Consider the following 114,702-nt stretch of genomic DNA (forward strand, 5'->3'; position numbering starts at 1 on the left):
CACGCCCGATATTCTTGAACTTGTGAGCGACCTGGTCCCAGCTCATCGGGTTCGCCACATCGCCAAGCGGGTGGTCGATAACCAGCTCTTTTTCACCGTCACCTTGATCGATCAGCACACGCGCTGGCGTGCGAACTGGAAACGCCGTGGCGAAATCGATCGACGTTTCAAGTTCGATCCGGTTCGCAAGACCGAGGACCTCTATGTCTTTTAGACTGTCGGGATCGACGGGCTGAAGCGCCTCCTGCCCACGCAGCGCCGCAAGCGCGCAGCTGAAATAGAAACTATACTGGCCGCCCTCTAACGTGCTTGGGGTGCGCTCATTGGCGAGACGAAGTCCCTGCGGGAAGGTTTCGATGCGGAGCCTGTGAATGTGACGCCCATCCTGACGCATTTTCAGGATAGCATCGATGGCAGCATGCATATATCGACAGCATGCATAAGGCTTGAGATAACACTTCTGCAGCTCCCACACCTCGCCAAGCTGCCCCAGCAAGATTTTGGGATCATAGCGATCTTCATTGTTGAGCAAGTCTACCGGTCCGGTTGCTCCCGCCCTTGCGCGATAAGCCCCAGTGATACCGGCAACGACAGCAGGTGGGATTCCTTCTTTTACCGTGCTGCCCTGAAACTTGGAGGAGCCAGTCGGGAAAACGATAGGGCCTTCAGAGCCTGCAATCGCCAGCGCATGTGCCATTTCTGTGGCGTCGAGCCCGAGCAAGCGTCCGGCAGCTGCAGCCGCACCATAGCTGACCCACCTGCCACTGGCATAAGTCTCGATGGTGTTGGTGGGGCGTGATGTGGCAACACGCAGAGCGACGTCATAGCCCAGTGCAATGGCATCCAGCATCTCTGCATCCGATGCATCGATGGATTGGCCGACAGCAAGTGCTGCAGGAATGACGCCAGCCCCCGCATGGCCTGCCGCTCCACGATGGCCATCATCAATATCGAGCGCACTGGCCGCCGCACTATTGGCCATGGCAGCGCCCACAACGCTCAGCTTCAAATCCGTGAGCCAGACCTGAGCTACGCCTGAACCGTAGACATCGGATGCTGCTTGCCTCGCCGAAGCAGCCAGGCGTGAATGAAGGCCTGCTGCGGTTGCGCCCATCAAATCGAGCATTAGCAGCGAGATGGCTTCGCGCGTTTCCGACGGCAACGCGCCTTTGGGGTGGCCAGACACAAATTCAGCAAGTTGAGTTAGGGCATGCATTTTCGAAGGACTCCAATCTAGCTCGCCATACGAATGAAATGACCGTCCGCAGCCATGCTCCAGCGTGCCGCTGGTGCGCTATAACCGACGGGTTTGAGCGGACTTCTGGGTGGACCGGCATCGGCAGCTCGCCGCCTTGTTCCCCGCTGATCGGGATGTGTTATCGGGATCGCCGAAAGTAACCGTTGCGTATATTCGTGCCCCGGTCGTCCGATCACGTCATCACGTGGTCCGATTTCCACGATTTCACCGAAATACATCACCGCAACACGGTTGCAGATGCGCTCGACTGCGGACATATCGTGGCTGATGAACAGATATGAAATGTCAAATTCCCTCTGAAGATCAATCATCAGATCAATAATTTGACCCTTGATGGCGACATCAAGCGCCGACACCGCTTCATCTGCGATGATCAGCCGTGGAGCCATTGCGAGAGCACGCGCAATACAGATACGCTGGCGCTGTCCGCCAGAAAATTCATGCGGCAGACTGGATGCGCGATTGGGATCCAAGCCAACACGCTCCATCAGCCATTCCATCTTCTGTTGTGCGGCTACACCAGTCTCCAAACCATGAACTTTCATTGGTTCCATGATTGCCGAGCCAATGGTCTGACGTGCATCAAGAGAACCAAAGGGATCTTGGAAGATCATCTGTACTTGCCGTTTCAATGACGACAGGCTTTTGCGATCCAGATAGTCAATCGTCTCCCCACCAACGGCGATCTTGCCGTTGTGCACGGGTGCAAGATTGATAATCGCCTTACCAATGGTGGATTTTCCTGAACCGGACTCGCCAACCAGTCCAAGTGTCTCGCCTTTGCTAATGCTGAACGACACATCTTCGACCGCATGCACTGCGCCCGTGGCACGGCCCAATAGGCCACCGTGGACCGGAAATCTTACCGAAAGGTCGCTCACTTCGAGAACCGGCGCTGCGGCATTCGCCATCAAGGGACTATCGACAGGTCGGGCCGGAATCGTTTTGGCCTGCAACTTGCCGACCAAACTTGGGGCCGCTTCGATAAGGCTGCGCGTATATGCATCTTTAGGATTGCTGAAAATTTCCATCACCGAGCCGTGCTCAATGACGCGCCCATGGCGCATGACCAGAACGTCATCAGCAACTTCGGCAACAACGCCCATGTCATGCGTTATAAATAGAACCGCCGTTCCAGTTTCCTGCTGCAACTCCTTCAACAGTTGAAGCGTCTGAGCCTGCACAGTCACATCAAGCGCGGTTGTAGGCTCATCAGCAATGATGAGATCAGGATCGCATGCCAGTGCCATCGCAATCATCACACGCTGTCGCATTCCACCCGAAAAGGTATGTGGATACTGATTAACGCGCTGCTCCGGGTCGGGAATGCGCACCTTGCGCAAGAGCTCCAGAACCGCTTCCTGCAGTTTTTTCCCCTTGAGCTTCTTGTGAATTCTCAGAACTTCGGCAAGCTGTGATCCAACAGTCTGTACCGGGTTAAGAGAGGTCATCGGTTCCTGAAAGATCATGCTGACCTTGCCGCCTCGCACGCCTCGCATGTGCGCTTCAGGCAGTTTTAGCAAGTCTTGTTGGCCAAGCATTACAGCGCCCTCAGCGTTGGCGATGCGATCAGGCAGAAGACGCATGATCGCCAGAGAAGTAACGCTCTTGCCAGAGCCGGACTCTCCCACCAGAGCCAGTGTCTTGCCTGGCTCGATCTGGAAACTGATCCCATGGACAACCGGCTTTCTGGCGAATGAAATCTTGAGATCACGAACAATGATCGCAGGCTGGACAGTCATTAGCTGGCATCCTTCAGTCGTGGATCGATTGCGTCACGCAGACCATCGCCGATCAGGTTGAGAGCAAGAACGAGCACCAGAATTGCAAGGCTCGGATAAAGAGCCAGATGGAAGGAGCTCAGAATATTGTCGAAGCCTTCGCGAACCATGCCACCCCAAGTCGGCGTCGGCGGGGCCAGCCCTAACCCAATGAATGCGAGCGACGCCTCGGTGCGAACTGCAGTGGCCATCCAAAGTGATGCCATGACCAAGATCTCCGGCAGAATGGCAGGCAGAATATGGCCGAACAGAATGCGCGTATGGGAAAAGCCCATCGCGTGACAGGCCTGAACATATTCGCGGTCGCGCTGTGTCAGAACACCTGCGCGGGCAATTCGCGCAAAGGCCGGTATAGCGGTGAATGCGATAGCAATGACAATATTCGTCAGCGTGGCCCCCATAAGGGCGACGAGTGCCAAACCAAGAATCAATGATGGAAATGCCAGTACGACATCCATGATCTGCATCACAATGATGTCGGTCTTGCGACCCACATAACCAGCAATCATGCCCAGAAACGAGCCAATTATCAGCGCGATCAGAATGGCCAGAAATCCAATGCTTAGCGAATACCGGGCTCCATAGAGTAATCGCGAAAGAACATCACGACCGAACTGGTCCGTGCCCAGCAGATTTTCTGTACTTGGCGGCGACAGGTAAACGATGATGTTCTGTTCATTCGGATCATATGGCGCCAAGATTGGAGCAAAGGCCGCGCACAGAATGAGCGTCAGAACAATCGCTACACCCAGCCAGGTAGAGAAATTCAATCGACGTAGAAATTCCCATCGAGACTGCACGCGCGGCGCGGCAGATGAATTGGTGGTGATGGATGTCATTTGTACTGAACCCTCGGATCGAGGAAACCATAGGTCAGGTCGGTCAGCATGTTCACCGCAACAACCATAAGCGTATAAATGACGATCATCCCCTGCAGCAGGGTATAGTCACGCTGGGTCAAGGCGTTGAGAATTAGCTTACCAAGACCTGGGCGAGAGAAGACGATTTCGGTCAGAACGGAATTACCGATCAGAATACCGAGATAGAGCCCCACAACCGTCGTAATTGGGATCGTGCAGTTACCGAGCGCATGACGCCAAACAACGGCGTGATGTGAAGCGCCTTTTGCCTTCGCCGTGCGCACGAAGTCCTGGTTCAAAACTTCGAGCATGGCCGAACGGGTGACACGTGTAATATACGCCATCATGATCAGTGCCAGCGAAATGGTTGGCAGTGCCATTTGCCTCAAGCGGTCCAGCAATCCATTGCCGCCACCTGAACTAATCACTGGAAACCAGCGCAACTGGATTGCAAAAATCATGAGCAAAATGATCGCTGCAACAAACGCTGGAAGGGAAAGACCCAACAGGGAAACAAGGCGCAGCAACAGATCAGCCGGCTTATTTCGTTTCACTGCTGCCCAAACACCTGCGGGAACACCCAACAGCACCCCCAGTATGAGCGACGCGATTGTCAACTCCATCGTATAGGGCAGTACGTTCATGATCTCGGTTGTAATCGAGCGGCCGGTTATCATGGATGTCCCAAGATTGCCCTGGAGTACACCCAGCATGAAGCTCCCGTACTGGACAATGATCGGCTGATCCAGACCAAGCTTGTGATGCAGTGCAGCGATACTTGCGGGGCTAGCTTGATCGCCAAGGATCACAAGAGCTGGATCGCCCGGCAGAACACGAACTATTACGAAGACCAACGTCAACACGCTGAACAGCGTGAAGAGCGCGAAGCCCATTCGTTTGATCAGGAACGACACCATGCTGTTGTCCTCGCTTCAAACAGATGTGGGGGAGCATGACAGGGACGTGCGTCAGCAACCTGAAATCAGGTGTAAAGACAGCAATCTTTGAACGCTCCTCCCTCGTTCAAAGACTTAACGCCGTGGTTGAATGACAGCGAAAAATGTGACAGAAGTCAACCTATTCCTTTTATTGGAATAAATTTTAGGAAATATTCTAATAATTAGAATTTTGGAGTTAGACGTGACTACGAACGCATCAAGCAATGCAGTACGCGCACTTGATATTCTAATAGTTCTGGGGGAAGCAGGCGCTGATGGCTTGGCTCTTGCCGATATTGCCGAACGCATTGGCGAAGCTAAACCTGCCGTGCATCGTAGCCTCGCGTCGCTTCTTCAAAAGGGCTTCGCCGAACCGGCTGGCAAGCATGGCTTTTACCGGCTTGGGCCTGCTATCCCAATGCTTGCGAGGGGGCAGGCCCGTCTCGAACCCCTGATTTCGAAATTCCGACCTGGAATGACCGAGTTTGCGCGACGAAGCGGACACACCGTTTATATGATGGTACAGGCAGGCGTTGACGCCGTTTGCGCCGAGATGGTTTCGCGATTTCCAGATCGCCAGTTTACGATGGGGGTTGGCGGGCGCGTGCCGATGGGTGTCGCAGCCGGAAGCATTGCCCTTATGTCCATCATGCCTGAAGCCGACTGTCTCGCACTACTTGAGGCAAATGCAGCACGCTATCTTAGTCATCCTTCGGTTCAATATGTCGATAAGGCTGTTGTCATATCTCAAATTGAGGACGCGCGACGGCGGAGTTTCGCTGTCAACATGGCATATTATCTGCCCGGGGAAGGCGGGCTCGGTTTGCCGGTACGCGCCACAAATCCCTATGAGCTGAATGCTGCGATTTCATTCACAGCACCGCTTGAGATGATGACGGAAGACTGGCTCCCCAAGATCATCGATGAACTGCGCGACTGCCTTGGCGACGCGATACTACCTGTGCCCGCTTCATAAACACCATGAGAGCGGAATTTTTCCAATCTTCAATCCGGGAGGCAATCAAATGCAGATTGAACGACTTGATGTGAATCACCGCCGCAGCCGTCTCGTGAAATACAATGGCATGTGTTTCCTATCGGGCCAATTTTCCGATTCTGCTGGGGAGATTACCCAGCAAACGATGGAAACACTCGCCAAGATTGACGATCTTTTGGCACGTGCCGGTACCGACAAATCTCGCCTACTTACCGCACAGATTTGGTTGAGAGACATGTCGGATTTCGCGGCGATGAATCAGGTTTGGGACAGTTGGATAGATACAGCCAACCCGCCGACGCGATGCTGCGGGCAAGTATTCATGGCCGACCCCGATATGCGTATCGAGATTGTGGTCTCTGCTGCGATTTAGAGTGCATGCGTATCTTCGAAATTTAATCATCGCAAAAGACGGCGGCGTTGGCGCTATTAAATAGGGCGGAATTAGAAATTTAGGCGGATCTGGCGGAATTCAGACCTTTACGCCGAAACAATCGACTGGCGCTCTGTCATTCCATAGACAATATCAGCTTTCGGGACGCCGCAAATGCCAGTCGAACGATCGCAAGAAGCCGCAAAGCTGATATCCAGTAGTCCATGCAATCAACATATGGTAAAAGTGGGGTTTTGCCATATGTTATGCTGATCGCTGAATGTCGGCCTTGCGCTTTATGTCGGACGTTCGAGCTGTCGAAAAGTTTGCTGAAAGCGGTCGTTTCTCTTTTAATATTACTAGCGACCGCGAAGGGGGTGTAAAGCGGATAGTTTGCTCTTCAGCAGCCTATTTGAGAAGCGGACGTCGCTTCGCGCTCGCCGTAGTTTAAGGGTATTGCTGCAATCGGTTGCGGGTCCGCCGCAAATCACATTCCGGCTGACAGCTTTGTACCCCATAGTTGTCGGACTGTAGCGGGCGAAAAGCTCGTCGATTAAGCGGATCAGATTAATACCACATGCAGACCTTCTGTTTTGATTGGCAATTCATCCGAAGTAAGTTGGAATGCGCAGCAGAAGTGCTCATCCGTGAACGGAAATAGAAATTGGAACGAACGGGTTCTTTGGCCCCGTTAACATCGCGGGTCGTCAAGGTGATTGCCATGTCCTTTGCGGCTAAAAAGGGTTGGGATGTTCAAATACCCTTCGAAAACTTAGTCGTCAGCTTCGCTGATAATGCGATATCTGCGAATATCGGAAAAGCCACACAGAATATTAGGTGTTGTTTGTAAAATAACATGTAGATATATTTTAGGAATACTTAAGATAAAAATTTACTTAAAGATATTAATCGGGATTACAGGCTTTCAAAGAAACGAATAGATAAATAATTATTTAAATATACAACGAATAATAAGAATATAAACTATGACATTTAACGTACTAATGCTCGTCTATAACAATAGCTGCCAAAGGCTATAGCTCTTGGATGGAGAAAAACCGCCGACTGTCATCCAGTCGACGGCTTCTTTTTTAAAAGCCAACGAGGCTTTTAAGGTCGATTATTTGTAAGCGGAAACCACGATTTCAATCAGCGTGTCGCCGCCCAGATCGGCAACGCCAACGGTTGCACGGGTTGGCAGCAGCGAAGGATCGATCCATTCCTTCCAGACCTTATCCATTTCAGGCTTCTTATTGAGGTCTGTTACGAAGATGGTGGCTGCCAGAAGCTTGGTCTTGTCCGTGCCTGCCTGTGCCAGATAGCTGTCGAGCTTGGCGAGGATTTCGCGGGTCTGACCAGCCATATCCAGGCTTTCGTCATCACAGGTGGTTCCACCGACATAGACAATGCCGTTGTGTTCGACGACGCGATGCATGATCGGCGTCTGAATGAAACGCTCAGCCATAGTTTAATCCTTTCAGATGGTTGGGGAGTTATCCGGTTGCTCGCCGGTAACGGCGAAGACAGCATCGGGGGGTTGGGGTAGTGCTGCGATTTCGCTGAGCGGCACCGGTTTCACCGGCGCGCGCAGACGATAGAAACCGACTGTTTGAGGCGCACGGTTTTGCACCTCGGCCAGAATTTCCGTGACGGTGGAACTGCACATGCGGCCCTGACAGGGACCCATGCCGCAGCGAAACATGGTTTTCAGCTGGTTGGGTCCGGCAATATTGCAGGCCGCCGCGTCGCGGATTGCACCTGCAGTCACTTCCTCGCAACGGCAGACAATCGTGTCTCTGTCCGCCGGTGCGCGAAACGCCTGTGCAGGCAGATAAAGCGCGTCGATAAAGGATCGCCCGCGTTCGGCCCGTCGCGCCTGCGCCTGCAGCTTTACGATTTTTGACGCCAACGATGTTGCCAGTGCCGGAAAGATATCCTGACAGGCCGCGAGCGCAGCGATACGCCCGCTCTGCTCGGCAACCAATGCACCACCAATGCCGCTGCCGTCACCAGCAATGTAGATGGCCGGTATGGACGAACGCCCGTTGCCGTCGAGCTGCGGTTGAAAACACTTCTGTCCGTCGTTCCAAACCAGAGCGCAGCCGGAAGCATTGGCGAGATTGTTGTTGGGGATCACACCCTGATGCAGGAAGACGCTATCGACAGCAAGCCTGTGTGTCTTGCCTTTTGCCGAAAAGCAGATCGCTTCTGCTTCGTTTTTTCCTTCAATGGCGATGTCTGTCACACCGGAATAGACCGGCACTGACTTACGCACCTTCAAAAGCAGGGAGAGCCCCTTAAAAGCATAGGGCGAGAAAAGGAATGAAGGCAGGTTCGGTGCAGCTTTCACGTAATTTGCGCCAAGCGTCGTATCGAGCAATGCTGCGACCTTGCCACCAGCCTGCAACAGCTGCGCGGCGAACATGTAGAGCAGCGGGCCTGTTCCCGCCAGAACCACACTTCCGTTTGGCAGGATGCCGGAAGCCTTCAGTGCAATCTGTGCTGCGCCGACGGTCATAACACCCGGCAATGTCCAGCCCCTGACAGGCATCGGACGCTCCATGGCGCCGGTCGCGAAGATCACGCGGCGCGCTGAAACAATCCCGCTCTTGCCACTTACCGATACGCGCAGATCAACGCCGTTGTTGTCGCCATCCTGTGGCTCCACACTCCAGACGAGGGCCTGCGGCACATAGGTGGCCTTGCTGGCGATGAATGCTTTCAGGACTTCTTTGCCCCGCCAGTAATCGGTGCCGAGAAACGGTCTGCGGGCAGTCGTATTGTGTTCAATGCCACGGTAAATCTGGCCGCCTGCGGCTGGGTTTTCGTCGAACAGAACCACGTTAGCACCAGCGGCGCATGCCTCTGCGGCGGCCGACATCCCCGCCGGTCCGGCGCCGATAATGGCGAGATCATAGGCTGCGTCGAGCGCATGAATATCGGAAATTCTCTTGAGCATGGTGATCATGGTTCCACCCGACGTGCGCCGGTCTGTGAAGAAATGACCATTCCATCGACCACGGGCGTCATGCACGCCTGGCGGTTCTGCACACCATCAATGGTGACCAGACATTCAAAACAGATGCCCATCAGACAATAGGGGGCTCGCGGCTGATCACCAACGACGCTGTTTCTGAGCCGGTTGATACCCTCTCCAAGCAGCGCTGCGGCGACAGTTACATTGGCAGGCACCGTCAAGGTGCGCGCATCGAATGTGATCGTCACGGTTTCCTCTGGTGTCTCAGTTTTAAGGAACATTTTAGGAGACATGAAACCTCCGGCCGGAGAACGCATTACCAGCAAGTTGTTTGGCATCGGCTGCTATTTCCTGCGCCACGATCAGGGCGTGGTTGGCTGCGAGTGTGACGCCGGAATGGCACATGACGGCGTAAGCGCCCGGGTGGCTTTCGGATTGTTCGTAAATCGGCATGCCGTCCGGTGTCTTGACCCGAAACCCGGCCCAACTGCGAATGACATTGACATCGGCCAGATGCGGGAATGTCCGCACTGCCCTGTTGGCCAGCACCGCGCTGATATCCTGATTGGTGGCGATCCGGTCCGTATGGGTTTCCTGACTGTCGCCGATCATCACGCCGCCTTCATCCGCCTGCCGCAGCGTGGCCGCTGTATAGGGGAAGAAGGGCGCGCATTTCTCCGTTACAAGAATTTGGCCTTTGCTGCGCACAACCGGCGCATTGAGACCGACACTCTTTGCAAGCTCTGCATTGCCGTTGCCCGCAGCCAGAATGACGCGTTCCGTGAAGACTTCACCCCATGTGCCACTCAGGAGAAAGCCGCCGTTTTGCGGGGTGATGGACGAGACTTCACAATGCGGTTCGTAGGACGCGCCGAGTTTGATCATGCCCGTATGCAAGGCGCGAAACAGGCGCAGTGAATTCACGTCGCCGTCCATCGGTGAATAGATTGAACCGATCACACCCCGGCCAATGGAGGGGACCATTCTGGCCGTTTCCTGATGGTCGAGCACAACATGTTCCGGGGCGTCATTGCCAAGTTCCCGCGCCACCGTCGCGACGTCTTCGGCAAATATTTGAAGCTCGCGCTGGTCTAGGCAGAAGGTAAAGGCACCAGTCTGTTTCAACGCCACATCAAGCCCGGTCACATCCCGCAACTCGTCTGCGAAAGCGGGCCACAGGCGCGCAGATTGCATTGTCCAACGGGCATAGTGTGGTGCGCCTACGCCTTTGCCTTGTACCCAGATGAGCGCGAAATTGGCACGGGATGCGCGCAGGGACAGGTCTTCCCCATCGAGAAGCATTGGACGCAGACCGGATCGGGCGAGACCCCAGGCGATGGCAGAGCCAACCAGTCCCGCTCCGATAATGATTATGTTTTGGTCCGGCAATCTGCGCATTCGTAAATTCAATCTGTTGTCACAGCGTCGTCAGTGTTGGGCCTGACGAGAGTCAGGCCCGATTGCGTCGGCTCAGTTTTGCGGGCTTACGTCCACCTTGAACCACTTCTCGGAAAGCTTCTTCACCGTGCCGTCGGCAATCGCTGCCTGAATGGCAGTATCGAAGCGACCCTTCAGGGCGGTATCTTCCTTGCGCAGACCGACACCGATCATGCCGAAGACCTTGCCCGAAAACAGCGGGCCGGCCAGCTTGGCACCCTTCATGTCATCCTTTTCCAGCGCAGCCGCAAGAACTGTGGCATTGGCTACAACCGCATCCACGCGACCGCTGGTCAGGTCGAAATTGTGTTCCTCTGCGGTCTTGTACTCACGAACATCCGCACCATCCTTGAAATACTGTTCCATGAAGGCTGAAGCGGTTGTGGAACCCTGAACGCCAACGGTCTTGCCGTTGATTTTCTTGGCGATTTCCTCGAGCACAGGCTTGGCCGCATCGGAATCGACATTCAGCGGCTTGCCGCCTTCCGGCAGATCGGCGAGGTCGCTGTCATCCATGACTGCGAAGGAGTTGATGGCTGCCGCATAAGGCGACGAAAACGCAATCACTTCCTCACGCTTCGGCGTGATGCTCATACCCGCCATGATGGCATCATACTTGCCAGCGGTCAGCGATGGAATGATGCCGTCCCAGTTCTGAGCGGTGATTTCGCATTTCGCTTTCAGGCGCTCGCAAAGGTCTTTGGCGAGATCAATCTCGAAGCCCTCCAGCACACCGTTCGGGCCGGAGAAATTCCACGGTGCATAAGCACCTTCGGTCGCGATGCGCACGACATCTTCGGCATGCGCGGTCGGGGCAACGGCGAGAACGCCGAGGACGGAAAGGACGAATTTCAGTTTCATATGTTCACCTCTGTTAGAAAACCGATTGATCGGTTCACGCGTTTTGTTTGGAAATGAATTGCCGGAACCGTTCGCTTTTGGGGTTTCCAAAAACCTCGTCGGGCGTGCCTTCTTCTTCAATCACGCCCTGGCGCAGAAACACGACACGGCTAGAAACATCGCGGGCGAAGCCCATCTCGTGGGTCACGACCAGCATGGTGCGCCCCTCTGCCGCCAGATCGCGCATGACTTTCAACACCTCGGCCACCAGTTCGGGGTCGAGCGCAGAGGTTGGTTCATCGAACAGCATGATCTTTGGGCGCATTGCTAACGCGCGGGCAATTGCGGCGCGTTGCTGTTGGCCACCAGAAAGATGCGCGGGATAGAAGTTGCGCTTATCGGCTATGCCGACCCGCTCCAGCAGTGCTTCGGCTTCGGCAATGCACTCCGACCGGTTTCGCTTCTGCACGTACACAGGCGCTTCGATCAGATTTTCAAGAATGGTCAGGTGCGACCACAGATTGAACGACTGAAACACCATCGTCGCCTGACCGCGCAGCCGCTGAACCTGTTGCGCATCAGCAGGACGAGGCGCACGTCCCGGCTGTTGGTCGAGCTTATACGCTTCACCGTGAATAGCCACGCTGCCCGCATCCGGCACTTCCAGCATATTGATGCAGCGCAGCAGTGTGGATTTGCCGGATCCTGATGCTCCCAGAATGGAGATGACTTCACCCTGGTGGGCCTGCAAGGAAACTGAATGCAGAACCTTGTGCGCGCCGTAGCATTTTTCGAGGTTATTGATCTCGACCGCAGGCGTTTCGAAACGTTGCATTATGAGTTTCCTCCGGCGGCATGCACGATGACAGGCTGACGCTGGGCCGCCGACAAGCGGTATTCCAGCAGTTTGAAGATTCTGGTGACTACGAAGTTCAGGAGGAGATAGATCGCGCCTGCGCAGATGAAGACTTCGACCGGCCGATAGGTGGCAGAAATCAGCTTGGCTGCCAGCCCTGTCACTTCCATCATGGTGATGGTTGATGCCAGCGCGGTGGACTTCACCATCAAGATGACTTCGTTCGAATAGGCGGGCAGCATCTGCCGCAGAGCCTGCGGGGCCAGAATGCGACGGACGAGTGTAAAACCGCTCATGCCATAAGCGCGCGCCGCTTCGATCTGCCCGGTCGCGACCGACAGAACGCCGCCACGTATGATTTCGGCGCTATAGGCAGCTGTATTGAGCGCCAGAGCCAGCACCGCGCACCAATAGGGTTCGCGCAGAAACGGCCAGAGAAAACTCCGGCGCAGTTCGGGAAACTGGCTGAGACCGTAATAGATTATGTAGAGCTGGACCAGCAGCGGGGTGCCGCGCAGCACGAAGATATAACCTCGCGCAATGAGGTCCAGTACCAGATTGCCCGACAGACGCATCGTAGCCAGTATGGTGGCCAGCACGGCACCGCTGATGACTGATAGCGCCATCAGTTGAAGCGTCAGCGGGATACCGCGACAGAGCTGAACGAAACTGTCGAACATGAATGGAAGGTCGAGAAAGCTCATACCGCCCTCCGGATGCCGCGCATGGCGCGTCTTTCGGCGTTCTTGAACAGCAAGCCCGATGCGAATGTGATGACGAGATAAAGCAGCCCGGCGGTCAGGAAGAAGGTGAATGGCTTGCGGGTTGATCCAGCGCCGATTTGCGCCTGACGCATCAGTTCAACCAGTCCAACGACCGAGATCAGTGCGGATTCCTTCAAGACGAGCTGCCACACATTGCCGATGCCCGGAATGGCGAAGCGCGCCGCCTGTGGAACCATGATGCGGCGAAACAGCAAACGCTGCGGCATGCCATAGGCTTTGGCAGCCTCGATTTCGCCTTTGGGGAGTGCAAGCACCGCGCCGCGATAGACTTCGGCCTGATATGCGCCCGATACCACACCGATTGCCAGTGCGCCGGTGATGAAGATTGGCGCACTGACGAAACCTTGTCCGCCGAACAACGCGCCAATCTGGCTCAACACGGCGCTGCTGCCGAAATAGAACAGATAAATGACCAGAAGGTCGGGGATGCCGCGAAGCACCGTCGAATAGCCGTCAGCCGCGATTCTGAGAATGCGCTGTGATGAGAATGAAGCGGCAGCGGCAATCATGCCGAATAGTGCGCCTGCCGCGAAACCGCAAAAGGCTACTGCGAGTGTCATGCCCGTGGCCCGGAGCATATCATAGCCCCAGCCGTCTTCGGCAAAACCCATCAAATCGAGATATGCGCTGACCGCACCCAACTGCATTGTTCCCTTTTTATGTCCGGTGCTTTCGTCGCGCCGATACGTTTATGGGAGTGGTTTGACAGCGGGGCTCAATACAGTCAAATTCGAAATGAAGCCCAGAGCATAACCAAATATTATGGTGAAACATGAACCTGCGTCAGGTCGAAGCGTTCCGAACCGTCATGCTGACTGGAAAAATGACGGCTGCAGCGGAACTGATGTCGATCACTCAGCCCGCCGTGAGCCGCCTGATCCGCGACTTTGAGATCGACACGAAACTCAAGCTCTTCAACCGTCGCGGAAACCAGTTGGTCCCAACACAGGCGGCTATGACGCTGTTGCAGGAGGTGGAGCGGGCTTATGTCGGGCTCAATCGCATCCGGAGTTTCGCCGACGAGATCAGCCGTCAGAATGCGGGCATGCTGCGGATCGCGGCCATGCCTGCGCTTGCAAACGGGATCATGCCGCGCTTCCTTGCCCGCTTTCTCAAGGAAAGGCCCAATATCCATGCCTCTCTCAATGGCATTCCTTCGGCGATGGTTGTTGAGGCCGTCGCATCGGGTCAGGTCGATCTCGGTTTTGCCGATGGTCCGCTCGACAGACCCGGTTTCAATATTGAAACCCGGGCGATACCGGCGGTTGTCGCTGTCCCGCTGGGGCATCGTCTCGCAGAATATCCGGAGGTTTCGCCGGATGATCTCGCTGATGAACGTATGATCACGCTGGAGCCGGGGTCGCTGTTTGCCATGCGCGTCGAGGTTGCGCTTGCGCGCATTCCACGGTCGGCCACCATTGAGACACGCTTGTCGCATACGGCGCTGACGCTTGTGGCCGAAGGTGTTGGCATAACGATCATCGATCCGTCGTCGGCAACGGATTTTCGCGGACGCGGCGTGGTGATCCGGCCTTTCACGAGCTTCGTCGATGCTGGGTTTCTGGTCATTCGCCGCAGTAATGGCCCCGATAACAGCCTGGCTCAACGCTTCATAGACGAGTTCTGGTCCTATCATGAAACGCTGCTTGCGCAGCCATGACGATAGGGGCTTGGGGCTCAATCCTGGTAGATGCGCTCCTCAAGGGGCGTTGATGCAATGATAGATTTCAGTCCGGCCAGCATGGCCTTCTCCGCCTTGTTGAGGTTGGCTTCAGGATTGTGGATCAGGAAAACATCGATGGCTGGCGGGTTGTCGTAAGGCGGCAGACGCCAGAGAAGGCCGTCATCGATCTCGCGTCGCGCGACATGCAATGGAAGTGGGCCGATGCCAAGCCCGGTGATGATCATCCGGCGCACTTCCTCGAGGCTCGACGAGGTGCCGACCACATCCGGTGAAAGTCGCGCCTCACTGCGCAACAGGGCTACGGGTCGCAGCGCGTCTGCAATATGATCGGTCTGGAACGAAACCGATGGTTCTCCCTTCAGATCGGCAAGGGTCAGTCCGGACTGGCCGAACATCCGGTGCCGGGGCCCGCAGAAAAACCCGAAGAACTCACGATAGACCATGGTGTAGTCGAGCGCGGGGTCGCGATTACTCACCAGACCAAGGCCGAAAGAAGCGCGCTTCTCGCGCACAAGCCGCGCGACTTCTGTACTGGCAGATACGTTGATCGTCAGTGTTGCATTGGGATGCTGTTCATGAAACAGCGCGAGCGCCTGATCGAAGATCGGCGATATGATGTGGCTGGCGACAGAGATGGTGACATGGCCAGTCACATTGTCACCGACACCGCGCACCAGTTGCGGCAGCTGTGAAATGGCGCCGAAGACCTCAATGCTCTGTTCGTAAAGCAGTTTACCAACGTCTGTCAGCTCAAAACGGGTTGCGTCGCGCTCCACCAGCCGCTGGCCGATGCGGTCTTCCAATCGGCGCAACGCATTGCTTACGCTTGGTTGTTTGAGGTTGAGACGCTCTGCCGCGCGGGTGATGCTTTTTACCTCCGCGATTACCACAAAACTGCGCAGAAGGTTCCAGTCCAGATCCCAGACAAGGCGTTCAGGGCGATGCAGCGACATGGGGTCATCCATTCATGAAATCTATGCAATCTATTCCCATTATCTATTTGCGAAATGCATCCATAAAAGCAATCATGAATATTGGAAGGCATCAAAAAGCCTCAAGAAAAACAAACAAAAGGAAGTCGGGAACAGCATGTTTAACAAATTCACGGGTTTCATTGCCGCTGCCGCGATTGCCGCCACCGCAGTTTTTGCGGTTGCGCCTGCACAGGCGGATGATCTTGAAAAGATCAAGGCAGCGGGCGAGCTGAAGATCGCCATGAGCGGCCAGTACCCGCCGTTCAATTTCGTCAATGAGAAGAACGAAGTCGTGGGCTTCGACGCTTCCATCGGTTCGGCGATTGCCGAGCGTATGCAGCTCAAGCCGCAGCTTATCACCACGGCATGGGACGGCATTGTCGCCGGCCTCCGGGCAGGCAAGTTCGACACGGTGGTTGGCTCCATGACGATTACGCCGGAACGCGAGAAGGCCGTGGATTTCGTGGGACCTTACTATCATGCGGGCCGCGCGGTTTTCGTGAAGGAAGACTCCGCGGTTCAAAAGCTCGACGATCTCAAGGGCAAGACACTGGGCGTAACGCTTGGTGAAACCCATGAAAAATGGGCGCGCGAGCAGGGCGGCTGGACCATTCGCACCTATAAGGGTCTGCCGGAGCTGATGCTCGAACTGAATGCCGGTCGTGTCGACGCCATCGTCGTCGACAACATCCCGGTCATGGTAGCGATCAAGGAAACCGGCCAGAAGGTTCGCAGGCTCGATACGCCCGATATCGAAGGCGGCAGTGTTGCCATCGGCATCGCCATCCGCAAGAACAATCCAGAGCTGAAGGCTGCGATGCAGAAGGCTCTCGACGAGATCATGGCCGACGGCACCTATGAGAAGATCTCGATGCAATGGGTCGGCAGCGATATTCGCTGATACGTCATCCCGGCCCGGCATATGTCCGGGCCGGTTGAGAACCGATTGACCGGAGTTTTCCGATGGATTTTGCGTTGATGCAGCGCGTCCTCCCGTTTTTTCTGGAGGCGGCATGGGTGACTGTCCAAATTTCTGCTCTGGCCCTGGTGTTGGGTCTGGCGGTCGCGACGGTCCTCGTTAACGGGCGTCTGTCCCGCTCGGTCATCCTGCGATGGCTTGCGGCAGCCTATGTGAGCGTCTTTCGCGGCACACCTTGCCTTGTGCAGCTCTTCATTCTCTATTTCGGCGGTCCACAGATCGGCATTAATCTGGAGCCGTTTGCCGCCGGTGTCATCGGTCTGGGGCTGAATATCGGCGCATACATGTCGGAATCGATCCGCGGCGCAATTCAGAGCGTTGATCGCGGCCAGACCGAAGCTGCCCGTTCCATCGGCTTCGGGCGAGGGCAGACGATGCGGTTCGTCGTGCTGCCGCAGGCAGCCCGGCTGATGATCCGCCCTCTCGGTGTCAATACGATTGCGCTCCTGAAGGGCTCTGCGCTGGTTTCCACCATTTCAGTGGTTGAACTGACCTATACGGCGCAACGTTTCATCGGTTCAACCTACAAACCGTTCGAGATTTTCGGCGTTGCAGCCGTTCTCTACATGATCATCATCTATATCGTGGCGCGCGGGGTCGATCTTCTCGACAAGCGCTTCGCGGCGCAGTGAGGGAGGACTGGATGCAAGCTCTCGATTTCAGCATCGTCGCTCCCTATACGGACCTGCTCCTGACCGGACTGTGGTGGACGCTGGTTCTGACCGTAGCGTCGGCTTTCCTCAGCTTCGTGCTTGGCATCGTCTTTGCACTGGTGGTGCTTTACGCGCCTAAGATTCTCGCATGGCCGGTGCGCTTCTTCATGTGGCTGTTCATGGGAACGCCGCTTCTGTTGCAGCTGTTCCTGATCTATTTCGGGCTGGTTCAGATCGGTATCGATATTCCGGCACTTGGCGCGGGCATCATCGGTCTCAGCCTGCACTTTGCCGTCTATAATGCCGATATCATCCGCGCGGGTATCGTGGCGGTCGATCCGGGTCAGATGGAAGGCGCGCGTTCCATCGGCTTCAGCCATGGTCAGGCTTTGCGCTACATCGTCATCCCGCAGGCGGTGCGCAATACGATCCCGCCCATCGGCAACAATATGATCGTTCTTCTGAAGGATACGTCGCTGGTTTCGATCATTGGCATTGCGGAACTGGTGCACAGCGCGCAGCTTGCCATCAGCGAAACCTTCAGCCCGTTCGAATTCTACATCACCATCGCCGCCATCTACTACGTGGTCAATCTGGTTCTGGAAGCCAGCCTGCGGCGCATTGAAAGAAAAGTGGAGGTCACGCGATGAGCAGCCCCAAAACCGTAAAACCGATGGTCGAAGTGAAGGGCGCCCGCAAAGCCTATGGCGAGCTGGAAGTGCTGAAAGGTATCGACCTTTCCGTGGCGCGTGGCCAGATCGTCGCCATCATTGGCCCCAGCGGTTCCGGCAAGAGCACGCTTCTGCGCTCGATCAATCATCTTGAAACGCTGAATGGCGGTGAAGTCTGGCTTGATGGCATGCAGGTCAATCAACCTCTCACCGGGCAGGCTTTCGAGAAGCACATCAATGCCGTGCGCCAGCAGATGGGCATGGTGTTTCAGCACTTCAACCTGTTTCCACATCTGACAGTGCTGGAAAACATCACGCTCAGCCCCATCAAGCTCAAGGGCATGACGAAGGACGCTGCTCGTACACTGGCGCTGGAGCTTTTGAAGAAGGTCGGGCTTGCCGAAAAGGTCGACGTCTACCCCTCGCGGCTGTCCGGCGGTCAGAAGCAGCGTGTGGCCATTGCCCGTGCGCTCGCCATGCAGCCGAAAGTGATGCTGTTCGATGAAGCGACTTCGGCGCTCGATCCCGAGCTGGTGGACGAGGTCAATGCCGTCATGAAGCAGCTCGCCGCTGAACATATGACGATGCTGATCGTCACGCATGAGATGCGATTTGCGGGCGAAGTGGCAGATCGCATCCTGTTCATGGATGGCGGTGTGGTGGTGGAAGAGGGGCCGCCGGATCAGATTTTGAGCAATCCGGTGCAGGAGCGTACCCGCTCCTTCCTCAAGAAATATCTGGCTGCGTGAGGTGATGGCATGAACGAGAGAAACGGCAATGGGTTTGCCGATTTTGGGGAATTTCCCGATTTCGGACTGACCCCGGCGCAGCGACGCGAAGCCGTGCTTGGCCATTATTACGAATATCCCGGCATGGACGGGCCGCGTGGCGAAATCTGGTGCTACACCGATGCCTATTCTTATCTGCCGGGCGCAACGGTTCATTTGCAGGTGAGTGCGACCGCGTCGCGCTTCGATATCGAAATCGTGCGCGATGGGGCGGTTGAAAAGCCCGTATTCTCAAAGCGCAGGATAGACTGCAAATGGCAGGAAACGCCAGCCCAATGTTCCGTTGTGGGCTGCGGCTGGGAGACGACATTTTCGTTCAAGACGGACGAGAACTGGCCTTCCGGTGCTTATCGCATCACGCTGAAAGCCGAAGGCAATGACGGTCAGTTGATCCATTGCCACCATCTTTTCATCCTGCGTCCTGTGGCAGGCCGTAAGCCGGGTCGTATCCTGCAGGTTGCCGCGACTGGCACGTGGACGGCCTATAATACCTGGGGCGGTTCCAACCATTATCAGGGCATTACCGGGCCGAATGGGGATCAATATGCGACGACGGTAAGCATCGAGCGTCCGTTCTGCCGCGGCTTTGCGCTGTTGCCCTCCGATGCGCCTCGCGTGCCGCTGGAGTTTGTGACGCCGCCTGCCGCCCCTCCACGCTATCCGCATATGGAATGGGCCTTTGCCAATGGCTATTCCAAGAAATATGCCTCATCCGGCTGGGCGAGCTATGACAGCCTGTTCTTCCGCTGGGCTGAACGGGAAGGCTTTGCGATTGATCTCGCCAGCCAGCATGAGCTGCATTTCTCGCCGGAAATCCTCGACGGTTATGACTGTGTGGCCTTTGTTGGTCACGACGAATACTGGACATGGGAAATGCGCGATGCCGTCGATCATTATGTCGATGGCGGCGGTCGTGCGGCCCGTTTTGCGGGCAACTTCATGTGGCAGACGCGGCTTGAGGATGATGGCAAACGCCAGACTTGCTACAAATATCGCGCCCGCGCTGAAGACCCGGTCTATCGCTCCGCCGATCCACGGCGCACCAGCGGTTGCTGGGAAGCGACGGAAGCCGGCCGGCCTGCTGCCGAAACCTTCGGCCTCAATGCGCTGCGCGGGCTTTATGTCGGCTGGGGTGGTTGCGCCCCGCGTGGCGTGCGCGGTTTTCCGGTCTATCGCCCGGAACATTGGGCCTTTGCGGGAACCGGCATCTATTACGGTGACCTCCTGGGCGCTGACGGTCATGCCTTCGGCTATGAGGTCGACGGGCTCGACTATGTGATCCGGGGCGGTCTGCCCGAACCGGAGGAGGGCAGCGGCGCACCTGATGGATTGCAGATTCTGGCGCTAGGCATGTCGTCTCTCAAGGAAGAGAGCGCGGATATTCCAGCCGACGACCAGTTCCTCTCCGATGCCGATGCCAAATTCGTGGCCGATACGCTGATCGGCGACAATGGCGATGCAGCCGTCGAACGCATCAAGCGCGGCTGCGGCATGATCGTCAATTTTCCGCGCGGCAAGGGTGAGGTTTTCCACGCCGGAAGCTGCGAGTGGGTCGCGGCTCTCAAACGTGGCGACCGCATGGTCGAGCGTGTGACCGCCAATGTTCTCAACCAATATCTCAAGCGCTGACAGAGTAACGCCATGCTCAACACAAAAGCACAGAACGAACGCCCGGCATCGCATCTTTTCTACCAGTCGCGCCTGCGCAGGCCGCTGGTGGACCGTGCCGAAGGAATCTATATCTGGGATCAGGACGGACGCCGGGTCATCGACGGCTCGAGCGGCGCGATGGTGGTCAATATCGGCCACGGCAATCGCAACGTGCTCGACGCCATGAAAGAGCAGATGGATCGCGTCACCTTCGCTTATCGGCTCCATTTCGAAAACGAGCCGGCGGAAGATCTGGCGCGCATGGCCGCCGAACGTATGCCGGAAGGTCTGGACAAGATTTTCTTCGTCTCCGGTGGTTCGGAAGCAGTGGAATCCTGCATCAAGCTTGCCCGCCAATGGGCGGTTGCGACCGGGCAGGCCACACGCTGGAAAGTAATTTCGCGTTTTCCGTCTTACCATGGCGGTACGCTTGGGGCGCTGGCTGTCACCGGCTATGCGGCTTTGAGCGAGCCTTTCGCACCCATCATGCGCGAAATGCCGAAAGTCCCGGCTCCGACTGCCTATCTCGACCGCGACAATCTCACGATGGAACAGCGCGGCCAGAAGTATGCCGACATGCTGGAGGAGAAGATTCAGGAAGAGGGGCCCGAAAGCGTACTCGCCTTCATCATGGAGCCGATCGGTGGAGCATCGACCGGTGCGCTGGTCGCGCCCGACAGCTATTATCCGCGTATCCGCGAAATCTGCGACCGTTATGGCATCCTACTCATCCACGACGAGGTGATGAGCGGTGCAGGACGTACCGGCAAGTTTCTGGGCGGCGACCACTGGAACTGCAAGCCCGATCTCATCGCTCTTTCGAAGGGTTTCGCCTCAGGTTATTGCCCGCTTGGCGCAATGGCTGCGCCCGGACGCATCGTGCAGCCGGTTCTTGATGCTGGCGGCTTCCTGCACGGCTTCACTTATGCTGGCAATCCGCTGGCGTGCGCGGCAGGCAAGGCGGTGCTTCAGGAGATTGATCGTCTCGATCTGGTCGGCAATGCCGCCCATATGGGCGAAGCGCTGAAGGGCGAGCTGGAAGGACTGGCGAAGCGCTTCCCGTTCATCGGTGATGTGCGTGGCAAGGGGTTGTTGCTGGCCGCCGAATTCGTGTCCGATCCTGAAACCATGAAGCCGTTGCCGAAGGAGCTGAACGCCCATCAGCGCATGGTCGATCTTGCCTATGAGCGCGGTCTGATCATCTATTCGCGCCGCACACGGGGCGGTGTTGAAGGCGATCACTTCCTCGTCTGTCCTCCGATGATCATAAGTCGAGAACAGGTCGGCGAGATCACCGCGATCCTCGGCGATACGCTGGAGGTTCTGGCGCGTGAACTCAAGCTGCCCGTGAACGCATAAGGAAACCGGATCATGACAGAGAAGAAGAAAACACAGCGCAAGGTGATCATCACCTGCGCAGTGACGGGCTCCGTGCACACTCCAACCATGTCGCCGCATCTGCCGGTTACGCCGGAGGAGATTGCCAGTGAGGCCATTGCGGCGGCAAAAGCGGGCGCTTCGATCCTGCATCTTCATGCCCGTGATCCGCGCGACGGCAGACCGTCCGCCAATCCGGACCTGTTCATGCAGTTCCTGCCCCGCATCAAGCAATCGACTGCGGCGGTGGTGAATATTTCCACTGGCGGCTCGTCATTGATGACACTGGATGACCGGCTGGCTGCGCCGCTCAAAGCGCAACCGGAAATGTGCTCCCTCAATATGGGCTCGATGAATTTCGCGCTGTTTCCAGCCCTCGACAAGCCACGCGAGTGGAAGCACGCGTGGGAACCGGAACTGTTGGAGGCAACGCGTCATTCGATCTTCAAGAACACCTTCGCGGATATGGAAGGCATTCTGACCAGTCTCGGTCAGGGCTGCGGTACGCGCTTCGAGTTCGAATGCTATGATGTCGGGCATCTCTATTCACTGGCCCATTTCCGTGATCGTGGGCTGGTGACCGGTCATCTGTTCATCCAGTTCGTCTTCGGTATTCTGGGCGGTATCGGTGCAGACCCGGACAACCTCATGCATATGAAGCGCATTGCAGACAAGCTGTTCGGTGACGACTATTCCTTCTCGGTTCTGGCGGCAGGGCGACACCAGATTCCGATGATCACAATGGCGGCGGCCATGGGCGGCAATGTGCGTGTCGGTCTGGAAGACAGCCTCTATGACGGGCGGGGAAAACTGGCCAAGAGCAATGCCGATCAGGTGCGGCGCATTCGTAGCATCCTTGACGGCTTGTCGCTGGAAGTTGCCACACCCGACGAGGCGCGCGACTATCTGGGCCTGAAGGGTGGAGACAGGGTGGCGTTCTGATGCCAAAGATTGTGTTGGATAGCAAAGCGGGCGTTGTGATCCGGCTCGCCGAGCCTGCCGATGCTGAACAGATTCACGAGGCGATCCGCGCGATGGGCGCGGGGCTGGGTGCCGCAGACAAAGTCTCCAGTACGGTAGAAGACTTTCGCCGCCACGGCTTTGGTCCCAACGCGGTTTTTACCAGCCTGATCGCCGAGGTGGACGAGGTATTTGCAGGACTGGCGCTGTTCTTCCCGATTTTCTCGACATGGCTTGGAAAGCCCGGTGTCTTTGTGCAGGACCTCTATGTCGATGAAGGGTTTCGTGGCCGGCGGGTAGGTGAGATTTTGCTTCGCCATGTTGCATCATGGTCGACAGCACGCGGCGGCGTCTATCTGCGGCTGGCCGTGGATCGGGACAATGTTGCCGCGCAACGATTTTACCAACGGCTGGGTATTGGCTGGATCGAAGCCGACCTCGATCATGGTGCTTATGGCGAGGATTTTTCCCGTCTGGCGCGTATCAATGCAAATTAGGGAGCAGTCATGAAAGCCTTTTACGCTGTCGAGCAAAAGCGTCACGACCCGAAAGCCTTTCTTTCCAGCGGCGCGCCGAAGCCAAACCCCGAGCAACCGGAGCGCGTCGAGCGCCTGCTCTCCGGCGCGAAGGCTGCGGGCTGTGAGATTATCCGTCCGCACAATCACGGTCTTGGCCCGATAGCTGCCGTTCATACGCCGGAATATCTGGAGTTCTTACAGCACATCTATCCGCGTTGGCGGCGCATTGAGGAGGCTTCGGAAGAGGTCATTCCGAACATTCATCCGCTGGCGCGCGACGGTCGCTATCCGGCATCCGCCGTCGGGCAGGTTGGCTATCACATGGCCGATACGGCTTGCCCGATAGCCGAACACACATGGGAAAGCGTGTGCTGGAGTGCCTGGAGTGCGGTTGACGCCGCCGATGCGGTGCTTGCGGGCGAGGTGGCGGCCTATGCGCTCTGCCGTCCACCGGGGCACCATGCCTTTGCCGATGTTGCTGGCGGCTTTTGTTTCGTCAATAATTCGGCGGTTGCGGCTCAGCGGCTACGCTCGAAGGCTGAACGCGTCGCAATCCTCGATGTCGATCTGCATCACGGCAACGGGACGCAAGGCATTTTCTATGCGCGTCCCGATGTGCTGACAGTCTCGATCCACGCCGATCCGCTGCGCTTCTATCCGTTCTTCTGGGGCCATGCCGATGAACGCGGTGAAGGGGCTGGTCTCGGCTACAACCTCAATCTGCCTCTGCCGCGCAAATCTGGCGATGACGAGTTCCTTGTGTCGCTCGATACGGCTTTTCGTCGTATCGAAGCTTTCGCGCCAGATGCGCTGGTGGTAGCACTTGGTCTTGACCCCTTCGAGGGTGATCCATTCGGCGGATTGTCGGTCACCACTGGCGGTTTCGGACGCATTGCCGAAGCAATTGCAAAGCTTCGGCTGCCAACCGTCATCGTTCAGGAAGGTGGTTATCTTTGCGATGCGCTGGGTGACAATCTCACCGCTTTTCTGGGCGGCTATCAGTCGGTAGCGGGATGAGCGGTCTTGTGACTTTTATCGGCGTTGCACATCCTTGGATGTGCGACGTCATGGGACATATGAATGTCCGGCACTACGCCGGGATGTTCGACGATGCGAGCTTTCAACTACTGGGAAACATAGCCGGGAAAATCCCGGATGAGGGTTTCGGTTGGGCGGATGTGCGTTCGACGATGGACTACAAAAAGGAAGTGCCCGCCGGGGATTTGCTTACGATCCGCTCTCAGGTGCTGAAGGTGGGGCGTTCATCAATCACGTTTCGCCAGATAATGGCTGGTTCGCTTGATGGGGACCTGCGCGCCATCAATGAGACAACGTCTGTCTGTTTCGACAAGATAGCGCGCCATTCACTCGAACTTGAGCCAGCAATGCGAGTGCGAGCGGAAAGGCTCATTTAGGTGCAACCGTCAAAATCACTTGGCATGTGCCAGAGGTATGGTAGACATGCAGATAGTAATTTCAGGTAAGTTTTTGAAAAATAACATATTTCTAGCGAAATATGGTGCCGCTTAGGTGACTCGAACACCTGACCCCATCATTACGAATGATGTGCTCTACCAACTGAGCTAAAGCGGCCCGGGAACCTTCGTTCCAACTCCCGAAGGAGATCCCATTCGTTTCCGTCTGGACGGTGCGCTGATAACCAAAAGCAGAACGGAAAGCAAGGCCGAAATCGAACAAAGGGTCAGATTGTTTTGAACCTTGTGAAAACAGGGCCTTTCATTGGAGAGGCCCTGTTCGAAACTCGCTCGCAATGCGTCTTAAGCGCCTGCGCAGATCCGGCTCCGCGCTTCCTTATATTCACGTTCAAGACGGTCGATCAGTACTCCCGCCGGTGCTACCTCATGAATTGCGCCGATGCCCTGTCCGCAGCCCCAGATATCCTTCCAGGCCTTCGCGCCTTCCTTCTGAGCCTGATCAAAATCCATTTTAGACGGATCGGCCTCAGGCAGATTGTCCGGGTCCAGGCCAGACTGGGTGATGGAAGGCTTGAGGTAATTGCCTGCAATGCCGGTAAAATAGTTCGAATAGACGATATCGGCCGCAGTCGAATCGACGATCATTTGCTTGTAGGCGTCGACCGCGCGCGCTTCTGTCGTCGCGATGAACGGCGAGCCGATATAGGCGAGGTCAGCGCCCATGGCCTGTGCCGCGAGAATGGAACGGCCATTGGCGATGGCGCCCGAAAGAAGCAGCGGCCCGTCAAACCATGCCCGGATTTCCTGCACCAGCGCGAAGGGCGATAGTGGCCCGGCATGGCCGCCTGCACCGGCGGCTACGGCGATCAGGCCGTCCGCGCCTTTGCGAATGGCGGAATTGGCGTGGCGATTGTTGATGACATCATGCAGCACAATGCCGCCATAGGAATGAATTGCAGCATTCACCTCTGGCACCGCGCCAAGCGAGGAAATGACAATCGGCACTTTGTATTTCACGCAAAGGCCGAGATCATGTTCCAGCCGCTTGTTGGAACGGTGGACGATCTGATTGACCGCGAAAGGTGCTGCCGGGCGGTCCGGGTTGGCCTTGTCGTGGGCGGCGAGACCCTCAGTGATTTCAGCCAGCCACTCATCCAGTTGCGCCTCCGGGCGCGCATTGAGGGCAGGGAAGGAACCAACGATGCCAGCCTTACACTGGGCCATCACAAGTGCCGGATGTGAAATGATGAATAGGGGCGCGCCGACAACAGGAATGCGCAATCTGTTCTTCAAACTATCCGGCAAGGCCATATCATTCTCCTCAAAAATTGACGTTTCCGTAAACGTAATATCTGTATCACGCCTGCATGGAACGGCAATACGAAAGATTAAGAGAGATTCGCCTGAAGAGCCAAGCGAAAGCGTCTCCGGTATCAATGCGAAACCGTCCGGGCAGAGAAGTCAGTCTACGGCAGTGTTGCAAACATCATTGATGCGTTTGAGGATGATTCTGTCGCTGCAAATCCAGTTTTCGGTCTGATTCCATTTTGCAGGTTCCGTTGCGGACGGCGAAACAGTCGTAGGATGTGTTCAAGAAACTGCCGTTAAGACGAAGAAATAGTCTGAATAGCCGTGCTTTGGGCCAGTCTCGTATCAGGCAAAGGAAGGGATTCCAGCATGAAATTCAATCGGCTAGAGTGCAGCCAGCGAACAAAAGGTTCGGGGAAAAGGGTGTTGAAAGTAGATATTTGACTGGAGGGTGGGTCTTATCCGGTAGCCAAATCGGGTATTGAACGGCTAAATGCCTTGATTCAGACGTTAAATTCGCTGAGGCTTGTGAAAAGCCGCTTTCTGAAAGTTGGTTTGGATCTTTTGGAATGCGCATAAGGCGGGAAACGCGAACACGGGGACGAGCGGCCTTTGGATAGTATAGAACGCGCCATCAGAAACGCATTTGCCAAAGCAGATGCCTATAACCCGGCGACCCGTCAGCGTATCTACGAATCTGCATGGGGTGCCCATGAACGCGCGCTCGCGGCCAACACCGCGCTGAACGATACCCAAAAAGAACAGCGCCGTCAGAAGCTGAAAGATGCCATCTCCGATATCGAGCAGGAGTTCTCTGCACCGCGCCAGAGCGAAGACAAGGTAGAGCCGTCGCTGGATGCGCCCCATCGCAATGATCCTGTCCTTGGCGGGACCGCAGCTCCAGGCAGCGCTCCGGCTCTTGATACGGGCGATATCCGGTCACGCTCCGCGAAGAAAAAGAGCGGTAGTGCTGACCTCGGCTATGAAGGCGGCGTATCGCGCAAGGATAAGCGCGGTAAGAAGAAGCGCCATTCGCCATTCTATAGCTATGGCATTCCGGCGCTGGTGCTGTTTGTCGCCGTCATGATTGGCTATTCGCTCTATAGCAGCTTCACGGATCTGAGCCGTGGCCCATCCAACAGCCCCTTGCTTGGTGAGGGAGGCGGAGCGCCACTGAAGGATGGTGAAGAACCGGGCGGAGCCAAGTGGATCACCATCTTCCAGCCGTCTGAGGCGACGCGCATGTCGGTGCAGGGCCGCGCCACGGCAGAAATCGTGCGCGATGGCCCAACCAGCTTTGCGCGCGTGAAATCCTCAGGTGAAGGCGATACGGTTACCTTTGATGTCGGCGAGGGTATTCTGGACCAGCTTGCTGGCAAGACAGCCACGTTCAACATCATTGCCAAAGCCGATGGCGGCAAGATAACCCAGATGTCGGTCAGCTGCGATTTCGCAGGTTTTGGCGATTGTGGACGCCGACGCTATGACGTGGGTGAATCGCGCAACGACTTTCTGTTCGATTTGAATTTCGCAGGCGGCAAGAAGGCGGGTCGCGCAGGCGTGATCACAATCAATTCCGATCTGACGGGATCGGGAAAGCCGGTTGATATTTACGAGATTCGCGTTTCGGCAAACGCACAATAATTGCTGTAAAACAAAAGGCTGCTGGCTTTTCTTCTTCTCTCTTCGAGTTGAGTTAGCTCAGCAGCTTTTCCAGCGTTTCGAGCCGGTCCGCTTCACGGGGCGGCTTGTCCCAGCGCAGGCGCGAGAAGCGCGGAAAACGCATGGCGACACCGGATTTATGACGGGTTGACCGGTTCAGTCCTTCGAAAGCCACTTCCACGACCAGCCCGTGATCGGGTTCTGCGCGGACCGAACGCACCGGACCGAAGCGCTCGATGGTGTTTTCGCGGACAAATTTATCCAGCAGCTTCAGCTCTTCGTCGGTGAAGCCGAAATAGGCCTTACCGACTGGCACCAGAACCGGCTCATCCTCCGGTCCTGTCCAGACCGCGAAGGTGAAATCGGAATAGTAGCTCGAACGCTTGCCATGGCCACGCTGCGCATAGACGACCACCGCATCGACGGTGAAAGGATCGCGCTTCCACTTGAACCACGGTCCCTTGGGGCGTCCGGGAAGATAGGCGCTATCATGCCGCTTCAGCATCACGCCTTCGATGACCGGGTGCGGAGGGTTGACACGCAAGGCGGCTAGTTCACTGAAATCGGCAAATGGCAGCACTGGCGACAGATCAAACCGGCGCGGGTTGAGTTGGCTGACGAAGGCCTCAAGTCGCCTGCGGCGCTCGGCAAAGGGCAGGGCGCGTAAATCCTCGCCGGATTGCTGGTTGCCCTCTTGCAGAAGATCATAGGCGCGGATGAAGGCCGGATAGTCGCGCAACTGTTTGGCGCTAACGGTCTTGCGGTTCAATCGCTGTTGCAGGTCCGAGAAAGTGGCGGTCTCGATGCCTGTTTCACCGTGATGACCGACGAGAAGTTCGCCGTCGATGGCGCCTTCAAAGTCCATTGCCTCCAGCACATCTGGAAAAGTGCCGGAAATGTCATCGCCGGTACGTGAGTAGAGCTTGCGGGTTCCGTCTTCCGAAACGGCTTGCACACGGATGCCGTCCCATTTCCATTCCGCGCTGAATGCGGTGGGGTCGAGCGAAGGTAGCTCCGCTTCATCCAGTGCAGTGGCCAGCATTACGGGGCGGAAAGGCGCATCGGCTGTCGCCGCGGGTTTAGGGGCAAGCCTTTCAAGCCAGGCGAAAAGAGCCGTATAGGGCGGTGACTGGCCATGCCAGAGTTCTTCAATCTCCGTCACGTCCACACCGCCGAAATCGGCGAGCGCCTGTTTTGCAAGCCGTGCTGAAACCCCGATGCGCAGGCCACCGGTTACAAGTTTCAGCAGGGCGTAGCGTTCGGATATGCCGAGAAGATCCAGCCAGCCTGCAACCAGCATCGGACCTTCGCGGCGCGAGGCATGTTGCAATTCATGCACCACCACGCCGAGCGACAGATTGGTGCCCGGCGAGGTCCCGCTGGGGCCGGGCCAGATCAGCGAAATGGTTTCGGCCAGATCGCCAACATAATCATAGGAATAGGCGAAAAGCGTCGGGTCCGTCCGCTCGGCGATCAGGGCGCGTAGCATGGCGGGTTTCACACTTTGCAGTTCCAGATCGCGCGTGATGGCGGCCAGCGCCAATCCACGGTCGGGGTCTGGTGTCGTTCGGAAATAATCAGCAAGCAGGCGCAGCTTGCCGTTACGCTGCGGTGTCAGAACCAGACGGTCGAGAAGTTCGGCGAAGGCACGCATCAATCGCCCTCATCTTCATAGCCGATAAGATGCAGCGGCTTTGCCGGGATGTTCTGCAATTCGCACCAGCGAACCAGAGCCTCCTCCCGCCCATGGGTGACCCAGACTTCTGCCGGTGCGATCTCTGCAATCGTCTCCGTCAGTTCGTCCCAGTCACAATGGTCGGAGATGATCAGTGGCAGTTCGATACCCTGTTGCTTGGCGCGTTGGCGGATGCGCATCCAGCCGGAGGCAAAAGCCGGAACCGGATCGGGAAACCGCCGCGCCCAGCGATCGGAAAAGGCGGTTGGCGGGCCGACAATAATGTTGCCCGCAAAATCAGGCTGTTTCTCGCCGCGCTCCAATGTTGCGGGTTCAAGCCGGCCGAGATCGATGCCGCGCATCTGGTAATAGTCGCACAATGTCTCGAGAGCGCCGTGAATGTAGATCGGCTCGCTATAGCCTGCATTGCGAATGAGCTTGATCACGCGTTGCGCTTTGCCGAGCGAGTAAGCGCCGACAAGATGCGCGCGCTCGGGAAAGAGGGTGAGTGATTTCAGAAGCTTTGCGATTTCATGCGATGCGTCTGGGTGGCGGAACACCGGCAGCGCGAATGTCGCTTCAGTGATGAAGACATCGCATTTAACGGGCTCGAATGGCACGCATGTCGGATCGGCAGCGCGCTTGTAGTCGCCCGATGCAACGATCCGCGTCGCATCTTTCTCAACGGCGATCTGTGCCGAACCGAGCACATGGCCAGCGCCGTGAAAACTGACGCGAACGCCATTGATCGTCAGCGCTTCACCCAACGCCATTGCCTGCATGGTCTCGGCAAAGCCCTCGCCATAGCGAAGCCGCATGATGTCGAGCGTTTCCTGCGTGGCCAGAACATGGGTGTGTCCTGCGCGGGCATGGTCTGAGTGGCCGTGGGTGATCAGCGCGCGCTCCACCGGACGCACCGGATCGATATAAAAATCGCCGGGCGGGCAATAAAGACCTTTCGGAGAAGAACATAAGAGCTGGTTGAAGCGCATAAAGCCAAGATAGGTCAGCAGCTTCGTGCTGAAAAGAGAAGCGCGGCGTCATTGCTGACAAAATGAGAACAAAAGTGAACAAACATCTTGGCGTGGTGCTGCGCGGCTATTAGATTGGGGGCGTGACAATGAATTTGAAACCCGCCGCCGCATCTGCCGCTTTTGCCCTGCCGGACCGTTTTGTCGAATGGTTCGGTTCCAAGGGCTGGTCGCCGCGCGCCCATCAGATGGAATTGCTGGCGCGTGCCGAAGAGGGGCAATCAACCTTGCTGATCGCTCCAACCGGTGCGGGCAAGACGCTTGCCGGGTTCTTGCCCGCGTTGGTGGATCTGGAACGAAATGGTCGTAAAAAGCCGGGCATGGCAAAGCGCGGCGTTCATACGCTTTATATCTCGCCGCTGAAGGCGCTCGCTGTCGATATTCATCGCAACCTGACAGTGCCGGTCGAGGAAATGGGGCTTGATATCACCATCGAGACCCGCACTGGCGATACGCCTGCACATAAGCGCCAGCGGCAGAAACTCGCACCGCCCGATATTCTGCTGACGACACCGGAACAGCTTGCCTTGCTGATTGCTTCCAAGGGGGCGGATCAGTTCTTCAAAGGGTTGCGCTATGTGGTGCTGGACGAATTGCATTCACTGGTGATTTCCAAGCGCGGTCATTTGCTGGCTTTGGGGCTGGCGCGGCTGCGCCGTCTGCAACCGCAAGTGCAGACCATTGGCCTGTCCGCGACTGTGGCTGAGCCGGACCAATTGCGCCGCTGGCTGGTGGAACAGGACGGCACTGGTCCCAAAGCTGGTCTCGTGACGGTGGATGGTGGCGCGAAGCCGGAAATATCCATTCTCGATTCCGAGGAAAGGGTGCCCTGGGCCGGTCATTCCGCACGCTATGCCATTGCAGATGTCTATGAGGCGATCCGGGCGCATCGGACCACGCTGCTTTTCGTGAATACGCGCAGTCAGGCGGAAATGCTGTTTCAGGAGCTGTGGCGGATCAATGAAGATACGCTGCCGATTGCCTTGCATCACGGCTCGCTCGATGCCAGCCAGCGCCGCAAGGTCGAGCAGGCCATGGCTGCCAATACGTTGCGGGCTGTTGTTGCCACCTCCACGCTCGATCTTGGTATCGACTGGGGAGATGTCGATCTGGTGATCCATGTCGGTGCGCCCAAGGGGGCGAGCCGTCTGGCGCAGCGTATCGGTCGCGCTAACCACCGCATGGACGAACCGAGTCGCGCCATTCTGGTGCCCGCTAACCGTTTCGAGGTGATGGAGTGTCGTGCCGCACTCGACGCCAATTATCTGGGCGCGCAGGATACGCCGCCGCTGATCGATGGCGCGCTTGATGTGCTGGCGCAGCACGTACTGGGCATGGCTTGCGCTGAACCATTCAATGCAGACCAGCTTTTTGCGGAAGTGCGCAGTGCTGCACCCTACATGAACCTTTCGCGCCAAAGCTTTGATCGTATTCTGGATTTTGTCGCAACGGGTGGTTATGCGCTCAAGACTTATGAGCGCTTTGCCAAAATCCGCAAGACGGTGGATGGGACGTGGCGGGTGTCCAATCCGCGGATCGCGCAGCAATATCGCCTGAACATCGGCACGATTGTTGAAGCGCCGGAGCTGAACGTCAGGCTCACACGAGGCGGTAAAAAGGCCAGCGCCTATGGCGGCCGGGTCCTTGGCCGGATCGAAGAGTATTTTCTGGAAACGATGACACCCGGCGATACTTTCCTTTTCGCCGGAAAGGTGTTGCGCTTCGAAGGCATTCGCGAAAACGAATGCATTACGACCAACGCCGCCGGACAGGATGCGAAGATACCTGTCTATGCGGGCGGTAAGTTCCCGCTTTCGACCTATCTCGCTTCGCAGGTGCGGGCCATGCTGGCTGACCGCACGCGCTGGCAGTTTTTGCCCGAGCAGGTGCGTGAATGGCTGGAAGTACAGGAATTCAAATCCGTGCTGCCGCGCACGGATGAATTGCTGATCGAGACTTTTCCGCGTGGCGGACGGTTCTACATGGTGGCCTATCCGTTTGAGGGCAGGCTTGCTCATCAAACATTAGGCATGTTGCTGACGCGCCGTCTGGAGCGTGTGGGCGCGCATCCTCTGGGCTTCGTCGCCACCGATTATTCGCTGGGCCTGTGGGGGCTGAAGGATATGGGCGCGATGATAGGCTCCGGCTCGCTTAATCTCACACGTCTGTTCGATGAGGACATGCTGGGCGACGATCTCGAAGCGTGGCTCGACGAAAGCTATCTTTTAAAGCGCACTTTCCGTAATTGCGCCGTGATTTCCGGCTTGATCGAGCGGCGTCATCCGGGATTGGAAAAGACCGGGCGGCAGGTGACCGTCTCCACCGATCTGATCTATGACGTCCTGCGCGGTCATGAACCGGACCATATCTTGTTGCAGGCAACGCGGGCGGATGCCGCGACAGGACTTCTCGATATCAAGCGCCTCGGCGACATGCTGGCGCGCGTGAAAGGACATCTCTTGCACAAGCCGCTTGAGCGTATTTCGCCACTGGCCCTGCCGGTGATGCTGGAAATCGGGCGCGAGCGTGTGGCAGGCGAGGGCGATGAAATGCTGCTAGAAGAAACGGCTGACGATCTCATCCGCGAGGCAATGGAATGAGAACGGCTGTCTGGAGCAATGGCGAAGCCTATAGTCTCGCGCATATGGACGTGCGCGGCATTGCTGCCGTTTGTGATCCGTCAGGTGCGCTTTTCCTGCCGGATCTGAATATGCTGGTCGTGTCTGATCTGCATATGGAAAAGGGTTCATCCTTCGCGCGGCGCGGGCAACTCATTCCGCCTTACGACACGGCGGCAACGCTCGACATGCTGGCTGCGGCGATCGCCCGTTACCAGCCAAAAACGATCATCAGCCTCGGCGACAGTTTTCATGATCCGAAAGCCAGCGAACGTCTGCCGTCGCTTTATGCCATTCGGCTGAAATCGCTGATGGAACACCGCGACTGGTTCTGGATCACGGGCAATCACGATCCTGAACGTCCGGTCGATCTGCCCGGCGATTGTGTGGAAGAGCTGGCGGTTGGACCGCTGGTGTTTCGGCACGAACCTTCGCGGAAGCTTGGGCAGGGTGAGATCGCGGGCCATCTGCATCCGGCTGCACGCATCGTGCGGCGCGGGCGCTCGGTGCGCCGCCCTTGTTTCGTCAGCGATGGCGAAAGGCTGATCATGCCCGCCTTTGGCGCCTATGCCGGCGCGCTCAATGTGCTGGATCGGGCCTTTCGCGGCCTTTTCGTGGATGAAACGCTACGCGCCTATATGCTTGGGCAAGGCAAGGTCTATCCAATCGCCCGTGGCGCGCTGCATGGCGGATGATTAGTCCTTCCGGAACAGGATACGTCCGAACCAGCCTGTGAAGACCGCAAGGAAAACCGCGAACAAACCATAGAGCAGGCTATATTGGTGGGCGGCGTTATAGACGCTCTGCTCCAGACCGGCCTTGACGATTTCGAGACCGGCATTGGCTTCCCGCAGAAACACACCGTTGCGAAACAGGAGCGCGCGCGCTTTGTGTCGCCCAACCGGAACATTGGCGGGCAGGTTGAGCGTTGCGCGAAACAAGGTGCGAGACACGAATTCCACACCGCCAATACGCTGGCTGTAGAGCCCCTGCCGGATTTTCATCTCGCGAAGCTCGGTACCGAATTTCGGAATGTTCCCTGAAAGGCTCGAAGGGTCTTCCGGGTTCAGATAGAAATTGCGGACGCCGACCGAAAGCTGGCGGTAAATCTTCTCATCCGCAATATCTTGCAGATTGCGCGTCGAGGCGAGCGAATAGGACAACGGAACGCCGAGAAAAGTCTCTGAATCAGCATTGATCCAGACGCCCAGATAACGCTCCTTCTTGCGCACCACCAGATTGCGCTCCGGCCCCTGCAAAACCACGATAATATCGTAGCGTCCCTGCCGCTGGATCATCGGGTCGGCATTGTCCAGCGCGCCGAAAATCGTCAGATCCGTGCCGCCGAAATTGGAGGTAATGGCGATGGTTTCGGTCGAAAGGCCAATATCGATGGTTTCTTCCGCAGGTGTCTGCAATTGAGGGACGGTGTTGCCGTCGCCGCTTGCGTTGACCTGCGCAAAAGCCGCGCCCGCGATCAGCGATAACGCCATTGCCGAAGTGAGAGCAGCGGTCCGCATCTCAAAAATCCGCTATCGTTATCGAGAACAGATTGTCCGGTCGCACGAACAGGCCAAAGGCGAGGCGCAGTGCAACGGCCAGCACCAGCAGGGCAAGCAAGAGCCGCAACTGCTCGCCGCGCAACTTTTGCCCGGCACGCGCACCATATTGCGCGCCGATAACGCCGCCCACCATCAACAGGAAAGCCAGCACAATATCGATGGACTGGTTGGTCGTCGCCTGCATGACAGTTGTGAAGGCCGTCACGAATGTGATCTGAAAGAGTGAGGTGCCCACGACCACATTGGTGGGCACATGCAGCAGATAGATCAGCGCTGGCACCATGATGAAGCCGCCGCCGACACCCATCACCGACGACAACAGGCCTATGAAAAAGCCGATGCCGAGAACCGGAATGATGCTGACATAGATGGTCGAGGCGCGGAACCGCATCTTGAATGGCAACTTGTGGATCCATGTGTGCTGGCCGGGCCGACGTACCGCGCCGCCCTTCTTGACCCGCCGCAAAGCGCGCAGGCTTTCCACCAGCATCAGCCCGCCGACGCTGCCGAGAAAAAACACATAGAGGATCGAAACAATCAGATCGAGCTGGCCCAGCTCACGCAGCCACGAGAAGACGAAAATACCAAGCAGCGATCCGACAATACCGCCTGCCACGAGAAACAGGCCGAGCTTGATATCCAGCGTTCGCCGTTTGAAGTGGACGAGCGCACCGGAAACGGACGAAGCGATAACCTGATTGGCGCCAGTCGCAACGGCGATGGCAGGTGGAATATTGTAGAAGATCAAGAGTGGCGTGATCAGAAAGCCGCCGCCAACACCAAACAATCCGGAAAGAAAGCCAACCGCAGCGCCCATGCTGAGCAGAACCAGCATGTTGACCGATAATTCTGCAATGGGAAGATAAATACCCAATTCCGAACCCGGCTCTGACGGACGCATACGCTCTACGGCCCGCTGCGGTCGCGCAATTCCGCGAGGCCTGTTCGCCTACCGTCTTGCGCTGCCAGGACCGTTAAGTCAAACGCCGATTGTCATTACGGTTACCTTGCGCCGGACGTGTTACTTTCCTGCAATGGTATGCCGCGTTTAGCGGCATTTTCTGAACTCTGTGCGACAAATCTTATGTGTTCTTCTGCAACAGCAGCTGAACCAGCTTCTGATCGACATTACCGGTCGGCTGCAGACCATTGGCCTTCTGGAACGAGGCAATGGCCGTGCGGGTCTTGCCGCCCATCACGCCGTCGGCGGTGCCGACATCATAGCCATTCTTCTGAAGGATGAGCTGGATGTTGCGAACTGCCTTCTTCATGTCGACCGAGCCGGTGGTGGTTGGCTTGGCTTCCGTCCATGCATCCGGCACGTCAATGGAATTGGTGGCTTCGTTCAGCGTCTTTGGCTTCCACGACTGGACGGTGGCCTTGGCCTTTTCCAGCTGTTCAGGCTTCAGCGCTTCGGCAATCTGGTCGCGCTTCTGGGCTGCGTCCTTGTCGCCAGCATTGGCGGCAAGCGCGAACCACTTATAGCTCTCTTCCAGATTAACCGGAATGCCAAGACCCTTGGCTGCGAGAATGCCGAGATTGAACTGGCTGTCCTTCACGCCGAGATCGGCAGCTTCGGTAAACCAGCGTGCAGCCGACGTATTGTCCGGCGCGCCATTTGCGCCGGTTGCAAACAGAACTGCAAGATTGTGCATCGCGCTTGCATTGCCCTGCTGCGCGGAGAGCTGGTACCAGGTCTTGGCCTTGTCCAGATCGCGGGGCATGCCGAGGCCTTTTTCATTGAAATTGCCAAGGCGATATTGTGCCGGGGCAAAGCCCTGACCGGCGGAAATGTCATACCACTGCGCGGCTTTGTTAAAGTCGGCAGTAACACCGCGACCTTCCATATAGCGATTGCCGATTTCGAACAGGGCGCGTGCATCACCCTTGGCGGCTGCTTCGCGCAAAGCTGCTGGACCTGCTTCTTCCGGAATGGCCGGAATAGCGACCTGAGCCGGTGCGGAAGGCGATGCAGCCTGTTCAGGGGCAGAGACTTCGACGGGCGTGGTCGGTGCGCTGGCGATTACCGTTTCAATGGTGGGCGACTGGTCCGATGCAGCAGGCGCTTCCGCCTTTTCCTGACGCGGCTCGGTAACTTGTGGTGTCTCGGTCTGGACCGGTGCTTCAGCCTGTACCGGAGCCTGCGCTACTGTTGGCGTTTCGACGGCAGGTGCTTCCGGCTGGGGAGCCAGATCGACGGTCGCATCGGTCGGCTCATCGCGGGTGAGGAAGGCGCTGCCGACTTGCAAACCTGCCATGGCGATCATGACTGCGCCAATCGCCATCAGGATCGGCTTGCGTTGACGCTGCATAATGTCGCCAACGGATCTCTTCTTCTTGCCTGCGCCCTTTGCGGAACCCTTCTGGAGATGCTCGGATTCAGCGGCGGCAAGCTGTGCGGCGCGGCGCGCGGCGGTGATGAAATCAACCTTGCCGTTGGCTGCCAGAGCGGCGTCGGCCGCATCTTCGCGCTGGCGGCGTTCTTCACGCACACGCTTCATGATGGAGTTGAGGTCGGGCATGTGATCGCCACCAAACCGGGCATCCGGTTCGTTTTCGACGATTGGCTCGACAGCGGCCATTTCGCTTTCGAAAGCCGGGGCATCGGTCTTGTCGAAGCTTTCGGCCTTGAGATCGTTGTCGGTATTGAGATCGTTCTTCTCGGCGCGACGTCCGCGCATTGCCTTGGCAAGGCCACCGAACAGCGACGACTTGCCAGAGGTTTCGCCAGTCGGTGCGGTCACGACGGCGCTTTCGCCCTGAATGGTTGCGAAGGCGGCTTCGGCAGCAGCCGTCGCAGGCGAGCGAGGGGTGTTCAGGCGTGGTGCATTGGTGTCCGGAGCAGCAAAGCGGGGTGCCGCTTCCTCGGCCAAAGCCATTGCCGGGCGCGTATCGTCTTCACGCTTGTCAAGGCTGCGATTGGCGAAGCTATCAGCATTTGCGCTCTGGCTGCCCATGTCCTGTTCGAGCCGGGACAGGCGATCCACGATCTTGACCAGCGTGTCGTGCACGGCTTCAAAGGTTTTGCTGTTGCGCTCGTCCGTGTTGCGGGCCAGCATTTCCAGCGACTTCATATCGTCGGCGAGCTGACGGGCAATGGCGGTGTCGCCCTGATTGCCGTGCTGGAGAACCCGAGCAACGGCGCTTTCTGCGGCTTCGCGGGCCGCATCCAGAACCGTTTCGCGGTTCGTCGTAATAGAGCGCTCGATGGAGTCGAGACGCGGCTTGATCTGGGCGAGTTCGGCAACCGGCTGGGCGAGATGGTGGGCGATATTGGCGATCTGGTCTTCCAGATTGCGGATCGCTTCGCTGTCGGCCAGATTCGGCATTTCATATTGCGGCGCTTGCAGCAATCCGAGCGAGATCTGCTGCGAAATATCGTCGAGACGACCTTCAAGCGTATGGATGGCGTCGCTGTCGATGGAGCGGCTGCCATATTGCGAGTCGAGACGTTCCGTCAGTTCTGCGAAGCGACGGTCAATGGTGTCGAGAACGGCAGGGTCAGGCTCGTGGCTGCGGCGTTCGGCATTTTCCAGCTTCTGGCCAATGGCTTCGAGGCGCGCCTCAACGCTGCGATAATCGGACTGGCTCAGATTTTCCGTAACCTTGGCAACCTGATTGGCCAGAAGGCTGATCTGATGCGCGAGCTGTTCGGCAATCCGGTCTGGCAGCGCCTGTCCGCTAGAGAGCACATCGATACGCTGCGAAAGTTCACTCAGCTTCTGGAACAAGACATCGGAGTTCTGGCGCGAAGCCGAACCGTCGATCTGGTCTGCAAGCTCGGCAAGACGCTTCTCGATGCGTTCCAGACGGCGCGCATCTTCCTGATCAGGGCGCTGTGCGCGGCTTGTTGCGATGATTGCGCGGCTGATTTCATCCAGTCGAGTATCGATCTGGTTCAGCATATCCTGTTCGAAAGACGCGGCGTTCTGCGGGTTCAGCGCATCTTCGATGGAATGCGTCAGACGACCGATCCGCTCTTCAATAGCGCTGAAAGCGTGGGACTGTGGCAGGGTGCCGATGGCTTCACGCATCTGCTCAAGACGAGATCCAATGGCGTTCAAGGCCGGATTGACGGCATCGTGACGCTTCTCAAACGCCTGCATCTGCTCATCAAAGCGGTCCCAACGGTTGTCGAGACGGCGCAGGGTTTCTTCACGGGCAAGCGTGTGAACAGTGCGGTTCAGTTCATCGAACTGACGGCGCAGAGCCTGCGCATTGGCCTCGCTGCTGCGCTCTGCGAGCAGGTGGACGCTTTCGCTGAGGCGATCGAAATCGTCGCTCATGCGCTGCGAAAAACCTTCTTCGCTGGCGGCGTGTTGCATGCGCGACATTTCGCGGCTGGCGTCGCTGATTTCGGTGCTTGATGCGAAACTTGGCTGCGCCTGTTCCTGGCGCTGGCTGTCACGGCGACGGCGCAGATTATCGGCGATCTCTGCGAGACCGGCTGCGGTTTCGTCCGTATAACGCGCGGCGGCAGGCTGATGAGCGGCAAAGGAAGGGGCGTTGGGATGCGGCGCTGCGGGTGCGTCCTGTTCCAGCTCCATCAGGCGGCGCTCAAGACCGGCAAGGGTGCGGTCGAGCTCCTGCATGGCTGCGGACGCGGGACGGCGCTCGCGATGCGCGTTCAAATCATCAATTCTGGAACGCGAACCGGAAGCTAGCTCTGGATTTGCCATGAGAAATTCACTTTTCCAAATGATAAGGGTCGCCGGACGCAAATTCAGGAACGCAGAACCGCAGAAACTTGCTGCACCTACATTTGTACAAACGTAGTAAACAAGTCGTTAATATGCGGGTTTTCAGCTTGTTTTTGAACGCAATTTGTCCGGTCTGATGGCCTGAGCAGGTGTGGTAGGCACCAAATTGCCCGGGTTCGGAAGTGACCGGGTCTGTCATGACAGTATGGACAACCAGAATCGGCGGGCTGGCCCGGTCATTTTGTGACCGAAGCTTTGCCCTGAGTCGGTTCTCAACGAGGTTCCATCGCGCTCCGGTGCGGTGGACGGGCGTTTCCGGGGGCGGAAACAGGGATACATATGAGTGAAACGGCCATTGAGCCTGTGACGATAGCGGAGCTCCTGACAGGGGGCAGCTTGAAGGTCAGAGAAGAAAACCAGCAACGCAGCCAATTGTTCAGAATTGGCGATCTGGCGCACGAATTCGGGCTTTCGTTGCGCGCGTTACGTTTCTACGAGGATAAGGGACTGTTGAGCCCAAGGCGGGCCGGGGTCACGCGTCTTTATGACCGTGAGGACCACACACGCCTGCGTCTCATTTTGTTCGGTCGCCAGATCGGCTTTACGCTCGCGGAGACGAAACAGCTTATCGATCTCTGGAAAGAAGGCGCAAGCGATCTGAGCCAGCTCGACGACTTGCGCGCGACGCTTTCCGGAAAACTGGGTGAACTTGAGAAGAAAAAGCTCGAAATCGATCGTTCGATAGAAGAGCTGAAAGCGCTTCTGAGAAGGCTGGTCGCGTCATCCACGTAAGTAAAGAATGACAAGCCGCCCTTTCGCGGGGGCGAAAAGGCGGCCTTTGTCTTTATGCGATGTCTTCGACCTGATCGAGATAATCGCCATAACCTGCGGCTTCCATATCTGCCTTCGGAACGAAGCGCAGGGAGGCGGAGTTGATGCAATAGCGCAGACCGCCGCGATCAACCGGGCCGTCCGGGAAGACGTGGCCGAGATGGCTGTCGCCATGGGCGGAACGCACTTCGGTGCGAACCATGCCGTGCGAAATATCATTCAGCTCGCTGACATTGGCGGGTTCAATCGGCTTGGTGAAGCTCGGCCAGCCGCAATGGGATTCGTATTTGTCGCTGGAAGCAAATAACGGCTCGCCCGAAACGATATCAACGTAAATGCCGGCTTCCTTATTATACAGATATTCGCCCGTTCCGGGGCGTTCCGTGCCGCTTTCCTGGGTAACGCGATACTGTTCCGGGGACAGCTTGGCGATGGCCTCCGGATTCTTGCTGTAGCTCATGGGTATACTCCCTGTCATTCGGCTTGAATCTAGGCTGTATGAGGTAACTATTCCAGAGGGCGGCACAGGAATTTGATGTGCTTCAGCTGTCCTGCGGGACCAGAGCGAATTCGGCAGTACGCGTGACTTCCTGCAGCACGAAAAGCGCATTTTCCAGCGATTGCCGGTCGATCTTTTCAAGAAGCTCGGCGCGAATGTGATGGGTCACATCCTGAAGTTCGCGAACCTGCTCCTGCCCTTCCGTGGTCAGCTCGATGCGCTTGGCGCGACGGTCGCCTTCCACAGGAACACGGCGGATAAGCTCCTGTTTTTCAAGTCCATCCAGCAGGCGAACAACTGAGGGATGCTCGATTTCCAATGCATCGGCCAGTTCGCGCTGGTTCCAGTCGCGGTCCTGCGCAAGCAACAGCATCACGCGCGCGCGTGACAGCGTTAGTCCAAGCGCGCGGACGCGGGAATCAAAAAGGTTGCGCATTTTTCGGGCCGCAGTGGATAGGCCCATGGTGAACGCAGCGTGCAGTTCCTGTTTTGGGTCGTACATTACTTAGCAATCTAAAATATGGGTGTGCTATACATATAGCAATCGCTCGCGTGATCGCAAGGGCGCGGCTGGTTCATTGCAGGTTTCGGTAAATCTGAAATGACAACGTTTGTACAATTTTGCTTTACGTACCTCAAAACGAAAGTTAAGCTCCCAATTGTGAGGCTTTGGGAGGAGTTCACGTGCGATCTGATTATCAGGATCAATGGCTGGGAGGCTTTGGCTGCAAGCGTGGCGTATCGAACGGTGCGCGCTTATGATTTCGGCCGCAAAAACCGATAAAACGGCGCTTCTTGAAGCCCGGTCCCTGTCGAAGTCTTTTGGCCCTGTGCAGGTGCTGAAGAATATCAATCTGCAGATTTACGGCGGCGAAGTTCACGCGATTATCGGCGAAAATGGCGCCGGAAAATCGACGTTGATGAAGCTTCTCGCAGGCAATGAACGCCCGACGGCGGGTGAAATCCACATTGACGGCAAGCCGATTGCCTTTGCCAATCCTGTTGAGGCGGAAGCACAGGGCATCGTTCTTGTGCATCAGGAAATATTGCTCGCGCCCGATCTGACGGTTGCGCAGAACATTTACCTCGGCCGAGAGCTGACGAACGGCATTACGGTCAATGACCGCACCATGCGCGAGGGTGCGCGCAAGGCAATCCGGGATCTCGGTGCCGATATCGATCCTGATGCGGTGGTCGGCAGCCTGTCGATAGCACAGCGCCAGCTGGTACAGATTGCGCGTGTTCTGCTGGTGCCGCACCGCGTGGTGATCTTCGACGAGCCGACAGCATCGCTGACGCCGGTTGAAACGGAAGCCTTGTTGAAGGTTATTCGTGATATACGCGCCAAGGGCGTTGCCATCCTCTACATTTCGCATCGTTTGCCGGAAGTGAAGGAAATTTCCGACCGGGTAACGGTGCTGCGTGACGGAACGCTCGTTGCCGCGCATCTGGCGTCGGAGCTTCAACCCGCTGATATGGCGCGGCTGATGGTCGGGCGCGATGTGGCGAAGCTTTATCCCGACCGTGCAACGCAGCATGACGGCGAAGCTGTTCTGGAAGTCAGCGGCTTTTCCGTGCCTGGCCATGTGAAGGAAGCGAGTTTCCGTCTTAATAGAGGCGAAATACTGGGTTTCGCGGGGCTGGTCGGTGCAGGGCGCACTGAGCTGATGGAAGGTGTCGTGGGTCTGCGTCCCGGTAAGGGCGATGTACGCCACAACGGTAGACCCACGCATTTCCGCGATGCCCATGACAGTCTGACGGCAGGCATCGCCTATCTGAGCGAAGACCGTAAGGGTAAGGGTCTGTTGCTGACCAAGGATCTGGGTATCAACCTGACGTTGGCCTCGCTGAAGAAATTTGTCAGCCGCTTCCAGATCGATCGCAACAAGGAGCGGGTGGCGCTGGACGATGCGATCCGCGAGTTCGACATTCGCACCGGGAGCAAGGATATTTTGGCCGGGCAATTGTCTGGCGGTAACCAGCAGAAGCTGCTTCTGGCCAAGATGATGATGCTTGATCCCTCCATCGTCATCATCGACGAGCCGACCCGCGGCATCGATGTCGGGACCAAGGAACAGATTTATCAGTTCATCGCCAATCTGGCGGATGAGGGCCGTTCGATCATTGTGGTGTCATCGGAAATGCCGGAACTGATCGGTATCTGCGACCGTATCGTCGTGATGCGCGAAGGGCGGATTGCCGGAGAGGTCACAGGCGAGCGGATGACGGAGCACAATATTGTGGTTCTGGCGACCGGCGTTGATGCGGCAGAAGCAGCCTGAGCGGCAATAAACAGAAAAAGACATGAGTGGGAATTCAATGACACAGGTTGCGACTGACAAGAGCCGGGCACCGAAAACGTCCAAGGACTGGGACCTGAGAGCCATCGCGCCGTTCATCGCGCTCGCTCTGCTGCTCGTTCTGGGAACAGTCGCCAATCCCAATTTCATCAGCATCGACAATTTGCTGAATGTCGCCACGCGCAGCGCGTTCATTGCCATCATCGCGCTTGGCGCGACCTATGTGATCTCGTCTGGAGGGCTTGATCTTTCCGTTGGCGCGATGGTCGCCTTTGTGGCCAGCATCATGATCCTGTTCATGAATAGCGGCGTCATTGCCGATCCGGTGTTGATGCTGATCGCCGCCGTCATGCTGGCGGTTGTGGTCGGCGCGGCCTGTGGTCTCCTGAACGGGCTGATCACGACGGTTGGCGGAATCGAACCCTTCATCGCAACGCTTGGTACGATGGGCATCTATCGCGGCCTCACGACGTGGTTGTCGCAAGGCGGCGCAATTACGCTCCGAAACCCGGAGATACAGTCGCTCTATCGCCCGGCCTATTTCGGTACGGTTCTGGGCGTTCCGGTGCCGGTGATCGCCATTTTCGTCACGGCGGCGATTGCTGCCTTTGTTCTCTATCGCACGCGTTATGGACGTCATGTGATTGCGGTCGGCTCCAGCGAGGATGTTGCCCGTTATTCCGGCATTTCGGTCAAGCGCGTGCGCACGATAGCCTATGTGGTTCAGGGGATTTGCGTGGCGGTTGCCGTGCTGCTTTACGTGCCGCGTCTGGGGTCTACATCGGCCACGACCGGCATCCTTTGGGAATTGCAGGCCATCACGGCTGTTGTGGTTGGCGGAACGGCGCTGCGCGGGGGGGTCGCCCGGGTTTGGGGGACGATCTGCGGCGCATTCATTCTGGAGATCGTCGGCAACATCATGCTGCTGTCGAACTTCGTCAGCGAATATCTGATCGGGGCCATTCAAGGCGCGATCATCATCATCGCCATGCTGGTGCAACGGTCACTGTCACGACGATGACATGCAGGAATTGGCGGGATTGCAGGGGCGATTCCGGCAAAAGGGGTATGTCTCCCGAAACCGGATACGGTGCTGGGAACAAGGCATGCGTCCATTGAAAGAGACAAGCCCCGTTTTTTGGGAGGAAAACATGCGAAGGAAATTTTTGGGCGTTGCTTTCGCCGCTTTGGCTGCAAGCGCCATGGCGTTTACCAGTGTCGCAAGTGCACAAGATAAGAAAGTCACCATCGGCGTTTCGATTCCGGCTGCCGACCACGGCTGGACAGCGGGCGTCGTCTATCACGCCGAGCGCGTCGCAAAGCTTTTGATGCAGGAGCATCCGGGCCTGAACGTTATCGTCAAGACCTCGCCGGATGCGGCCAATCAGGCCAATGCGCTGCAGGATCTGGCGGTACAGGGCCTCGATGCGCTGGTTGTGCTGCCGTCTGATCCAGATCCGCTGGTCAATGCGATCAAGGAAATCAAGGACAAGGGCACATTCGTTGCGCTGGTCGATCGTGCACCGAGCAGCAATGACAACTCGATCCGCGATCTTTATGTCGCTGGTAACAATCCGGCCCTTGGTCAGGTTGCAGGCGAATATATCAAGAAGACCACCCCGGATGCGCAGGTTGTCGTTATTCGCGGCATGCCGATCCCGATTGACCAGCAGCGTCAGGATGGTTTCGACAAGGGCATTGAAGGCTCCAACGTCAAGATTCTTGACCGTCAATACGGCAACTGGAACCGCGACGACGCTTTCCGCGTGATGCAGGACTTCCTGACCAAGTATCCCAAGATCGATGTGGTCTGGTGTCAGGATGACGACATGGCTGTCGGCGTACTCGAAGCCATCAAGCAGGCCAACCGCAGCGACATTCAGTACATCGTTGCCGGTGCCGGTTCCAAGGACATGATCAAGAAGGTCATGGACGGCGACAAGCTTGTGCCGGTCGACGTGCTCTATCCGCCAGCGATGGTGGGCACCGCCATGCAGCTCACGGCCGGTCATTTCTATGACCAGACCCCGGTCAGCGGCACTTACATCCTCGATGCAACGCTCGTCACGAAAGACAATGCCGAGCAGTTCTACTTCCCGGATTCGCCATTCTGATCCGTTGCATGCGCCCGCCATCCAGGTGGGCGCATTCTATTCTGGAGCCCGATTCGATCTGACTACATCAGATCGGCGCTCTAACTGTTTGTTTTGAAGCACATTTTACTCGACACCACTTCACACTTTCGGGATGTGCTTTTCTGGAGGAGTTTCGATGAAGACGATCAAGGGGCCGGGGATTTTCCTTGGGCAGTTCGCGGGCGATGCAGCGCCGTTCAACACATGGGACGGCATCACCAAATGGGCCGCCGAAAAAGGTTATCTCGGCGTACAGGTGCCCACCTGGGCCAGCCAGCTGATCGATCTTAGACAAGCTTCTCAATCCAAGGACTATTGCGACGAATTCGCTGGTGTGGCCAACGAAAACGGCGTGGTTGTCACCGAGCTTTCCACTCATCTGCAGGGCCAACTTGTTGCTGTTCATCCGGCCTATGATGAAGCCTTTGACGGCTTTGCCGTGCCGGAAGTGCGCGGCAATCCCAAGGCTCGACAGGCCTGGGCTGTCGAGCAGGTCAAGATGGCGATCAAGGCATCGCGCAATCTCGGCATTGGCGCACATGCGACCTTTTCCGGCGCACTCGCTTGGCCGTTTGTTTATCCCTGGCCACAGCGGCCTGCTGGTCTCGTGGAGACGGCGTTTGATGAACTCGCGCGTCGCTGGACGCCGATCCTCGACCATGCGGAGGAGCATGGCGTTGATATCTGCTACGAAATTCACCCGGGCGAAGACCTGCATGACGGCGTGACATTCGAGATGTTTCTGGAGCGTGTGAAGAACCATCCGCGTGCCAACATGCTCTACGATCCGTCGCATTATGTGCTGCAATGTCTCGATTATCTCGACAATATCGACATCTACAAAGACCGGATCAGGATGTTCCACGTCAAGGATGCGGAATTCAATCCGACCGGGCGGCAGGGCGTCTATGGCGGTTATCAGGGCTGGGTCAACCGCGCGGGTCGTTTCCGCTCGCTGGGCGATGGGCAGGTTGATTTCGGCGCTGTCTTCTCCAAAATGGCTGCGAACGATTTCGACGGTTGGGCCGTTGTTGAATGGGAATGCGCGCTGAAGCACCCGGAAGATGGCGCACGCGAAGGCGCAGAATTCGTAAAGGCGCATATCATACGCGTCACCGACAAGGCATTTGATGATTTTGCATCGGGCGGCACCGATGATGCTGCCAATCGCCGTATGCTGGGTCTTTGAGACGAAATGAGGAATACATGACGATTGAAGCCAAAACCAAGGAAACTGCAACGCCGCGCATCCGTCTCGGCATGGTTGGCGGCGGAGCGGGGGCCTTCATTGGCGGCGTGCACCGCATGGCGTCACGGCTCGACAACCGGTTCGAACTGGTTGCGGGCGCACTTTCCTCATCGCCGGAAAAGGCGCAAGCCTCAGGGCATGAACTGGGACTAGCGTCGGACCGTATCTATTCGGACTTCCGGGAGATGGCGATCCGTGAAGCGCGATTGAAAAATGGCATTGAAGCCGTTTCCATCGTGACACCCAACCATGTTCACTACGAAGCCGCGAAAGAGTTCCTGAAGCGCGGCATTCATGTCATTTGCGACAAGCCCCTGACTTCCACGCTGGCCGATGCCAAAAAGCTGAAAAAGGCTGCGGATGAGAGTGGCGCACTGTTTGTGCTGACCCACAACTATACGGGTTATCCGATGGTGCGGCAGGCCCGCGCCATGGTGGAGAGCGGCGAATTGGGCGATCTGCGCGTCGTGCAGGTAGAATATGCGCAGGACTGGCTGACGGAAGCTGTTGAGGCCACCGGCGCGAAGGGCGCTGTCTGGCGCACCGATCCGGCCCAATCCGGCCTTGGAGGCGCCACGGGCGACATTGGCACCCATGCCTTCAATCTGGCCTCCTTCGTGACGGGACTGACACTCGATAGTCTGGCCGCCGATCTCGACAGTTTTGTCGCGGGGCGTCGTCTTGATGACAATGCGCATGTGATGCTGCGCTTTGCGGGCGGCGCGAAAGGCATGCTCTGGTGCAGCCAGGTGGCACCCGGTAACGAAAATGCGCTTCGCCTTCGTGTTTATGGCACTAAGGGCGGCATTGAATGGGCGCAGGAAGATCCAAACCGGCTGTGGTTTACGCCATTCGGCGGTGAGAAGCGGCTCATCACGCGCGGCGGTGCGGGGGCCGGGCCGGAGGCGGCACGGGTGACGCGTGTGCCTGCCGGTCATCCGGAAGGCTATCTCGAAGCTTTTGCGACGATCTATACCGAAGCGGCCAATGCTATTGAGGCGCATCGCGAAGGCAAAAAACCTGACAGTGCAGTGATTTATCCAACCGTTGACGACGGGCTGCTGGGCGTGAGCTTTATCGACGCCTGCGTGCGGTCGGCAAAGAGAAATGGCGCCTGGGTTAATCTCTGATCGACATGAAAAATTAAGTGGAGCGGCCGCGTTGCGGCCGCCTCTGCCGTGAAAAAACCATTTTAATTGCATGTTTCTAAGTAAACGCTTGCGAAGGCGTGTTGGTCATATTGATCTGCCCGCCTTGCGGCAGGTCTCGCACAGAGTCGCTTGAGACATACGCCATGCAGAAATTCCGTCCCACAATCGCCAGCGGCCCATTGTGCCTTCTGACGGTGCTTTACGTTTTCATCTTCACCAATGCTTCATTCTGGCACGCAATTGGTGCTTATTACGCCGATGCGCCGTGGAAACTGGCTGGCATTGCAGTCGCACTTCTGCTGCTGCATACCGCACTGCTTCTGATCTTTTCGGCAAAATATGTCATCAAGCCGATCCTGATCCTGTTTGTCCTGATCGCTGCCGGCGGTTCCTATTTTACTGATACATTCGGGACGATCATCGACAAATATGTGGTCGAGGCCGCGCTGACGACCACGCAGGCCGAGTCCGGTGCGTTGCTGACGCCGAGCTTCGCCTGGCACATGTTGCTGTTCGGTGTCGTGCCGTCCTTGCTGATTATCTGGGTGCGGATCAGACATCGTCCTTTGCTGGGCAAGGTGGCGGTGAATACCGGCATAATCTTCGCCTGCCTCGCGGTGTCGATTGCCATATTGGGCGCGAACTATGCAGCCTATTCGTCGATGTTTCGCGAGCACGATGCCGACATCATGCAGAAGCTGATGCCGGGAACGCCGATAACCAGCACGGTTCAATATGTGGCGCATACGATCAAGAACCGGGACATACCGATGGAGCCGCTTGGACTGGACGCCAAGCAAGAGGTTACGCAGCTTCCAGCCGGCAAAAAGCTGCTGACGGTTGTGGTCGTTGGAGAAACTGCGCGCGCCCAGAATTTCAGCCTCAACGGTTATTCGCGGGAAACCAATCCGGAGTTGAAGCAGCGCAATGTCGTTGCGTTCACCGACACGACGAGTTGCGGGACGGAAACCTCGGTTTCGGTGCCCTGCATGTTCTCGCCTTTCACGCGAGAAGAGTTTTCCAACACCAAGTTCCGTGGTTCTGAAAATCTGATGGATGTGCTGCAACATGCGGGCGTGCAGGTGTCATGGTATGAAAACAATACCGGCAGCAAAGGCGTTGCCGAACGTATCAAGCTAATCGACCTGCAAAACGCCAAGGACACCCGCTATTGCGATGGCGGCGAATGTATCGACCAGATTCTGGTCGATAGTCTGGGCAAGGAATTGAACGACCTTACCGGCAACGCCACCATTGTCCTGCATATGACGGGCAGCCATGGACCGGCCTATTACCGCCGCTATCCGGAAGAATTTGCGAAGTTCAAGCCTGATTGCCGCTCAAACGACTTTGCCAAGTGCTCGCATGAAGAGATCGTCAATGCCTATGACAATTCGATCCTCTATACGGATCACATCCTGTCGGAAGTCATCGATCTGCTGAAAGCGCATGAAGACAAGTTCGCTTCGTCGATGATCTACATGTCCGACCATGGCGAGTCTCTTGGCGAGGATGGCCTCTATCTCCATGCCGCGCCCTACTTCATTGCGCCATCGCAGCAGACCCATGTGCCATTCATCACGTGGTTTGCGCCGGAATATGCGTCGGATACGGGGCTCGACCTCGATTGCCTGAAGAAGACGGTTGCTGAACCATCGTCGCATGACAATCTGTTTCATACCGTGCTTGGTATGATGCAAATAAAGACAACGGTTTACGATCAAAAGCTCGACCGCTTTGCTGCCTGCCGCACGCCGCATAGCGTGGCGTTGAACTAGACCCAAAACCCCGCCGGAAAGGCGGGGGTTTGTTTGGTTCTATCGGGTCAGACGTATCGATTGACCACGTTTTCCAGATATTCCTGACGACCGGATTTCGGATGCGGATTGATATCTTGCGCTTCAACGGCGGCTGTTATCTGTTCCAGAGACATGTCGTCGAGCAGCTTCTTGCCGAAGTCGCCGTTCCAACCGGCGTAGCGTTCTTCCAGCGGCGTTGAAAGCGCGCCGTCTTCAAGCATGTGCGCAGCTGCCTTCAGTCCGCGCGCGCAACAATCCATGCCGCCAATATGTCCGATCAGCAAGTCTTGCGGGTCCAGCGACTGGCGGCGCAGCTTGGCGTCGAAATTGGTGCCGCCTGATTTGAAGCCGCCGCCCAGAAGCACCTGATAATAGGCCAGCGCCATTTCCGGCACATTGTTGGGAAACTGGTCGGTGTCCCAGCCCGACTGGTAATCATTGCGGTTCATGTCGATTGAGCCAAGAATACCGAGCGTGCGCGCCAGCGCCAGCTCATGCTCGAACGAGTGTCCGGCAAGAATAGCGTGACCCTGTTCGATGTTCAGTTTCACTTCGTTTTCGAGACCATAGCGTTTCAGAAAACCGTAAACAGTCGCCACATCGTAATCATACTGATGCTTGGTTGGTTCCTGCGGCTTTGGCTCGATCAGTATCGTACCCTTGAAGCCGATCTTGTGCTTGTACTCGACAACCAGATTGAGGAAACGTCCCATATGGTCGAGTTCGCGCGACAGATCGGTATTGAGCAGGGTTTCGTACCCTTCACGACCACCCCAGAGCACATAGTTCTGGCCGCCAAGTCTCATTGTTGCGTCGATGCAGGTCTTGACCGTGGCCGCTGCAAAGGCAAAAGCTTCCGGGTCGGGATTGGTCGCCGCGCCAGCCATATAGCGGCGATGCGAAAAGAGATTGGCCGTTCCCCAGAGCAGATTTATGCCGGTCTCGGCCTGCTTTTTCTCAAAAATATCAACTATTTCATTGAGATTTCTGGTGTTTTCCGCGAAGTTCTTGCCTTCAGGGCGCACATCGGCGTCGTGAAAGCAGTAGAACGGCGCGCCAAGCAGGGAGAAGAACTCGAAGGCCACATCCGCCTTGAGCTTTGCCGCCTTCATATCGTTCGAATACCAGGGCCGTTCAAAGGTGCGCCCGCCAAAGGGGTCTCCGCCTTCCCAGGCGAATGTGTGCCAATAGGCAACCGCGAAACGCAGGTGATCTTCCATGCGTTTTCCAAGCACAATTTCGTCAGGATTATAGTGACGAAATGCCAGCGGATTGTCGCTGTCTGGACCTTCAAAACGCACTTTCTCAACGTCACCGAAAAATCCGGTTCCCATATTCATCCTCCCATTTTGTCTCGATATAGAGTTCTAGCCAGCCAGTGAATGCAGGGCCGGGTAGAGCGCGCGATAGCGCTGATAGGCTTCGTCATAAGCGGAGAGAAGCGCCTGTTCGGGCTCGATAGTGCGCGCTGTGCGCGGTGGCGTGCAAATCATAAACGGATCGGCCCCGCTGGCCGCGATCAGCCCCAGACGCGCCGCGCCGAAGGCCGCGCCAAAGTCGCCTTCTTCCGGCAGGGAAATTGGCGTGTTCAGCGCTGTTGCAATGGATTTCAGCCAGTAGGCGGAGCGGGAACCGCCGCCGACCGCGATCAGCGAATGGATTTCGGTGCCGGCCGATTGGAGCGCAACGAGACAGTCGCGAATGGCGAAGGACACACCTTCCAGAACGGCCTGTGTCATGGCATTTCGGTCGGTTTCATGTTCCAGCCCGTTAAAGCTACCGCGAATTTTCGCGTCATTGTAAGGCGTGCGCTCGCCCGACAGATAGGGCAGGAAGGTCACGCTACCGGGTGCCTTGACTGTGTCGCCCAGTTCCTGATCAAGAACATGTGGTGTCGCGCCAACGACGCGCGCGAACCAGTCAAGCGCGCTTGCTGCCGAGAGGATGACCCCCATCTGGTGCCATGTGCCGGGCAGCGCGTGGCAAAAAGCATGGACGGCGCTTTCCGGCTTCGGCTGATAGGCGCCATTGGCCGCAAACAAGACGCCGGACGTGCCAAGCGAGACGAAGGCATGGCCGGGCTTCACCGTTCCCATGCCGCAAGCAGAAGCGGCATTGTCTCCCGCACCGCCAGCGACGACGGGGCGACCGTCGATACCCCAACGCGCCGCCAGTTCGGCACGCAGTTGCCCGGTGGCGTCGCTGCCTTCCGCAAGCCGCGGCATGTGGCTTTCGGTCAGTCCGGTCTTTGCAAGCAATTCGGACGACCAGTGACGGCCACCGGTGTCTAGCCAACTCGTTCCGGCTGAATCCGACATGTCTGATACATGTTCGCCAGTTAGCCAGAGGCGCAAATAATCCTTTGGCAACAGGATCTTGCGCGTCTTGGCGAAAGTTTCTGGTTCATTGCGGGCAACCCAGACCAGTTTTGGCGCGGTGAAGCCCGGAAAGACGATATTGCCAGTGATCGCGCGGAAGGCCGGATCGGCATCAAGTTCGGCGGCCTCATGATAGCTCCGCGTGTCGTTCCAGAGGATGCAGGGGCGCAGCACCTGATCAGTCTCGTCCAGCAATGTTGCGCCATGCATCTGGCCAGAAAGGCCGATGCCTTTGATGGCTGCGAATTCTTTCGGATATGCGCGCCGTAAGGCATCGATGGCGGTTTCAGTGGCGCTGATCCATTGGGAGGGATTCTGTTCGCTCCAGCCTGCATGCGGGCGAGATACGTCCAGTTCGCCATGCGCTGAACCGACAACCCGCTGGCTGTCGTCGATCAGTAGCGCCTTTACGCCGGATGTTCCAAGATCGAGGCCGAGATACATGGGAGCTCCTGTCGGAAATTCATGATGGCAGGCGGTTCAGCAGAACTGCGGCAGGTTATCTTTGAGAAAGATTTCGATACGAATATGTTCCTGCCCCGCAATGATCGGCAGCCGGTCTGCTGAGGCTTTCAGGATGCGAATGGCGCTGCGGATTTCATGTCCGGCATCCTGTGCCAGAACGCCATGCACCAACCCTTGTTCAAGCGCCTGCGAGGTCGCGTCATCGCGCTCATGGGCAATCACCAGAGGGCGCTTCCCGTCGTGGTTGGCGAGTGCGCGAAGCAGGCCGCCATTGCCTGCGCCGAGGCTGTAAATGCCCGCAATATCGTTGCGTTCGCGCAGCAGGGTACGCACCAGTTTCTCCACCCGCGCATCTTCATCGAGGCCTTCAAGGGCGGGGAGGATGGCGCGCCCGGGAAAGTCGCCTCGCATGGCGGAGGTGAAACCATCGAAACGTTCGAGGTGATCGCGCACTTTCAACGAGCCGGTCAAGATAGCAATCACGCCCTCGGTACCATTTGCAAAAAGACCGAGAAGACGGGCCGCAGTGCGCCCCGCGGCTGCATTATCCACGCCGATATAATGTTCACGCGTTGAGTGGCCGAGATCGGAAACCAGCGTCACAGCATGCACACCGCTTGCGCGCAGCCGGTCGCAGGCAGCCCGAACCGGATCGGTGTCGAGCGCGACGAAAGCCACGCCATCCGGCTTGCGAAGGGCGCTGCCATCAAGAGCGGCGACTAGCGCAATCTCATCAAATGCGGGGACCAGTATGAGATTGATCGAAACACGCTCAGCCAGCGCGCGTTCGGTCGCAATGACGATCTCTTCGCGAAGGCTCAGCATGAAAGTGTTGTCATTGTCGGGCACAATGAAGTCGAACTGATAAAGTCGGCTGCGCGCCAGATTGGCGGCTCCCACATCGCGGACATAGCCAAGCGTATTCATGGCGTCCGTCACCCGCTCGCGGGTTTTGGAGCGGACGCCTGGACGGTCGTTCAAAACGCGATCAACCGTGGCAAGGCTGACGCCCGCAGTGCGCGCTATATCATGAACGGTGGGTTTCATTCCTGCTCCTCTACACAAACCATAGGAGCAAAAATGAGGTACGTAAATCAAAAAATTTCAGTCACGATTTTCGCTGCGATATCAATGGGGTTTGGCGGTGAACTCATACGGCGTGCAGCAGAATCGGCGAAGCGTTGACAAAGGAAAGGGCGGCCTTGGCCGCCCGATCCAATAGCTTGAAATCAGTCCCAGTAAGGGCGCGGTCTGTGACGCGGTGGACGGTCCCGATATTCGTCGCGCCAATGATGACGACGCCAGTCTCTTGGCGGCGGACCCCAGCCCCAGCGTGGTGGAGGGGGCGGTCCCCAACCCCAACCTGGAGGAGGCGGTGGTGGGCGGCGATAACCGGGAACGCAAACGCCGTCATAGGTCATGCGCCAGCCGCGACCACAGCGGTAATCGGCCTTTTGCACCAGTCCTGATTGCACTGTTGCTTGCAGATTGCCAACGGGATTGGCTTCGGCATTAAAGGCGAACGCGGCCAGTGCCGCAGCTAAAGAAAGTACCGACACTCTCATGCCGTTTCTCCATATCGTTTAACGGCCTCAGTCTGATCTTGCATTGGGGACTATTCGCGGCAGCTAAAATCAATTTGCCTGTACGGCGGATATAATCGCGCTACCAGTCAGCCATATCACTATTGGCCGCCCAATCGCTTCATCGTCTTTTTCAGAGTGGAAACGCTCTGATAACCCGCTTCAACGCTGGCAATAGCAAGCGGCATGCCTTCTGCGCGTTTGCGCATCACATGGGATACGCGCAGACGCTGCCGCCATTCGACAAAGCTCATACCTGTCTGGAGACGGAACTTGCGCGTCATGGTGCGACGGCTCATACCGACTTCATCCGCCCAATCATCGATGGTGAGGTCGAGACCCGGATTGTCGAGAAGGCTGCGGCAAAGCTTGCGCAGTTGCTTGTCGGTCGGGAGCGAGACGACATAGGGCTGCTCTTGCGCAGAGCGAACCTCATCCAGAATAAGTGCTGTGAGATGCTGACCGCGTCCGTTTTCATCATAAAGCACCGGTTCCTCGGCCAACGCCTGCACGCTGGCATCCAACAGGGGAGAAACTTTCAGAACGCGCGTCGGCTCCCAGTGCTCTCGCAATACCGATTCTTCGATAAAGACGGCGTGCATTTCCACTTCGCCATAAATGTCGACAGTGTGCGGCACATCGGGCGGCAGAAGCACGGCATAGCCGCTGGGCAGCATGAAAGCGCCATCTTCTGTCTGCGCCGTCATATAGCCACTATTGCTATAGAGAAGTTCGCCGCGCCGGTGACTATGCCAACCGGACGAAGCGCTTTTCTTATAGTCGCGCCGCATCACCGCCAACGGGCGTGCAATGTCCTGATAGTCGATGGCGTGTTTCGGTCGCGCGCGGATTTCCATTTTGGCCCAATTTGACTGAAATTGTCATATTTAAATGGAATTGCAGAATTTTGACCCGAATGCAACTCAGATTGGCCTGACTCACCAAACAGTCCCGAATATATTCGCTCGCGCAACGTATTGATATGTGTGAGTAAATTAGAATTATTCTGAATTCTGGACTTGCGCAACAATAAAAAATAATCGCTATAGCCGCTGCTTTGACGGGCCGCGGGCAGTAGCCGTTTTGCAGGAAACGGCAGGAGAACAGAGTTGAAGACGAGCAGGGACACCGTGCGCAACACAGATCGCATTCACAACAGCAGGCACGCCGGATCGCTGCTCAAAACCGTGCTTCTTGGAAGCGTGGCGCTTGGCGCCGTTGCGGTTCCGGCGATGGCGCAGGATACGGGCGTCATTCAGCTTAACACCATCGAAGTGCAAACTTCCGGTGACAAAGGGCCTCGCGTCCCGGTTAAAGGCTACATTGCCGAATATAGCCGCGCAGCCACAAAGAGCGATACGCCAATCCGTGAAACACCGCAGTCGATCTCCGTTGTCACGCGCGACAACATGAATGATCGCGCTGTTTCGTCAGTGAGTGAAGCGCTGCTTTACAGCGCTAATGTGAACGGTCAGCGTTATGGCGCGGATGTGCGCTCCGATTACTATACCATTCGCGGCTTTCCGGCTGATCTCTATCTGGATGGTATCCGCATTCCGCAGATCGCCAACCAGACCGGCGGCTATTCGGGCTTTGTGGTCGAGCCCTATTCGCTCGAAAGCGTGGAAGTTCTGCGTGGTCCAAGTTCAGCGCTGTTCGGTCAGAGCAATGTCGGCGGCATCGTCAACATGGTCAGCAAGCAGCCGCAGGCCGAAGCGTCCAATGAAGCCTATCTGCGTGGCGGCAGTTTTCAGCGCAAGGAATTCGGCTTCGATCTGACCGGCCCGATCAACAACGATCCGCGTTTCACCTATCGCCTGAACGGCATGATCCGCGATGCCGATACGTCCTATGATCTGGGCAAGAACAACCGTATTTCCATCAATCCGAGCTTCGCCTGGCGTCCGGATGCGGATACCAGCCTTGTCGTTTCCGGCGGCTATCTGAAGGATGATCTGGGGCAGGCGGGTGTGATTGTTCCGGCCTATGGCAGCGTACTGCCGAATCCGACCGGACAGAGCATTCCGCGCGATTTCACCGACGGTGATCCGCGCAGCGCGACCTATAAGAAGGAAATCGGCTATATCGGCTATCAGTTCGAGCATCGTTTCAACGATACGTTCACGCTGCGCCAGAACTTCCGCTATTCGCATCTGAAGACCGATTACCGCAACCTCTTTGCAGGCGTGCTGCCAACCAGTGGCTGGAACGGCAAAACGCTGCCGCGCACCAATTATCTGGCCCAGCCGGAACTCGATGCCATCGCCTTCGACACGCAGCTTGAATCGCGCTTCGATACAGGTCCGCTGGAGCACACTTTGCTCGTCGGCGTCGATCAGCAGTGGCAGCGTCTCGACAATTATACCGGCTCGGCGACCGGTCCGTCGCAGGACTTGTTCAACCCGACCTTCAATCAGCCGCTGACGCCCGTTAAGGCCACGACGCGCCTTCTCCAAAACCAGTATCAGACCGGCATTTACGTGCAGGATCAGATCGAGGCTGGCAATCTGCGCGTGACGCTTGGCGGTCGCAAAGACTTTGTGAAGGTTGATTCCGAGCAGACGACGCTCTCGTCGGGCCGCACTGTCGACTACGAGCAGGACCCGGAAAAGTTCACGGGCCGTGCGGGCGTAGCCTATGTGTTCGACAGTGGCTTTGTACCTTACGCGCTTTACTCGACGTCCTTCCTGCCGACGCTGACGCTGGCGGATACGCCGCTCAAGCCGACCACTGGCACGTTGAAGGAAGTGGGCATTAAATACGCCCCGGAAGGCGCGAATTACAGCGTAACGCTTTCGGCTTTCGAAGCTGAACAGCAGAATGTCGTCAATCGTATTTCCGGCGTCTATTACCAGACGGACGAAGTGCGGGTGCGCGGCGTCGAGCTGGAAGGCACCGCGCAATTGTGGGATCGCCTGAACCTGACGGCTGCCATGAGCTTCCAGGACCCGGAAGTCAGCGAAAGCCAGACCCCGGCACAGGTTGGCAAACAGCCTTACACGGTACCGAAGGATCAGCAGTCACTGTTCGTCAGCTATAACGTGCCGTTGCCGGACAGCCTCAAGGGCGATCTCGTCCTCGGCGGTGGTGTGCGTCGCATCGGCAAGACCGCTGGCGATACGCTGAATACGTTCTTCGTGCCGTCCTACACACTGGTTGATGCCTTCCTGCGCTATGATCTTGGCAACTATCGCCTTCAGGTGAATGCCTATAATCTCGGCGACAAGAAATATGTGGCAGGCTGTAATTCGACCAGCCAGTGCTATTACGGGCAGGGCCGCTCCATCGTGGCGACAACGAGTGTGAAATGGTAGTGAGTTTCTCACGACGTGAATTTCTTGTGGGGGCGGCTTTGGCCGCCCTTACGTCTTCCGTGCGGGCTGAAGCGTCGCGCAAGATCGTAACCCTTGAATGGGCGGAAACTGAAATTGCGCTTTCACTCGGCATTCGCCCGCTGGGCGTCGCCGATCTGGCGGGCTATCGCCAGTGGGTCAATATCCAGAATGATGGGCTTGCCGATGCGACCGATGTCGGTGGGCGGCAACAGCCGAGCCTCGAAGCGCTGACGCGGCTGAAGCCGGACTTGATCCTGACATCCGCGCTGCGCCACAAAGCGATTGCCGAGCGTCTCAAGGCTATTGCGCCAACGGTGCTGCTCGACGGCGCATCCAATAGCGCCGATCTGTTTCAGGATATGAAATCAAATCTTGCGATCGCTGCAACCGCTCTGGAGCGCGAGGCGGAAGGCAAGGCCGAATGGCAGTCTTTCGAGGATGGTTTGTCAGCGGCGCGAACGAAACGATCCAGCCCGCTGCCTGTCGTGATTGCGCAGCCATTGCCGGGCGTGGCGCGATTGAGAATATTCACGACCAATTCGGCAGTGATGAAAACGCTGGTGCAGGCTGGTTTCTCGGAAGCGGTTGATGGTGGCGTGCAGCCGTTTGGCTTTACGACCTTTGGGCTGGAAGAGCTTGCGTCCCTCAGCTCGGAAACGCGGCTTTGCCTGTTGGATGAAGCGACGCCAAAGGAATTGACGGAAAGCGCTATCTGGCCGGTCCTGCCGGTAGTCAGCGCCGGCCATACTTATCATCTCGGAGGTGATATCTGGCCTTTTGGCTCGACGCGCTCCATGGCGCGGCTGGTCGAGCGTACCTTATCGGCGCTCACCGCCTGATGCATAAAAAAAGCCCCGGTTAAACCGGGGCTTTGTTGTTTCAGGCAACGGCGCGGGCGCATTCGGCGAGAATGCGCAGCACTTCGGCACGCTCCTCGATTTGCGGCATATGTCCGCAACGCTGGAAGATATGCACGCCGACTTTTCCGGGCAGGCCATGCGCATGGCTGACGGGAATGACCCGATCTTCTCCACCGAAGATAAGCCGTACGGGGATTGGCAATCCGGCGATAGCCGACCGGACGTCGAAGGTCTGGGTGCTGTCCGTGAAGAACCGTTCCGCGATGGCGTTTTGTGCGGCACGCAATTCAGTATCCGCGGCTTGAGCAACCGTGGCATTGATGAACGGCCGCGTAAGCAGGCTTTCGTCGCTGACAAGGAGCTTAAGCCATGGCGTAATGCTCGCCTCGCTTTTGGCGGCGATCAGGCCCTTGGTGAAGGCGCCGTTGATCTCGGGGCCGAGACCGGCAGACGAAATCAGCACCAGCGAGCGTACATCGACGATGCCGCGTGCCGCAACCGTTGCGGCAACGCCGCCACCGAAGGAATGGCCGCCGAGCAGGCAGGCATTAACGCCAAAGGCGGCAAGTGTGGCTTCAACAGCTTCAGCAATCGCATCAATGCAGTCCGGCACGCTGCGCGTGGACGCTCCATGACCGGGAAGGTCAAGCGCCAGAACCGGGTGGCCGAGTGTCGCCCCTGCAAGCAGACCGCGCCACGAATTGAGATCGGCGGCGAAGCCGTGGATCAGGACAATCGGCAGTTTTCCGGCTTCGCCTTCACGCAGCCAGACGGCATTGAGCGGGCCTGCGGAACCTGCGGAAAAAGTCGCCACAGGCTTGGACAGCGAAGCCGATACCGGGGCCGCAGGCTGTGCCGTTGCGACAGCAGTCGGGGCAGAGCCGATCTTCGCCTCGACATCCTTTTTCTGCACGCGTCCCTTGGGGCCGGAACCCGCAATCGCCTCCAGATCAATACCGGCTTCGCGAGCCAACCGACGTGCAAGCGGCGTTGCACGCACGGCTGTTTCCTGGGCGGTAGCGCCTTGGGAAGCAGAAACGACCGGTTCGACAGGTTGGAGGGCATCCTCCCGAACCGGTGCTGGCGCGCTCTGCGGGGGCGCAGGCTGCGCATCGGCGGAGAGCCCAACTGATGGTGGTGCTTTGCGCTCTTCGCCTTCTTCATAAATCCAGGCAACGGCCTGACCGACTGGCACAACAGTGCCTTCGGCGGCTGCCACATCACCGAGAATGCCGCTGGCCGGGGCGTCCACTTCCATGGCTGCCTTGTCCGTTTCGATCTCGAACAGGAGCTGACCCTTCGTGACGGTATCGCCATCCTTGGCGTACCAGCGCGAAATCTGGCCGGTCTCCATATCCATGTCGACTTTCGGCAGGATGACTTCCACTGCCATGGTCAGCGCACTCCCTTGGCAAGGTCGCGGGCGCTCTTGAGGATGTCGGGCACCTGCGGCACGGTCGCGCGTTCCAGATCCGGGTTGTACGGGATTGGCGTTTCTGCGCCACCAAGACGCACGATGGGGGCGTCGAGATAATCGAAAGCATCGCTTTCAGCGACAATGGCCGAGATTTCTGCGCCGATGCCGAGCGTTTTCACCGCTTCATAGACGCAAAGCAGCTTCGAGGTTTTCTTGACGCTCTTGATGATCGTGTCGCGGTCAATCGGGCGCACGGTGCGCAGATCGATGACTTCGACGTCGATGCCTTCCTTGGCCAGTTCTGCCGCTGCATCCAGTGCCTTGTGCACCATGATGGCGGTCGCGACGATGGTCAGATCGCGGCCTTCGCGCACCACTTCGGCCTTGCCGATTGGCACGGTGTAATAGCCTTCCGGCACTGGGCCCTTCATCTTGTAGAGCAGCTTGTGCTCGAAAATCATGACCGGATCTGGGTCTTCAACAGCTGCCAGCAGCATGCCCTTGACGTCATGCGGCGTGGACGGCTGCAAGACTTTCAGACCCGGCACATGGCCAAGCCAGGCTTCGAGGCTCTGGCTGTGCTGTGCGGCAGCACCCGTGCCGGAACCGGCGGGAAAGCGCATGACCAGCGGCACCGAAACCGCGCCACCCAGCATGTAGCGAATTTTTGCGGCCTGATTGACGATCTGTTCCATGGCCAGTGCAGCGAAATCGGAGAACTGGAATTCGAAGATCGGGCGCATGCCGGTCAGCGCCGCGCCGACGGCGACGCCAGCGCCGCCAAGTTCGGAAATCGGTGTGTCCATGACGCGGTCTTCACCAAAGCGATGCACGAGATCGCCGGTAACCTGAAACGCGCCGCCATAGACGCCGATGTCCTCGCCCATCAGGAAAACGCGGTCGTCGCGCTCCATGGCAATCGCCATGGCTTCCTGAATGGCTTGCGAATAGCTCAACTCGCGGATTGTGGTGTCCATGATCAGATTTCGTCCGTATATACGTCGCGGGTCAGGTTGGTGAGGTCCGGAGAAGGGCTGTTCTTCGCGAATTCAATCGCGTCGGCGATTTCCTTCTCGACATTGGCCCGAATGGCTTCGATCTCCTTGTCGTCGATCACGCCATAAGCCTTCAGATCAGCCTCAAAATGCGCGATAGGGTCGCGATTATTCGCCCAATCCTCGATCTCTTCCTTGGTGCGATAGCGGTTGCGGTCGCTCTTCGAATGACCGCGCAGTCGGTAGGTCTTGTTCTCGATCAGCGAAGGGCCTTCGCCGCGCCGTGCGCGTTCCACCGCCTCGTTGATGGCCTCGGCCACGTCCGAGAGGTTGTTGCCGTCCACGACCTTGCCCGGCATGTTGTAGGCCGAGGCACGGTCCGCGACATTGGCCACCGCCGTTGAACGCTTGGTTGAAGTGGACATCCCATAGCCGTTGTTTTCGCAGACGAAAACGACCGGCAGCTTCCAGACGGAAGCCATGTTGAGCGCTTCATGGAATGCGCCTTCATTGTTGGCGCCATCACCGAAGAACGACACGACAACCTTGTTGTTCTTCTGCTTCTTGGCGGAAAGGGCTGCACCGACTGCAATCGGAATACCGCCGCCGACGATGCCATTGGCGCCGAGATTGCCCTTGGAAACGTCAGCAATATGCATGGAGCCGCCGCGGCCCTTGCAATAACCGGTTTCCTTGCCGAAGAACTCGGCAAACATGCGCTTCACATCTGCGCCCTTGGCGATGCAATGACCATGGCCGCGATGGGTCGAGGTGATCATGTCATCTTCGGTTAGCGGCAGGCAGGAACCCATGGCGCTTGCTTCCTGTCCGATGGACAGGTGCATTGTGCCGTGAATAAACCCCCGCGTGTAACTTTCTTCCGCGCCTTCTTCGAAGCGGCGGATGAGATACATCTTGTGCAGCGCTTCCTTCAGCTGTTCCGGAGAATAGGTGCGGAAAGCGAAGGGCAGGTTGTGGCGATCTGCGGCCTGCGCATCAATCTTTCTGGCTTGAACCATGGTGCGGCTCCTTATGCTCCGTAAACGAGCTTGTCCTGGCGGGCGCGCAGTTCGGCAATCTTCGAACCCGGCGCGACGGCTGCATTGTCATAGGTGATGAGTTCGCCCTTTTTGATCGGCTTCGTCACGCTGCCGCCCTGAAGAAGGCCGCAAGGGATGGCATGCGCAGTGCGCGCTTCGCCAGAAGTCATGATCCAGGCGCGGTAGCAATATTCGCCGATGGCATCGAGCTTTTCGCCCGGCTGCATATCCTTCTTGGCGACAGCGCAGACTTCGGCAACGGGCTTGGCCAGCGGCACCATATCCGGCTTGCCGTAAAGAACGACGCGGGCGCAGGTCAGCGGAACTTCGAGCGAGGTCAGGTGATATGGGCGGTGGAAGGTGAAGTATGGGCCCTTGCCCATTTTCAGATCTTCCATACGTTCGGAAATGCGCGGATGCGACATGTCGGCGACAACGAAGACGCCGGGCGCAACACCCTTGCCGATGGAATAATCCACCACGCCGACCTTCGACAGCACGCCGCCATCCTTTTCCGGAATCAGCGTTTTGTTGAGCTGGTCGAGCGTTGCGGCAGGGCCATGCATGCCTGGCTTGTCGGGCACAAGGCCGGTAGCATTGGCGATGGCAGCCATTTCAACCATGGTCTTGGAGCCGTCGACGAACTCAACCAGCATACGCACATTCATGTTGCGGCGCTTGGCTTCTTCCAGATAATCATCGGGAATGGCGTCGATATTGAGCGGGTTGTTCTTGCCCTTGCCAGCGGCAACGATGGGGTGCCCCATGGCGGAAACGAATTCGATCAGTTCCATGCAGGAAGACGGCTCGTCGCCAGCGCCGAGCGAATAGGTAACGCCCAGACGGTCGGCCTCAGCCTTGAGGTAAGCGCCGATGGTGACGTCGGCTTCGACATTCATCATAACGAGATGCTTGCCATGTTCCATGGCGCGCAGACCGATTTCCGCGCCGACAGCGGGAACGCCAGTGGCGTCGATCACAACATCGATCAGGTCATTTTCGAGGATCAGATTGGCATTGTCTGTAACGGCGACCTTGCCGCCTTCCATGGCCGAGGTCAGTTCGGAGGCGTTCGAAACTTGCCTGCCGTGACCTTCTTCCTGATAGGCGATGTCGACTGCTTTCAAAGCGTTTGGAACGCGCAGTTCGGAAATGGCGCCAATCTCGATGCCGGGCATATGAGCCACGCGCGTCACAATATCGGTGCCCATTTCGCCGGAGCCGATCAGCCCGATACGGATCGGCCGCCCGCTGTCCGCACGCGCCTGCATATCACGTGCCAAGCCCGTCAACGCCACATTCGTCGCCATCTTTTCCTCCTGATGTTCCTCCAGGCGCCTTCACGCCTCTCTTCCTATACCCGATAATGAACATTTGTTTCCAAGTCAATACGAGTGTACATTTAACACATTCGTCGGACCTGTTATTCCTTACCGTGCTTTAGCGCTTGTGAACAAACATTGGTCTGATATAAAAAACAAATGTTCTGCCCGGTGTTTCAAAATGCAACACAACAAAATCATTGTGGGGGCATGCGGTGCGGAACTTGATACAAGCGTTCGAACGGCCTGGCATTCGTTGGGAATGACTGGGGGAGGAGAAAACTATGGACGCATTTCTAAGCGGCCTGAAATCTGCCATCGATACGTTGGGAGCGACGGTCCTGCTCCCCATCGTCATTTTCATTATTGCCGTGGTTCTTGGCGCAAAGGTGGGCAAAGCCTTCCGTGCGGCCGTCACTATCGGCGTCGCCTTCATTGGTATCAACCTCGTGCTGGGGCTGATGTTCACCTCCATCGGCGAGGTGGCTCAGGCCATCGTTACCAATACGGGCATCAAGCGCGACATCGTTGATGTGGGCTGGCCTTCGGCTGCCGCCATCGCGTTCGGTTCGTCCGTCGGTCTCTGGGTGATTCCGGTCGGCATTCTGGTCAATATCGTGCTGCTTTTGATGCGCTGGACCCGCACGCTCAATGTCGACGTGTGGAATTTCTGGCACTTTGCCTTTGTCGGTTCGCTCGTCGTCGCCGCGACAGACAATCTGGCTTACGGCATTATCGTTGCAGCTCTTGTTGCCGCTCTGTCGCTTCTGTTCGCTGACTGGTCGGCACGCGCCGTGCAGCAGTTCTACGGCGTTCCGGGCGTTTCGGTACCGCATCTGGCATCGGCACAGATTCTGCCGATCGCTATCGTACTCAACTGGATCATGGATCGCATTCCGGGCATCAACAAAATCCATATCAGCACCGAAACCATCGAGCGCCGCTTCGGTGTCTTCGGTGAGCCTGTGGTTCTGGGCCTGATCATCGGTCTCGTGCTCGGCCTTATCGCTTTTTACAATGCAGGCGATTTCGGCCATGTGCTGGCCAAGGTGCTCGGCACCGGCATGACCCTTGCCGCCGTGATGCTGCTTCTGCCGCGCATGGTCAAAATCCTGATGGAAGGCCTGCTGCCGGTTTCTGACGCCGCACAGGAATTCGTGCGCAAGCGCACCGGCGACCGCGAATTGCTGGTTGGTCTCGATTCGGCAATCCTGATCGGTCACCCGGCTGCAATCTCGTCGTCGCTGATCCTCGTGCCTATCGCGATCATCCTGTCGGTGATTCTGCCGGGCAACCGCGTCATCCTGTTCGCCGATCTTGCGGTTATCCCGTTCATCGTCGCCATGACTGCGCCGCTGTTGAAGGGCAATGTGTTCCGCATGGTTGTTGTTGGTACGGTAACGCTCGCCATCGGCTTCTATGTGGCCAATGCGCTGGCTCCGCTGTTCACGAGTGCTGCCGTTGCGTCCGGCTTTAAACTGCCGGAAAACGCGCTGCAGATCACTTCTGTTGTCGACGGCTTCCTGTGGGTGCCTTATGTCATCATCGCCGCAATCCAGTGGTTGGGCGTTGTCGGCATTGCGGCTCTCGCAGTTGTCATCGCAGTGCTGTTCATTCTTTATCGTCGCAACACCGATGGTTGGGAACGGGCAGCCGGTGCAGAAGACGAGCCAGCCGAGCAGAACAACTGGTAAGGCGCAAAAGCAATACTGGCCGCATACCGGAAAGGTATGCGGCTATCTGAAATGGAGGATGGAATGGCGAACGGCCTGATGGCTTTTCTCGACCCTGAAGCGATAGAGCTGCAGAGCGAGGCCAAAACCAATGAGGAGATCATCCGTGTTCTGGCGGCAAAGCTGGAACGGCTGGGCTATGTAAAGCCTAGCTATGCGGATGCGGTCGTGAAGCGGGAACAGACCATGCCAACCGGTCTGCCGCTGGAGCGCGAAGAAAACGTCGCCGTTCCGCATACTGATCCTGAGCATGTCCTGAAAGCGGGCATCGCTTTCGCTACGCTGAAATCTCCCGTCATCTTCTCCAATATGGAAGATCCGGAAGAGGAAGTGCCTGTCGGGTTTGTTTTCCTGCTCGCCATCAATGACAAGGACAAGCAGATCGAGACCTTGCAACAGGTTATGGCGACGATTCAAAATGAAGACGCGCTCGAGAATTTGAAGAAAGCGCGCACGTTGGGCGACGTGGAAGCCGCGCTCGGTTAACCGGAGGAAACACAATGGCCAAAATGAAAACGATTCTCTTTGCCTGCGGCACCGGCGTGGCAACATCCACCGCTGTGAATGCTGCCGTCACCGAAGAAATGAAAAAGCGCGGGCTGACCTTCAACGCTCAGCAGGCCAAGGCTACCGAAGTGCCGTCTCTGGCTGACAATGTGGATTTTATCGTCTCGACGACGCCGATTTCTGCCTCAGTTGAAAAGCGGGTGATCAAGGGTCTCGCTTTCCTGACCGGTATCGGCAAGGACAAGGTTCTGGACGAAATCGAGGCCGAACTGCGCAAGTGATTTCGCCGCGGCGACCTTTCTCGAATTGGATAGAGCGCTTTCGTGTAAGGTCACGAAAGCGCTCTATCTGTTTGTATTATCTGTATTTCGCGCTTCAGTTCAAAACAGAATGACCGATGCGACGAAGCATTTCGGCAGCACTTTCCTCGTCGGTGATGAAAACCGTGGGACGCAGAAGCTTCATCGCGCCGAGTAGCGCTTCAATCTTTTCCTTGCCGCCGGATGTCAGGATGCGTTGCTGTGCATTCTGCAAGCTTTCGATACTGGCGGACATGACGCGTTCGTGGACAGGATCGTCGACGATACGGCCATCGGCATCGTAGAAGTGGAACAGAACGTCACCGACAGCGCCATTGGCGAGCAGTGACAGCTTTTGGTGGTCATCCACGAGCCCCACGCGGTACGACGTGCTGCTGGCTGTTTCGATGCCGCCGATGCTGAGAAGCACCATGTCGAGATCTTCGGCCATGTCCAGAACCGTATTGAGGCCGCAGCGCTCGATAAGCGCGGTGCGGGTCTCTTTGCTGTCCACAAGGGCAGGCGCTGGGATAAGGTAGCCTTCGCCCTGGAACATCTGCGCGAACTGCCAGGCAAACTCCGGAGGGTTGGAGCGTCGTGGCTGCACAATGCCGCCCAATAGCGAAATGACCTTCAGATCATTGACCGGGCGCGAGCCGATATGCTGCAAGGTGCTGGACAAGGTGCGACCCCAGCCGACGCCAATGCGCATGCCATGCTGGATTTTTTCTGACAGATAGGCGCCTGTCGCAGCACTGATCGGGGGAATCGGGTCGGTCTCGGCAGAAGACAGGGGCGCGACAATGGCCTGTTCCAGCCCGAATGCCTTTTCAAGTGCGGCTTCCAGCGCGGTCAATGCGGAAAGCTTGCCTTCGATGGTGATCTTCACCTCGTTGCGGGCCCGGGCATCGGCGAGGAGACGCACGATGGTTACGCGGCCGACACCCAGCGCATCGGCAATATCGCTCTGGGTCATCTGCTCGACGTAATACATCCACGCCGCACGGGTTCTCAGGCGGCTGGTGCGGTTTTCCGCTGCAACGCCTTCGGATCCTACCAGAAGGTCGTTGGTTTCAGCTGCGCTGCGTTTCCCCTTGGCGGTCTTTTTCAAATCGATTCCCCAAAATTCTTACAGTTTGCGTCTTTGTGATATGGAACCTATTGCTTTTCCGGGACGAGGAAAACAATACTTCTTTTGTATCGGTTAAGATACGATTGTTGACCTCGCAGGGAGGAATGGATCGGTCATGCTGCGCACACTTTCTGATGAAATCGCTGTCAGTCTGAAAGACCGTCTGCGCGACGTGCGGTATGTGATCAGGCGCGCCCGGCAAACTGCGCGTGCGCCCGAAAACAGCCTGCCTGCACCGGAAACACTTCTGGGCCATGCCGCAGGTGTGATGGATACGGCGCTGACCGCTGCCGAAGCAATCTCGATTTCGTTCATCTCGTCCGAACCGGCCAAACATCATGGTGCGCCGCAGATGCGCAGCCTTTTCTTCTATTTTGGCACCGGCGCGGAAGGCGCACGCGGTTTCCGTAGCGATATGTATTATTTCCTCAAGGGAACGATGCGCCGTTACGGACTCGAAAATGCACTTATCCACGAAGCGGTTTTTTCCGTGATCCACGGGCGTCTGCTGCGCAAACACGCAGACGTTCTGCGCGATACGGAAACGGTTGCGCAGGCGCTGACCGCGCTGTTTCTGGAATCTCTGGACGAAAAGCCTGTTCGCTCGATGTCGTCGGAAGCCTCATGCGATCCGGAAAATCTGCGCAAGGCGGAAGTGATCGGGCTCGCCGCCGCTTGTCTGTCCTGCGGGCTTGCGACTGTAAAGCCTGCGGACCTCGCCGATATCGATCCGCTGGAAAGCGTGTTCATGGTGCTGGAAGCACGTTATGAGCGGCTGGTGGATGCGGCAGAGACCCGCGACGCGAAGAAGCTCGAAACCCTCTTCGCGACGCTGATTGCTCATCTACCTTAATTCGCCGAACAGGTCGGCGATGATCTTCTTGGCGCGGGGAATGGAAGCCGGGCTCATGCTGAGCTCGGTCAGTCCCATGCGGAGAAATTCCGGAATCAGATCCGGCTTGCCTGCCGCTTCACCACACATGCCCACCATGATGCCCGCCGAGGTGGCCGCTTTTGCGGTCATTTCGATGGCCGCCATCACGGCTGGATGATGCACGTCGTTCAGCTTTGCCACCGTCGGGTTGAGCCGGTCTGCCGCCATCACATATTGCGTCAGATCGTTGGTGCCGATGGAGAAGAACGCGGATTCCTTGGCCAGTTGATCGGCGGCAAAAACCGCTGCCGGTGTTTCGATCATCACGCCCAGTTCAAACGTGCCATATGACTTGCCTTCCGCTGCCAACTCGCGTTCGCATTCGGCGATCAGCACCCTTGTCGCCCGGATTTCCCCAATATCGGAAACCATCGGCAACATGACTTTCAGATTGCCATGCACGGCAGCGCGAAGCAGGGCGCGTAATTGCGGCTTGAACACCTCCGGGCGGTCTAGGCACATGCGGATGCCGCGCCAGCCGAGGAACGGGTTTTCCTCTTCCGGAAACTCGATGCCAGCGACGGGCTTGTCACCGCCGATGTCGAGCGTGCGGACAATGACGGACTGTGGTGCAAAAGCCCGCAGAAGCGCCGCATAGGTTTCCATCTGCATGTCTTCAGACGGCAAATGGATATGCTTCATGAACAGAAGTTCGGTGCGGAAAAGGCCGACGCCCATCGCGCCCGCCGTCTGGGCGGCCTCGATTTCCTCCAAAGCGCCAAGATTGGCAGCAACTTCAATCGTCACGCCATCGGTGCGGCGTGGGGTGTAATCACGATACTTGTCCAGTGCACGCTGTTCTTCCGTGGCCTTTGCAATGCGGTTTTCAATATCAGCCAGAACGGTCGCATCCGGGTCGTGATGAACAATACCGGCACTGCCGTCAACGGCGACCTTGCGTGCTGTCTTCAACGTGTGAACGGCGTCGCCAAGCCCAAGCACCGCCGGGATTCCGTGCGTGCGTGCAATGATGGCGACATGCGAGGTCGCACCGCCATGGCCGCAAACCACGCCGCGAATGCGCTTCAACGGTGCGCGCGCCAGATCCCACGCGCCAATGTCTTCGGCAATCAGAATGGCACCATCCGGCAGTCCGTCGAGGTTGAGGTCTTCCTGGCCGAGCAAGGCGAGGCATATCTGGCGGCTGATCGCATGCACGTCATCAGCGCGGGCATTCAGATAGGGATCGTCGAGGCTTGCAAATTGCTGGGCGACCGTCGAGGCGGCACCGAGCGTCGCGGAAACGGCATCCATGCCACCGCGAATGAGCGCGAGCGCTTCGTCCCGCAGGCTGTCGTCGGAGGCAATGTCCTTCAAAGCGGCAACGATGCCGCGATCACTTTCGGCGAGATCACCGCGCGCGAGCGAATGTTCCATCCGCGCCTGAACGGTCGCGACAGCGGCCTCGTAACGGCTGATTTCCGGTCCGATTTCGTCTGCTGCCAACTTGCCGGTTCCCGGCGTGATTTCGGCAGGGAAAAATGGAAATGCCTCACCAAGCGAAAGACCTTCGCTGGCGGCAACGCCTTTGATCTGCCCTTCCGGCAACGATGTAATCGCAACGTTTGCAACACTTGCAACCGGCGCGACAATGACGGGAGCAGCTTCTGTTGCCACGGCCACAGCCGCGCCTTCGCTTTCCTCAAGCCCGGCACGCGGGTTTTCGAGATAGCCGATCAGCGCTTCAAGCGCCTCGATTGCGTCGGCTCCTTCGGCGCGTACGGTAACTTCGTCATTTTCCTTTACGCCGAGCAGCATGAGTTTGACGGAGCTTTTCGCGCTCACGCTTTTGCCGCTCTTTGCGATCTCGATATTACACTCGAACCCCTTGGCGAGCTTGACGAAACGGGTTGCGGGGCGCGCATGCAGCCCTTCATGCACCCGGACGATGGTGGAGCGTTCCATTTGAGAGCCTTGGATCATGAATGCTTCTTGAGATCAGTCGCTGATGACGATCGTATGTCCTTCGCGCAGCACGGCAACCAGAGCGGCGCCATCAACTTCGCTGGCACAGATTTCGCCCGGGCGATCGGTCGAGTCGGCGCCGGTGAACGATATCACCACGTGACCGATGTCACGCACTTTCTGCCAGGCGCTTGTTCCGACAGCCGTGATGCGTGCCGTCAGGTCGCCAATGGCGATAAGCGCGCCAACCGGCGGTGCGGATTCCTGCGGGCCGTCTTCGACAGCGTGCATCACCGAAACTTCCGCCAGCTCGGGCGGGGAGCCCTCGGCAAACAGGATCAGAACGCCGCCTTCGGCGAGATCCGCCACTTCGGGTCCGATTGCGGTGATCCGTGTCTTGAGATGTATCGCCATGGCGGCAGTCCTTTTCAATTTCACTAAAACGACACCCTCCAGTAAATGGGGAGATGAGGATGTCGAATATTGGGAGGAACGGCTCGCCGCATCAAAACGGCGAGCCCGTTTGCGTCAAAGCACGGCGAGGCTGACGAGCCAGGCGATGAGCACCGAAACAGGGCCCATGATCTGGCGGCTGATCAGGATCGCAGGCACGCCGATTTCAATAGTCTTCGGCTTGGCTTCACCGAGCGCCAGACCCACCGGCACGAAGTCGCAACCGACTTGCGTGTTGTAGGCGAAGAGCGCGGGCAGGGCCATTGCCGGAGCGATGGTGCCATTGGCAATTTGCGGGCCGATGATTGCCACACCCACCACCTGCGCGATGACCGCGCCCGGTCCGAGAATCGGAGACAGGAATGGCAGGCCGCAGATGGCCGACAGAACGAGCAGGCCGACGATGTTGTTGGCGAGCGGTCCCATTGGCTGGGCAAGAATATCGCCGATGCCGGTGTAAAGGATGAGACCGATCAGCATCGTCACGAACGCCATGAATGGCAGAACGTTGCGGATCACCTGATCGATGGTGCGGCGACCGGCATTGAAGAAAATGCCGACGACACGACCCATGGCGCGACCAATGCGGCTGATAAAGCCGACAAGGCCGCCATCGTTCGACGTATCAACAGGTGCTGCCGGTTTTTCTTCGTCCTTGGCAGCTGCAGCTCCAATGGAAACAGCGGCGGCCGGAGCCTCGGAGCCATCGGCAGGAACAACATTTTCTGATTTCACGCCAGAGACATAAATGTCTTCGGTGATGAACTGCGCCAGTGGGCCCGATTGGCCGACGGGCGTCAGGTTGACGGTCGGGATGCGCTTGCGCGGATAGACGCCGCAACGTGCGGTGCCGCCGCAATCGACCACCACAACGGCCATTTCGCTTTCGATGGGCGGCGCGCGGAAACCGTCTACGGCTTCGCCACCGGTCATTTCGGCGATCTGCTTGGCGAGCGGATGAATGCCGCCGCCGGTCACGGATACGATTTTGTTGCGCTGCTCGGTCGGCTGAATGACGAGCGGGCCGCCCCAACCACCGGAGCCGTGAGAAATTTTGACTGACTTGTAGGTCTTGGCCATGATGTCCTCCCGCGCGCCTTAGAGCTCGACGCCCTGACGGCGCGCCATGATGGCGGTGATGCGTTCGGTGAGCATGCCCTTGAGCAGGATCACGACGAGGCCGACGAGGGCGTACCAGATGGCCACATTGATGTGATATCCATTGGGCACGGCACCCTTCTTTTCCAGCTCAAGCAGAGCCACGAGCACACCGCCCCAGACGAAATATTCGCCGGGATTGATATGCGGGAACAGGCCAAGCGGCGGATGCACATAGGACACTGCCGCGTCGTAGAAGGCAGGCTTATGCTTTTCCTCAAGGAACGAACCGAAGGTATAGGCCATCGGGTTGGTCAGGAAGAACACCGACAGAACCGGCAGAACCGTATAGCGGGTCAGCGCGATGCGGCCCGCGCCCTGTGCAAGACCATGCACGCGCTTTTCGCCAACCAGTTCGGTGATTGCGTAGAAGGCGGTCATCAGAACCACCAGCGTCGGAATGATGCCGGTCACAAAACCGGAAAACACTTCGCCGCCCTTCTGGAAGATGCCGATGAAGTGCTTGCCGATAGAGGCAAGCCAGCCCAGCTGTTCTTCCTGCGTGACGTGTTGCAGACGTTCCTTGAACTGATCGACAGTCAGATTGTCCGCGCCAGTCGCCTGTGCAAGCTGCACAAGGTTATGGCTGCCGTGTTCGACGGCAACCTTGCCGTGAAACACCGCGTCCGTTGCCATATTGGCTGCCATCTGGCTGGCCACATGCAAGGATTGTAAGGTCGTATCGGCGCCTTGCGCCAGCATTGCAGCTATAGACATTTCTCCTCCTCGACGCCCGTCCTCGTCGGGCGATACCCCTTAAGCATTTCCACCCGCCAGGACATTGGAAGTGCTCTATGTGTTTGTTTTTAATCACTTCCAGATTGGTCACGCTCTCAGGCGTGAGTCAGTTTCAGTCCTTCGAGAGACGTGCCGTCGGATTGTTCCCTGATGCGGTCGATCTGGTCCATCGCCTGCTTTGCAGCAGTGTTGACGGGCGATTTTTCGAGCGCTTCCTGTTCGCGCCGCAAGGCGTTGAGCGACATGCCCTCATACGCTTCCTGCCGCTTGAATTTCGCAAACACGGTTCGCCCGCTCATTTCCAGGAAACGGCGGACTTTCAGGTCGCGGTCGACCACAATCATGACAATGACGCCTTTGCCGAAGCGCCCGCGCACATGGCCCGCACCGACGAATCCGTCAGAGTAGCGGGATGTGACGCCTTTCAGCACGTCGGAGTAATGGCGCATCTGAAACCAGACGCCCAGCGACTGGACTCCCCATAAAAGAGCCAAAGCCAGTAAAGCCCATTGCCAGATAGCCATTTTCTCCTCCTCCACCGGAGGCTTGATGCGTCTTCAGGCGCCTCCAGTCCCCGTCTCTTCACAGAACATTTGTTTTCTTAAATGTCAATATGTATAATTATGAGGCGAATATCGATGGAAGGATAAGCTGACAACTGTAGTGGTTTCGCATATGGTCTGTCGGCGTTGGAGGCGTGGAATATGGATTTGCTTTTGAAGAACCAGATGGCATCGATGCCGGACTTGCGACGCCGCTTGCGGCAGTTGCGCTGGTTCAGGGCGACGTTTCGCAAACACGCCAGCCTTCTCCACGATGTTTATGGGGTCGATTACGATATCGACGAGCAGAAACTGACGGAAGCTTTTCTGAACTGGGTTGAGCTGGTTGAGCAGAACAAGCGTTATGCCAAGGTGGACCGCAAGGATTTCATCACCTTTGCCGCCGGTCTGGTTCTGCGTGAATTGATCCGCCTTTCGCCTGCCAGAGCGCTATCGATCCCCAAGGCAACCGAGGGTGAGAGCACGCCGCAGCACGACATTATCGCCTTCTGGCCAGAGGGCTTTCTCTACACCAACTACTGCATATGCGCGATTGCTGCTGTGCAGGAGCAGGAATTCGGCGTGGCACAGGATATCGACGCCTGTGCGGACGATCTGCGGACCTGGTGGTCTTATCGGGAAAACGTGGCCGATATGCCGGGCTATGCCATAGCCTTCCTCGACAAGTTTCTGGGCGGTGAGCCCAACTGGGTCATGCCCGATCTGGCGTCCGCCCGCGTGGCGGTTCAGCGCGCGCTAGGCGCGCAAAATCCGTCAGGCGCGATAAAGGGTTAGCAATTTTGACAATCCAGCCCGTCAGCTTGACGGGCGCGGAGGCAAACCGGCGCGAGCGCGCATTTTGTCGAGCAAGGCGGCTGCAATTGGCTCGTAGTTTTCATCAAAGTGATGGCCACCAGCCAGTTTCATGACTTCCATGCCCTTCAGCTCTTTTGCCGTGCAGGCGGTGTCCTCTTCTTCTTCGCCATAGACGCAGACAACGCGGTCGAGCGGAATGCTGGAAATCGCCGGAACGACATCCTTGTCACCATCCATGCCAAGCCAGCCTTCGATGGAAACCTGGAAGGTCGTTGTGGTTTCGACGCCAAGCAGGCCGATCATTCTGGTGCGGTCCTGAATGGATGGATCGAGATATTTCCACGCGAAGGGGAATGTGTCGGCCCCGAAGGAATAGCCGAGCACGGCAACCGGCAATTTGCCGGTCGGGTCGGCCTTCTTGATCATGGCCGTCGTGTCCTTGGCGATTTCTTCCGGCGTGCGTTCCGACCAGAAATAACGCAGCGAATCAACGCCGATGACATGCACGCCATGGGCTTGCAGCCATTCGCCGATGGACTTGTCGAGATCGCGCCAGCCGCCGTCACCGGAATAGAACACAGCGACCATATCGGCATTGCCGCCCTTGGCGGGAAGATCGACGATAGGCAGGGCCTCGTTCTTGGCGTCCTGATCGGCCATGGCGACGATATTATCCACCGCCATTTTCATGCGCGTCGGGAAATCCTTCCCGCTCTGGAGAACGGCGATGTTCTTTTGCCGTGCCTCGACCGGATTGTTGGTTTCGCCTCCGGGAGGGCTCATCACCAGCGCAGGTGCTGGTATCTCGGCATCATAGGCATAGGTGAAGGCGCCATCCGGTGTCTTCGTCGCTGCTGCCTTTTCCGTACAGGAGGGCAGGCGTGTCTTGGCCGGAACAGGGTCGAGCGAGACAGCGCCCGCAATGGTCGCATCGGGTGAATCAGAGGCTGCGGCATAGGCGATGGTTGCGCCCTGGCCGATGCCGGTCAGCACCGGATGGAAATAGACATCGAGATCAAGTCCGCGCAGCGCTTCCTTGGCAATGGCCTCGAAATCGGAGTCGAGATAGTTGCACTCGCCGTCTTCCTTATCGAGCGAAGCGCGCCATGGGCCGAGTTCAACCGGCAGAACGATCATGTTCTTGGCCAGCAGCGCATCCGTATAGGCGCGTTCCTTCTCGCCGATGCCTGCCTCGTCGCTGAGCAGGATCGTAAGCCCGACCGGGTCGCCGTTTGGCATATAGACCGGAATGTTCGACAGCCGTTCGGCGCTCGCATGAATGACCGGCTCTTCAGAACCTGTGAGTTTGGTCCACATGCGGGCGATCTTGCCAGTGTGCAGCGATCCGTAAACGCCCGCCGCTCCAAGCAGCACGAGCCCGACCACGGTAAAGAGAACACGTTCTTTCTTCATTTACGGATGAACTCCAATGGGCTGCCATTAATCAGGGTTGTCGCATCGAGCAGGGCGCGTGGTGTTTCCAGTCCGCCGGGGCAGACCATATAATGCGGGGTCCAGACAGGATCGAATTTTTCCTTGAAGGCTTTCAATCCGTCGAAATGATAGAGATCGGCACCACGCTTATAAATGAAAGAGCCGAGCCGGTTCCAGCGCGAGGCGAGCCTGCTTCCGCTCAAGCCGGAAAGCGGGGCCGCACCGAGATTGAACCATTTGTAGCCTTCTGCCTTGCTGTGCATCAAAAGCTTGGCGAAAAGCGCGTCCATCAGCAGTTTATGCACATTGGGCATATAACGCATTAGGTCCACGGTGATTTCGTGCTTGTCTGCGCCACGCCACAAATTGGCGAAAGCAACGATTTCGCCTTCATGTTTCAGCACGGCGACGTCGAAGCGCTTCATATAGTCGTCGTCGAAATAGCCTAGAGAGAAGCCTTTTTCGCTGCCGGACTTGAAATCGAGCCAGGCATCGGAAATTTCACGCAGACGCGGAATGAGCGGCGCAACTTCGGCAGCGGGAATAATTTCGAAGGTGAAGCCGTCCTTGTCGATCTTGCGGTCGGCATAGCGGAATGGCTGGCGGCGGGGCCCGTCGAGCGAAAAGTCCGTGAGGTTGACGCGGGCGACTTCGCCGAGTTTCAGCGCGACCAACCCCATATCCAGAAACAGCGGCAGGCTTTGCGGGCCAACGCCGTAGAAAACAGTACGAACCGCCAGTTTGTCGGCAAGCGCATGAAACGACCATGCCGCTTCCTTGCCGGTATCAGGGTTGCCGATCGGCTCGCCGAGCGCGATTAGGCTGCCTCCGGACTGCGCATACATGATAAATGCGCTGTTATCCGGCGCCATCAGGAACTGCTTGTCGCCCAGCATGGCCAGCGCGGCATCCGTGTGCGGGCATTCAGCCACCAGATTTGGCACGGCTTCCGGGATCGAGTAATCGACCTTGCGCCTGCGGTGACTGTTGCGGTTGATGATTGAATGCAGGCCGACAGCTGCGACCAGTGCAAAGACCAGCACGGTTGCTCGCAGGAAGCGGGGCGCATTGCCGCTCCACGCAAAATCCCACCACAGATCGCTTGAATATTCGACATGGCGATAGACGAAGAAGCCCAGCCATGTGGAAACGAGCACGGTCGTGCCGACAGTGGTGATCCAGTTCCAGCTTAGCTCGAAGGGCCCGGATATGGGGCGGCGATAGAAGGAATCGCGAAAGCTCCAGAGCGTTGCAGCAAAGATGCAGAGAATGACAGCTTCTTCCCAATCGAGGCCCTTGGCGAGCGAAAACACTGCACCGCTCAGCAGAAGCGCCATGGCTGCCACCCACGCGCGTTCCAACCGTTTGGAAAGGCCGCGCGCAACGATAAGCAGCGCGACGCCGACAAGGCTTGCCGCCAGATGCGACATTTCCATCAGGAATTCCGGCACGATGTCGGACAAAAGTTCGACGCGATAACGCAAATTGGGCGTTGCGCCCGAAATCAGCAGGATGATGCCGCCGAGAAAGATGATACCGGCGGAGAGGCTCGGCACCAGTGGCTCGAACAGACGTTTGGCGAAGGCCGCCTGTTTGCCAAGCATATGCCGCCGCCGCATGGCTTCCCAGACGAGAATACCGGCGGTAGCGACGACCAGCGGCATGACCGTGTAAATGATACGATATGCGAGCAGGGCGGCAATGGCGTCAGGTTTTCCTCCAAGGCCCAATCCGGCGACGATGGTCGCTTCAAAAGCGCCGAGGCCGCCGGGCGCGTGGCTGGCAATGCCCAGAACAATGGCGATCACATAAACCAGCGCAAAGACGGCAAAGCTTGGCACTGCGTCGGAAGGCATGAGGACGTAGAGCGTGGCCGCAGCGGCGCCGACATCGACCAGCCCGGCACAGATCTGGATCAGCGCGCCTTTGGAATTGGGAAGGCGGAGGCTGAATGAGCCTATTTTGACGCTACGCTCGCCATGCGACAGCCAGTAGATCAGCCAGCCAATACCGCCGAGGATGACGACACCAGCAATGATATCAATGCGCGAATCGATCGTGGACAGCCACGGTACGTCCTGCGGGTCGATGAGGAGTGCAGCGCCGACCATGATGATCAGCGCGAACCAGATCGCAAACCACGATGTCCCGACAATCTTGCCGATATCCGCAAGGCTGACGCCTTCAGCGGCATAAATGCGGTATCGCAGAGCACCGCCGGTCAGAAGCGAAAAGCCAAGCGCATTGGAAATCGCATAGCCCGCAGCACCGGCGACGGCAGCGATGCGGCGGGGTATCTGGTTTGGCGCGATGGTATCAACTGCGACGACGTCGTAAAGGGCGACAGCCGCATAGCTTAGCACCGTAAAGAAAACCGCGAGCGCGAGTGTCGTCCAGGAAATGCTATGCAGCGCCGCAAGCGTTTCCGACCGCGACGTGTGCTGGAGCATTGTCTCCAGAACATAAATCGCCAACAGTGCGATGGCGATGCCCGCCACCGGAAACAGAAAGTGCTGGTATCGTCTCACCCAGCCAAAAGGTCCGGGCGATACTGTTGTCTGGATGGAAGGTGCATCATCATCAATCAAGCTCATCGGTGCATCGTTCCGTTGGAGCAATCAAATAATTTATATTAAGGCGCGGAATGATCCTGATTTAGGGCAAACTTGTGATCTAACGAGATGTTCCATTGAAAATATTCAATGGTAATCACAACTTGGTCTATATAAGCCTTCGGATAGCCGGGGCAGCAGGCAATTTGACGAACGAATGAGGTTATCGTGCTCGATGTTTCCTACATGACAGCGGCTGGTGCGGGTGCCCTGTCCTTTTTATCGCCCTGCGTTTTGCCGCTGGTGCCGCCTTACCTTTGTTACATGGCTGGCGTGAGCGTCGAGGATTTTCGCGCCGACAAGGCTGCCCGTGTTACGGCGGAGCCTTCCGCGCGTCGCTCGCTCGCCTTTGCCGCAATCTGCTTCGTGCTCGGCTTCACCACGGTTTTCGTGGCGCTTGGCGCTGGCGCATCGTCCATCGGCGCATTCCTGCGCGCATGGCAGCAGGAGATCGCCATTGTCGCCGGTGCTGTCATCATCCTGATGGGCCTCAATTTCCTGGGGCTGCTGCGCCTGTCTTTCCTGTCGCGCGAGGCGCGCTTTCAGGCGCGCAATGCCCCGGCTTCGCCGCTTGGCGCCTATGTCATGGGGCTGGCCTTCGCCTTTGGCTGGACGCCATGTATCGGCCCGGTTCTCGGACCAATCCTGACATTGGCTGGCGGCAGCAGCACAGTGGGTGAGGGAGCGCTGCTGCTCGCAGTCTATTCACTGGGGCTCGGCATTCCGTTTTTGATCGCCGCACTCTTTTCCGGGGCCTTCATGCGTTTCCTGTCCCGCTTCCGCGTGCATCTCGGCAAGGTGGAAAAGGCAATGGGCGCGCTTCTGGTTGTTGCAGGCGTCCTGTTCCTGACCGGCGGCATGCAATCCTTCTCATTCTGGCTGCTGGAGACGTTCCCGGTCCTCGGGCGGCTTGGCTAAACCCGTAAGCTTCCTTATACGCTTTCGTGATAAAGCGGATGAACACCTCGTATTTCTGGACAATGTCATGACAGATCGTACTTGCCTTTCCATCGTGCTTGCTGCCGGCGAAGGCACGCGCATGAAATCCAGCTTGCCGAAAGTGTTGCATGCGGTCGCGGGGTTGCCGTTGGTCTGTCATGTTGTCAAAGCGGTGCAGGGAACAGGCAAGAGTGATGTCGCGCTGGTCGTCGGACGCGGTGCGGAAGATGTGCGCGGCGCGGTCGAGAAAATTGCAGGTCCGGTTTCGGCATTCGAACAGACGGAACGTCTCGGTACGGCCCATGCCGTGCTGGCTGCGCGTGATGCGATTGCCAATGGTTATGATGATCTGCTGGTTGTGTTTGGCGATACACCGCTGATTGAGGCGCAGTCGCTTCAGGCTGCCCGTGCGCGTCTGGCCGATGGCGCGGATATCGTGGTGATAGGCTTCCGCCCGGCAAGTCCGCATGGCTATGGTCGCCTGATCGAAGACGGCGACCAACTGGTCGCTATTGTCGAGGAGAAGGAAGCAACTGACGCCCAGAAGCAGATCGGCTTCTGCAATGGGGGCTTGATGGCCGTGCGCGGTCGCGAGGCCTTGGCACTGCTGGATGCCGTTGGCAATGATAACGCCAAGGGCGAATATTACCTCACTGATATCGTGGCCATTGCACATGACAAGGGCTTGAACGTAACGGCGATCGAAGTGCCGGTCGATAATGTCATCGGCATCAACAACCGCGCAGAACTCGCGGAAGCCGAGGCCATCTGGCAGAACCGCAAGCGCCGCGAGATGATGCTGGCCGGTGTGACGCTGATTGCGCCGGAAACGGTGTTTTTCAGCCACGACACGCTGGTGGAAGCCGATGTGATCATCGAGCCCAATGTGTTTTTCGGTTCCGGCGTGCATATTGCGTCGGGTGCGCTCATTCATTCCTTCTCGCATATGGAAGGCGCGAATGTTGGTCCCGATGCCGAAATCGGGCCTTTCGCGCGTCTGCGTCCGGGTGCGAAGCTTGGCGAGAAAACCAAGGTCGGCAATTTCTGCGAAGTGAAGAATGCCGATGTGCGCAAGGGCGCCAAGATCAATCACCTGACCTATATCGGCGATGCGACAGTCGGCGCATCCAGCAATATTGGGGCAGGGACGATCACCTGCAATTATGACGGTTACAACAAGTATAAGACGATCATCGGCGAAAACGCCTTTATCGGCTCTAATTCTTCGCTGGTCGCACCCGTAGAAATCGGCGACAACGCCTATATCGCATCCGGCAGCACAATCACCGACAATGTTCCCGCTGATGCGCTGGCCTTCGGTCGCGCACGGCAGGAAACGAAAGAAGGTAGGGGAAAGATCCTGCGGGAGAAGTATGCTGCCATCAAAGCGGCTAAAACCTCATCGAAGTAAATCAACTATCTGACGACCTGAGCGAGGATGGCTTAACTTGCCGTTCCGCTTTAGATTCTTTAAACCGGCTGGCAAAAGCAAGCGACCCAGATCTGGAGCAGATGCATGTGTGGAATTATCGGTATTATCGGCAAGGATGAAGTCGCGCCGCTTCTGGTCGATGCTCTGAAACGACTGGAATATCGCGGTTACGATTCCGCCGGTATCGCCACTTTGCAGGGCGGCAAGCTCGACCGTCGCCGTGCCGAAGGCAAGCTGGTCAATCTGGAAAAGCGTCTGGCCGGTGAACCGCTTCCCGGTGTGATCGGCATCGGTCATACACGCTGGGCAACGCATGGCAAGCCGGTAGAGCGCAATGCGCATCCGCATATCACCGAGCGCCTTGCAGTAGTGCACAACGGCATTATCGAAAATTTTGCCGAACTGCGCGCCATGCTCGAAGCTGAAGGCCGCAAATTCCAGACCGAAACCGATACGGAAGCCGTTGCGCATCTCGTGACGCGTGAGCTGGATAAGGGCAAATCGCCGATTGAAGCCGTCCGTGATTGCCTGCCGCTGCTGCATGGTGCTTTCGCACTGGCATTCCTGTTTGAAGGCGATGAAGAACTGCTCATTGGCGCCCGTCAGGGGCCGCCGCTCGCCGTTGGCTATGGCGATGGCGAAATGTTTCTCGGTTCCGACGCGATTGCGCTGTCGCCCTTTACGGATACCATCGCCTATCTGGAAGATGGTGACTGGGCCGTGCTCACCCGCAAGGGCGTCACCATTTATGACGAAAGCAACAATCAGGTCGAGCGCACGATCCAGAAGACGCAGACCGCCAATATGCTCGTTTCCAAGGGCAATCATCGTCACTTCATGCAGAAGGAGATGTTTGAGCAGCCGGAAGTGATCTCGCACACGCTGGCCAATTATCTCGATTTCACCACCGGCAAGGTGCGCCAGGAAGCTGTTGGCGTCGATTTCAGCAAGGTGGATCGTCTGACGATCTCGGCTTGCGGCACGGCATTCTATGCTGCATCGGTCGGCAAATACTGGTTTGAACAGATTGCCCGTCTGCCTGTGGACAGCGATATCGCATCGGAATTCCGCTATCGCGAAATGCCGCTGTCGAAGGATTCATTGGCGATGTTTGTTTCGCAGTCCGGCGAAACGGCGGATACGCTGGCTTCGCTGCGTTATTGCAAGTCGCAAGGCTTGAAGATTGCCGCTGTCGTCAATGTCACTGGTTCGACCATTGCGCGTGAATCCGATGCAGTGTTTCCGACGCTTGCAGGGCCGGAAATTGGCGTTGCCTCCACCAAAGCCTTCACGTGTCAGCTTTCGGCCATGGCGTCGCTCGCCATCGCTGCCGCCAAGGCGCGTGGCGCGATTGACGATGCGCGGGAGCAGGAACTGGTGCGCCAGCTTTCCGAAGCGCCGCGTTTCCTCAATCAGGTGCTGAAGCTGGAAGACCAAATAGCAGACATTTGCCATGAGCTGGCTAAGGTCAATCACGTCCTCTATTTGGGGCGTGGCACATCCTTCCCGCTGGCGATGGAAGGCGCGCTGAAGCTCAAGGAAATCTCCTATATTCACGCCGAAGGCTATGCCGCTGGCGAGTTGAAGCATGGGCCTATCGCCCTGATTGACGAAGCCATGCCGGTCATCGTCATTGCACCGTCCGACCGTCTTTATGAAAAGACAGTCTCCAACATGCAGGAAGTGGCGGCCCGTGGCGGTCGTATCATCCTGATCACCGATAAGAAGGGCGCGGAAAGCGCCAGCGTCGATACGATGGCGACCATCGTCCTGCCGGACGTGCCGGAATTCATCACGCCGCTGGTCTATGCGCTGCCAATCCAGATGCTGGCCTATCACACCGCTGTCCTGATGGGCACAGACGTCGATCAGCCGCGCAATCTGGCAAAGTCGGTCACGGTTGAATAAAATCAGTCTATTATAGGGTTTTCTCTATAAGTTAATCGAAGTGGCCGCGAGAGCGGCCATTTTGCTATCCAGCTCTCAGCAGCCTTATCGCCTCATCGCGTCCGAAGAGATAGAGAAGCACGCGCAGTGCCTTTCCCCGTTCGGATTCCAGATCGGGATCGCTGGTCAAAACATATCGGGCGTCCTTGCGGGCGATTTCCAGCAGATCGCCATGTGCTTCGATGGATGCCAGACGGAAGCCCGGCGTGCCGGATTGGCGCGTGCCGAGCAACTCGCCTTCGCCGCGCAGTTTCAGATCTTCTTCGGCGATGCGGAAACCGTCTTCCGTCTCGCGCATGACCTTCAGTCGCGCCTGACCGATTTCGCCCAGCGGCCCCTTGTAGAGCAGGAGGCAGGTCGATGGCTTGTCGCCGCGCCCCACGCGCCCGCGCAACTGATGCAACTGCGACAGGCCGAACCGTTCGGCGTGTTCGATCACGATGATGGTCGCGTCGGGCACGTCCACACCGACTTCAATGACAGTGGTGGCAACCAAAAGCCGCGTTTCGCCCTGCTTGAAAGCGCGCATGGCTTCATCTTTTTCAGCGCCGTTCATACGGCCATGAATAAGGCCAATCCGGTCGCCGAAGACGGATTTGAGGCTTTCGAAACGCTCTTCCGCCGATGTCAGTTCAACGACTTCGGATTCTTCAACCAGCGGGCAGATCCAGTAGATCTTCTGGCCTTCTTGCACCGCTTTACGGATGCGCTCCACCAATTCGCCCATGCGCTCCATTGGCAGGATTGCCGTGGTGATGGGCTGGCGCCCGGCGGGCTTTTCGGTCAGCTTGGACACGTCCATGTCGCCGAAAGCGGTCAGAACCAGCGTGCGCGGGATTGGCGTTGCCGTCATCACCAGCATATCTGGGGCCGAGCCCTTTGCCGTCAGCATCAGGCGCTGATGCACACCGAAACGGTGCTGCTCGTCGATGATGACCAGAACGAGGTCGTGATACTCGACCTTTTCCTGAAACAGCGCGTGGGTGCCGATGACGATATTGACCTCGCCGCTCTTCAAACCTTCCAGCACGGCGTTCCGGTCGCGACCTTTCTCGCGGCCCGTCAGCAGTGCGGCTTTCAACCCGGCTTTTTCGGCGAGCGGTGCAATGGTCGCAAAATGCTGGCGAGCGAGCACTTCGGTTGGGGCCATCAGGGCGGATTGACCGCCGGATTCTGCGGCATGTGCCATAGACAGCAGACCCACCACCGTTTTGCCGGAGCCGACATCGCCCTGCAAAAGCCGCAACATGCGCTCGGGTGATTTAAGGTCCGCGATGATTTCGCGAACGGCCTGATCCTGTCCCTTGGTCAAGCTATAGGGCAGGTGGCGCATGATCTCGGTTACGATGCGGCCCGTGCCTTCCAGCGGACGGCCCGACAATCGACGCGTCTTGGCACGCACGAGGGCAAGGGCAAGCTGACCGGCCAGGAATTCATCATAAGCCAGCCTGCGCCGCGTGATGCCTTCAAGCGCAATGTCGGACGGATCTTCCGGCTGGTGCAAAGTGTGGAGTGCATCCTGGAAGCCTGGAAAACGCTCGCGCGCCAATAAGGGGCCGTCTATCCATTCCGGTAGAGGGGGAACGCGTGTCAGCGCTTCCTTGACGGCTCGCCCCAGTGTTTTTGGCGAGAGGCCAGCCGTCAGCGGATAGACCGGCTCGACCATCGGCAGATTGGCGGCATCTTCGAGGCTCGCAATATAATCCGGATGCACCATGGAGGCGCGCCCGTTGAACCATTCCACCTTGCCGGACACGATGACGGTTTCGCCTTCAGGCAGCATCTTGTGCAGCCATGGCAATTGCGCATGAAAGAAAGTTAGCGCAATCTCGCCGGTGTCGTCGTGGGCGAAGACACGATGCGGGACATTTCCTCTGCCGGGCGGCGCGGGCTGGTGCTGATCGACCACCACTTCCAGCGTGACAATGGCGCCTTCCTGCGCAAGCGCAATGCCGGGACGGTTGCGCCGGTCTATGACGCTGTTTGGCGGCAGGAACAGAAGCTGGCCGACTTTCGGTTCCGCGCCGGGCACATCTGTGCCCAGAAGTTTACCAAGCAAAACCGCAACTTTCGGGCCAATGCCGGAAAGCGAACGGACGGAAGCGAAAAACGGATCGAGCATGGATGGGCGCATGGCGGCGAGCATTAACTGCTTCGCTGTCAGGTGCAAGCCTGTGCCATCATCTTTTCGTGCTCTTTTTGTTCTTGTCTCATAAACAGGTTCCCTGTTCGGTCCCAGATGCTATATACCGGCAGCGATTTTGATAAATGGAGCAGTTCCGACATGACTGGCAGCACACTTGCGGCGGGAAATCTGGATGTACGGCGTCGCAAGCTTTTGTTTCGCGCCTGGCATCGCGGCATGCGCGAGATGGATTTGATTCTCGGCCAATATGCGGATGAGTATATGGTCGGCTTTACCGATCCGCAGCTCGATGAGTTCGAACAGATTCTGGAAGTGCTGGACCGCGATCTTCTTAAATGGGTGACGGGTGAAAGCCCAATCCCGGCAGAACATGATACACCGCTTTTCCGCGATATCGTCGCTTTCCGTGACCGCATAGAGTTTTAAAAAATCCATGCCCGTTTTCAGCAAATTTGGTCTCAAGCCCAATACGGATACGAAAGCTGGACGCCACATCGTCATTGATGGTGTTGCCGATGGCTTCGAGGCGTTCTGTCTCGCGCGTCTGGTGGATGAGATCGGCGAACGCGGGCCCATCATGTATATCGTGCGCGACGGGCAGCGCATTGCCGATCTGGAGCAGGTGTTGGGCTTTGTTGCGCCGGATCTGCCGGTGCTGCATCTGCCCGCATGGGACTGCTTGCCCTATGATCGCGTTTCGCCCGGGGCCGACGCATCGGCGCGCAGACTGACCGCGCTTGGCGCGCTGGCGGCGCTCAAGAAAACACCGCATCCGGCTATCGTGCTCACGACGGCCAATGCCGTGCTGCAAAAATTGCCGCCACAGGCGGCAATCGCCGAACAGGTGATTTCGGCTCGTCCGGGCAATCAGCTCGACATGAACGAGCTCGCTTCACGGCTGGAGCGCAATGGCTTCGAGCGTGTGTCGACCGTGCGCGATATTGGTGAATTTGCCGTGCGTGGCGGTATTCTCGATCTCTACGCGCCGGGTGCAGAAGAACCTCTGCGCCTCGATTTCTTCGGCGATACGCTGGAAACGATCCGTGCTTTCGATCCTGCTTCGCAGCGCACGACCGGCACACGCAAGGAATTCGTGCTGCAGCCGATGAGCGAAATCACGCTCTCAGCCGACATGATCAGCCGTTTCCGCAAGAATTACGTGGCAATGTTCGGCGCACCGCAGCGTGACGATGCGCTTTATCAGGCGATCAGTGAAGGCCGTCGCTTTGCCGGTATGGAACACTGGCTGCCACTGTTTTACGACCATCTGGAAACGGTTTTCGATCATGCGGGCGGCATGCCGGTGGTGTTCGACCATCTGGTGCATGAAGCGCTGACAGAGCGCCACACCATGGTGGTGGATCACTACGAGGCCCGGCTGCGTCAGGCTGAAGGCAAGGAAGCCGGCAGCGATGCCGTGCCCTATAAGCCGGTCAAGCCGGAAACGCTCTATCTCACGCCGCAGGCGGTCGAGGATGCGGTGCAGGCAAGCGGGCTTCGCATTGACCTCACACCCTTTGGCGCGCCGGAAGTATCAAACCGCACCATTGTTCATGCCGATGCGCATAAGGGCCGCAACTTTGCCGAGGAGCGTGCAGCAACTGATGTGAACCTGTTTGAGGCAGCGGTGAAGCACATTGCTGATCTCCGAGCCTCCGGCAAAAAAGTGCTGGTTGCTGCCTGGACGGAAGGCTCGCTCGACCGTTTGCTGCAGGTTCTTGACGAGCACGGGCTGGAAAAGATCGAGACGGTTGACCGGCTTTCAACCGTCAAGGCGCTGTCTCGCGACAAGGTCACCGCGGCGGTTCTGGCCGTTGAAAGCGGCTTCGATGCCGGTGATCTTGCCGTCGTTGCCGAACAGGATATTCTCGGCGACCGTCTTATCCGCCGGTCCAAGCGTCGCAAGCGCGATCAGGACTTCATCTCGGAAGTGGCTTCGCTGACGGCTGGCGATATTGTCGTCCATGTCGATCACGGTATCGGTCGTTTCATCGGCCTCAAGACCATCACCGCAGCGGGCGCGCCACATGATTGTCTTGAACTTCATTATGCGGGCGATGACCGGCTGTTCCTGCCAGTCGAAAATATCGAGCTTCTCTCGCGCTATGGGTCGGAAGGTTCCGACGCGGTTCTCGACAAGCTTGGCGGTGGCGCATGGCAGATGCGCAAGGCCAAGCTCAAGAAACGACTGCTTGAGATTGCGGGCCATCTGATCCAGATCGCAGCCGAGCGCCAGATGCGTGGCGCGCCGGTGATGACGCCGCCGGATGGGCTTTATGCGGAATTCTCTGCGCGCTTCCCCTATGACGAGACTGAAGACCAGATGACGGCCATCGAGGCTGTGGCAGACGATCTGGCGGCGGGCAAGCCGATGGATCGCCTGATTTGCGGCGATGTCGGTTTCGGCAAGACGGAAGTGGCGCTGCGCGCTGCCTTCATCGCGGCGCTCAATGGTGTGCAGGTCGCGGTGGTTGTGCCGACAACGCTTTTGTCACGCCAGCATTTCAAGACTTTCTCCAAGCGCTTTCATGGACTGCCGATCACCGTCGCCCATGCTTCGCGGCTGGTTGGAACCAAGGAACTGGCCGCGACCAAGAAAGGTCTGGAAGAGGGCACCGTCGATATTGTCGTCGGTACCCACGCGCTACTCGGCAATTCGATCAAGTTCAAGAATCTCGGCCTGCTCATCATCGATGAGGAGCAGCATTTCGGCGTCAAGCACAAGGAAAGGCTCAAGGATCTGAAATCCGATGTGCATGTGCTGACCCTGTCGGCAACGCCAATCCCGCGTACCTTGCAGCTTGCGCTGACCGGCGTGCGCGAACTCTCGCTCATCACCACGCCGCCAGTGGATCGCATGGCGGTGCGCACCTTCGTTTCACCGTTCGATCCGCTCGTCATTCGCGAAACGCTGCTGCGCGAACGCTATCGCGGTGGTCAGAGCTTCTATGTCTGCCCGCGTATTTCCGATCTGGGCGACATTGAAGAATTCCTGAAAGAGCATGTGCCGGAGCTTAAAGTCGCCGTCGCGCATGGTCAGATGGCACCGGGCGTGCTCGACGACATCATGAACGCCTTCTATGACGGTCAGTACGATGTGCTGCTTTCCACAACCATCGTGGAATCCGGCCTCGATATTCCGACCGCGAATACGATGATCGTGCATCGCGCCGATATGTTCGGTCTGGCGCAGCTTTATCAGCTGCGCGGTCGTGTCGGGCGCTCCAAGCAGCGCGCATTCGCACTCTTCACGCTGCCAGCGGGCAAGATGCTGACGCAGATGGCGGAACGTCGCCTGAAAGTACTGCAATCGCTGGATACGCTTGGCGCGGGCTTCCAGCTTGCCAGCCACGATATGGATATTCGCGGCGCGGGTAACTTGTTGGGCGAGGAACAGTCGGGCCATATCAAGGAAGTCGGCTTCGAGCTTTACCAGCAGATGCTGGAAGAAGCTGTTGCGACGCTCAAGGGTTCCGGCGAAGTGGAAGACAGTCAGTGGTCGCCGCAGATCGCCATTGGCACGGCGGTTATGATCCCTGAAGCCTATGTGCCGGACCTGCAATTGCGCCTCGGTCTTTATCGCCGCCTTGCCGATCTGGAAGAGCCGCAGGATATTGATGCATTCGGCGCAGAACTCATCGACCGCTTCGGTCCAATGCCGGAAGAAGTGCAGCACCTGCTCAAGATCGTCTATATCAAGGCGCTTTGCCGTCGCGCCAATGTCGAAAAGCTGGATGCGGGCCCGAAGGGCGTCGTCATCCAGTTCCGTCATGCGACGTTCAACAACCCGGTCGGTCTGGTGAAGATGATCGGCGAGCAGGGTTCTATGGCCAAGATCAGGCCGGATCAAAGCATCGTGTTCATTCGCGATTGGGCAACGCCGGAAAAACGCCTCAACGGCTCGGCTGTCATCATGACACAGCTGGCGAAAATCGCGGCGGGTTAACCCGCCGCCATAATCAGACTAGCGATCTTCGGAAATCCCCGGCTCAAAGCCTTCCGCTGTCTGGCGGATGGCGTCGGCCAGAACATCGGCGGTCTGTGCGCCCATGACGGCATATTTCTGATCGATGATGAAGCAGGGAACGCCGCGTACGCCGATACGGCTGGCGGTGTCGATTTCCTCGCGGATCGTCGCCTTGTCAGCGTCGCTTTCCAGCAGACGGGCGACAACGGCTGCATCCATGCCGACGCTTGCCGCAGCATCGACCAGCACTTCATGGTCGCCAATATCCTGTCCCTGTTCGAAATAGAGCGAGAACAGCGTGCCGACGAGCTTGTTCTGCGTGTCTGGCGCGGCCTGGGCCGCCCAGTGGATAACACGATGCGCATCAAGCGTGTTGGGTGCACGGGTGATTGCTTCGAAATCGAACACAATCCCGTTTTCATCACCCAACTCGGTCAGTTGCTTGTGAATGTCGTCGATTTTCGAACCGTTGCCGAATTTCTCGCGCATATAGACGTCGCGGTCCTTGCCTTGCGGCGGCAGCGTAGGGTCGAGCTGAAACGGACGCCAGCGAATTTCCGCTTCCACTTCGGGTAGCATGGCGAGTGCATTTTCAAGTCGCTTGCGCCCGAGAAAGCACCATGGGCAGACAACATCGGACACAACGTCGATGGTGATTTTCTTTTCACTCGTGTTTTCGCTCATGGGGATGCTCCGTGTGGTTGCGGGAGGCTGTGCCTCCCGCATCGATATTGCATAATATTGGAAGTGGATTTAGGGCGAATTACGGTCTTATGAAAGAGAACTTAAGGCTGGGCACGCCACCAGGTCGGCAGCTGATAGCCATAAAGCGAAGTTTTCTCCGGATGGCCGATCCGGTCCCACCGCGCAACCCACTGGTAAGGCAGATGGTAGAGAGGAATATAATAATCGCCCGATAGCAGTATGCGGTCGAGTGCACGCACGGCGCTGACAAAATCGGCACGGGTGCGTGCTGCCAGCAGCGCATCGATCATCGCATCAACTGCGGGATCAGCCACGCCGGGATAGTTGAAGCTGCCCTGCGCATCGCGCGAGGCGGCACCCCAGCGCATCCATTGCTCGTTGCCAGGCGACAGCGAACTGGCAAGAGCGCCGAGGATCATGTCGTAATCGAAGGTCTGGAGCCGCTGCTGATACTGAGCATCGTCGGCGGTGCGGATTTCCACGGTGATACCAAGACGGGCGAGATTGCGCTTGTAGGCTAGCCCGATCTTTTCTTCATCCGCAGAGCGCGTCATGATTTCAAATTGCAGCGGTTTCCCTGTGGAATCGACGGCCAGTCCGTTGTGAAACTGAAAGCCAGCTTCCATCAACAGATCATAAGCCTGTTTGGCGGGCGCACGGTCATGGCCGCTACCGTCGGTGACGGGGACATGCCACGTGCCGTTCATTACGTCTTCACGCACCGCATCTGGATAAGGGGCCAGAAGCTCCTTTTCGCGCGCATCAGCGGGTTTTCCGACCGAGGATAGTTCCGAACCTTCCCAGAAGCTCTGGGTGCGCTTGTACTGGCTGGCGAAAAGATTGCGGTTCGCCCATTCGAAGTCGAAAAGCAAACCCAGCGCCTGACGCACGCGGCGATCGCCGAAGATCGGACGACGGGTGTTGAACACGAAACCCAGCATGTTTGCTGGCGTGCCCTTTTCGAAACTCTCCTTGATGACACGTCCTTGCTGTACGGCCGGAAAATCATAGGATCTTTCCCAGCGCGTCGGATTACCCTCGATGAAAACGTCGAGCAGCCCCTTTTTGAAGGATTCGAACAGCGAGGTTTCGTTGCGATAATATTCGATGGTCAGCGTGTCGACATTGTCGGTGCCGCGCTTCGATGGAATATCCTTGCCCCAATAGTCCGGGTTGCGCTTGTAGATGATGCGCTGGCCGGGCTGTACGCCGGAAACCAGATAGGGTCCGCTGCCGACCGGCGGCTTGAGTGTGGAATTGCCGAATGTCGCAGGGTCGATTGCGTGTTTCGGAAGAACTGGCATCAGCGATGCGATCAGCATCGGAAACTCGCGATCCGACTTGTCGTTGAAGGTGAAGCGTACCGAACGTTCGCCAGTCTTCTCGATCTTGTCGATGCGACTCATGCGGTTGTTGAAAGGAGGGCGGCCCTTTTCGGTGAGAATTTGATAGGTGAAGATAATATCATCCACCGTTACCGGTTGTCCGTCCGACCATTTCGCCCGGGGATCAAGGGTGAACTCCACCCATGTCCGCGCCGCATCAATCGCGATTTTCTCCGCAAGCAGGGGATAAAGCGTAAACGGTTCATCACGCGAACGCTGCATCAGGGGCTCGTAGACCAGACTGCCGAAGTCTCCATCAGTGAACAGCCCGCGCGCAGTCGTGCGCATACTTTTCAGCACAAAGGGATTGAGGCTGTCGAAAGTGCCGACAACGCCCATGGTGAGATTGCCGCCCTTCGGCGCATCGGGGTTGGTATAGGGAAAATGCGTAAAGTCGGCAGGAAGCGCCACGTCCCCATGCATGGAAAGTGCATAATCTGGCGTCGTTGCTGTTTCAGCCTGTGCCGTGCGTAGGGCGATTCCCGTCGTCGAGACCGCGAAAGCCGCCAGAAGCCCCAATTTGAGCCCCTGAGAAATTGTCGGCAGGAATTTTCTGCGCAAATGAGCGATCAATCCGTTCAACTTCATTCGTCCGTTGTAAGTAAGCGTGATGCGCTTGTTTTTAAGGAAATACGAAATAGCATTGATTCGTTGGGCGAAATTACCATGATCCTGCAATATATGGGCATTTTGGGCGTGTTCCCAACGTGACAGTACAAATGAAAATGGTGATTTTGCGAGATTCGGAGCATTCCAAATGGAAACTGGTCTGGATTCGTGTTCGTAGTCGTTGTAACACCGCCCCGGAATAGGATGGAGAGTCCTTAAGGTCACGCTGTTGCCGCATTTTCAAACCAGTGACGGTCTATCGCTGACTAAGCCAGAATACGGGAACTAAAGATCAGAGCGTTGAAAGGAACCTGTTGATCATGTCCAGCACGAAGACAATCGCTGCCACATCGGCCATCGCTGGCGCGTTCGCCTTGCTTGCCTCCGCAACGATGCCTGCATCGGCCCAGCAGCCGCCGCAGGGTTGGTTCAAGGTCTGCTCGAAGCAGGAAGACAACGACATCTGCAACACGCAGAACATTGTCACTGCGGATTCCGGCCAGTTGCTGACGGCCGTTAACCTCATCGAGATCAAGGGCAAGATCAATCGCAAGATCTTCCAGGTCACCGTGCCGATTGGCCGCCTCATTCCGGCTGGCGTTGGCATGCAGATCGACAACAACAAAGCGGTAAAGCTTGAATACGGCATCTGCTTCCCGGATCGCTGCATTGCTGAAGCACCGCTGAATGACGATCTGATCAAGGCTCTTCAGAAGGGCAGCAAGCTGACGCTGACCTCTGTCAATTATCAGAACAAGCCGAACCCGATCCCGGTCGCTCTCACTGGCTTCTCGCAGGCTCTCACCGGCCCGGCTCTGAAGCAGTCGGAACTGGAAGACCGCCAGAAGGAACTTCAGGACGCCGTCCAGAAGAAGCAAAAAGATTTCGAAGCCAAGATGAAGGCTGAGCAGGACAAGGCCAAAGGCGCTGCCAACTAATCAGCAGAACCGTGGTAATGACAAAAAGGGCGCTTTCAGCGCCCTTTTTCTTTGAACCATCACTTTAAGAAGCGAAGCGAATTCAATTCGCGTGCTGCGATTTCACGCGGTAGGTGCCATTGTCGAGCCGGTCGAAAATCTCGTCGATCTGCGGATGACGCAAAGGTTCGCCGCTCATATCGGGCAGCAGATTTTGCTCGGACACATAGGCCACATATTCGGATTCCGCGTTTTCCGCGAAGAGATGATAGAAGGGTTGGTCGCGCTGAGGACGTGCATCTTCAGGTATCGACTCATACCATTCTTCCGTATTTGCAAATTCAGGATCCACGTCGAAGATAACGCCCCTGAACGGGAACAGCCGGTGTTTCACAACCTGACCGATTTGGAACTTCGCGTGTTTTATCTGTGTCATACCCATGAGACGTTATGTAGTTCACCGCCCGCCAAATTAAAGCGGGCGTGAAACATGAAGTTTTTGAAAGGAAGCTGTTATTTGCGGGCCGTGTCGCGTTGACGGTCTGCCAGCTTGGGGAGTTTTGGGAGAAAATGGGTGAAACCACTGCCCGGACGCAGGCCTTCCCGCATGAAGAACGAGCGCAATGGCGCAAAGGAGCGCAGCATTTCCAGCCCGACGCCGCGCGCAATCTGCGCGGGCAGCATGGGCGAAAGAAGCGAGCGGTTGAGTGCATCGACCGAGCCGGTACGGGCCAGAATATCTGGACGACGCGCCCGGTCGTAAGCACGGATCACGCGATCCGAGCCCGGATCGACAGGATCGCTCTCAATCGCTTTGACCAGTGTTTCCACGTCCCGCGTACCGAGATTAAGCCCCTGAGCACCGATGGGTGGGAAAACATGGGCTGCTTCGCCGATCAGGATGGTCCGTTTCGCCGCAAATGCGCTCGGCACCAGACCGGACAGCGGCCAAGCCTGCGGGCGCACATCGATTTCTATCTGGCCGAGCATTGACTGCATCATTTCTTCGACCTGCGCGGCAAGAGCCTGATCGTCCAGCGCGAGGAGGGCTTCGGCGCGTTCCGGGTTCACCACCCAGACAAGGCTTGAACGCTTGCCTTTCAGCGGAACCTGCGTGAACGGGCCATGCTCGGTATGGAACTCTGTAGAAATGTTTTCGTGGCCGATCGTATGGGCGAAGGACAAGACAACGGCTGTCTGCGGGTAGTTCCAGCGCCGTGCACGGATGCCTGCGGCTTCCCGCGCGCCGGAATTGCGTCCGTCTGCGGCAACCAGCAGGCGGGCATGAAGCGTATCGCCGCCTGTCAATGTCACCGTTACATGATCGCCATTGGGACGATATTCGATAGCCGAAGCCGTATTGCGCTCGATATTGGCGCTTCCGGCAACAGCTTCCGCCAGTTTCGCGTTAAGCACAGCGTTTGGAATATTATAGCCGAAAGCGTCCTCGTCGATTTCACCGGCCCGGAATGTGACGGTGGGGCTGCGGACAAGGCGCTGCGTCGCATCGACAATGCGCATGGAGGCAAGGGGGGCTGCTTCAGGCTCGATGGACGGCCAGACGCCAATCTGTTCAAGAAAACGGATGGCGGGCATCATCAGTGCGGTGGTACGGCGGTCGCCCTTATCCGTTTCGGGACCGAGAAGAACGGTGCGATAGCCTTTCGCGCCAAGCGCCAGCGCCGCCATCATGCCGGCAGGGCCGCCGCCACTGATCACGATGTCAGTCATCGGCTTGTTCGCAACCAGATCGTTCATTTCGCTTCATCCTTCGTCGGGACGTGTCGACCAGAAGTGCAGGCCGGAAATGCAGCTATGAAGATGATTCTTCCGTGCCGTTCTTAAGCAGCACTTAGACCGAAATGCCGGCAAAGGCCATTCTTCCGTGGAATTAAGGCTGATTTGCCTCATGCCTTACTTGCTCTTTGGCGCTTATTCGGGGAAAGCTTCCAGCAAGAACACGGCTTTTCTGGGATAGATCGCTTTGCGATCCAACAGAACGGTTGGGGTGTCAGTTTGTTTGGTGTACACGCCCCGGATGAGATTGAAATAATATCGCTGTATCTTCTGCGGAAATTGCGCGGCGACAAAACGGAATGGCGGACAGCGTGAAAACCAGACTGACCGGAAAACTCAAAGCCAAGAAAGTCACCGCGCCACAAGCCAAGGCGTTTTCCGTCCATTTGTTGACGGCATCCGGGTCTTTTCTGGCATTTCTGTCCATCGTCGCCGCAAGCGACGGGCGATATACCGCGATGTGGTGGTGGCTTGGCCTGGCGCTGTTCGTGGATGGCATCGACGGCCCAATCGCGCGCAAGCTCGAAGTCAAATATGTTCTGCCCAACTGGTCGGGTGAACTGCTCGACAATATCATCGACTATGTCACCTATGTTCTGATCCCCGCCTTTGCGCTCTATCAAAGCGGCTTCATGGGAACGAACCTCTCCTTCATATCCGGCGCGATCATCGTCGTATCGAGCGCGATCTATTATGCCGATACAGGCATGAAGACGAAGGAGAACTTCTTCAAGGGCTTCCCGGTGGTCTGGAACATGGTGGTCTTCACCTTGTTCATCGTCAGACCGGGCGAGTGGGTGGCGTTCGGCACAGTGGTCGCATCGGCGATCCTGTCCTTCCTGCCGATCAACTTCCTGCATCCGGTGCGCGTTGTTCGGTTGCGTCCGATCAATCTCACAGTGTTTCTGCTCTGGTGCGCCTTCGGTGCTATCGCGCTTTACTACACGCTGGATGCGCCGCTGTGGGTTCGCGTGGGCATTTCCGTCACCGGGCTCTATATCTATTTCATAGGCGCAATCATGCAGTTCTTCCCGGGTCTTGGGCGCACAGCCGCCGTTATTGAGGCCGAGAAAGCTGCAGCTGCAAAAAAGAGCGGAGACGTATGATGATCAATGCCATTCGCGTTCATCAGACCGGCGGGCCGGAAGTTCTGAACTATGAGCAGATTGAAATTGGTGAGCCGGGGCCGGGCGAAGCGAAGGTTCGTCACGAGGCTGTTGGACTTAATTTCATCGACGTTTATTTCCGCACGGGTCTCTACAAGGCGGCACAAATGCCGTTTACGCCCGGCAATGAAGGCGCAGGCACGGTTATTGCCATTGGCGCCGGTGTTGCAAATGTGAAAATCGGTGATCGCGTCGCTTATGTGGCAACGCCTGGCTCCTATGCCGACGAGCGCATTCTGCCTGCCGACCGTCTGGTAATCGTGCCGGACAGTATCGATCTCAAGACTGCCGCCTCCATGATGCTGAAGGGCATGACCGCGCAATATTTGCTGCGCCGCACGTTCCGCGTTGAAGCCGGCCAGACGATCCTTTTCCATGCTGCGGCTGGCGGTGTCGGCCTGATCGCAGGGCAGTGGGCCAAGCATCTTGGCGCAACGGTTATTGGCACAGCGGGATCGGCAGAAAAGATCGCGCTCGCGAAGAAGCATGGCTATGACCATGTCATCAATTATCGCACGGAAAATTTTGCCGAAAAGGTGCGCGAACTGACCAATGGCGAAGGCGTGGACGTCGTCTACGACTCTGTTGGTCGCGATACCTATATGGGATCGCTGGATGTGCTCAAGCCGCTTGGCATGTTCGCCTGTTTCGGTCAGTCGTCGGGCGTTATTCCGCCTTTCGACCTCGGTTTGCTGGCGCAGAAGGGTTCGCTTTTTGCAACCCGCCCGACGCTGTTCAACTATGTTGCCAAGCGTCCTGATCTTGAAAAGACCGCAGCCGAACTTTTCGACGTTGTGGGCAGTGGTGCGGTGAAGATCGAAATCAATCAGACTTATGCGCTGAAGGATGCCCGCCAGGCGCATGAGGAACTGGAAGCGCGCAAGACCACAGGAACCAGCATTTTACTCCCGTAATGACCTCTGATTGACCTTGTTTTTGCAATGTGACTGAACGGCTAACTATCGCCGGTGTGCATATGTTAGGCAGAGCCTGCTTTTGCTCTTTTCAAGTGCAAAATTGCTGCTAAGGTCAATCAAAAATACATTTGGGGAATAATGTCAGCCAATTTATCCGACCGGCCTCTTCTGGATGTCCGCCGGCTCACGAAAGTATTTGGGCAGCTCAGAGCTTGCGATGGGGTTGATCTCACCATTGCCAAGGGTGAAATTCACGCGCTGCTGGGTGAAAACGGCGCCGGAAAATCCACTTTCGTCAAGATGCTGTTCGGTGCTCTCCAGCCGCTCGAAGGCGAAATCGTCTGGAAGGGCGAGAGCGTCGTCATTGGTGAACCTGCCGCCGCAAGAAAACTCGGCATCGGAATGGTTTTCCAGCACTTTTCGCTGTTCGACTCGCTGACTGCCGCGGAAAATATCGCTCTTTCACTCGACCATTCGCTACCCTTGTCGGATGTGGCGAGGCGCGCGGGTGAAGTCGGCAAGACCTATGGTCTGCCGGTCGATCCGCAGGCCCATGTCGGCGACCTTTCGGTCGGTGAGCGCCAGCGCATCGAAATCGTACGTTGTCTGCTGCAGGAACCCGACCTGATCATTCTGGATGAACCGACGTCGGTTCTGACGCCGCAGGAAGCCGACCGCCTGTTTGAAACGCTGGAGCGGCTGAAGGCTGAAGGCAAATCCATCCTCTATATCAGCCACCGTCTGGAAGAGGTGAAGCGCCTCTGCGACCGCGCAACTGTGTTGCGCCACGGCAAGGTGGTCGGTCATTGCGATCCGCGCAAGGAAACGGCGGCATCGCTTGCCCGCATGATGGTTGGCAATGATATCAAAGTCGTGGCGCGCAGCCCGATGGATGCTCCTGCGACACGGGCCGAGGCGCTGTTTGAAATCAAATCACTGTCGCAGCCGCCACGCGGACCGTTTTCCACGGCGCTGAAGAATATCTCGCTTTCGGTGGCGGCAGGCGAGGTCGTCGGCATTGCTGGCGTTGCAGGCAACGGGCAGGGTGAATTCTTCGAAGCCATCTCTGGAGAGGTGCTGCAATCGGCGGCGTCGACCGTGCGCATTCGCGGCAAGGATGCGGGCAGGCTCGGCATCAGCGAACGCCGCATGATGGGTGCCGCCTTCGTGCCGGAAGAGCGGCTCGGCCATGGTGCAGTGCCTTCACTGCCGCTGACCGATAATCTGTTCCTGTCGCGATACAGGACCGATGCGAAAGCCTTCTTGCGCGGTGGTGCGCTGAAACTGATAGCTGAAAGCGCGTTGCATTCCGCCGCCCGGCGTATCATCGAGCGCATGGATGTGCGCAAAAGCGCAGAAAACCCGCCAGCTTCTGCATTGTCTGGCGGCAATTTGCAGAAATTCATCATCGGTCGCGAACTCGACCGGTCTCCATCAGTCATGGTGGTCAACCAGCCGACATGGGGCGTCGATGCGGGCGCCGCAGCTCACATACGACAGGCTCTTGTGGATTTGGCGCGTTCCGGTTCCGCCGTTCTCGTCATCAGCCAGGATCTCGATGAACTCTTTGAAATCAGTGACCGGATCTCCGTTATGAATCATGGTCAGCTTTCCGAGCCTATGCCTGTTGCTGAACTGACCCTTGAAAAGATCGGCCTGCTGATGGGCGGCATTTCCGGTGAAGCAGAGGCGGGGGCAGCCTGATGCGGATCGAACTCGTCAAACGCCCCCAGCCGTCGAGACTTTTCAGCGCCTTGTCGCCCTTGCTGGCTTTGGCGCTTACTTTCATTTTCGGCGGGCTCGCCTTCGCCTTGATGGGCAAAGACCCTTTCAACGCGCTGTATGTGTTCTTCGTCGAACCTTTGTTCGATATCTGGTCGTGGCATGAATTGCTGGTCAAGGCTGCGCCGCTGATCCTGATCGCGGTGGGCCTGTGCGTCTGCTTCCTGTCGAACAACTGGAATATTGGTGCCGAAGGGCAGTTCATCATGGGGGCCGTCGCTGGTTCCATTTTGCCGGTGCTGTTTCCCGACTTCCAGTCATGGATTGTTCTGCCGCTGATGATGTTGATGGGCATGGTGGGTGGCGCGGCCTATGCCTCGGTTCCGGCCTTCCTCAAGGTGCGCTTCAACACGAACGAGATTCTCACCAGCCTGATGCTGGTCTATGTGGCGCAGCTCTTTCTCGACTGGCTGGTGCGCGGACCGTGGCGTAACCCGGAAGGCTACAACTTCCCGGAAACGCGCCAGTTCAATGAAAGCGCTATTCTGCCGGAAATCTGGAGTGAATCGGGCCGTGCACATTGGGGTTTTGTTCTGGCGTTGATTGCAGCTGTGCTGGTCTGGTTTATGCTCAAGCACACGCTGAAGGGCTTTGAGGTCAAGGTTATTGGCCAGAGCCCACGCGCCGGGCGCTTTGCGGGTTTCAGCTCGGGCAAGCTGGTTTTCTTTGTCTTCGCCGTTTCGGGCGCGCTGGCCGGGCTTGCCGGTATTGCGGAAACATCCGGTGCTATCGGGCAGCTTCGTCCGGTGATTTCACCGGGCTATGGTTTCACTGCGATCATCGTCGCGTTTCTGGGGCGTCTCAATCCACTCGGAGCTATTGCAGCGGGGCTTGTGCTGGCGCTGTCCTATCTCGGCGGCGAGGCGGCGCAGGTCGCCATTGGCATTTCAGAAAAATCGGCCCGCGTGTTTCAGGGGATGATCCTGTTCTTCGTGCTCGCCTGTGATACGCTCATTCTCTACCGCATTCGCCTTGTCAGCACGCGCAAAGCGGGAAAGGCCTGATCCGATGGAACTGACCCAGGCCATTCTTCTCACAATTGCCACCGCCGCAACGCCGCTGCTGATCGCAGCCATCGGCGAACTGGTGGTGGAGCGTTCCGGCGTACTCAATCTCGGCGTTGAAGGCATGATGCTGATGGGCGCTGTTTCCGGCTTTGCCGCAGCGCAGCTTACCGGCTCGGCATGGCTCGGCCTTCTGGCGGGTATTGCCGTTGGAACCTTGTTTTCGGCCATTTTCGGCTTCCTGACACTCACACTTGTCACCAATCAGGTGGCGACCGGTCTTGCACTAACCATTCTGGGTATCGGTGCTTCGGCCATGCTGGGTGAAAGCTTTGTCGGTATTCCGGGCGTGCGGCTGGACGCGATCTATATTCCGTATCTCACGGATATTCCTCTGGTCGGCCGGTTCCTGTTCGGGCAGGACCCAATCTTCTATTTCTCGCTTCTGCTGGTTGCAGGCGTGACGTGGTTCCTGTTCCGCACACGCGCGGGTCTCACCTTGCGTGCTATTGGCGACAGCCACGGTTCCGCCCATGCGCTTGGCGTGCATGTGGTGCGCACACGCTATCTGGCAGTGCTGTTCGGTGGAGCCTGCGCGGGTCTTGCAGGCGCGCAGCTCTCGCTCGTCTATGTGCCGCAATGGGTGGAAAATATGACGGCCGGTCGTGGCTGGATCGCACTCGCGCTCGTCGTTTTCGCCTCGTGGCGGCCATGGCGGGTGCTGATCGGAGCATATCTTTTCGGTGCGGTCACCATCGGCCAGCTGCATGCGCAGGCGCTTGGATTTGGCATGCCGTCGCAGTTGCTGTCGGCCTTGCCTTATATCGCGACCATCGTGGTGCTGGTGATCATCTCGCGCAACAAGCGCCTGACGATGATGAATACGCCCGCATCGCTCGGCAAGCCGTTCGTACCGGACAGATAGGGGTTAAACGAAAGCCGCTCCCAACAGCTTTTGTTTTGAATATTGGGTGTCAACAAGGAGTGCAGGGAACATGAAAAAGACGCTTATGGCCTTCGCTACAGCTGCGAGCTTTATGCTCGGCGGCGCGGCGCATGCGGAAGAAAAACTGAAGATCGGCTTCATCTATATCGGACCTCCGGGCGATTTCGGCTGGACCTATCAGCACGATCAGGCGCGCAAGGAACTGGTTGAGGCACTGGGCGACAAGGTTGAAACCACCTATCTCGAAAACGTGCCGGAAGGTGCTGATGCCGAGCGCTCCATCGAACGTCTGGCACGCGCCGGTAACACGCTGATCTTCACGACCTCGTTCGGTTACATGGACCCGACGATCAAGGTCGCCAAGAAGTTCCCCAAGGTGAAATTCGAGCACGCTACCGGTTATAAGACCGCCGACAATGTCTCGGTCTATAATGCGCGTTTCTATGAAGGCCGGTATGTTCAGGGGCAGATCGCTGCAAAGCTCTCCACCAAGGGCGTAGCAGGCTATATTGCCTCCGTGCCGGTGCCGGAAGTGGTGCAGGGCATCAACGCATTCATGCTGGGTGCGCAGTCGATCAATCCGGATTTCAAGGTCAAGGTCATCTGGGCGAATTCGTGGTTCGATCCAGGTAAGGAAGCCGATGCCGCCAAGGCCCTGATCGATCAGGGCGTAGATATTCTGACCCAGCACACCGATTCCACTGCCGCCATTCAGGTTGCAGCCGAACGCGGTATCAAGGCTTTTGGTCAGGCTTCGGACATGATCAAGTTTGCGCCAAAGACGCAGCTGAGCGCCACCATTGACGAATGGGGTCCATATTATATCGACCGCGCCAAGGCTGTTCTCGATGGCACCTGGAAGAGCCAGGATATCTGGTGGGGCATGCATGAAGGCCTCGTCAAGATGGCTCCGTTCACCAACATGCCGGACGACGTGAAGAAAATGGCCGAGGAAACCGTGGCCAAGATCAAGTCCGGTGAGTTGAAGCCGTTTACGGGTCCGATCAAGAAGCAGGACGGTTCGGAATGGCTCAAGGCTGGCGAACATGCTGACGACAAGACCTTGCTCGGCATGAACTTCTACGTCGCAGGCGTGGACGACAAGCTGCCGCAATAAGACTTGTAAACAGGCAAAAGGAAGGGCGCTTCGGGCGCCCTTTTTTGTTTTAAACAACGATGACTGTACGGCTTTCTTAAAGCGATAGTTTAAGGCCTTCATGGCTGTCTGTGAAACCGAGCGACTGATAAAAGCGCAGTGCATCGGAGCGGGATTTGTCGGTCGTAAGCTGCACCAACCCGCAGCCCCGTTCGCGGCATTTCTCAACAGCCCATTCGATCATCTGGCGGCCAATGCCCCCGCCGCGAATATCGCTGGCTATACGCACGCTTTCAATCTGGCCCCGCCATTGGCCCATGCGGGACAGGCCCGGAATGAAGCTCAATTGCATGCAGCCGATAATGCGCCCGTCTTGCTCGACCACAGCCAGAAACTGGTTCGGGTCGGTGTCGATGGCAGCAAAGGCGTTCCGGTATTCGTCGCGCAATGGCAGGCTGGCGTCTTCGCGCTTTGCGCCAAGCGCATCATCGGCAAGCATGGCGACGATAGCCGCCACATCTGCCGATGTTGTTTTTCGGATGGCAATGGCTGCCGAAGCCGCCATCAGACGGCGATGCCGTGCAGATCGTAGGCGTCGCTCGCCTCGACTTTCACGGTAACGATATCGCCAACACGTAGCGGGCGACGCGACTGGATATGCACGCTGCCGTCGATTTCCGGCGCGTCATAGCGGGTGCGACCCTTGGCGATTGTGCCATTCGCCTCATCAATAATGACGGGCAGGCGCTTGCCGACCTTCTTCTTGAGAAGATTGGTGGAAATCTGCTGCTGCTTGGCCATGAAACGATGCCAGCGCGATTCCTTGATTTCTTCCGGCACCTGTTCGAGGCCGAGATCATTGGCCTTTGCGCCCTTGACTGGCTCATATTTGAAGCAGCCAGCGCGTTCGATCTTGGCTTCATCGAGCCAGTCGAGCAGCAGCTGGAAATCTTCTTCGGTTTCACCGGGATAGCCGACGATGAAAGTCGAGCGGACGGCCAGATCCGGGCAGGTTTCGCGCCATGCCTGAATGCGGCGCGAGGTCTTTTCCTGATGCGCCGGGCGGCGCATGTTTTTCAGAACGGCAGGCGAAGCATGCTGGAACGGAATATCGAGGTAAGGCAGGATTTTGCCTTCCGCCATCAACGGAATGACCTCATCGACATGCGGGTAGGGGTAGACATAATGCATACGCACCCAGACGCCCATGTCACCCAGTTCGCGCGACAGATCAAGGAACTTGGTGCGGACGGTGCGGTCCTGCCACATGGCTTCCTGATATTTAATGTCGAGGCCGTAGGCGCTTGTATCCTGCGAAATGACGAGGATTTCCTTGACACCGGCTGTCACCAGCTTTTCGGCTTCGCGCAGCACCTGATCGATCGGGCGCGAGACGAGATCGCCACGCAGCGCCGGAATGATGCAGAAAGAACAGCGGTTGGAGCAGCCCTCGGAAATTTTTAGATAGGCGTAGTGGCGCGGCGTGAGCTTCACGCCCTGCGGCGGCACCAGATCAACAAACGGATCATGTGCTGGCGGGGCGGCTTCGTGCACGGCGCTCATCACGCTTTCATAGGCCTGAGGGCCGGTGATGGCGAGCACGTTCGGGTGACGTTCGCGAATGACGTCCGGTTCCGCGCCGAGGCAACCGGTAACAATCACCTTGCCATTTTCGTTGAGTGCGAGGCCGATGGCTTCAAGTGACTCATCGCGTGCGGAATCGAGGAAGCCGCATGTATTGACGATTACCAGATCGGCGCCGTCATGTTTACGGGAGATTTCATAGCCTTCCGAGCGGAGGCTGGTGATGATGCGTTCGGAATCGACCAGCGCCTTCGGGCAGCCAAGTGAAACGAAACTGACGCGCGGTGCGCTCATTGGGGGAACCTTGCAAATTTCGGAAATTGCGCGCGCAATACCACGACAAAGGGGCCAAGGTAAAGCTTGGATGCCGGGCGTGGTTGCCGCATGGCGGCAATAAAAAAGCCGGGACTGGAGGTCCCGGCTTCGGAGTACCTGGAAAAACAGGCTTATTCGGCTGCGTCCGCAGGAGCTGCGTTCAGCTGGCCGTAGCGCTCTTCACCGATTTTCGCCAGCAGGTCGAGCTGGGTTTCGAGGAAGTCGATGTGGCCTTCTTCGTCTGCCAGAAGCTCGTCAAAAAGCTGCTTGGAAACGTAGTCGCCGAGCTCATCGCAGATTTCGCGCGACTTCTTGTAGGAAGCGCGGGCATCATACTCACCGGCAAGATCGGCTTCCAGAACTTCCTTGACGTTCTGGCCGATGCGCAGCGGTGCGAGAGTCTGCAGGTTTGGGTGACCTTCGAGGAAGATGATGCGGTCGATGATCTTGTCAGCGTGATGCATTTCTTCGATGGATTCTTCACGCTCTTTCTTGGCAAGACGCGTGAAACCCCAGTCGTTCAGCAGGCGGTAGTGCAGCCAATACTGGTTGACGGCGCCGAGCTCAAGAAACAGAGCCTCGTTAAGCCGCTCGATGACCTTTGGTTCGCCTTTCATTCCATGAACTCCCGAATTTGTCGCGTAGAGAACGTACACGATCCATGAACTGGATGACGTTTTCGTCCATTTGGTTGTGACGAAGATGATACTCTTCAGTCACCCTTATGATCGTTTCTACGACGTTTGGGAAGCAGCCGCAGCAGCGGCCGCGCTTGGACATGGCGTTATAGACGGTGCCGGGAACGATAAGCTGCCAGCAATCCTGATCGAGAAGTTCGATCACAACTGCCTCGATATCTTTATCTGTAATGACGTTACAGCTGCAAACTAGCATGAGACGGATACTCCCATGCCATTCCGGCAGTAAAAACCTGACGCGGAATGCGAAAAATGGAGGAAGTTTACCTGATTGCCCGGTACTTCTACTTCAAGACGGCTGCTGGAAACGCGCAGCGTTATTTTACTGGTGGCGCGAGGCCAAGATGAACCGGACAATGGTTCCTCCAATTGCAAGGGTTAAAGGCCCGAACATTAAAGGTCTATTTAGGCGGTCTATTAAACTCACCAAACTAGGTCAGGTTATGGCTGGGGAGCAGGGTATCTGTCAAATTCTATGTTTTTGAAATGTTCTAAAAAACAATTACTTAGAATCATTCTAAATATGAGTTAACTACCCATGTTTACACATGAATTGGGTGTTTAAATGCTTCGTCGGCAACGATGTGAAAGCGTCACCGACAGAAACTGTGCCATTTCGCCGCACCTTGTGGAAAAGGTGGGCGAGACAGTGACTTATGCGCCTTCGACGGCGCTGAAGCCTTCAAACTGCGGTGGTCCGAGATAAAGCGGCTTATTGGTTCCGGCATTGCGGTGCGCATCGCGGAACTGTTCGGACTTGGTCCAGAAGGTGAAATCGTCACGGCTGCGCCAGACCGTATGGGAAGCATACAGCGTATAGCCTTCCTCTTCACTGGTCGCGCCGCGCAGCAGGTGGAACGTTTCGAAGCCCGGAAGCTCGGAAAGCGTGGAATCGCGGTTTTTCCAGACGGCTTCGAAATCGGCTTCGCTGCCGATGCGGACCTTGAAGCGATTCATGGCTATGAACATGGCTCATCCTTTTCCATTGGGTTTGGACTGGCTTTTGATCGACTATAGCGGGTTTTCTGGTCGGCATGGCCAGAAACCTGAAATCGTATTTCCGGCGCGTGCGGTGGTAGGGCCGCACGCGCCGCGTCACATCTCGGGATCAGAAGGCCGCAGCCGCGGTCAGAGGTTGGCCAGCCTTCAAAGATGCGACGGTTAGATCATGTCCGGGGCACTTGCCTCGGATCAGAACTGGAACTGTGTCGCCACGAGGAACGTACGTCCTTGACCGGAGCCCGACGTGCTCAGGAATGGCGTGTAGCTCTTGTCGAACAGGTTGTTGACCTTCAGCGTCAGGTCCACGTTGTCGGTGAACTTGTAGTTGGCGAACACATCCACGAGGCCATAGCTGTCGGACTGGGTAACGCCGGTGTAACCGACGGTATCGCCGCCAGAAACATAGGAGTAGCGACCGCCAACCGTCAGCTTGCGTTCGAGGAAACGTGCACCGCCGCTAACCGAGAAGACATCATCCGGCATGTACTGACCTGCGCCGAGACCTGGGGTCTGCGCCGGAAGATCCGACTTCGAGTGGGTATATGTAATGCCGCCGAAGGCCATGCCTGCGTCATACATCGCTTCGAGTTCGAAGCCGCGCACCTGCGAAGTGCCGTCGACATTGACGAACTGGTACTTGCGATAGGTCGGGTTGAACGTGGACGTGATGTAGTCCTCGACATCCATGTCGTAATAATCGGCCTTCAGGCGCAGCGAGTCTCCGGCAAGAAACAGATCGTCTTTCTTGAGGTTGACGCCGATTTCCCAACCCTTCTGGGTTTCAGGCGAAAGGGTCGGATTCGGCAGGAAGCTGACGCTTGTCGAGCCGGGATGGTTGCCGCCCAACATGGTTTCCTGAAGCGTTGGCGAACGCATGCTCTGGGAATAGGTCACGTATGGCTGCAACCAGTCGGTCGCGTTGATTGCCAGCGTGATTTTTGGGTCGAGACGCTGCTTGGAAATATCGACGTCATAGACGCCGTTTTCGCCGAAGCCGGCCAGTCCAGTGTCGGCGCTGCCCGACGTTTTGAAGAAGTCGTAGCGCAGGCCGGCGATCAGGTCGACAATGCCGTAGCTGAAGGTGGTCTCGGAGAAGACTGCGCCGTTGCTGCTGCGTCCGTCGACTGGATTGACGCCGGAATTGTCGCCCGAAATATTGTCGCGGAAATATTCGACGCCGTAGTTCCACTTGACGCCGACTTCGCCGACACTGAAGCGCGATGTGTTCGAGATGTCGAAACCATAGCCCTTATCGGTGATGCCACGGCCTGTCGCGCTGCCCGGAAGGCCCGTGGACAGGCTGTTGTAATAGGTCATGTCGAGGCGGTTGTAGTAAGCGTTGACATGCAAGTCGATCAGGTCGTTATCCGACGGGTTGTAGCTGTAATTCGCCGTGAACGTCTTGTTCTTGACGTTCTGGTCATAGGAATTGGCGCCAAAGTCGTTGTTGTAGAAAACACCGCCAAGCGACAGCTTGTGATCTTCGCCGAAACCAAATTCGGTCTTGACGAGACCCGAAGTCAGTTCCTGTCCGGTATCCGACTGTTCGACGCCATCGCCATCCTTGTAGTTCTTGGAATCGCGGCGGCTGATGGCAGCGGCAACGCCCATCGAATTGACGCGTGCACCAGCGGCCAGCATTTCAGAGAAGCCGACGCCGTTGCTGCCCCAGGAGGCGCGTCCGAGGACACCATATTGCTGGCCCTGACGGACGATATCGTCCACGCCGAGCGTGCGGAAATTGACGCTGCCGGCAAGCGCGCCGCCGCCGGTGCCGGTCACTGCGCCGCGTGAAATGTCGATATCGGCGAGAAGGTTCGGATCGACATAGGTGAAGCCCTGTGCCTCGTGGCCGGTGAAGCGGAAGTTCTGACGAACGCCGTCAACCATCATGTTAACGCGTCCGGAACCTTCAAAGCCGCGAATATTGACGGCAACACCCGGCTGGGAGCCGTTCACGCGGGTGAAAACGCCCGGCTTGTCGCGCAGCACATCGTCCAGCTTCACATCGCCATTACGGCGCAGCTCTTCACTGGAAACGGTGCTGACTGCGGCGGGCGTATTGTAGGTCGCATCGCCCTTTGCACCATCGCCCTTGATGGTGATCGTCTTCAGCTTGACGTCGCTTTCGCTCTCGGCTGCTTTCTGTTCCTGCGCGAGTGACTGCGATGCCATCGCGACAAGAATTACGGCGAGCCCGCTGCTCGCCAGGAATGAACGCTTGTGTACCCCACCAGTCGCCCGCATTGCTGTATTTCCTCTGCGCAAGTGTGCTCCCGCCGACCTGAGAATCGGCAGGAAAGCCTAAGAATTCAATTGTTTAGAATGCTTCCAATATGGAGGCTGCTCTGCTGGCTGGCGAAGACGAATTCTTCGTGGCTTGCGCTGGAAGGGCGAGATTTAAACTTGACTCGATTAATCCAGTAATGCAGTGATTAGTAAACATGACTAACGATGTCAACAAATCAATTTCGTCACTAACAGACGGATATCGTTTTGTGAAAAACGTGGCTTCCCAGCGAAGCTTTTAAGTCAAAGGCAGGCAGGAAAATGAACAGGCGTATTCATATAGACATGCAAGTGCGTTTGCCCCGCGGGCACGCCGCCGACCGTTCTGCCAACCGCATGATCGACGGTCCGGCGATCGATAACACCGGTGAACGCGCCGCGCCGACGATTCGCGCGACCCTCAAGGAAGCGCAGATCAAGACTTATGGTAGCCGCGAACTTTTCGACGGCTCCCGCGAGGTAGGGATAGAGCACGGCGGATCGCTCTATCGCCTCAAGATTACCCGCCAAGGCAAGCTCATTTTGAACAAGTAGGCACGACTCTCATGACGCAATATTCCAAGCCCTCCCCAGAGCAGATTCTCCAGGCACGGGCGGACAACCCGAAGGCGCGCGAACGCGATTTCGCACAAAGCCTCGGTATTTCTGAAGCCGATTTCGTTGCTGCCCATTGTGGTCTCGACGATGATGCCGCCATCTCGGCCCGCCGCATTCGCGCAGATGTCGAGACCTTGCTCAAGCGCGCTTCGAGCCTCGGCGAAGTTATGGCGCTGACGCGCAATGAAAGCGTCGTGCATGAAAAGATCGGACCATTTGAAAAAGCCGTTTGGGGCCCACATGCGTCAATCGTGCTTGGAAAGCAGATCGACCTGCGTATTTTCCCAAAGCATTGGGTGCATGGTTTTGCCGTTCGTAAGAAGGACGGTGAAGAAGTGCGTCGCAGCCTCCAGTTCTTCGATGCGTCCGGTGAAGCGGTGCACAAAATCCATCTGCGTCCGGCATCCGATGTTGATGCCTATGAGGCGCTTGTCACCGAACTTCTGCTCGATGATCAGTCGGGTTCTATCGAAACGACTGCGATCGCGCCGAAAGGTGCAAAGGCCAATGTTGCGCTTGTCGATACCGATGCCTTCCGCGAACGCTGGAGCGCTTTGACTGATGTGCACCAGTTCATGGGGCTGTTGAAGGATTTTGGCGTGGATCGCCATCAGGCCGTGCATCTTGCCGGACAGGATTTCGCGTGGCGCGTTGATCTTTCATCCGTGGAAGCCATGATGAATCATGCTGTTCAGCAGCAGTTGCCGATTATGTGCTTTGTCGGCAATCGCGGTTGTATCCAGATCCACACCGGGCCGATCCATGAGATCAAGATGATGGGCCCGTGGCTCAATGTTCTCGATCTGACCTTCCACATGCATCTTCGTATCGATCATATCGCCGATGCGTGGGTCGTGCGTAAGCCGACCAAGGACGGTCACGTCACGTCGCTGGAAGCTTATGATGCCAATGGCGAACTGATTATTCAGTTCTTCGGCGAGCGTCATGAAGGCGAGGCGGAACTGGCCGACTGGCGCATGATTGCCGAAAATCTGCCGCGTCTTCCCCGGTCGACCGCTGCATAGGACGCGCATCATGTCTGTCATTTCAGCACGTTTTACGCGCGTTGCCACTGTCGCCGCTATGGCTTGGTCAATCGGTACCGGCATTGCCGGTGCGGATACCGTCGAACGGTTTGCCGATACATCACGCATTGTCTCTGTCGGTGGACCGCTGACGGAGATCGTCTATGCGCTTGGCGCGGAAAAGATGCTTGTCGCACGCGATCAGACCAGCACCTATCCGGCGGCGGCTGAAGCCCTGCCGGATGTAGGTTATATGCGTCAGCTTGCACCGGAGGGGGTGCTGTCGGTCAATCCGACGGGCATTCTGCTCATTCAGGGCAGCGGTCCGCAGGACACGCTGGAGGTTTTGAAGAAAGCCTCCGTGCCGATGGTTATCGTGCCGGAAGATTATAGCGGTGAAAGCGTCATCGCGAAGATCGAGGCTGTCGGCAAGGCGCTCGGTCTTGAAGACAAGGCCAAGGTGCTGGCGGATAGCATTGCCGGTGATCTTCAGGCTGCCGAAAAGGCCGCTGCTGCCCACGAACAACGCAAGCGCGTGTTGTTCGTCTTGAACGGTGCTGGCGGACGCCTGATGGCGTCTGGAACCGGTACGGCCGCTGACGGCATGATCAAGCTTGCAGGTGGTGTGAACGTCATTACCGAATATCCGGGTTACAAGCAGCTGACCGACGAAGCCATCGGCAAGGCTGCACCGGATATGATCTTGATGATGAACACCGGCGGCGATGGTGTCGGCCCGGCTGACCTTTTGAAGAATCCAGCGATTGCCAGCACACCTGCCGGGCGCGCCAAAAATGTCGTCGCCATGGATGCGCTTTATCTGCTGGGCTTCGGCCCGCGTACCGGGGCTGCCATTCGTGAACTGTCGGCGAAACTCTACGACACGCCAGCCGGACAATAATCGGATCAGGCATCCGACATGAGGAATAAGCAAATGACCAGCCAAGGTCGTGTGGCAGGCGGAGAGCCCTTCACCATGCGTCATCGAGCCGGAGACAGTCGGAAAAACACTGGTGCAACCGAGAAGGCCGGGGATCGCACGCAACGCGCCCGCGTCGTTCTGGCCGCACTCGGCGTTGCGCTATGCCTCACAGCTCTGTTCAGCCTCACGGCTGGCGCTTCGGATGCATCCATTCTCACGCTGCTGCGTGGATTTATGAGCGGCGAGGGGGCGGAGACCTTCCAGCGTGATCACCTGATCATCATGGAAATCCGCCTACCGCGTATCATCCTCGGTATGCTGATCGGTGCGGGGCTTGCCGTGTCCGGTGCCGTCATGCAGGGGTTGTTCCGCAATCCGCTGGCCGATCCCGGTCTTGTGGGCGTCGCGTCGGGCGCCAGTCTTGGTGCCGTGTCGATGATTGTGCTCGGCGGCAGTGTTCTGGCGCCGGTTATCGCAGTTCTGGGCATCTATGCGCTACCTTTGGCGGCCTTCTTCGGCGGCCTTGCCACGACCTTGTTGCTATACCGGGTTGCGACGCGGCGCGGGCGCACTTCAGTTGCCACCATGCTTTTGGCAGGTATAGCACTTGGCGCGCTGGCGGGAGCTGCAACCGGCGTTCTTGTCTATATGGCTGATGACCGTCAGTTGCGGGATCTCACTTTCTGGGGACTTGGCTCGCTTGCAGGTGCGACCTGGAGCAAGATCGTCGCAGCCGGGCCGATCATCGCCGTGGTGCTGATTGCTGCTCCGATGCTGGCGCGTGGTCTCAACGCGCTTGCATTGGGCGAAGCCGCCGCCGGGCATCTTGGCATTCAGGTACAGCGCATCAAGAATGTCGCCATCGTCACCGTTGCTGCGGCCACCGGTGCGACGGTGGCTGTCGCCGGTGGTATCGGCTTTATCGGTATCGTGGTTCCGCACCTGCTGCGTCTCAGCATCGGCCCGGATCACCGCTATCTTCTGCCCGCGTCAGCACTGCTGGGCGCTATTCTGCTTCTGCTTGCCGATGCAGTCAGCCGTACCATCGTTGCACCGGCGGAACTGCCCATCGGCATTATTACCGCCATGTGCGGTGCGCCATTCTTCCTCTGGATATTGCTGCGTCAGCGCGGCCTTCTTGATCTGTGAGGGCGTCATGATTGAAACCAAGTCACTCAGTGTTCGTCTCTCGGGCAAGTCGATCATCGAGAATATCGATTTCACGGCGCGCGCCGGTGAAATCACCGCAATCGTCGGCCCGAACGGATCGGGCAAGACGACGCTCTTACGCGCATTGTCGGGTGATGTGCCTTTTACGGGCGAGGCACTTCTGGACGGGCGGTTATTCGCGGATTTCAAGCCATGGGAAATGGCGGCCCGTCGTGCGGTGCTTCCGCAGGCCAGCGCCTTGTCTTTTCCTTTCACTGTGCGTGAGATCGTCGGAATCGGTTTGACTGGCGGTTACAGCGGTTTGCCACGCGATCTTGAGAGCGGCTTGCCCGATCTCGCCTTGCAGCGGGTGGACCTTGGCGGCTTCGGCGGCAGGCTTTATCAGGAGCTTTCCGGCGGCGAACAGCAACGGGTGCAACTTGCCCGCGTGTTGTGCCAGGTCTGGAAGCCGGTCGTTGACGGCTCCGCGCGCTATCTCTTTCTCGATGAGCCGATTTCAAGCCTCGATATCAGACACCAGATTGTCGTGATGGAAATCGCGCGGGATTTTGCCGCTGAAGGCGGCGGGGTGATCGCCATTCTGCATGATCTCAATCTGACCGCCATGTTTGCCGACCGGATTGCGGTCATGTGTCAGGGCAGGCTCGATACAATTGGCACACCGCAAGAAGCGCTGACCGATGAACGGCTGGAGCGAGTGTATGAATGCGCGCTACGGGTAGGGGTGCCTCCCGCACGCGGCGTGCCCTTCGTATTGCCGCAATCGGCTTATCGCGCCGCTGCCGAATAAAAGCAGACACATTAAAAAAGGTCCGGTTTTCACCGGACCTTTTGATTTACGCTATCTGATGAGCTTAGCTCGCGACGCGCTGTTCTTCCATTTCATCGAGACCCAGCAGTGCGCGCACATTCGGACGGGCCTTTACGAGGTCTGAAATGCTGTACTTCATCAACACACCAAAGAATGCGTTCAGCGCTTCACGCAGGGCTGAGTTCAGGGCGCAGCTGTCAACCAGTGGGCACTCGGTCGCATCGTTCTCGAAGCATTCCGCCATGGCGAAGTTTTCTTCGGTGACGCGCACGACATCGAACAGGCTGATATCGTTGGCTGCACGGCCGAGACGCACACCGCCATTGCGGCCACGCACGGTTTCAACCAGCCCGTTTTCCACGAGTGGCTGCAGAATCTTGAAGAGAAAAAGCTCCGAAACGCTATAAGCGCGAGCGATTTCCGGAATGCGGCTCAGCTTGCCTTCATTCGCGGCACAATACATCAGTATCCGAACGGCATAATTCGTCTGGCGAGTAAGGCGCATGAGAGTTCCTTTCAGCACGTCCCAGAGCATTTTCTAACCCGACCAAGTCAGGTCGGAAAATGCCCTCGCTCTTATATTCCGGCTCTATGATCTGGTCTGAAGTTCCGGCTTCAGTTCCAAATCGGCCATGTTGAGAAAACTCTCCGCTCATGGCGTTTTGATGGAAGCCGGATTTCCTTGATGATCCAGTTTAGAATCGTTCTTAATATATAGAAAGTCTTTTCCCATATTTAAAGTGGAAAAAACGAGTCGTATTTTTTCCCATAGCGAGCCCTCCCGTGCCCGGTTTGAGTTTTACTGGCAGACATCGATCCATTCCGCAGTGACCAAAGTCGCCATTCTGTCTGGCGCGATACGAACCGCGCTATTGGTTGCACCGGCTGCTGGCACCACTTCCTCGTAAGCTTTCAGCGAGATATCGCAATAGACTGGAAGCGCGCTCGGCAAGCCGAAGGGGCATACACCGCCAACCGGGTGGCTGGTCTCGGCGAGAACGGTTTCGGCATCCAGCATGCGCGGCTTGGTGCCGAAGTGATCCTTGAATTTCCGATTATCGATGCGCGCGTCACCGCGTGTGACAATGAGAATTGTCTGGTCCTTGGTCGAGAAAGAAAGCGTCTTCGCGATCTGGCCCGGCTCCACACCATGCGCTTCTGCAGCCAGGGCTACAGTGGCGGTGCTGGTTGGCAATTCGATGACTTCGACTTCGGGTGCCTTGTCAGCGAAAAACGCCTTTACGGATTCCAGACTCATAGCTTCCCTTTTAGGTGACAACTTAACTCAAGTTTACGTCTCATTAACGATGAGAGCAACCCTAGAACAGTTATAATTTTGATGGAATTCGCCAAATGCCAAGAAAATGCAGTTGTCACGCATTTCTGATGGCTGCAGGGGTGAGTTTTGAGCCGACTTACGCGGGGCCTTAGACATAACAGGCAGGTTGAAAGGGGCAGAATTGCTTTCAGCCGGCGATTTGTCGCCGGCCGCTGTTATATTGAGTGCGCCGAGTGTTATCCACTCTGGCGGAGGTAGGAAATTGTGCAGGGCCGCGACAATCCTTGTGAATCCTGATTGCGCTTGCCTTGAGCACGCGATTATTTGTGCGGAACGTTCTTCTTGTCAGCGCCTTTGTTCTGGGCCTTGGGGGCGGCCTTCTTGGTTGCTGCGGGCTTTTTGTCCTTTCCCTTCTGTTCCTGCTTCAGCGGCAGCACGCCCTGCGCAGCAAAAGCTGTCGGTGTGCCGAGAAAAGAAAAGGCGATGGCTGCTGCAATGAATTGCTTCATATCTGATATCCTCGTTGATCTTAGCGGAAATTGGATAGAGCAATAGAAGGGCCAGTTTTGGACCGTAATGTAACGGAATGTTTCTGTAGTGGTGAAATAAAAGAAAATAATATGATCTAAGGAATCAGATGAATGTTCTGATTATGGAAATATGTGTAAATGAATCCGGCATGTATAGGCAATTTAGTTTGTCGATATCTTCATAGAAGAGCAATGGGATTGGAAATTGCATTTCAGATTTTCTCTTGGTGCGCTCATAGCGGCGTTCATTATTTTTGTATCGTTGTCTGCGTTGGCAACGCTCGGCGCTGGACTGGGCTGGATAAGAAGCTTCGCGGGGGATGTGGTCGCTGTCATTTTCGTCTATGCGGTTCTCCGCACTGTTATTGACGGCAACCGATTCATGTTGGCTACCGTCGCATTTCTCGTCGGCGTTTTCGTTGAGTTCGGGCAATATCTGGCCAAGCTCTACGATGTTCAAATTGCGAACCGCGCTTTGCGCATCATTCTTGGCGCTACGCCTGACTGGCTCGATGTTCTTGCCTATGGGATTGGCGCTCTTATCGTTGTGGCCTATCTGGAATTGCGCCGCTTCTACGATGCGGGGACTGAGCCGTGATGGTGTTCAATGCTGTCATAGACATAATTTTGCACCGTGGACTTGTTTTGAACACATTGGCCACCTATATCGCTTTCATCGGCATAGCTTAAGAGCGCTGGACGCGTCTGTTGCTCGCTATTGCCGCCATCGTTTGATGCTTTTGACCACGGATGTACTGGCACTGGTAGGAAAGCGATGGATCAGGAAGGTCGGTGCGTTTTCGCCCCGGCCTTTTTTGTTATCTGGGCGCAGAGCTGTCCTCCTGAGAGTTCATACAGAACCGCTTCGATCAAGTTGACGCGGCGATAAAAGCTGCTAAGAAGTCACCCATTGAGTGACTGATGGGCAAATCACTGATTTGCAGCTTTTCCTGTCTCAGGAAAAGAAATCATAACAATCACTTGGAGGGGTGGCCGAGCGGTTTAAGGCACCGGTCTTGAAAACCGGCGTGCAGGAGACTGTACCGTGGGTTCGAATCCCACCCCCTCCGCCATTGTTCCCGTAAGTTTGTTTCTGCTGCACCGTTAAAAACGGTTGAGATTTTGTGTGTGTGCAGTTTCGGATATCAGTGGCAGTCGTGCAAACGATGTTTGAGTGGATTTTCTTATATTTTCATTTCGATTTTTTTCGTTTTTGGAAATAAAATAATATATATGAATAAAACTGTATTCTATTATCTATCGTTATAGATCTTTTAAGATAAAATATCTCCAATATTCATCAATAATAACATTGATTTTATTTAATGATTATTGTGCCTTTCATTCATTTATTGTTCATCGCGGGTTGGGTAGCGTGAGTTCATCACGAAAGGAGAATTTTATGTTCAAGAAGATCCTACTCGCAGCTGTTGCTCTGTCGTTCATTGGCGCGCCATTGGCGCAGGCTCGTGACAACCAGCCGCAGCGCAAGCCAGCTGTTCATCAGTCGCAAGCGAAGAAGCAGCCAGCCAAGAAGGGTTGGTCGAAGGGGCAGCGTTTAAGCGGGTCGCGCCATAGCGAAGTCAAGGATTACAAGCGTTATGGCCTTCGCGCGCCGGGTCGGGGCCAGCAATGGGTCAAAGTCGATAATCAGTATCTTCTGATTACCGCAGCGACCGGTCTTATTGCTGGCGTGATGGCCGCTCGGTAATTCTGGCCGTGAAATTGGACGGTTAGCGCCGTCCAAACTCGCTGAGAAGCGTTTGGGCGTTCCCTCGCGTCTGGCGCTTCTCATCGAGAATCTCTTGCCGAATTGGCAATTAGCGCGATTGTTTGCGCATGAGCATGATGAAGAGCGGCGTGCCGATAAACGCCGTCACAATCCCTGCCGGAATTTCCTGCGGCGCCAAGATCGCCCGGCCCAGCATATCGGCCAGAACTGTTAGCACTGCGCCGATCAGCGCCGTCACTGGCAGCAAATGCCTGTAGCGCGCGCCGCAACAAAGGCGCGCTGCATGTGGCGCAATCAACCCCACGAAGCCAATCGCACCGACAGCGGACACCGCGCCTGCCACGGAAAGGGCGGCAAGCAGCAGCATCCACAAGCGGGTGATTGCAGTGTTGACGCCGAGCGATTCAGCGGCATCCCGACCAAGCGCCAGAATGTCGAGGCGTTTGGCGAATGCCATGGAAACGGCGATCAGCAAAAGCCAGGGGGCCAGCGCTGTCACGTCCTGCCAATCGCGCCCATGCGTGGAGCCCGCGAGCCAGGCAAGCGCTTCTGCAACCTGAAGCTTTGCTTCAATCACCACGATTGTGCTTAATGCCGAAAGGCTGGCCGCGACGGCAAGTCCGGTCAGCGCTGTGCGTGTCGGCGACAGGTTTTTACCGAGCAGGCTCAACAGCACAACCACAAGGCAAGCACCGCCTGCCGAAAAGAGAGCAAAGAGTGTGCTTCCGGGAATGATGCCGCCGAGCAGCGCGACGAGACTTGCGAGTGCTGCGCCTTGTGCAAGACCTAATGTCTCGGGGCCGGATAGCGGATTGCGCGTTACGGACTGCAACAACAATCCAGCCACTGCGAGCAAAGCGCCTGCGCCCATGGCAATCAATACGCGCGGTGCGCGCAACGCCTCTACCGCCTGCCAGTCGATGTCGCGTCCGGCGATGCCATCGCCGAAGAGTAGCCCGGCAACAAGAGTCGCGATCAGAAGAGCGCCGAGGCTCGCATAAAGCACCGTCGGCCGTCGGAATA

The 114,702-nt window shown here is 57.2% G+C and carries 103 protein-coding genes and 2 tRNA genes (2 of these 105 only partly in view); 51 read left to right on the forward strand and 54 right to left on the reverse strand.

Features of this window, described 5'->3' with window-relative positions:
• The 4 genes in view from QBD01_RS10325 to QBD01_RS10340 are tightly spaced (at most 17 nt apart) and all read right to left on the reverse strand, a layout consistent with a single transcriptional unit that may run on beyond the window.
• On the reverse strand, nt 1-1,216 hold the 5' portion of the coding sequence (locus QBD01_RS10325; RefSeq protein ID WP_280992709.1) for an MmgE/PrpD family protein. It extends 119 nt beyond the left edge of the window; 1,216 of the gene's 1,335 nt are visible here — the first part of the coding sequence; the start codon lies at nt 1,214-1,216; its stop codon lies off the left edge, out of view.
• A gap of 17 nt (nt 1,217-1,233) precedes the next feature.
• Entirely contained in the window at nt 1,234-3,000 is a 1,767-nt protein-coding gene (locus QBD01_RS10330; RefSeq protein WP_280992710.1) for an ABC transporter ATP-binding protein, read from the reverse strand.
• Nucleotides 3,000-3,878 carry an ABC transporter permease gene (locus QBD01_RS10335; RefSeq protein ID WP_280992711.1) on the reverse strand — a complete coding sequence of 293 codons (879 nt, stop codon included), beginning with the start codon at nt 3,876-3,878 and terminating at the stop codon, nt 3,000-3,002. Before QBD01_RS10335 ends, QBD01_RS10330 begins: the two co-directional genes overlap by 1 nt.
• Entirely contained in the window at nt 3,875-4,816 is a 942-nt protein-coding gene (locus QBD01_RS10340) for an ABC transporter permease (RefSeq protein ID WP_280992712.1), read from the reverse strand. The genes QBD01_RS10335 and QBD01_RS10340 overlap by 4 nt, the downstream gene beginning before the upstream one ends.
• Before the next feature lie 223 nt (nt 4,817-5,039).
• On the opposite strand from QBD01_RS10340, the gene QBD01_RS10345 reads away from it, so the two are divergent.
• Nucleotides 5,040-5,813 (forward strand): helix-turn-helix domain-containing protein, encoded by a 774-nt coding sequence (locus tag QBD01_RS10345; RefSeq protein WP_280992713.1) that lies wholly within the window; start codon nt 5,040-5,042, stop codon nt 5,811-5,813.
• A 49-nt stretch (nt 5,814-5,862) separates the two neighbouring features.
• Nucleotides 5,863-6,207: a RidA family protein gene (locus QBD01_RS10350; RefSeq protein ID WP_280992714.1), complete on the forward strand. Its 345-nt coding sequence runs from the start codon at nt 5,863-5,865 to the stop codon at nt 6,205-6,207.
• 1,120 nt (nt 6,208-7,327) lie between these two features.
• On the opposite strand, the gene QBD01_RS10355 is transcribed toward QBD01_RS10350, so the two are convergent.
• The 8 genes from QBD01_RS10355 to QBD01_RS10390 all read right to left on the reverse strand — a co-directional run bounded on the left by QBD01_RS10355 (nt 7,328) and on the right by QBD01_RS10390 (nt 13,713).
• Nucleotides 7,328-7,672, reverse strand: a complete 345-nt coding sequence (locus QBD01_RS10355) for a RidA family protein (protein WP_061345658.1) — start codon at nt 7,670-7,672, stop codon at nt 7,328-7,330.
• A gap of 12 nt (nt 7,673-7,684) precedes the next feature.
• Complete coding sequence (locus QBD01_RS10360; protein ID WP_280992715.1) at nt 7,685-9,175, reverse strand: NAD(P)/FAD-dependent oxidoreductase; 1,491 nt, start codon at nt 9,173-9,175, stop codon at nt 7,685-7,687.
• Complete coding sequence (locus QBD01_RS10365) at nt 9,172-9,465, reverse strand: (2Fe-2S)-binding protein (RefSeq protein WP_078340566.1); 294 nt, start codon at nt 9,463-9,465, stop codon at nt 9,172-9,174. The genes QBD01_RS10360 and QBD01_RS10365 overlap by 4 nt, the downstream gene beginning before the upstream one ends.
• A 1-nt stretch (nt 9,466) precedes the next feature.
• Complete coding sequence (locus tag QBD01_RS10370; RefSeq protein WP_280992716.1) at nt 9,467-10,582, reverse strand: FAD-dependent oxidoreductase; 1,116 nt, start codon at nt 10,580-10,582, stop codon at nt 9,467-9,469.
• A gap of 72 nt (nt 10,583-10,654) precedes the next feature.
• A complete protein-coding gene (locus QBD01_RS10375; protein WP_280992717.1) occupies nt 10,655-11,482 on the reverse strand; it encodes a lysine/arginine/ornithine ABC transporter substrate-binding protein in 828 nt (275 codons plus the stop codon).
• A gap of 34 nt (nt 11,483-11,516) precedes the next feature.
• On the reverse strand, nt 11,517-12,296 hold the full coding sequence (locus QBD01_RS10380) for an ATP-binding cassette domain-containing protein (protein WP_280992718.1): 780 nt from the start codon (nt 12,294-12,296) through the stop codon (nt 11,517-11,519).
• On the reverse strand, nt 12,296-13,021 hold the full coding sequence (locus QBD01_RS10385) for an ABC transporter permease (protein WP_078340562.1): 726 nt from the start codon (nt 13,019-13,021) through the stop codon (nt 12,296-12,298). Before QBD01_RS10385 ends, QBD01_RS10380 begins: the two co-directional genes overlap by 1 nt.
• Nucleotides 13,018-13,713 (reverse strand): ABC transporter permease subunit, encoded by a 696-nt coding sequence (locus tag QBD01_RS10390; protein ID WP_280992872.1) that lies wholly within the window; start codon nt 13,711-13,713, stop codon nt 13,018-13,020. The genes QBD01_RS10385 and QBD01_RS10390 overlap by 4 nt, the downstream gene beginning before the upstream one ends.
• A 161-nt stretch (nt 13,714-13,874) precedes the next feature.
• Here QBD01_RS10390 and QBD01_RS10395 point away from each other — a divergent pair, with 161 nt between their 5' ends.
• The gene (locus QBD01_RS10395) at nt 13,875-14,762 is read left to right on the forward strand and encodes a LysR substrate-binding domain-containing protein (protein ID WP_280992719.1); all 888 of its coding nucleotides are present in this window, start codon (nt 13,875-13,877) and stop codon (nt 14,760-14,762) included.
• A gap of 17 nt (nt 14,763-14,779) precedes the next feature.
• Here the strand turns inward: QBD01_RS10395 and QBD01_RS10400 are convergent, their stop codons facing one another.
• The gene (locus QBD01_RS10400; RefSeq protein ID WP_280992720.1) at nt 14,780-15,739 is read right to left on the reverse strand and encodes a LysR family transcriptional regulator; all 960 of its coding nucleotides are present in this window, start codon (nt 15,737-15,739) and stop codon (nt 14,780-14,782) included.
• A gap of 136 nt (nt 15,740-15,875) precedes the next feature.
• Here QBD01_RS10400 and QBD01_RS10405 point away from each other — a divergent pair, with 136 nt between their 5' ends.
• From QBD01_RS10405 to QBD01_RS10450, 10 genes are all read left to right on the forward strand, one after another.
• Entirely contained in the window at nt 15,876-16,661 is a 786-nt protein-coding gene (locus QBD01_RS10405) for an ABC transporter substrate-binding protein (protein WP_151588933.1), read from the forward strand.
• A 62-nt stretch (nt 16,662-16,723) separates the two neighbouring features.
• On the forward strand, nt 16,724-17,371 hold the full coding sequence (locus tag QBD01_RS10410) for an amino acid ABC transporter permease (protein ID WP_280992721.1): 648 nt from the start codon (nt 16,724-16,726) through the stop codon (nt 17,369-17,371).
• Nucleotides 17,372-17,382: 11 nt separating this feature from the next.
• A complete protein-coding gene (locus tag QBD01_RS10415) occupies nt 17,383-18,042 on the forward strand; it encodes an amino acid ABC transporter permease (RefSeq protein ID WP_128093730.1) in 660 nt (219 codons plus the stop codon).
• Nucleotides 18,043-18,065: 23 nt separating this feature from the next.
• Nucleotides 18,066-18,812 (forward strand): amino acid ABC transporter ATP-binding protein, encoded by a 747-nt coding sequence (locus tag QBD01_RS10420; RefSeq protein WP_280992873.1) that lies wholly within the window; start codon nt 18,066-18,068, stop codon nt 18,810-18,812.
• Between the two features lie 9 nt (nt 18,813-18,821).
• On the forward strand, nt 18,822-20,480 hold the full coding sequence (locus QBD01_RS10425; RefSeq protein ID WP_280992722.1) for a N,N-dimethylformamidase beta subunit family domain-containing protein: 1,659 nt from the start codon (nt 18,822-18,824) through the stop codon (nt 20,478-20,480).
• Between the two features lie 12 nt (nt 20,481-20,492).
• Nucleotides 20,493-21,860, forward strand: coding sequence for an aspartate aminotransferase family protein (locus QBD01_RS10430; RefSeq protein WP_280992723.1), 1,368 nt, complete (start codon nt 20,493-20,495; stop codon nt 21,858-21,860).
• A gap of 12 nt (nt 21,861-21,872) precedes the next feature.
• Nucleotides 21,873-22,820: a 3-keto-5-aminohexanoate cleavage protein gene (locus tag QBD01_RS10435; protein WP_280992724.1), complete on the forward strand. Its 948-nt coding sequence runs from the start codon at nt 21,873-21,875 to the stop codon at nt 22,818-22,820.
• Complete coding sequence (locus QBD01_RS10440) at nt 22,820-23,335, forward strand: GNAT family N-acetyltransferase (protein ID WP_280992725.1); 516 nt, start codon at nt 22,820-22,822, stop codon at nt 23,333-23,335. Before QBD01_RS10435 ends, QBD01_RS10440 begins: the two co-directional genes overlap by 1 nt.
• 9 nt (nt 23,336-23,344) lie before the next feature.
• Nucleotides 23,345-24,373, forward strand: coding sequence for a histone deacetylase family protein (locus tag QBD01_RS10445; RefSeq protein WP_280992726.1), 1,029 nt, complete (start codon nt 23,345-23,347; stop codon nt 24,371-24,373).
• A complete protein-coding gene (locus QBD01_RS10450) occupies nt 24,370-24,771 on the forward strand; it encodes an acyl-CoA thioesterase (protein WP_280992727.1) in 402 nt (133 codons plus the stop codon). Before QBD01_RS10445 ends, QBD01_RS10450 begins: the two co-directional genes overlap by 4 nt.
• A 102-nt stretch (nt 24,772-24,873) precedes the next feature.
• Here the strand turns inward: QBD01_RS10450 and QBD01_RS10455 are convergent.
• Both QBD01_RS10455 and QBD01_RS10460 read right to left on the reverse strand, forming a co-directional pair.
• Nucleotides 24,874-24,949: transfer RNA gene (locus QBD01_RS10455), tRNA-Thr, on the reverse strand.
• Between the two features lie 185 nt (nt 24,950-25,134).
• On the reverse strand, nt 25,135-26,103 hold the full coding sequence (locus tag QBD01_RS10460; RefSeq protein ID WP_280992728.1) for a nitronate monooxygenase family protein: 969 nt from the start codon (nt 26,101-26,103) through the stop codon (nt 25,135-25,137).
• A gap of 609 nt (nt 26,104-26,712) precedes the next feature.
• Here QBD01_RS10460 and QBD01_RS10465 point away from each other — a divergent pair.
• Complete coding sequence (locus tag QBD01_RS10465; RefSeq protein WP_280992729.1) at nt 26,713-27,744, forward strand: hypothetical protein; 1,032 nt, start codon at nt 26,713-26,715, stop codon at nt 27,742-27,744.
• A gap of 52 nt (nt 27,745-27,796) precedes the next feature.
• Here the strand turns inward: QBD01_RS10465 and QBD01_RS10470 are convergent, their stop codons facing one another.
• Both QBD01_RS10470 and QBD01_RS10475 read right to left on the reverse strand, forming a co-directional pair.
• Nucleotides 27,797-29,416, reverse strand: coding sequence for a cisplatin damage response ATP-dependent DNA ligase (locus QBD01_RS10470; protein WP_280992730.1), 1,620 nt, complete (start codon nt 29,414-29,416; stop codon nt 27,797-27,799).
• Nucleotides 29,416-30,429, reverse strand: coding sequence for a ligase-associated DNA damage response exonuclease (locus tag QBD01_RS10475; protein WP_280992731.1), 1,014 nt, complete (start codon nt 30,427-30,429; stop codon nt 29,416-29,418). Before QBD01_RS10475 ends, QBD01_RS10470 begins: the two co-directional genes overlap by 1 nt.
• Nucleotides 30,430-30,551: 122 nt before the next feature.
• On the opposite strand from QBD01_RS10475, the gene QBD01_RS10480 reads away from it, so the two are divergent.
• Entirely contained in the window at nt 30,552-33,068 is a 2,517-nt protein-coding gene (locus QBD01_RS10480) for a ligase-associated DNA damage response DEXH box helicase (RefSeq protein ID WP_280992732.1), read from the forward strand.
• Entirely contained in the window at nt 33,065-33,781 is a 717-nt protein-coding gene (pdeM, locus tag QBD01_RS10485) for a ligase-associated DNA damage response endonuclease PdeM (RefSeq protein ID WP_280992733.1), read from the forward strand. Before QBD01_RS10480 ends, pdeM begins: the two co-directional genes overlap by 4 nt.
• Here pdeM and QBD01_RS10490 read toward each other — a convergent pair whose 3' ends face one another.
• The 3 genes from QBD01_RS10490 to QBD01_RS10500 all read right to left on the reverse strand — a co-directional run bounded on the left by QBD01_RS10490 (nt 33,782) and on the right by QBD01_RS10500 (nt 38,973).
• A complete protein-coding gene (locus QBD01_RS10490) occupies nt 33,782-34,606 on the reverse strand; it encodes a TIGR02186 family protein (protein ID WP_280992734.1) in 825 nt (274 codons plus the stop codon).
• A gap of 1 nt (nt 34,607) precedes the next feature.
• The gene (locus tag QBD01_RS10495) at nt 34,608-35,483 is read right to left on the reverse strand and encodes a sulfite exporter TauE/SafE family protein (RefSeq protein WP_280992874.1); all 876 of its coding nucleotides are present in this window, start codon (nt 35,481-35,483) and stop codon (nt 34,608-34,610) included.
• 247 nt (nt 35,484-35,730) lie between these two features.
• Nucleotides 35,731-38,973: a peptidoglycan-binding protein gene (locus QBD01_RS10500; protein ID WP_392391382.1), complete on the reverse strand. Its 3,243-nt coding sequence runs from the start codon at nt 38,971-38,973 to the stop codon at nt 35,731-35,733.
• A 714-nt stretch (nt 38,974-39,687) separates the two neighbouring features.
• Between QBD01_RS10500 and QBD01_RS10505 the strand changes: the two genes are divergently transcribed.
• A complete protein-coding gene (locus QBD01_RS10505) occupies nt 39,688-40,140 on the forward strand; it encodes a MerR family transcriptional regulator (RefSeq protein ID WP_280992736.1) in 453 nt (150 codons plus the stop codon).
• 52 nt (nt 40,141-40,192) lie between these two features.
• Here QBD01_RS10505 and msrB read toward each other — a convergent pair whose 3' ends face one another.
• The gene (gene msrB / locus QBD01_RS10510; RefSeq protein ID WP_280992737.1) at nt 40,193-40,639 is read right to left on the reverse strand and encodes a peptide-methionine (R)-S-oxide reductase MsrB; all 447 of its coding nucleotides are present in this window, start codon (nt 40,637-40,639) and stop codon (nt 40,193-40,195) included.
• Between the two features lie 82 nt (nt 40,640-40,721).
• Nucleotides 40,722-41,180, reverse strand: coding sequence for a MarR family winged helix-turn-helix transcriptional regulator (locus tag QBD01_RS10515; RefSeq protein WP_078340316.1), 459 nt, complete (start codon nt 41,178-41,180; stop codon nt 40,722-40,724).
• 256 nt (nt 41,181-41,436) lie between these two features.
• Between QBD01_RS10515 and QBD01_RS10520 the strand changes: the two genes are divergently transcribed.
• The 6 genes from QBD01_RS10520 (at nt 41,437) to QBD01_RS10545 (ending at nt 49,291) form a co-directional block, all read left to right on the forward strand.
• A complete protein-coding gene (locus tag QBD01_RS10520; protein WP_280992738.1) occupies nt 41,437-42,960 on the forward strand; it encodes a sugar ABC transporter ATP-binding protein in 1,524 nt (507 codons plus the stop codon).
• A gap of 37 nt (nt 42,961-42,997) precedes the next feature.
• A complete protein-coding gene (locus QBD01_RS10525; protein ID WP_280992875.1) occupies nt 42,998-43,999 on the forward strand; it encodes an ABC transporter permease in 1,002 nt (333 codons plus the stop codon).
• A 130-nt stretch (nt 44,000-44,129) separates the two neighbouring features.
• Nucleotides 44,130-45,092 carry a substrate-binding domain-containing protein gene (locus tag QBD01_RS10530; protein ID WP_280992739.1) on the forward strand — a complete coding sequence of 321 codons (963 nt, stop codon included), beginning with the start codon at nt 44,130-44,132 and terminating at the stop codon, nt 45,090-45,092.
• 157 nt (nt 45,093-45,249) lie between these two features.
• Nucleotides 45,250-46,302: a sugar phosphate isomerase/epimerase gene (locus tag QBD01_RS10535; RefSeq protein ID WP_280992740.1), complete on the forward strand. Its 1,053-nt coding sequence runs from the start codon at nt 45,250-45,252 to the stop codon at nt 46,300-46,302.
• Between the two features lie 17 nt (nt 46,303-46,319).
• On the forward strand, nt 46,320-47,492 hold the full coding sequence (locus QBD01_RS10540; protein WP_280992741.1) for a Gfo/Idh/MocA family oxidoreductase: 1,173 nt from the start codon (nt 46,320-46,322) through the stop codon (nt 47,490-47,492).
• Between the two features lie 164 nt (nt 47,493-47,656).
• Complete coding sequence (locus tag QBD01_RS10545; protein ID WP_280992742.1) at nt 47,657-49,291, forward strand: phosphoethanolamine--lipid A transferase; 1,635 nt, start codon at nt 47,657-47,659, stop codon at nt 49,289-49,291.
• A 47-nt stretch (nt 49,292-49,338) separates the two neighbouring features.
• Here QBD01_RS10545 and xylA read toward each other — a convergent pair whose 3' ends face one another.
• From xylA to QBD01_RS10570, 5 genes are all read right to left on the reverse strand, one after another.
• The gene (gene xylA / locus QBD01_RS10550) at nt 49,339-50,646 is read right to left on the reverse strand and encodes a xylose isomerase (RefSeq protein WP_280992743.1); all 1,308 of its coding nucleotides are present in this window, start codon (nt 50,644-50,646) and stop codon (nt 49,339-49,341) included.
• A 33-nt stretch (nt 50,647-50,679) separates the two neighbouring features.
• Nucleotides 50,680-52,134, reverse strand: coding sequence for a xylulokinase (xylB, locus tag QBD01_RS10555; RefSeq protein ID WP_280992744.1), 1,455 nt, complete (start codon nt 52,132-52,134; stop codon nt 50,680-50,682).
• Nucleotides 52,135-52,170: 36 nt separating this feature from the next.
• Nucleotides 52,171-53,202 carry a LacI family DNA-binding transcriptional regulator gene (locus QBD01_RS10560; protein ID WP_280992745.1) on the reverse strand — a complete coding sequence of 344 codons (1,032 nt, stop codon included), beginning with the start codon at nt 53,200-53,202 and terminating at the stop codon, nt 52,171-52,173.
• Nucleotides 53,203-53,384: 182 nt separating this feature from the next.
• Nucleotides 53,385-53,720 carry a hypothetical protein gene (locus QBD01_RS10565; protein WP_182520624.1) on the reverse strand — a complete coding sequence of 112 codons (336 nt, stop codon included), beginning with the start codon at nt 53,718-53,720 and terminating at the stop codon, nt 53,385-53,387.
• A 119-nt stretch (nt 53,721-53,839) separates the two neighbouring features.
• Nucleotides 53,840-54,595 (reverse strand): helix-turn-helix transcriptional regulator, encoded by a 756-nt coding sequence (locus QBD01_RS10570; RefSeq protein WP_280992746.1) that lies wholly within the window; start codon nt 54,593-54,595, stop codon nt 53,840-53,842.
• 252 nt (nt 54,596-54,847) lie between these two features.
• On the opposite strand from QBD01_RS10570, the gene QBD01_RS10575 reads away from it, so the two are divergent.
• The gene (locus tag QBD01_RS10575; protein ID WP_392391371.1) at nt 54,848-57,052 is read left to right on the forward strand and encodes a TonB-dependent siderophore receptor; all 2,205 of its coding nucleotides are present in this window, start codon (nt 54,848-54,850) and stop codon (nt 57,050-57,052) included.
• On the forward strand, nt 57,046-57,912 hold the full coding sequence (locus QBD01_RS10580) for an iron-siderophore ABC transporter substrate-binding protein (protein WP_280992747.1): 867 nt from the start codon (nt 57,046-57,048) through the stop codon (nt 57,910-57,912). The genes QBD01_RS10575 and QBD01_RS10580 overlap by 7 nt, the downstream gene beginning before the upstream one ends.
• Nucleotides 57,913-57,952: 40 nt before the next feature.
• Here QBD01_RS10580 and QBD01_RS10585 read toward each other — a convergent pair whose 3' ends face one another.
• Genes QBD01_RS10585 through QBD01_RS10600 form a run of 4 tightly spaced genes read right to left on the reverse strand, consistent with a single transcriptional unit; the run spans nt 57,953 to nt 62,695 of the window.
• Complete coding sequence (locus QBD01_RS10585) at nt 57,953-59,326, reverse strand: acetoin dehydrogenase dihydrolipoyllysine-residue acetyltransferase subunit (RefSeq protein WP_280992748.1); 1,374 nt, start codon at nt 59,324-59,326, stop codon at nt 57,953-57,955.
• 2 nt (nt 59,327-59,328) lie between these two features.
• Complete coding sequence (locus QBD01_RS10590) at nt 59,329-60,327, reverse strand: alpha-ketoacid dehydrogenase subunit beta (RefSeq protein WP_078340327.1); 999 nt, start codon at nt 60,325-60,327, stop codon at nt 59,329-59,331.
• A gap of 2 nt (nt 60,328-60,329) precedes the next feature.
• Nucleotides 60,330-61,364, reverse strand: coding sequence for a thiamine pyrophosphate-dependent dehydrogenase E1 component subunit alpha (locus tag QBD01_RS10595; protein ID WP_078340328.1), 1,035 nt, complete (start codon nt 61,362-61,364; stop codon nt 60,330-60,332).
• 11 nt (nt 61,365-61,375) lie between these two features.
• Nucleotides 61,376-62,695 carry an NAD(P)H-dependent oxidoreductase gene (locus QBD01_RS10600; protein WP_280992749.1) on the reverse strand — a complete coding sequence of 440 codons (1,320 nt, stop codon included), beginning with the start codon at nt 62,693-62,695 and terminating at the stop codon, nt 61,376-61,378.
• Nucleotides 62,696-62,991: 296 nt separating this feature from the next.
• Between QBD01_RS10600 and QBD01_RS10605 the strand changes: the two genes are divergently transcribed.
• From QBD01_RS10605 to QBD01_RS10615, 3 genes are all read left to right on the forward strand, one after another.
• The gene (locus tag QBD01_RS10605) at nt 62,992-64,401 is read left to right on the forward strand and encodes a PTS galactitol transporter subunit IIC (RefSeq protein ID WP_078340330.1); all 1,410 of its coding nucleotides are present in this window, start codon (nt 62,992-62,994) and stop codon (nt 64,399-64,401) included.
• Nucleotides 64,402-64,464: 63 nt separating this feature from the next.
• Nucleotides 64,465-64,926: a PTS sugar transporter subunit IIA gene (locus QBD01_RS10610; RefSeq protein WP_182520618.1), complete on the forward strand. Its 462-nt coding sequence runs from the start codon at nt 64,465-64,467 to the stop codon at nt 64,924-64,926.
• A gap of 14 nt (nt 64,927-64,940) precedes the next feature.
• A complete protein-coding gene (locus tag QBD01_RS10615; protein ID WP_151589104.1) occupies nt 64,941-65,228 on the forward strand; it encodes a PTS sugar transporter subunit IIB in 288 nt (95 codons plus the stop codon).
• Nucleotides 65,229-65,322: 94 nt separating this feature from the next.
• On the opposite strand, the gene QBD01_RS10620 is transcribed toward QBD01_RS10615, so the two are convergent.
• A complete protein-coding gene (locus QBD01_RS10620; protein ID WP_280992750.1) occupies nt 65,323-66,357 on the reverse strand; it encodes a sugar-binding transcriptional regulator in 1,035 nt (344 codons plus the stop codon).
• Nucleotides 66,358-66,493: 136 nt separating this feature from the next.
• Between QBD01_RS10620 and QBD01_RS10625 the strand changes: the two genes are divergently transcribed.
• Nucleotides 66,494-67,231, forward strand: a complete 738-nt coding sequence (locus QBD01_RS10625; RefSeq protein ID WP_280992751.1) for a hypothetical protein — start codon at nt 66,494-66,496, stop codon at nt 67,229-67,231.
• Here QBD01_RS10625 and ptsP read toward each other — a convergent pair.
• From ptsP to QBD01_RS10650, 5 genes are all read right to left on the reverse strand, one after another.
• Nucleotides 67,223-69,217, reverse strand: a complete 1,995-nt coding sequence (gene ptsP / locus QBD01_RS10630) for a phosphoenolpyruvate--protein phosphotransferase (RefSeq protein WP_280992877.1) — start codon at nt 69,215-69,217, stop codon at nt 67,223-67,225. The genes QBD01_RS10625 and ptsP overlap by 9 nt on opposite strands.
• A 33-nt stretch (nt 69,218-69,250) precedes the next feature.
• Complete coding sequence (locus QBD01_RS10635) at nt 69,251-69,631, reverse strand: PTS glucitol/sorbitol transporter subunit IIA (RefSeq protein ID WP_182520838.1); 381 nt, start codon at nt 69,629-69,631, stop codon at nt 69,251-69,253.
• 114 nt (nt 69,632-69,745) lie between these two features.
• Complete coding sequence (locus QBD01_RS10640; RefSeq protein ID WP_280992752.1) at nt 69,746-70,750, reverse strand: PTS glucitol/sorbitol transporter subunit IIB; 1,005 nt, start codon at nt 70,748-70,750, stop codon at nt 69,746-69,748.
• Between the two features lie 18 nt (nt 70,751-70,768).
• A complete protein-coding gene (locus QBD01_RS10645; RefSeq protein WP_182520614.1) occupies nt 70,769-71,545 on the reverse strand; it encodes a PTS glucitol/sorbitol transporter subunit IIC in 777 nt (258 codons plus the stop codon).
• 116 nt (nt 71,546-71,661) lie between these two features.
• Nucleotides 71,662-72,090 (reverse strand): transcriptional regulator GutM, encoded by a 429-nt coding sequence (locus QBD01_RS10650; RefSeq protein ID WP_280992753.1) that lies wholly within the window; start codon nt 72,088-72,090, stop codon nt 71,662-71,664.
• Between the two features lie 180 nt (nt 72,091-72,270).
• On the opposite strand from QBD01_RS10650, the gene QBD01_RS10655 reads away from it, so the two are divergent.
• A complete protein-coding gene (locus QBD01_RS10655) occupies nt 72,271-72,903 on the forward strand; it encodes a hypothetical protein (RefSeq protein ID WP_182520613.1) in 633 nt (210 codons plus the stop codon).
• 21 nt (nt 72,904-72,924) lie between these two features.
• On the opposite strand, the gene QBD01_RS10660 is transcribed toward QBD01_RS10655, so the two are convergent.
• Both QBD01_RS10660 and mprF read right to left on the reverse strand, forming a co-directional pair.
• Nucleotides 72,925-74,337 carry a virulence factor family protein gene (locus QBD01_RS10660; protein WP_280992754.1) on the reverse strand — a complete coding sequence of 471 codons (1,413 nt, stop codon included), beginning with the start codon at nt 74,335-74,337 and terminating at the stop codon, nt 72,925-72,927.
• Nucleotides 74,334-76,952, reverse strand: coding sequence for a bifunctional lysylphosphatidylglycerol flippase/synthetase MprF (gene mprF / locus QBD01_RS10665; protein WP_280992755.1), 2,619 nt, complete (start codon nt 76,950-76,952; stop codon nt 74,334-74,336). The genes QBD01_RS10660 and mprF overlap by 4 nt, the downstream gene beginning before the upstream one ends.
• A 186-nt stretch (nt 76,953-77,138) precedes the next feature.
• Here mprF and QBD01_RS10670 point away from each other — a divergent pair, with 186 nt between their 5' ends.
• The 3 genes from QBD01_RS10670 (at nt 77,139) to glmS (ending at nt 81,249) form a co-directional block, all read left to right on the forward strand.
• Nucleotides 77,139-77,888, forward strand: a complete 750-nt coding sequence (locus QBD01_RS10670; RefSeq protein ID WP_280992756.1) for a cytochrome c biogenesis CcdA family protein — start codon at nt 77,139-77,141, stop codon at nt 77,886-77,888.
• Nucleotides 77,889-77,955: 67 nt separating this feature from the next.
• Nucleotides 77,956-79,320, forward strand: coding sequence for a bifunctional UDP-N-acetylglucosamine diphosphorylase/glucosamine-1-phosphate N-acetyltransferase GlmU (gene glmU / locus QBD01_RS10675; protein WP_280992757.1), 1,365 nt, complete (start codon nt 77,956-77,958; stop codon nt 79,318-79,320).
• Between the two features lie 105 nt (nt 79,321-79,425).
• Nucleotides 79,426-81,249 carry a glutamine--fructose-6-phosphate transaminase (isomerizing) gene (gene glmS, locus QBD01_RS10680; RefSeq protein ID WP_280992758.1) on the forward strand — a complete coding sequence of 608 codons (1,824 nt, stop codon included), beginning with the start codon at nt 79,426-79,428 and terminating at the stop codon, nt 81,247-81,249.
• 64 nt (nt 81,250-81,313) lie between these two features.
• Here the strand turns inward: glmS and recG are convergent, their stop codons facing one another.
• Nucleotides 81,314-83,434, reverse strand: a complete 2,121-nt coding sequence (gene recG / locus QBD01_RS10685; RefSeq protein WP_280992759.1) for an ATP-dependent DNA helicase RecG — start codon at nt 83,432-83,434, stop codon at nt 81,314-81,316.
• Nucleotides 83,435-83,572: 138 nt separating this feature from the next.
• Here recG and QBD01_RS10690 point away from each other — a divergent pair, with 138 nt between their 5' ends.
• Both QBD01_RS10690 and mfd read left to right on the forward strand, forming a co-directional pair.
• Nucleotides 83,573-83,860 (forward strand): succinate dehydrogenase assembly factor 2, encoded by a 288-nt coding sequence (locus tag QBD01_RS10690; protein WP_182520606.1) that lies wholly within the window; start codon nt 83,573-83,575, stop codon nt 83,858-83,860.
• Between the two features lie 7 nt (nt 83,861-83,867).
• Entirely contained in the window at nt 83,868-87,380 is a 3,513-nt protein-coding gene (mfd, locus tag QBD01_RS10695) for a transcription-repair coupling factor (protein ID WP_280992760.1), read from the forward strand.
• An 18-nt stretch (nt 87,381-87,398) separates the two neighbouring features.
• Here the strand turns inward: mfd and QBD01_RS10700 are convergent, their stop codons facing one another.
• Nucleotides 87,399-88,085 carry a DsbA family oxidoreductase gene (locus QBD01_RS10700; protein WP_280992761.1) on the reverse strand — a complete coding sequence of 229 codons (687 nt, stop codon included), beginning with the start codon at nt 88,083-88,085 and terminating at the stop codon, nt 87,399-87,401.
• Between the two features lie 101 nt (nt 88,086-88,186).
• The gene (locus QBD01_RS10705; RefSeq protein ID WP_392391374.1) at nt 88,187-90,079 is read right to left on the reverse strand and encodes an extracellular solute-binding protein; all 1,893 of its coding nucleotides are present in this window, start codon (nt 90,077-90,079) and stop codon (nt 88,187-88,189) included.
• On the opposite strand from QBD01_RS10705, the gene QBD01_RS10710 reads away from it, so the two are divergent.
• Both QBD01_RS10710 and QBD01_RS10715 read left to right on the forward strand, forming a co-directional pair.
• Nucleotides 90,053-90,202, forward strand: a complete 150-nt coding sequence (locus QBD01_RS10710; RefSeq protein WP_280992762.1) for a hypothetical protein — start codon at nt 90,053-90,055, stop codon at nt 90,200-90,202. The two genes, QBD01_RS10705 and QBD01_RS10710, sit on opposite strands and share 27 nt — an antisense overlap.
• Before the next feature lie 218 nt (nt 90,203-90,420).
• Nucleotides 90,421-91,038 carry an invasion associated locus B family protein gene (locus QBD01_RS10715; RefSeq protein WP_078340379.1) on the forward strand — a complete coding sequence of 206 codons (618 nt, stop codon included), beginning with the start codon at nt 90,421-90,423 and terminating at the stop codon, nt 91,036-91,038.
• An 82-nt stretch (nt 91,039-91,120) separates the two neighbouring features.
• Here QBD01_RS10715 and hspQ read toward each other — a convergent pair whose 3' ends face one another.
• A complete protein-coding gene (gene hspQ, locus QBD01_RS10720) occupies nt 91,121-91,459 on the reverse strand; it encodes a heat shock protein HspQ (protein WP_280992763.1) in 339 nt (112 codons plus the stop codon).
• Between the two features lie 71 nt (nt 91,460-91,530).
• Nucleotides 91,531-92,775: a UbiH/UbiF family hydroxylase gene (locus tag QBD01_RS10725; protein WP_280992764.1), complete on the reverse strand. Its 1,245-nt coding sequence runs from the start codon at nt 92,773-92,775 to the stop codon at nt 91,531-91,533.
• A 338-nt stretch (nt 92,776-93,113) separates the two neighbouring features.
• Between QBD01_RS10725 and pcsA the strand changes: the two genes are divergently transcribed.
• The 6 genes from pcsA (at nt 93,114) to QBD01_RS10755 (ending at nt 99,746) form a co-directional block, all read left to right on the forward strand.
• Nucleotides 93,114-93,920 (forward strand): phosphatidylcholine synthase, encoded by an 807-nt coding sequence (gene pcsA, locus QBD01_RS10730; RefSeq protein WP_280992765.1) that lies wholly within the window; start codon nt 93,114-93,116, stop codon nt 93,918-93,920.
• Nucleotides 93,920-94,894, forward strand: coding sequence for a quinone oxidoreductase (locus QBD01_RS10735; protein WP_280992879.1), 975 nt, complete (start codon nt 93,920-93,922; stop codon nt 94,892-94,894). The genes pcsA and QBD01_RS10735 overlap by 1 nt, the downstream gene beginning before the upstream one ends.
• 141 nt (nt 94,895-95,035) lie before the next feature.
• A complete protein-coding gene (locus tag QBD01_RS10740) occupies nt 95,036-96,601 on the forward strand; it encodes an ABC transporter ATP-binding protein (protein ID WP_280992766.1) in 1,566 nt (521 codons plus the stop codon).
• Nucleotides 96,601-97,683 (forward strand): ABC transporter permease, encoded by a 1,083-nt coding sequence (locus tag QBD01_RS10745; RefSeq protein ID WP_280992767.1) that lies wholly within the window; start codon nt 96,601-96,603, stop codon nt 97,681-97,683. Before QBD01_RS10740 ends, QBD01_RS10745 begins: the two co-directional genes overlap by 1 nt.
• A 4-nt stretch (nt 97,684-97,687) precedes the next feature.
• Nucleotides 97,688-98,608, forward strand: a complete 921-nt coding sequence (locus QBD01_RS10750; protein ID WP_280992768.1) for an ABC transporter permease — start codon at nt 97,688-97,690, stop codon at nt 98,606-98,608.
• 70 nt (nt 98,609-98,678) lie between these two features.
• Entirely contained in the window at nt 98,679-99,746 is a 1,068-nt protein-coding gene (locus tag QBD01_RS10755; protein WP_280992769.1) for a BMP family ABC transporter substrate-binding protein, read from the forward strand.
• 76 nt (nt 99,747-99,822) lie between these two features.
• On the opposite strand, the gene QBD01_RS10760 is transcribed toward QBD01_RS10755, so the two are convergent.
• From QBD01_RS10760 to QBD01_RS10785, 6 genes are all read right to left on the reverse strand, one after another.
• A complete protein-coding gene (locus tag QBD01_RS10760; RefSeq protein WP_280992770.1) occupies nt 99,823-100,290 on the reverse strand; it encodes a GNAT family N-acetyltransferase in 468 nt (155 codons plus the stop codon).
• Nucleotides 100,290-101,603: a 30S ribosomal protein S12 methylthiotransferase RimO gene (rimO, locus tag QBD01_RS10765; RefSeq protein WP_280992771.1), complete on the reverse strand. Its 1,314-nt coding sequence runs from the start codon at nt 101,601-101,603 to the stop codon at nt 100,290-100,292. The genes QBD01_RS10760 and rimO overlap by 1 nt, the downstream gene beginning before the upstream one ends.
• Nucleotides 101,604-101,755: 152 nt before the next feature.
• Nucleotides 101,756-102,241 (reverse strand): bacterioferritin, encoded by a 486-nt coding sequence (bfr, locus tag QBD01_RS10770; RefSeq protein WP_171317361.1) that lies wholly within the window; start codon nt 102,239-102,241, stop codon nt 101,756-101,758.
• Nucleotides 102,207-102,518, reverse strand: a complete 312-nt coding sequence (locus QBD01_RS10775) for a bacterioferritin-associated ferredoxin (RefSeq protein ID WP_109367516.1) — start codon at nt 102,516-102,518, stop codon at nt 102,207-102,209. Before QBD01_RS10775 ends, bfr begins: the two co-directional genes overlap by 35 nt.
• A 458-nt stretch (nt 102,519-102,976) precedes the next feature.
• The gene (locus QBD01_RS10780) at nt 102,977-103,291 is read right to left on the reverse strand and encodes an antibiotic biosynthesis monooxygenase (RefSeq protein WP_280992772.1); all 315 of its coding nucleotides are present in this window, start codon (nt 103,289-103,291) and stop codon (nt 102,977-102,979) included.
• Nucleotides 103,292-103,513: 222 nt separating this feature from the next.
• The gene (locus QBD01_RS10785; protein ID WP_280992773.1) at nt 103,514-105,571 is read right to left on the reverse strand and encodes a TonB-dependent receptor domain-containing protein; all 2,058 of its coding nucleotides are present in this window, start codon (nt 105,569-105,571) and stop codon (nt 103,514-103,516) included.
• Nucleotides 105,572-105,874: 303 nt separating this feature from the next.
• Between QBD01_RS10785 and hemP the strand changes: the two genes are divergently transcribed.
• From hemP to QBD01_RS10810, 5 genes are read left to right on the forward strand one after another with little or no spacing between them, the layout of a single operon-like run.
• Nucleotides 105,875-106,147: a hemin uptake protein HemP gene (hemP, locus tag QBD01_RS10790; protein ID WP_078340362.1), complete on the forward strand. Its 273-nt coding sequence runs from the start codon at nt 105,875-105,877 to the stop codon at nt 106,145-106,147.
• Between the two features lie 11 nt (nt 106,148-106,158).
• Nucleotides 106,159-107,235 (forward strand): ChuX/HutX family heme-like substrate-binding protein, encoded by a 1,077-nt coding sequence (locus tag QBD01_RS10795; protein WP_280992774.1) that lies wholly within the window; start codon nt 106,159-106,161, stop codon nt 107,233-107,235.
• 10 nt (nt 107,236-107,245) lie between these two features.
• Nucleotides 107,246-108,136, forward strand: coding sequence for an ABC transporter substrate-binding protein (locus QBD01_RS10800; protein ID WP_280992775.1), 891 nt, complete (start codon nt 107,246-107,248; stop codon nt 108,134-108,136).
• Between the two features lie 33 nt (nt 108,137-108,169).
• Nucleotides 108,170-109,306: a FecCD family ABC transporter permease gene (locus tag QBD01_RS10805; protein ID WP_392391375.1), complete on the forward strand. Its 1,137-nt coding sequence runs from the start codon at nt 108,170-108,172 to the stop codon at nt 109,304-109,306.
• Between the two features lie 7 nt (nt 109,307-109,313).
• Nucleotides 109,314-110,117 carry a heme ABC transporter ATP-binding protein gene (locus QBD01_RS10810; protein WP_280992776.1) on the forward strand — a complete coding sequence of 268 codons (804 nt, stop codon included), beginning with the start codon at nt 109,314-109,316 and terminating at the stop codon, nt 110,115-110,117.
• A gap of 64 nt (nt 110,118-110,181) precedes the next feature.
• On the opposite strand, the gene rirA is transcribed toward QBD01_RS10810, so the two are convergent.
• The 3 genes from rirA to QBD01_RS10825 form a co-directional block, all read right to left on the reverse strand.
• Nucleotides 110,182-110,643: an iron-responsive transcriptional regulator RirA gene (gene rirA / locus QBD01_RS10815; RefSeq protein ID WP_109367509.1), complete on the reverse strand. Its 462-nt coding sequence runs from the start codon at nt 110,641-110,643 to the stop codon at nt 110,182-110,184.
• Between the two features lie 294 nt (nt 110,644-110,937).
• Entirely contained in the window at nt 110,938-111,396 is a 459-nt protein-coding gene (locus QBD01_RS10820; protein ID WP_280992777.1) for a YbaK/EbsC family protein, read from the reverse strand.
• Nucleotides 111,397-111,737: 341 nt separating this feature from the next.
• Nucleotides 111,738-111,926 carry a hypothetical protein gene (locus QBD01_RS10825; RefSeq protein ID WP_280992778.1) on the reverse strand — a complete coding sequence of 63 codons (189 nt, stop codon included), beginning with the start codon at nt 111,924-111,926 and terminating at the stop codon, nt 111,738-111,740.
• A gap of 292 nt (nt 111,927-112,218) precedes the next feature.
• On the opposite strand from QBD01_RS10825, the gene QBD01_RS10830 reads away from it, so the two are divergent.
• The 3 genes from QBD01_RS10830 (at nt 112,219) to QBD01_RS10840 (ending at nt 113,658) form a co-directional block, all read left to right on the forward strand.
• A complete protein-coding gene (locus QBD01_RS10830) occupies nt 112,219-112,545 on the forward strand; it encodes a DUF2809 domain-containing protein (protein ID WP_280992881.1) in 327 nt (108 codons plus the stop codon).
• Nucleotides 112,546-112,930: 385 nt separating this feature from the next.
• A tRNA-Ser gene (locus tag QBD01_RS10835) sits at nt 112,931-113,020 on the forward strand.
• A 329-nt stretch (nt 113,021-113,349) separates the two neighbouring features.
• Nucleotides 113,350-113,658 carry an RcnB family protein gene (locus QBD01_RS10840; RefSeq protein ID WP_280992779.1) on the forward strand — a complete coding sequence of 103 codons (309 nt, stop codon included), beginning with the start codon at nt 113,350-113,352 and terminating at the stop codon, nt 113,656-113,658.
• 109 nt (nt 113,659-113,767) lie between these two features.
• Here QBD01_RS10840 and QBD01_RS10845 read toward each other — a convergent pair whose 3' ends face one another.
• A protein-coding gene (locus QBD01_RS10845) for an iron ABC transporter permease (protein WP_280992780.1) crosses the window boundary here: on the reverse strand, nt 113,768-114,702 show its end. Its footprint extends 1,045 nt past the window's final position; 935 of the gene's 1,980 nt are visible here — the last part of the coding sequence; its start codon lies beyond the right edge, outside the window; the stop codon is at nt 113,768-113,770.

Source organism: Ochrobactrum sp. 19YEA23 (genome assembly GCF_029909865.1).
Taxonomy (GTDB): domain Bacteria; phylum Pseudomonadota; class Alphaproteobacteria; order Rhizobiales; family Rhizobiaceae; genus Brucella; species Brucella gambitense.

Excerpts from the sequence above, each read along its gene's own strand:
- QBD01_RS10775 (WP_109367516.1), bottom strand. The coding sequence starts at position 102,518 with ATGCTAGTTTGCAGCTGTAACGTCATTACAGATAAAGATATCGAGGCA.
- QBD01_RS10535 (WP_280992740.1), top strand. The coding sequence starts at position 45,250 with ATGAAGACGATCAAGGGGCCGGGGATTTTCCTTGGGCAGTTCGCGGGC.
- QBD01_RS10390 (WP_280992872.1), bottom strand. The coding sequence starts at position 13,713 with ATGGGTTTTGCCGAAGACGGCTGGGGCTATGATATGCTCCGGGCCACG.
- QBD01_RS10435 (WP_280992724.1), top strand. The coding sequence starts at position 21,873 with ATGACAGAGAAGAAGAAAACACAGCGCAAGGTGATCATCACCTGCGCA.
- mprF (WP_280992755.1), bottom strand. The coding sequence starts at position 76,952 with ATGAGCTTGATTGATGATGATGCACCTTCCATCCAGACAACAGTATCG.
- QBD01_RS10440 (WP_280992725.1), top strand. The coding sequence starts at position 22,820 with ATGCCAAAGATTGTGTTGGATAGCAAAGCGGGCGTTGTGATCCGGCTC.
- QBD01_RS10745 (WP_280992767.1), top strand. The coding sequence starts at position 96,601 with ATGCGGATCGAACTCGTCAAACGCCCCCAGCCGTCGAGACTTTTCAGC.
- QBD01_RS10335 (WP_280992711.1), bottom strand. The coding sequence starts at position 3,878 with ATGACATCCATCACCACCAATTCATCTGCCGCGCCGCGCGTGCAGTCT.
- QBD01_RS10450 (WP_280992727.1), top strand. The coding sequence starts at position 24,370 with ATGAGCGGTCTTGTGACTTTTATCGGCGTTGCACATCCTTGGATGTGC.
- QBD01_RS10705 (WP_392391374.1), bottom strand. The coding sequence starts at position 90,079 with ATGAAGTTGAACGGATTGATCGCTCATTTGCGCAGAAAATTCCTGCCG.
- QBD01_RS10795 (WP_280992774.1), top strand. The coding sequence starts at position 106,159 with ATGACGCAATATTCCAAGCCCTCCCCAGAGCAGATTCTCCAGGCACGG.
- QBD01_RS10385 (WP_078340562.1), bottom strand. The coding sequence starts at position 13,021 with ATGAGCTTTCTCGACCTTCCATTCATGTTCGACAGTTTCGTTCAGCTC.
- QBD01_RS10725 (WP_280992764.1), bottom strand. The coding sequence starts at position 92,775 with ATGAACGATCTGGTTGCGAACAAGCCGATGACTGACATCGTGATCAGT.
- QBD01_RS10460 (WP_280992728.1), bottom strand. The coding sequence starts at position 26,103 with ATGGCCTTGCCGGATAGTTTGAAGAACAGATTGCGCATTCCTGTTGTC.
- QBD01_RS10475 (WP_280992731.1), bottom strand. The coding sequence starts at position 30,429 with ATGCGCTTCAACCAGCTCTTATGTTCTTCTCCGAAAGGTCTTTATTGC.
- glmU (WP_280992757.1), top strand. The coding sequence starts at position 77,956 with ATGACAGATCGTACTTGCCTTTCCATCGTGCTTGCTGCCGGCGAAGGC.
- QBD01_RS10495 (WP_280992874.1), bottom strand. The coding sequence starts at position 35,483 with ATGCTGGTTCTGCTCAGCATGGGCGCTGCGGTTGGCTTTCTTTCCGGA.
- recG (WP_280992759.1), bottom strand. The coding sequence starts at position 83,434 with ATGCTCGCCGCCATGCGCCCATCCATGCTCGATCCGTTTTTCGCTTCC.
- QBD01_RS10645 (WP_182520614.1), bottom strand. The coding sequence starts at position 71,545 with ATGTCTATAGCTGCAATGCTGGCGCAAGGCGCCGATACGACCTTACAA.
- QBD01_RS10395 (WP_280992719.1), top strand. The coding sequence starts at position 13,875 with ATGAACCTGCGTCAGGTCGAAGCGTTCCGAACCGTCATGCTGACTGGA.
- QBD01_RS10565 (WP_182520624.1), bottom strand. The coding sequence starts at position 53,720 with ATGAGAGTGTCGGTACTTTCTTTAGCTGCGGCACTGGCCGCGTTCGCC.
- QBD01_RS10780 (WP_280992772.1), bottom strand. The coding sequence starts at position 103,291 with ATGTTCATAGCCATGAATCGCTTCAAGGTCCGCATCGGCAGCGAAGCC.
- QBD01_RS10470 (WP_280992730.1), bottom strand. The coding sequence starts at position 29,416 with ATGCGTGCCTTCGCCGAACTTCTCGACCGTCTGGTTCTGACACCGCAG.
- QBD01_RS10650 (WP_280992753.1), bottom strand. The coding sequence starts at position 72,090 with ATGGCTATCTGGCAATGGGCTTTACTGGCTTTGGCTCTTTTATGGGGA.
- QBD01_RS10410 (WP_280992721.1), top strand. The coding sequence starts at position 16,724 with ATGGATTTTGCGTTGATGCAGCGCGTCCTCCCGTTTTTTCTGGAGGCG.
- QBD01_RS10525 (WP_280992875.1), top strand. The coding sequence starts at position 42,998 with ATGACACAGGTTGCGACTGACAAGAGCCGGGCACCGAAAACGTCCAAG.
- QBD01_RS10735 (WP_280992879.1), top strand. The coding sequence starts at position 93,920 with ATGATCAATGCCATTCGCGTTCATCAGACCGGCGGGCCGGAAGTTCTG.
- QBD01_RS10810 (WP_280992776.1), top strand. The coding sequence starts at position 109,314 with ATGATTGAAACCAAGTCACTCAGTGTTCGTCTCTCGGGCAAGTCGATC.
- QBD01_RS10490 (WP_280992734.1), bottom strand. The coding sequence starts at position 34,606 with ATGCGGACCGCTGCTCTCACTTCGGCAATGGCGTTATCGCTGATCGCG.
- QBD01_RS10520 (WP_280992738.1), top strand. The coding sequence starts at position 41,437 with ATGATTTCGGCCGCAAAAACCGATAAAACGGCGCTTCTTGAAGCCCGG.
- xylB (WP_280992744.1), bottom strand. The coding sequence starts at position 52,134 with ATGTATCTCGGCCTCGATCTTGGAACATCCGGCGTAAAGGCGCTACTG.
- QBD01_RS10760 (WP_280992770.1), bottom strand. The coding sequence starts at position 100,290 with ATGGCGGCTTCGGCAGCCATTGCCATCCGAAAAACAACATCGGCAGAT.
- QBD01_RS10740 (WP_280992766.1), top strand. The coding sequence starts at position 95,036 with ATGTCAGCCAATTTATCCGACCGGCCTCTTCTGGATGTCCGCCGGCTC.
- QBD01_RS10340 (WP_280992712.1), bottom strand. The coding sequence starts at position 4,816 with ATGGTGTCGTTCCTGATCAAACGAATGGGCTTCGCGCTCTTCACGCTG.
- QBD01_RS10655 (WP_182520613.1), top strand. The coding sequence starts at position 72,271 with ATGGATTTGCTTTTGAAGAACCAGATGGCATCGATGCCGGACTTGCGA.
- hemP (WP_078340362.1), top strand. The coding sequence starts at position 105,875 with ATGAACAGGCGTATTCATATAGACATGCAAGTGCGTTTGCCCCGCGGG.
- QBD01_RS10360 (WP_280992715.1), bottom strand. The coding sequence starts at position 9,175 with ATGATCACCATGCTCAAGAGAATTTCCGATATTCATGCGCTCGACGCA.
- QBD01_RS10330 (WP_280992710.1), bottom strand. The coding sequence starts at position 3,000 with ATGACTGTCCAGCCTGCGATCATTGTTCGTGATCTCAAGATTTCATTC.
- QBD01_RS10610 (WP_182520618.1), top strand. The coding sequence starts at position 64,465 with ATGGCGAACGGCCTGATGGCTTTTCTCGACCCTGAAGCGATAGAGCTG.
- pcsA (WP_280992765.1), top strand. The coding sequence starts at position 93,114 with ATGGCGGACAGCGTGAAAACCAGACTGACCGGAAAACTCAAAGCCAAG.
- QBD01_RS10400 (WP_280992720.1), bottom strand. The coding sequence starts at position 15,739 with ATGTCGCTGCATCGCCCTGAACGCCTTGTCTGGGATCTGGACTGGAAC.
- QBD01_RS10615 (WP_151589104.1), top strand. The coding sequence starts at position 64,941 with ATGGCCAAAATGAAAACGATTCTCTTTGCCTGCGGCACCGGCGTGGCA.
- QBD01_RS10635 (WP_182520838.1), bottom strand. The coding sequence starts at position 69,631 with ATGGCGATACATCTCAAGACACGGATCACCGCAATCGGACCCGAAGTG.
- QBD01_RS10445 (WP_280992726.1), top strand. The coding sequence starts at position 23,345 with ATGAAAGCCTTTTACGCTGTCGAGCAAAAGCGTCACGACCCGAAAGCC.
- QBD01_RS10405 (WP_151588933.1), top strand. The coding sequence starts at position 15,876 with ATGTTTAACAAATTCACGGGTTTCATTGCCGCTGCCGCGATTGCCGCC.
- rimO (WP_280992771.1), bottom strand. The coding sequence starts at position 101,603 with ATGAGCGCACCGCGCGTCAGTTTCGTTTCACTTGGCTGCCCGAAGGCG.
- QBD01_RS10580 (WP_280992747.1), top strand. The coding sequence starts at position 57,046 with ATGGTAGTGAGTTTCTCACGACGTGAATTTCTTGTGGGGGCGGCTTTG.
- QBD01_RS10785 (WP_280992773.1), bottom strand. The coding sequence starts at position 105,571 with ATGCGGGCGACTGGTGGGGTACACAAGCGTTCATTCCTGGCGAGCAGC.
- QBD01_RS10715 (WP_078340379.1), top strand. The coding sequence starts at position 90,421 with ATGTCCAGCACGAAGACAATCGCTGCCACATCGGCCATCGCTGGCGCG.
- QBD01_RS10380 (WP_280992718.1), bottom strand. The coding sequence starts at position 12,296 with ATGCAACGTTTCGAAACGCCTGCGGTCGAGATCAATAACCTCGAAAAA.
- QBD01_RS10425 (WP_280992722.1), top strand. The coding sequence starts at position 18,822 with ATGAACGAGAGAAACGGCAATGGGTTTGCCGATTTTGGGGAATTTCCC.
- QBD01_RS10530 (WP_280992739.1), top strand. The coding sequence starts at position 44,130 with ATGCGAAGGAAATTTTTGGGCGTTGCTTTCGCCGCTTTGGCTGCAAGC.
- QBD01_RS10690 (WP_182520606.1), top strand. The coding sequence starts at position 83,573 with ATGACTGGCAGCACACTTGCGGCGGGAAATCTGGATGTACGGCGTCGC.
- QBD01_RS10595 (WP_078340328.1), bottom strand. The coding sequence starts at position 61,364 with ATGGTTCAAGCCAGAAAGATTGATGCGCAGGCCGCAGATCGCCACAAC.
- QBD01_RS10570 (WP_280992746.1), bottom strand. The coding sequence starts at position 54,595 with ATGGAAATCCGCGCGCGACCGAAACACGCCATCGACTATCAGGACATT.
- QBD01_RS10505 (WP_280992736.1), top strand. The coding sequence starts at position 39,688 with ATGAGTGAAACGGCCATTGAGCCTGTGACGATAGCGGAGCTCCTGACA.
- QBD01_RS10825 (WP_280992778.1), bottom strand. The coding sequence starts at position 111,926 with ATGAAGCAATTCATTGCAGCAGCCATCGCCTTTTCTTTTCTCGGCACA.
- QBD01_RS10515 (WP_078340316.1), bottom strand. The coding sequence starts at position 41,180 with ATGTACGACCCAAAACAGGAACTGCACGCTGCGTTCACCATGGGCCTA.
- pdeM (WP_280992733.1), top strand. The coding sequence starts at position 33,065 with ATGAGAACGGCTGTCTGGAGCAATGGCGAAGCCTATAGTCTCGCGCAT.
- QBD01_RS10560 (WP_280992745.1), bottom strand. The coding sequence starts at position 53,202 with ATGAAACCCACCGTTCATGATATAGCGCGCACTGCGGGCGTCAGCCTT.
- QBD01_RS10355 (WP_061345658.1), bottom strand. The coding sequence starts at position 7,672 with ATGGCTGAGCGTTTCATTCAGACGCCGATCATGCATCGCGTCGTCGAA.
- QBD01_RS10430 (WP_280992723.1), top strand. The coding sequence starts at position 20,493 with ATGCTCAACACAAAAGCACAGAACGAACGCCCGGCATCGCATCTTTTC.
- QBD01_RS10375 (WP_280992717.1), bottom strand. The coding sequence starts at position 11,482 with ATGAAACTGAAATTCGTCCTTTCCGTCCTCGGCGTTCTCGCCGTTGCC.
- QBD01_RS10820 (WP_280992777.1), bottom strand. The coding sequence starts at position 111,396 with ATGAGTCTGGAATCCGTAAAGGCGTTTTTCGCTGACAAGGCACCCGAA.
- QBD01_RS10800 (WP_280992775.1), top strand. The coding sequence starts at position 107,246 with ATGTCTGTCATTTCAGCACGTTTTACGCGCGTTGCCACTGTCGCCGCT.
- QBD01_RS10710 (WP_280992762.1), top strand. The coding sequence starts at position 90,053 with ATGAGCGATCAATCCGTTCAACTTCATTCGTCCGTTGTAAGTAAGCGT.
- QBD01_RS10755 (WP_280992769.1), top strand. The coding sequence starts at position 98,679 with ATGAAAAAGACGCTTATGGCCTTCGCTACAGCTGCGAGCTTTATGCTC.
- QBD01_RS10605 (WP_078340330.1), top strand. The coding sequence starts at position 62,992 with ATGGACGCATTTCTAAGCGGCCTGAAATCTGCCATCGATACGTTGGGA.
- QBD01_RS10700 (WP_280992761.1), bottom strand. The coding sequence starts at position 88,085 with ATGAGCGAAAACACGAGTGAAAAGAAAATCACCATCGACGTTGTGTCC.
- QBD01_RS10585 (WP_280992748.1), bottom strand. The coding sequence starts at position 59,326 with ATGGCAGTGGAAGTCATCCTGCCGAAAGTCGACATGGATATGGAGACC.
- QBD01_RS10590 (WP_078340327.1), bottom strand. The coding sequence starts at position 60,327 with ATGGACACCACAATCCGCGAGTTGAGCTATTCGCAAGCCATTCAGGAA.
- QBD01_RS10365 (WP_078340566.1), bottom strand. The coding sequence starts at position 9,465 with ATGTTCCTTAAAACTGAGACACCAGAGGAAACCGTGACGATCACATTC.
- QBD01_RS10750 (WP_280992768.1), top strand. The coding sequence starts at position 97,688 with ATGGAACTGACCCAGGCCATTCTTCTCACAATTGCCACCGCCGCAACG.
- QBD01_RS10500 (WP_392391382.1), bottom strand. The coding sequence starts at position 38,973 with ATGCAACACGCCGCCAGCGAAGAAGGTTTTTCGCAGCGCATGAGCGAC.
- QBD01_RS10420 (WP_280992873.1), top strand. The coding sequence starts at position 18,066 with ATGGTCGAAGTGAAGGGCGCCCGCAAAGCCTATGGCGAGCTGGAAGTG.
- mfd (WP_280992760.1), top strand. The coding sequence starts at position 83,868 with ATGCCCGTTTTCAGCAAATTTGGTCTCAAGCCCAATACGGATACGAAA.
- QBD01_RS10545 (WP_280992742.1), top strand. The coding sequence starts at position 47,657 with ATGCAGAAATTCCGTCCCACAATCGCCAGCGGCCCATTGTGCCTTCTG.
- QBD01_RS10350 (WP_280992714.1), top strand. The coding sequence starts at position 5,863 with ATGCAGATTGAACGACTTGATGTGAATCACCGCCGCAGCCGTCTCGTG.
- QBD01_RS10370 (WP_280992716.1), bottom strand. The coding sequence starts at position 10,582 with ATGCGCAGATTGCCGGACCAAAACATAATCATTATCGGAGCGGGACTG.
- QBD01_RS10640 (WP_280992752.1), bottom strand. The coding sequence starts at position 70,750 with ATGGCCAAGACCTACAAGTCAGTCAAAATTTCTCACGGCTCCGGTGGT.
- QBD01_RS10805 (WP_392391375.1), top strand. The coding sequence starts at position 108,170 with ATGACCAGCCAAGGTCGTGTGGCAGGCGGAGAGCCCTTCACCATGCGT.
- QBD01_RS10540 (WP_280992741.1), top strand. The coding sequence starts at position 46,320 with ATGACGATTGAAGCCAAAACCAAGGAAACTGCAACGCCGCGCATCCGT.
- rirA (WP_109367509.1), bottom strand. The coding sequence starts at position 110,643 with ATGCGCCTTACTCGCCAGACGAATTATGCCGTTCGGATACTGATGTAT.
- msrB (WP_280992737.1), bottom strand. The coding sequence starts at position 40,639 with ATGAGCTACAGCAAGAATCCGGAGGCCATCGCCAAGCTGTCCCCGGAA.
- QBD01_RS10660 (WP_280992754.1), bottom strand. The coding sequence starts at position 74,337 with ATGAAGAAAGAACGTGTTCTCTTTACCGTGGTCGGGCTCGTGCTGCTT.
- bfr (WP_171317361.1), bottom strand. The coding sequence starts at position 102,241 with ATGAAAGGCGAACCAAAGGTCATCGAGCGGCTTAACGAGGCTCTGTTT.
- QBD01_RS10415 (WP_128093730.1), top strand. The coding sequence starts at position 17,383 with ATGCAAGCTCTCGATTTCAGCATCGTCGCTCCCTATACGGACCTGCTC.
- QBD01_RS10840 (WP_280992779.1), top strand. The coding sequence starts at position 113,350 with ATGTTCAAGAAGATCCTACTCGCAGCTGTTGCTCTGTCGTTCATTGGC.
- QBD01_RS10600 (WP_280992749.1), bottom strand. The coding sequence starts at position 62,695 with ATGGCGACGAATGTGGCGTTGACGGGCTTGGCACGTGATATGCAGGCG.
- ptsP (WP_280992877.1), bottom strand. The coding sequence starts at position 69,217 with ATGGAACGCTCCACCATCGTCCGGGTGCATGAAGGGCTGCATGCGCGC.
- hspQ (WP_280992763.1), bottom strand. The coding sequence starts at position 91,459 with ATGGGTATGACACAGATAAAACACGCGAAGTTCCAAATCGGTCAGGTT.
- glmS (WP_280992758.1), top strand. The coding sequence starts at position 79,426 with ATGTGTGGAATTATCGGTATTATCGGCAAGGATGAAGTCGCGCCGCTT.
- QBD01_RS10625 (WP_280992751.1), top strand. The coding sequence starts at position 66,494 with ATGCTGCGCACACTTTCTGATGAAATCGCTGTCAGTCTGAAAGACCGT.
- xylA (WP_280992743.1), bottom strand. The coding sequence starts at position 50,646 with ATGGGAACCGGATTTTTCGGTGACGTTGAGAAAGTGCGTTTTGAAGGT.